Origin of the sequence: Mucilaginibacter pineti (genome assembly GCF_900101875.1) — a bacterium.
Lineage (GTDB): Bacteria > Bacteroidota > Bacteroidia > Sphingobacteriales > Sphingobacteriaceae > Mucilaginibacter > Mucilaginibacter pineti.
The window spans coordinates 1-115,343 of the sequence record NZ_FNAI01000002.1; the positions used below are offsets into that span (position 1 = coordinate 1).

At 41.9% G+C, this 115,343-nt stretch carries 93 protein-coding genes and 5 tRNA genes (1 of these 98 running past the window's edge); 80 read left to right on the top strand and 18 right to left on the bottom strand.

Going from position 1 to position 115,343, the window contains the following annotated elements; all coding sequences use genetic code 11:
- The first annotated feature begins 381 nt into the window (after positions 1 to 381).
- Positions 382 to 2,190: a glycoside hydrolase family 2 protein gene (locus BLS59_RS04340; protein WP_091145115.1), complete on the top strand. Its 1,809-nt coding sequence runs from the start codon at positions 382 to 384 to the stop codon at positions 2,188 to 2,190.
- A 397-nt stretch (positions 2,191 to 2,587) separates the two neighbouring features.
- On the opposite strand, the gene BLS59_RS04345 is transcribed toward BLS59_RS04340, so the two are convergent.
- A complete protein-coding gene (locus tag BLS59_RS04345; protein WP_205411186.1) occupies positions 2,588 to 3,829 on the bottom strand; it encodes an endo-beta-N-acetylglucosaminidase H in 1,242 nt (413 codons plus the stop codon).
- A gap of 312 nt (positions 3,830 to 4,141) precedes the next feature.
- Between BLS59_RS04345 and BLS59_RS04350 the strand changes: the two genes are divergently transcribed.
- The 21 genes from BLS59_RS04350 to BLS59_RS04450 all read left to right on the top strand — a co-directional run bounded on the left by BLS59_RS04350 (position 4,142) and on the right by BLS59_RS04450 (position 30,213).
- Entirely contained in the window at positions 4,142 to 6,010 is a 1,869-nt protein-coding gene (locus BLS59_RS04350) for a CocE/NonD family hydrolase (protein WP_091145118.1), read from the top strand.
- Between the two features lie 6 nt (positions 6,011 to 6,016).
- Positions 6,017 to 6,466: a DUF2314 domain-containing protein gene (locus BLS59_RS04355; protein ID WP_091145122.1), complete on the top strand. Its 450-nt coding sequence runs from the start codon at positions 6,017 to 6,019 to the stop codon at positions 6,464 to 6,466.
- A 69-nt stretch (positions 6,467 to 6,535) separates the two neighbouring features.
- Positions 6,536 to 6,955, top strand: a complete 420-nt coding sequence (locus BLS59_RS04360) for a hypothetical protein (protein WP_091145125.1) — start codon at positions 6,536 to 6,538, stop codon at positions 6,953 to 6,955.
- A 226-nt stretch (positions 6,956 to 7,181) separates the two neighbouring features.
- Complete coding sequence (locus tag BLS59_RS04365; RefSeq protein WP_091145127.1) at positions 7,182 to 8,810, top strand: sensor histidine kinase; 1,629 nt, start codon at positions 7,182 to 7,184, stop codon at positions 8,808 to 8,810.
- 1 nt (position 8,811) lies between these two features.
- Positions 8,812 to 9,567 (top strand): LytR/AlgR family response regulator transcription factor, encoded by a 756-nt coding sequence (locus BLS59_RS04370; protein WP_240315149.1) that lies wholly within the window; start codon positions 8,812 to 8,814, stop codon positions 9,565 to 9,567.
- Between the two features lie 403 nt (positions 9,568 to 9,970).
- Entirely contained in the window at positions 9,971 to 10,435 is a 465-nt protein-coding gene (mraZ, locus tag BLS59_RS04375) for a division/cell wall cluster transcriptional repressor MraZ (protein ID WP_091145129.1), read from the top strand.
- Positions 10,428 to 11,330, top strand: a complete 903-nt coding sequence (gene rsmH, locus BLS59_RS04380; RefSeq protein ID WP_091145131.1) for a 16S rRNA (cytosine(1402)-N(4))-methyltransferase RsmH — start codon at positions 10,428 to 10,430, stop codon at positions 11,328 to 11,330. Before mraZ ends, rsmH begins: the two co-directional genes overlap by 8 nt.
- The gene (locus tag BLS59_RS04385) at positions 11,327 to 11,737 is read left to right on the top strand and encodes an FtsL-like putative cell division protein (RefSeq protein ID WP_091145134.1); all 411 of its coding nucleotides are present in this window, start codon (positions 11,327 to 11,329) and stop codon (positions 11,735 to 11,737) included. The genes rsmH and BLS59_RS04385 overlap by 4 nt, the downstream gene beginning before the upstream one ends.
- A 19-nt stretch (positions 11,738 to 11,756) precedes the next feature.
- Positions 11,757 to 13,835 (top strand): penicillin-binding protein, encoded by a 2,079-nt coding sequence (locus BLS59_RS04390; protein WP_317039741.1) that lies wholly within the window; start codon positions 11,757 to 11,759, stop codon positions 13,833 to 13,835.
- Positions 13,832 to 15,292 carry a UDP-N-acetylmuramoyl-L-alanyl-D-glutamate--2,6-diaminopimelate ligase gene (locus tag BLS59_RS04395; protein ID WP_091145141.1) on the top strand — a complete coding sequence of 487 codons (1,461 nt, stop codon included), beginning with the start codon at positions 13,832 to 13,834 and terminating at the stop codon, positions 15,290 to 15,292. The genes BLS59_RS04390 and BLS59_RS04395 overlap by 4 nt, the downstream gene beginning before the upstream one ends.
- A 155-nt stretch (positions 15,293 to 15,447) precedes the next feature.
- The gene (locus tag BLS59_RS04400) at positions 15,448 to 15,789 is read left to right on the top strand and encodes a four helix bundle protein (RefSeq protein ID WP_091145144.1); all 342 of its coding nucleotides are present in this window, start codon (positions 15,448 to 15,450) and stop codon (positions 15,787 to 15,789) included.
- A 117-nt stretch (positions 15,790 to 15,906) separates the two neighbouring features.
- Positions 15,907 to 17,148 (top strand): phospho-N-acetylmuramoyl-pentapeptide-transferase, encoded by a 1,242-nt coding sequence (mraY, locus tag BLS59_RS04405; protein WP_091145148.1) that lies wholly within the window; start codon positions 15,907 to 15,909, stop codon positions 17,146 to 17,148.
- Between the two features lie 95 nt (positions 17,149 to 17,243).
- Positions 17,244 to 18,620, top strand: a complete 1,377-nt coding sequence (gene murD / locus BLS59_RS04410; RefSeq protein ID WP_091145152.1) for a UDP-N-acetylmuramoyl-L-alanine--D-glutamate ligase — start codon at positions 17,244 to 17,246, stop codon at positions 18,618 to 18,620.
- Positions 18,621 to 18,732: 112 nt separating this feature from the next.
- Positions 18,733 to 19,878 carry an FtsW/RodA/SpoVE family cell cycle protein gene (locus BLS59_RS04415; protein ID WP_091145156.1) on the top strand — a complete coding sequence of 382 codons (1,146 nt, stop codon included), beginning with the start codon at positions 18,733 to 18,735 and terminating at the stop codon, positions 19,876 to 19,878.
- 137 nt (positions 19,879 to 20,015) lie between these two features.
- Complete coding sequence (gene murG, locus BLS59_RS04420; RefSeq protein WP_091145160.1) at positions 20,016 to 21,119, top strand: undecaprenyldiphospho-muramoylpentapeptide beta-N-acetylglucosaminyltransferase; 1,104 nt, start codon at positions 20,016 to 20,018, stop codon at positions 21,117 to 21,119.
- A gap of 57 nt (positions 21,120 to 21,176) precedes the next feature.
- A complete protein-coding gene (murC, locus tag BLS59_RS04425; protein ID WP_091145166.1) occupies positions 21,177 to 22,535 on the top strand; it encodes a UDP-N-acetylmuramate--L-alanine ligase in 1,359 nt (452 codons plus the stop codon).
- On the top strand, positions 22,528 to 23,385 hold the full coding sequence (locus BLS59_RS04430; RefSeq protein WP_091145170.1) for a cell division protein FtsQ/DivIB: 858 nt from the start codon (positions 22,528 to 22,530) through the stop codon (positions 23,383 to 23,385). The genes murC and BLS59_RS04430 overlap by 8 nt, the downstream gene beginning before the upstream one ends.
- A gap of 1 nt (position 23,386) precedes the next feature.
- Complete coding sequence (gene ftsA, locus BLS59_RS04435) at positions 23,387 to 24,727, top strand: cell division protein FtsA (RefSeq protein WP_091145174.1); 1,341 nt, start codon at positions 23,387 to 23,389, stop codon at positions 24,725 to 24,727.
- A 229-nt stretch (positions 24,728 to 24,956) separates the two neighbouring features.
- A complete protein-coding gene (gene ftsZ / locus BLS59_RS04440) occupies positions 24,957 to 26,564 on the top strand; it encodes a cell division protein FtsZ (RefSeq protein WP_091145177.1) in 1,608 nt (535 codons plus the stop codon).
- Between the two features lie 233 nt (positions 26,565 to 26,797).
- Positions 26,798 to 28,042, top strand: coding sequence for an aminotransferase class I/II-fold pyridoxal phosphate-dependent enzyme (locus tag BLS59_RS04445; RefSeq protein ID WP_091145180.1), 1,245 nt, complete (start codon positions 26,798 to 26,800; stop codon positions 28,040 to 28,042).
- A gap of 434 nt (positions 28,043 to 28,476) precedes the next feature.
- Positions 28,477 to 30,213 (top strand): phospho-sugar mutase, encoded by a 1,737-nt coding sequence (locus BLS59_RS04450; protein WP_091145186.1) that lies wholly within the window; start codon positions 28,477 to 28,479, stop codon positions 30,211 to 30,213.
- 263 nt (positions 30,214 to 30,476) lie between these two features.
- Here BLS59_RS04450 and BLS59_RS04455 read toward each other — a convergent pair whose 3' ends face one another.
- From BLS59_RS04455 to BLS59_RS04470, 4 genes are all read right to left on the bottom strand, one after another.
- Positions 30,477 to 31,814 carry a M16 family metallopeptidase gene (locus BLS59_RS04455; RefSeq protein ID WP_091145189.1) on the bottom strand — a complete coding sequence of 446 codons (1,338 nt, stop codon included), beginning with the start codon at positions 31,812 to 31,814 and terminating at the stop codon, positions 30,477 to 30,479.
- Positions 31,815 to 31,832: 18 nt separating this feature from the next.
- Positions 31,833 to 33,212, bottom strand: a complete 1,380-nt coding sequence (locus BLS59_RS04460) for a M16 family metallopeptidase (RefSeq protein ID WP_091145192.1) — start codon at positions 33,210 to 33,212, stop codon at positions 31,833 to 31,835.
- 114 nt (positions 33,213 to 33,326) lie between these two features.
- Entirely contained in the window at positions 33,327 to 34,022 is a 696-nt protein-coding gene (locus tag BLS59_RS04465) for a hypothetical protein (RefSeq protein WP_091145196.1), read from the bottom strand.
- 172 nt (positions 34,023 to 34,194) lie between these two features.
- Positions 34,195 to 36,042, bottom strand: coding sequence for a UbiD family decarboxylase (locus tag BLS59_RS04470; RefSeq protein WP_091145199.1), 1,848 nt, complete (start codon positions 36,040 to 36,042; stop codon positions 34,195 to 34,197).
- A 218-nt stretch (positions 36,043 to 36,260) separates the two neighbouring features.
- On the opposite strand from BLS59_RS04470, the gene BLS59_RS04480 reads away from it, so the two are divergent.
- From BLS59_RS04480 to BLS59_RS04490, 3 genes are all read left to right on the top strand, one after another.
- A complete protein-coding gene (locus BLS59_RS04480) occupies positions 36,261 to 37,097 on the top strand; it encodes a sulfite exporter TauE/SafE family protein (protein WP_091145206.1) in 837 nt (278 codons plus the stop codon).
- 176 nt (positions 37,098 to 37,273) lie between these two features.
- Complete coding sequence (locus tag BLS59_RS04485; RefSeq protein WP_091145209.1) at positions 37,274 to 37,654, top strand: DUF1634 domain-containing protein; 381 nt, start codon at positions 37,274 to 37,276, stop codon at positions 37,652 to 37,654.
- 43 nt (positions 37,655 to 37,697) lie between these two features.
- Positions 37,698 to 37,913 carry a KTSC domain-containing protein gene (locus tag BLS59_RS04490; protein ID WP_091145213.1) on the top strand — a complete coding sequence of 72 codons (216 nt, stop codon included), beginning with the start codon at positions 37,698 to 37,700 and terminating at the stop codon, positions 37,911 to 37,913.
- A gap of 10 nt (positions 37,914 to 37,923) precedes the next feature.
- On the opposite strand, the gene BLS59_RS04495 is transcribed toward BLS59_RS04490, so the two are convergent.
- Entirely contained in the window at positions 37,924 to 40,371 is a 2,448-nt protein-coding gene (locus BLS59_RS04495) for an outer membrane beta-barrel family protein (RefSeq protein ID WP_091145216.1), read from the bottom strand.
- Between the two features lie 274 nt (positions 40,372 to 40,645).
- Between BLS59_RS04495 and BLS59_RS04500 the strand changes: the two genes are divergently transcribed.
- Entirely contained in the window at positions 40,646 to 41,953 is a 1,308-nt protein-coding gene (locus BLS59_RS04500) for an alpha/beta fold hydrolase (protein ID WP_091145218.1), read from the top strand.
- 114 nt (positions 41,954 to 42,067) lie between these two features.
- Here BLS59_RS04500 and BLS59_RS04505 read toward each other — a convergent pair whose 3' ends face one another.
- Positions 42,068 to 42,541, bottom strand: coding sequence for a DinB family protein (locus BLS59_RS04505; RefSeq protein WP_091145222.1), 474 nt, complete (start codon positions 42,539 to 42,541; stop codon positions 42,068 to 42,070).
- 98 nt (positions 42,542 to 42,639) lie between these two features.
- On the opposite strand from BLS59_RS04505, the gene BLS59_RS04510 reads away from it, so the two are divergent.
- Positions 42,640 to 44,424: a DUF885 domain-containing protein gene (locus BLS59_RS04510; RefSeq protein ID WP_240315150.1), complete on the top strand. Its 1,785-nt coding sequence runs from the start codon at positions 42,640 to 42,642 to the stop codon at positions 44,422 to 44,424.
- Between the two features lie 218 nt (positions 44,425 to 44,642).
- Here the strand turns inward: BLS59_RS04510 and BLS59_RS04515 are convergent, their stop codons facing one another.
- A complete protein-coding gene (locus BLS59_RS04515) occupies positions 44,643 to 44,885 on the bottom strand; it encodes a hypothetical protein (protein ID WP_091145226.1) in 243 nt (80 codons plus the stop codon).
- A 152-nt stretch (positions 44,886 to 45,037) separates the two neighbouring features.
- Between BLS59_RS04515 and BLS59_RS04520 the strand changes: the two genes are divergently transcribed.
- The 5 genes from BLS59_RS04520 to BLS59_RS04540 all read left to right on the top strand — a co-directional run bounded on the left by BLS59_RS04520 (position 45,038) and on the right by BLS59_RS04540 (position 52,721).
- Positions 45,038 to 45,958, top strand: coding sequence for a DUF6263 family protein (locus BLS59_RS04520; RefSeq protein WP_091145229.1), 921 nt, complete (start codon positions 45,038 to 45,040; stop codon positions 45,956 to 45,958).
- Between the two features lie 227 nt (positions 45,959 to 46,185).
- Complete coding sequence (ligA, locus tag BLS59_RS04525; RefSeq protein ID WP_091145231.1) at positions 46,186 to 48,201, top strand: NAD-dependent DNA ligase LigA; 2,016 nt, start codon at positions 46,186 to 46,188, stop codon at positions 48,199 to 48,201.
- A gap of 135 nt (positions 48,202 to 48,336) precedes the next feature.
- Complete coding sequence (locus BLS59_RS04530) at positions 48,337 to 50,784, top strand: DUF5686 and carboxypeptidase regulatory-like domain-containing protein (protein ID WP_091145235.1); 2,448 nt, start codon at positions 48,337 to 48,339, stop codon at positions 50,782 to 50,784.
- Between the two features lie 162 nt (positions 50,785 to 50,946).
- Positions 50,947 to 51,825, top strand: a complete 879-nt coding sequence (gene dapA / locus BLS59_RS04535) for a 4-hydroxy-tetrahydrodipicolinate synthase (protein ID WP_091145238.1) — start codon at positions 50,947 to 50,949, stop codon at positions 51,823 to 51,825.
- A 98-nt stretch (positions 51,826 to 51,923) separates the two neighbouring features.
- A complete protein-coding gene (locus BLS59_RS04540) occupies positions 51,924 to 52,721 on the top strand; it encodes a Fic family protein (RefSeq protein ID WP_091145242.1) in 798 nt (265 codons plus the stop codon).
- 81 nt (positions 52,722 to 52,802) lie between these two features.
- On the opposite strand, the gene BLS59_RS04545 is transcribed toward BLS59_RS04540, so the two are convergent.
- The 5 genes from BLS59_RS04545 to BLS59_RS04565 all read right to left on the bottom strand — a co-directional run bounded on the left by BLS59_RS04545 (position 52,803) and on the right by BLS59_RS04565 (position 57,280).
- The gene (locus tag BLS59_RS04545) at positions 52,803 to 52,982 is read right to left on the bottom strand and encodes a histone H1 (RefSeq protein WP_091145245.1); all 180 of its coding nucleotides are present in this window, start codon (positions 52,980 to 52,982) and stop codon (positions 52,803 to 52,805) included.
- A gap of 319 nt (positions 52,983 to 53,301) precedes the next feature.
- Positions 53,302 to 54,735, bottom strand: a complete 1,434-nt coding sequence (locus tag BLS59_RS04550; RefSeq protein ID WP_091145248.1) for a glycoside hydrolase family 125 protein — start codon at positions 54,733 to 54,735, stop codon at positions 53,302 to 53,304.
- A 191-nt stretch (positions 54,736 to 54,926) separates the two neighbouring features.
- A complete protein-coding gene (locus tag BLS59_RS04555; protein WP_091145251.1) occupies positions 54,927 to 55,442 on the bottom strand; it encodes a hypothetical protein in 516 nt (171 codons plus the stop codon).
- Between the two features lie 303 nt (positions 55,443 to 55,745).
- Positions 55,746 to 56,453 (bottom strand): ATP-binding cassette domain-containing protein, encoded by a 708-nt coding sequence (locus BLS59_RS04560; protein ID WP_091145253.1) that lies wholly within the window; start codon positions 56,451 to 56,453, stop codon positions 55,746 to 55,748.
- Positions 56,454 to 56,614: 161 nt separating this feature from the next.
- Positions 56,615 to 57,280, bottom strand: a complete 666-nt coding sequence (locus BLS59_RS04565) for a ferredoxin reductase domain-containing protein (RefSeq protein WP_091145257.1) — start codon at positions 57,278 to 57,280, stop codon at positions 56,615 to 56,617.
- A 145-nt stretch (positions 57,281 to 57,425) separates the two neighbouring features.
- Here BLS59_RS04565 and BLS59_RS04570 point away from each other — a divergent pair, with 145 nt between their 5' ends.
- From BLS59_RS04570 to BLS59_RS04600, 7 genes are all read left to right on the top strand, one after another.
- On the top strand, positions 57,426 to 58,907 hold the full coding sequence (locus tag BLS59_RS04570) for a glycine--tRNA ligase (protein WP_091145261.1): 1,482 nt from the start codon (positions 57,426 to 57,428) through the stop codon (positions 58,905 to 58,907).
- Positions 58,908 to 59,049: 142 nt separating this feature from the next.
- The gene (locus BLS59_RS04575; RefSeq protein WP_091145265.1) at positions 59,050 to 60,156 is read left to right on the top strand and encodes an AI-2E family transporter; all 1,107 of its coding nucleotides are present in this window, start codon (positions 59,050 to 59,052) and stop codon (positions 60,154 to 60,156) included.
- Positions 60,157 to 60,375: 219 nt separating this feature from the next.
- Positions 60,376 to 62,772 carry a gliding motility-associated ABC transporter substrate-binding protein GldG gene (gene gldG, locus BLS59_RS04580; RefSeq protein WP_091145268.1) on the top strand — a complete coding sequence of 799 codons (2,397 nt, stop codon included), beginning with the start codon at positions 60,376 to 60,378 and terminating at the stop codon, positions 62,770 to 62,772.
- A gap of 164 nt (positions 62,773 to 62,936) precedes the next feature.
- Entirely contained in the window at positions 62,937 to 64,061 is a 1,125-nt protein-coding gene (gene dnaN / locus BLS59_RS04585) for a DNA polymerase III subunit beta (RefSeq protein WP_091145271.1), read from the top strand.
- Positions 64,062 to 64,175: 114 nt separating this feature from the next.
- Complete coding sequence (locus tag BLS59_RS04590; protein ID WP_091145274.1) at positions 64,176 to 64,862, top strand: DUF4397 domain-containing protein; 687 nt, start codon at positions 64,176 to 64,178, stop codon at positions 64,860 to 64,862.
- Positions 64,863 to 64,870: 8 nt separating this feature from the next.
- Complete coding sequence (locus BLS59_RS04595; protein WP_091145277.1) at positions 64,871 to 65,620, top strand: DUF4397 domain-containing protein; 750 nt, start codon at positions 64,871 to 64,873, stop codon at positions 65,618 to 65,620.
- A gap of 44 nt (positions 65,621 to 65,664) precedes the next feature.
- The gene (locus BLS59_RS04600) at positions 65,665 to 66,321 is read left to right on the top strand and encodes a DedA family protein (protein WP_091145280.1); all 657 of its coding nucleotides are present in this window, start codon (positions 65,665 to 65,667) and stop codon (positions 66,319 to 66,321) included.
- A gap of 8 nt (positions 66,322 to 66,329) precedes the next feature.
- On the opposite strand, the gene BLS59_RS04605 is transcribed toward BLS59_RS04600, so the two are convergent.
- The 3 genes from BLS59_RS04605 to BLS59_RS04615 all read right to left on the bottom strand — a co-directional run bounded on the left by BLS59_RS04605 (position 66,330) and on the right by BLS59_RS04615 (position 68,839).
- On the bottom strand, positions 66,330 to 67,022 hold the full coding sequence (locus BLS59_RS04605) for a TapB family protein (RefSeq protein WP_143014043.1): 693 nt from the start codon (positions 67,020 to 67,022) through the stop codon (positions 66,330 to 66,332).
- Between the two features lie 111 nt (positions 67,023 to 67,133).
- On the bottom strand, positions 67,134 to 68,021 hold the full coding sequence (locus BLS59_RS04610; RefSeq protein WP_162842554.1) for a zinc dependent phospholipase C family protein: 888 nt from the start codon (positions 68,019 to 68,021) through the stop codon (positions 67,134 to 67,136).
- A 56-nt stretch (positions 68,022 to 68,077) separates the two neighbouring features.
- Positions 68,078 to 68,839, bottom strand: a complete 762-nt coding sequence (locus BLS59_RS04615) for a class I SAM-dependent methyltransferase (protein WP_205411187.1) — start codon at positions 68,837 to 68,839, stop codon at positions 68,078 to 68,080.
- Positions 68,840 to 69,032: 193 nt separating this feature from the next.
- On the opposite strand from BLS59_RS04615, the gene rpsT reads away from it, so the two are divergent.
- The 9 genes from rpsT (at position 69,033) to BLS59_RS04660 (ending at position 79,576) form a co-directional block, all read left to right on the top strand.
- On the top strand, positions 69,033 to 69,287 hold the full coding sequence (gene rpsT / locus BLS59_RS04620; RefSeq protein WP_091145288.1) for a 30S ribosomal protein S20: 255 nt from the start codon (positions 69,033 to 69,035) through the stop codon (positions 69,285 to 69,287).
- 85 nt (positions 69,288 to 69,372) lie between these two features.
- Positions 69,373 to 70,071 carry a RadC family protein gene (gene radC / locus BLS59_RS04625; RefSeq protein ID WP_091145292.1) on the top strand — a complete coding sequence of 233 codons (699 nt, stop codon included), beginning with the start codon at positions 69,373 to 69,375 and terminating at the stop codon, positions 70,069 to 70,071.
- Positions 70,072 to 70,195: 124 nt separating this feature from the next.
- Complete coding sequence (locus BLS59_RS04630) at positions 70,196 to 70,414, top strand: hypothetical protein (RefSeq protein ID WP_091145297.1); 219 nt, start codon at positions 70,196 to 70,198, stop codon at positions 70,412 to 70,414.
- Positions 70,415 to 70,569: 155 nt separating this feature from the next.
- A complete protein-coding gene (gene pheT / locus BLS59_RS04635) occupies positions 70,570 to 72,969 on the top strand; it encodes a phenylalanine--tRNA ligase subunit beta (protein WP_091145301.1) in 2,400 nt (799 codons plus the stop codon).
- A gap of 139 nt (positions 72,970 to 73,108) precedes the next feature.
- Complete coding sequence (locus tag BLS59_RS04640; protein WP_091145304.1) at positions 73,109 to 73,399, top strand: hypothetical protein; 291 nt, start codon at positions 73,109 to 73,111, stop codon at positions 73,397 to 73,399.
- Between the two features lie 20 nt (positions 73,400 to 73,419).
- The gene (locus BLS59_RS04645) at positions 73,420 to 73,710 is read left to right on the top strand and encodes a cell division protein ZapA (protein WP_091145309.1); all 291 of its coding nucleotides are present in this window, start codon (positions 73,420 to 73,422) and stop codon (positions 73,708 to 73,710) included.
- Positions 73,711 to 73,941: 231 nt separating this feature from the next.
- On the top strand, positions 73,942 to 75,507 hold the full coding sequence (gene rny, locus BLS59_RS04650; protein ID WP_091145312.1) for a ribonuclease Y: 1,566 nt from the start codon (positions 73,942 to 73,944) through the stop codon (positions 75,505 to 75,507).
- Between the two features lie 62 nt (positions 75,508 to 75,569).
- A complete protein-coding gene (locus BLS59_RS04655) occupies positions 75,570 to 76,127 on the top strand; it encodes an Mpo1-like protein (RefSeq protein WP_091145316.1) in 558 nt (185 codons plus the stop codon).
- A gap of 101 nt (positions 76,128 to 76,228) precedes the next feature.
- Positions 76,229 to 79,576, top strand: coding sequence for a TonB-dependent receptor (locus BLS59_RS04660; RefSeq protein ID WP_091145318.1), 3,348 nt, complete (start codon positions 76,229 to 76,231; stop codon positions 79,574 to 79,576).
- Between the two features lie 122 nt (positions 79,577 to 79,698).
- Here BLS59_RS04660 and BLS59_RS04665 read toward each other — a convergent pair whose 3' ends face one another.
- On the bottom strand, positions 79,699 to 81,453 hold the full coding sequence (locus BLS59_RS04665; RefSeq protein WP_091145321.1) for a bifunctional lysophospholipid acyltransferase family protein/GNAT family N-acetyltransferase: 1,755 nt from the start codon (positions 81,451 to 81,453) through the stop codon (positions 79,699 to 79,701).
- A gap of 79 nt (positions 81,454 to 81,532) precedes the next feature.
- Here BLS59_RS04665 and BLS59_RS04670 point away from each other — a divergent pair, with 79 nt between their 5' ends.
- The 4 genes from BLS59_RS04670 (at position 81,533) to BLS59_RS04685 (ending at position 85,028) form a co-directional block, all read left to right on the top strand.
- Positions 81,533 to 82,390, top strand: coding sequence for a ComEA family DNA-binding protein (locus tag BLS59_RS04670; protein WP_091145325.1), 858 nt, complete (start codon positions 81,533 to 81,535; stop codon positions 82,388 to 82,390).
- Positions 82,387 to 82,914 carry an adenine phosphoribosyltransferase gene (locus BLS59_RS04675; RefSeq protein WP_091145328.1) on the top strand — a complete coding sequence of 176 codons (528 nt, stop codon included), beginning with the start codon at positions 82,387 to 82,389 and terminating at the stop codon, positions 82,912 to 82,914. The genes BLS59_RS04670 and BLS59_RS04675 overlap by 4 nt, the downstream gene beginning before the upstream one ends.
- Positions 82,915 to 83,319: 405 nt before the next feature.
- Positions 83,320 to 83,637 carry a hypothetical protein gene (locus BLS59_RS04680; RefSeq protein WP_091145332.1) on the top strand — a complete coding sequence of 106 codons (318 nt, stop codon included), beginning with the start codon at positions 83,320 to 83,322 and terminating at the stop codon, positions 83,635 to 83,637.
- 278 nt (positions 83,638 to 83,915) lie between these two features.
- Positions 83,916 to 85,028 (top strand): acyl-CoA dehydrogenase family protein, encoded by a 1,113-nt coding sequence (locus BLS59_RS04685; protein WP_449406539.1) that lies wholly within the window; start codon positions 83,916 to 83,918, stop codon positions 85,026 to 85,028.
- A gap of 379 nt (positions 85,029 to 85,407) precedes the next feature.
- Here BLS59_RS04685 and BLS59_RS04690 read toward each other — a convergent pair whose 3' ends face one another.
- Positions 85,408 to 85,701, bottom strand: coding sequence for a hypothetical protein (locus BLS59_RS04690; RefSeq protein WP_091145336.1), 294 nt, complete (start codon positions 85,699 to 85,701; stop codon positions 85,408 to 85,410).
- A 163-nt stretch (positions 85,702 to 85,864) separates the two neighbouring features.
- On the opposite strand from BLS59_RS04690, the gene rpsU reads away from it, so the two are divergent.
- The 28 genes from rpsU to BLS59_RS04830 all read left to right on the top strand — a co-directional run.
- On the top strand, positions 85,865 to 86,059 hold the full coding sequence (gene rpsU / locus BLS59_RS04695; RefSeq protein ID WP_091145339.1) for a 30S ribosomal protein S21: 195 nt from the start codon (positions 85,865 to 85,867) through the stop codon (positions 86,057 to 86,059).
- A gap of 84 nt (positions 86,060 to 86,143) precedes the next feature.
- Positions 86,144 to 87,055, top strand: a complete 912-nt coding sequence (locus tag BLS59_RS04700; RefSeq protein ID WP_091145344.1) for a tyrosine-type recombinase/integrase — start codon at positions 86,144 to 86,146, stop codon at positions 87,053 to 87,055.
- 13 nt (positions 87,056 to 87,068) lie between these two features.
- Positions 87,069 to 87,416, top strand: a complete 348-nt coding sequence (gene hpf, locus BLS59_RS04705) for a ribosome hibernation-promoting factor, HPF/YfiA family (RefSeq protein WP_091145347.1) — start codon at positions 87,069 to 87,071, stop codon at positions 87,414 to 87,416.
- A gap of 238 nt (positions 87,417 to 87,654) precedes the next feature.
- Positions 87,655 to 87,727, top strand: a tRNA-Thr gene (locus tag BLS59_RS04710).
- A 65-nt stretch (positions 87,728 to 87,792) separates the two neighbouring features.
- Positions 87,793 to 87,873: transfer RNA gene (locus tag BLS59_RS04715), tRNA-Tyr, on the top strand.
- An 82-nt stretch (positions 87,874 to 87,955) separates the two neighbouring features.
- A tRNA-Gly gene (locus BLS59_RS04720) sits at positions 87,956 to 88,028 on the top strand.
- Between the two features lie 114 nt (positions 88,029 to 88,142).
- Positions 88,143 to 88,214, top strand: a tRNA-Thr gene (locus tag BLS59_RS04725).
- A gap of 70 nt (positions 88,215 to 88,284) precedes the next feature.
- Entirely contained in the window at positions 88,285 to 89,472 is a 1,188-nt protein-coding gene (gene tuf, locus BLS59_RS04730) for an elongation factor Tu (RefSeq protein WP_091145350.1), read from the top strand.
- A gap of 74 nt (positions 89,473 to 89,546) precedes the next feature.
- Positions 89,547 to 89,617 (top strand) — tRNA-Trp (locus tag BLS59_RS04735).
- An 18-nt stretch (positions 89,618 to 89,635) separates the two neighbouring features.
- Complete coding sequence (secE, locus tag BLS59_RS04740) at positions 89,636 to 89,830, top strand: preprotein translocase subunit SecE (RefSeq protein WP_091147311.1); 195 nt, start codon at positions 89,636 to 89,638, stop codon at positions 89,828 to 89,830.
- Positions 89,831 to 89,845: 15 nt separating this feature from the next.
- A complete protein-coding gene (nusG, locus tag BLS59_RS04745; RefSeq protein WP_091145353.1) occupies positions 89,846 to 90,388 on the top strand; it encodes a transcription termination/antitermination protein NusG in 543 nt (180 codons plus the stop codon).
- 189 nt (positions 90,389 to 90,577) lie between these two features.
- Positions 90,578 to 91,018, top strand: coding sequence for a 50S ribosomal protein L11 (gene rplK, locus BLS59_RS04750; RefSeq protein ID WP_091145357.1), 441 nt, complete (start codon positions 90,578 to 90,580; stop codon positions 91,016 to 91,018).
- Positions 91,019 to 91,046: 28 nt separating this feature from the next.
- A complete protein-coding gene (rplA, locus tag BLS59_RS04755; RefSeq protein WP_091145359.1) occupies positions 91,047 to 91,745 on the top strand; it encodes a 50S ribosomal protein L1 in 699 nt (232 codons plus the stop codon).
- 2 nt (positions 91,746 to 91,747) lie between these two features.
- Entirely contained in the window at positions 91,748 to 92,266 is a 519-nt protein-coding gene (gene rplJ / locus BLS59_RS04760; RefSeq protein ID WP_091145363.1) for a 50S ribosomal protein L10, read from the top strand.
- A gap of 63 nt (positions 92,267 to 92,329) precedes the next feature.
- Complete coding sequence (gene rplL, locus BLS59_RS04765) at positions 92,330 to 92,713, top strand: 50S ribosomal protein L7/L12 (protein WP_091145366.1); 384 nt, start codon at positions 92,330 to 92,332, stop codon at positions 92,711 to 92,713.
- A 228-nt stretch (positions 92,714 to 92,941) separates the two neighbouring features.
- Positions 92,942 to 96,745, top strand: a complete 3,804-nt coding sequence (rpoB, locus tag BLS59_RS04770; protein WP_091145369.1) for a DNA-directed RNA polymerase subunit beta — start codon at positions 92,942 to 92,944, stop codon at positions 96,743 to 96,745.
- A gap of 97 nt (positions 96,746 to 96,842) precedes the next feature.
- Entirely contained in the window at positions 96,843 to 101,129 is a 4,287-nt protein-coding gene (rpoC, locus tag BLS59_RS04775) for a DNA-directed RNA polymerase subunit beta' (protein WP_091145372.1), read from the top strand.
- Between the two features lie 200 nt (positions 101,130 to 101,329).
- Complete coding sequence (locus BLS59_RS04780) at positions 101,330 to 101,641, top strand: DUF3467 domain-containing protein (RefSeq protein WP_091145376.1); 312 nt, start codon at positions 101,330 to 101,332, stop codon at positions 101,639 to 101,641.
- 75 nt (positions 101,642 to 101,716) lie between these two features.
- Entirely contained in the window at positions 101,717 to 104,209 is a 2,493-nt protein-coding gene (locus BLS59_RS04785; protein ID WP_091145380.1) for a hypothetical protein, read from the top strand.
- A 247-nt stretch (positions 104,210 to 104,456) separates the two neighbouring features.
- Entirely contained in the window at positions 104,457 to 105,254 is a 798-nt protein-coding gene (locus BLS59_RS04790) for a polysaccharide biosynthesis/export family protein (protein ID WP_091145384.1), read from the top strand.
- Between the two features lie 12 nt (positions 105,255 to 105,266).
- On the top strand, positions 105,267 to 107,651 hold the full coding sequence (locus BLS59_RS04795) for a GumC family protein (protein WP_091145388.1): 2,385 nt from the start codon (positions 105,267 to 105,269) through the stop codon (positions 107,649 to 107,651).
- 48 nt (positions 107,652 to 107,699) lie between these two features.
- On the top strand, positions 107,700 to 108,638 hold the full coding sequence (locus BLS59_RS04800) for a GDP-mannose 4,6-dehydratase (protein ID WP_091145391.1): 939 nt from the start codon (positions 107,700 to 107,702) through the stop codon (positions 108,636 to 108,638).
- Positions 108,639 to 108,654: 16 nt separating this feature from the next.
- Complete coding sequence (locus BLS59_RS04805; protein ID WP_091145396.1) at positions 108,655 to 109,548, top strand: glycosyltransferase family protein; 894 nt, start codon at positions 108,655 to 108,657, stop codon at positions 109,546 to 109,548.
- Positions 109,549 to 109,655: 107 nt separating this feature from the next.
- Positions 109,656 to 111,203 (top strand): lipopolysaccharide biosynthesis protein, encoded by a 1,548-nt coding sequence (locus BLS59_RS04810; protein WP_143014044.1) that lies wholly within the window; start codon positions 109,656 to 109,658, stop codon positions 111,201 to 111,203.
- Positions 111,204 to 111,210: 7 nt separating this feature from the next.
- Positions 111,211 to 112,197 (top strand): glycosyltransferase family 2 protein, encoded by a 987-nt coding sequence (locus BLS59_RS04815; RefSeq protein WP_091145404.1) that lies wholly within the window; start codon positions 111,211 to 111,213, stop codon positions 112,195 to 112,197.
- 46 nt (positions 112,198 to 112,243) lie between these two features.
- Complete coding sequence (locus tag BLS59_RS04820) at positions 112,244 to 113,398, top strand: glycosyltransferase (RefSeq protein ID WP_091145407.1); 1,155 nt, start codon at positions 112,244 to 112,246, stop codon at positions 113,396 to 113,398.
- 27 nt (positions 113,399 to 113,425) lie between these two features.
- A complete protein-coding gene (locus BLS59_RS04825) occupies positions 113,426 to 115,027 on the top strand; it encodes a hypothetical protein (RefSeq protein WP_091145410.1) in 1,602 nt (533 codons plus the stop codon).
- Position 115,028: 1 nt separating this feature from the next.
- A protein-coding gene (locus tag BLS59_RS04830) for a CgeB family protein (protein ID WP_091145412.1) crosses the window boundary here: on the top strand, positions 115,029 to 115,343 show its 5' portion. 717 nt of this gene lie beyond the right edge of the window; 315 of the gene's 1,032 nt are visible here — the first part of the coding sequence; the start codon lies at positions 115,029 to 115,031; the stop codon falls past the right edge of the window.

The window sequence follows — 115,343 nt, forward strand, 5'->3', positions numbered from 1 at the left end:
ACAAATAGGTAACCCTTCCAGGGCACAGGTTGCAATTGTTTCAATTCTTCCCAACACTTGTGGGCTCCAGCCGAGTGACCACTATTAGCAGGCCTATGGCCTGCGAGTACTAACCGGCTCTGCTACCGGTTCGACTCACCCCGGCTACGCTTCGCTGGCCGACCCTCTCTCCGGCTTCGCCGCAAAGAGGGTGGAGAAGTTTTCCTTTATTCAATAAATATCCACTAATCCATCCCCTCTTTCCGCCGTAGGCGAAGGGTGGTATAGCGCAGCGCCGACCGGGTTAGTAAATCGATTCACCATTCTTTAATAAATTGTTATAATCTACCATCAATTACCTATTTTCGGCAATAATAACCCTGTCAATCACAACACCTTATTATGAATCTTTACAAAAAAGTTACACCTGTATTTTTCCTGTTTATTGCAAGCTGCTGCAGCCTGTTTGCCCAGGAGGCAAAGCTACCTACACAGTGGACAACCGCCGCTATGCAGGCCGCCGTTCCCTTATCAGAATATCCGAGGCCGCAGTTACAGCGTAACGATTGGCTGTGCCTTAATGGTAAATGGGATTACCTGGGTGGCAAAACCGCCCCCGATGCTTTGAACCCTGAAAAGCAGGCATCATTTAGCGCTACGCCGGATAAAATACTGGTACCCTATTGCCCCGAATCTGTATTGTCTGGTGTGCAACGGAAACAAGAGATTAATATGTGGTACCGTCGTACTTTTGATGTGCCTGCAAAATGGCAAAACAAACAGGTAATTATTCATTTTGAAGCGGTGGATAACGACGCCACCATTTTTGTGAATGGCAAAAAAGCGGGTACGCACGCGGGCGGGTACGATTCTTTCAGCTTCAACATCACCCCATATCTGAAAAAAGGGACAAACACGCTTGTTGTGGCCGCACAGGATTTAAACGATGGCAGAACACCGTCCGGTAAAAACGGACCGCGTGGCGATTATACTTTTTCATCCGGCATCTGGCAAACCGTTTGGCTGGAACCCGTGAACAAATCCTATATCACAAAAATATACATGACTCCAGAGTTGGATAAAAGCCGCTTAAAGCTGTTGGTTTATGCAGAAGGCGGAGGCAAGGTGTCGGCAGTCGCACTCAATAACGGAAAGGTAGTTTCAAAAGCCGATGGTTCTGACGAAACTTTTTATCTGCCGATAGCTAACCCCATTTTATGGTCGCCAGACTCACCTTTTTTATATGATTTGAAATTTACACTTTATAATGCAGATGGAAGCGAGGCCGATGAGGTTAAAAGCTATTTCGGGATGCGCGATATTAAACTGGGCAAACTTGATGGCGTGGTGAGGCCGCTGATCAACGGTAAATTTGTTATGCAGCTTGGCCTGCTTGATCAAGGTTATTGGCCCGATGGCGTTTTAACCGCCCCAACAGAAGAGGCTCTGAAATTTGATATAGAGTTCACCAAAAAGGCAGGGTATAACCTCATTCGTAAGCATATGAAAACCGAGCCGAACCGTTTTTACTATTGGGCCGATAAAATGGGGCTACTGGTTTGGCAGGACATGCCGGCCATCTGGTACCCCAACGAAGACACCATCAAAGTGAGGCCGGCCTACCTGCGGCAAATGAGGGCCATAATTGACCAACATTACAATTCGCCATCTATAATTACATGGGTGCCTTTTAATGAAAATTGGGGTGCTTTTAAGGTGAAGGAAATCACCAGTTGGATTAAGAATTATGACCCATCGCGATTGGTGAATGGCAACTCGGGTTTCAACAATAATCCCGACTATCAGAAAGCTTACGGCGACCCCGGCAATGGCGATTACGTAGATACGCATATTTACATAGGCCCCAATGGAGCTTCAGAGCCGGATGCCCATCGTGCGGCTTCTTTAGGAGAATTTGGCGGTGTTGGCCTGTTTGTACGTGGGCATATGTGGCCGGTAGAAAACAACGCATATGATTTGCAAGCAACCAAAAGCTCACTTACCGACCGTTATGTTCTATTGCTTGATCAGGTAGAGCAGCTCATGAAATACAAGGGCCTCAGCGTAGCCGTATATACCCAAACCACCGATGTAGAACACGAAGTGAACGGTGTGCTTACCTATGATCGTGCCGTTGAAAAAATGGAACTACAAAGGATAAAGGAGGTGAATGAGGCGGTGATTAAAGCAAGTTATAAGATGAATAAGTAAGGGATTATCCATTGTAATCTAAAGAATGTCATTGCTTCGTACCTCAGCAATGGCATTCTTTATTATGTCTTTGCCCACAATGTTTCGACAAGCTCAACATGACAGCCCCTCTTATAAGACTTACGAAGTTTTTAAAACTTCGTAAGTCTGGAATTCTAATAAATATAATGTAAAACAATCGGCTCTGCAAACGTTTCGACTCACCCCGGCTCCGTTTCGCTGGCCGACCCTCTCTCCGGCTTCGCCGCAAAGAGGGTGAGGAAGGTTTATTTTTGTTTTACTTTTAATAATCTCAAATTATGTAAACCCCTCTTTCCGCCGCAGGCGGAGAGAGGGTGGTCCAGCGAAGCGTCGACCGGGTGAGTCGTAACCTTGGTTAGTTTACATCGATATTCCCCTAATTTATCTTCACGGACGATACCACATCATTGGCATTTGGCGATAGCGTGGTAAAGTTTGAATTGCTTGATGTAAGCACCCATGAATTACCGGTAAAATTATCATCGCTGTACATGGTTACCGTCCATCCGGCAGGTATTTTTACGGATGATGCCCAGTCGTTTATAAAACCATAGGCCTGCAATTGCGATAGCGTGTAGTTACCCTTTGGCAAAGTGCCATTGGCCGCGCCTAAATAATTTGCATCCTGAAAAAAATTAACCCCCGTTTGCGTGCCGGTAGCGTTAAAAACCGTAGCCTGGCTGTAAAGGTTGTTGGATACGCTGGTTAAGTACGTATGCGAATCGACATTGGGCAGGTTGTAATACAGGTAAATGCCATAATTGTTACTTACAGTTTGCGTAGCCAATGACGCTGCGGTGCCCGAGCTGGTGCTTTGAATATCAATAGCGGCCGGCCCTAAATTAGCGGCGCTTAATCCCGGTACGCTTGGAACCGAGTAGGTGCCGTAAATGGCGTTCCAACTGTAATTAACCTTCGAGCCAACGGTAACGCCGTTAAAGCTCAGGCGAGATGCCGCCGGGCCATAAAAATAAAACGAGATGATCTTGTTGGGTAGGAGGGTACGCAAGGCTGTAACCAGGTACACAAATGAGCTGGAGTTTGGCTGCCCGGTTCCGTTGGTCCCGTAATCGGCGTATTCATCGTCAAAGTCGATACCGTCAAGTCCGTAGGTGTTAACCGCGTTTGCCAGCAGCTGGGCATAGTCGGCAGCTGCCTGCTGGGTAGGGAAATTGGTGATACCTGCGCCCTGGTGGTTTCCCAGTATCGAAAGTAAAACCTTGATACCCTTGGCCTGCAACGGACGGATATACGTAGTTTGATTGCTCAATACATTAGTTACCTGCGTATTAAAAAAAAGCTCGGCCTTTTGGGTGGTGGTATTGTAGTTAATGTTGGCGGCAAATATAATGGCGATATCAAAAAGCTGCTGCCCGCTGGCCAGGGTGTAATTACCCACATTTCTAATGTCGTTATTGTTCACTTCTACATAACAAACGCCTTTGGGGCCGCTATGGCCAATAGCATTGGTTTGCAGTTTTGATTTTGCGGCGGCAGCATCCACGGCCGGATTTGGCAGAGGGGCTTCTGTTTTTTTACAGGCTGTTGTGTAAAGCATGGCCAGGCCAAACAAGGCTACCAGGTTTCTGGAAACCGTTACAGTTAGTTGTTTTCTCATAATTTGATTGGTTTTTTTGGTAAAAAAATATTAGATGTATTTAAGGTTTTGAAAATGGTTTATACACAGGTAAGCAGTTTATCTGGTTAATTGGTTTCGGTAAAATAGTGGCGTATACATTAGGGAGGGTATACGCAGGTATTGGTTTATATTGTATTGGTTAATAACAATTAACTACTATAACGTTTTAGTTGGTATTAATGTTTCGCCATAATTAACAAAGTATAAGTGCTTTAGCGTGTTACAGTGCGCGGCAATTAAGTGGTTTGCCTTTTTTATTTTATTGCTTACTTTTAGGCATAAATAAGTTCAATGAAAAAAACGCTCGTTTTATCGCTCTGCTTTTTGCTGGCAGCTGTTTGTCTGTATGCTCAACCTCAAAATCCCGATGCCGATTATATAAAGGTCAACTACCAGAAATTTGAATACCAGATACCAATGAGGGACGGAAAAAAGCTGTTCACATCGGTATATGTGCCAAAAGATAAAACCAAGAAATATCCTATCATGATGGATAGGACACCCTACAGCGTTGCGCCTTACGGTGTTGATCTGTACAAGGGGGGGCTGGGGCCATCGCCGTTATTTTTGCATGACGGTTTTATTTTTGTTTATCAGGATGTACGCGGCCGCTGGATGAGCGAAGGCATTTATGAAGAAATGACCCCCGAAAAGGAAGTACACAAAACTAAAAACGATGTAGATGAGGGTACCGATACCTATGATACTATTGACTGGCTGCTAAAGCATTTACCCAACAACAATGGTAAGGTGGGCGTGTGGGGTATTTCTTATCCCGGTTTTTATACTACTACGGCATTGCTTAGTCGTCACCCGGCCCTTGTTGCTGCATCGCCGCAGGCACCCATTGCAGATCTGTATCGCGATGATGCTTTTCATAACGGCGCTTTTATGCTGGTTGCCAACTTTGGTTTTTATCCAGGTTTCACTAATAGGCAGGATGATAAACCCACCCAGCGCCGTGCCACCGGTTTTGACGCTGGTACACCCGATGGATACGATTTTTTCATGAAGATGGGCTCGGTAAAAAACTCAAATGATAAGTATTATAAAGATACCATCCGCCTATGGAACGAGATGCTGGATCATCCCAATTACGATCAGCATTGGAAAGACAGGAACGTGCTGTACCATCTGCATGATATCAAAACCGCAGTATTGGTTACCGGGGGATGGTATGATGCCGAGGATTTGTACGGTGCTGTAAATACATATAAAACCCTGGTTAAGGAAAATCCTAAAACTCCGGTTTACTTTGCCATGGGCCCCTGGGTGCATGGCGGCTGGTCGCGCGGGGATGGCGACCATTTAGGCGATGTAGGTTTTGGCGGTCCAACCGGTCCGTTTTACCGGGAAAAGATAGAATTTGCTTTCTTCAGTCATTACTTAAAAGGCACTAATTTAGATCTGGCGCCGGTATCAACCTTTGAAACCGGACTTAACAGTTGGAAAACCTATAACGTGTGGCCGCCAAAAGAGGCTGCCGAAAAAAGCCTGTACTTGCTGCCCGGCGGTAAGCTGTCTTTTGATGCCCCGGCTACAGGCGGCGAAAGCTTCGACGAATTTATATCAGACCCCAACAAGCCGGTGCCGTTCATTAACGGTATTGATGATGATATGAAGCGCGAGTACATGACCGGCGATCAGCGTTTTGCGGCTCAAAGGCCCGATGTGCTAACCTACACAACCGACGTATTGGATAAAGATGTTACCATTGCCGGTAATATATGGGCCAATCTAAAGGTATCAACCACGGGTACCGATGCTGACTGGGTTGTTAAAGTAATTGACGTATATCCCGATTCTACAAAAAACGATAAATGGACGGGTAAGGACGCGCATCTTGGTGGTTACCAGCAAATGGTACGCAGCGAAGCCATGCGCGGCAAGTTTCGTAACAGTTTTGAAAAACCCGAGCCATTTGTGCCCGGCCAGGTTACGCCTGTTAATTTCGAACTGCAGGATGTGCTGCATACCTTTAAAAAAGGTCACCGCATGATGGTGCAGGTACAAAGCACCTGGTTTCCGCTTATCGACAGGAATACCCAGCAGTTTCAGGATATTATGAAAGCTAAGGACACCGACTTTAAAAAGGCTACCCACAAGGTATATCATTCAAAAGATGAAGCCAGCTTTTTAAAGGTGCGGGTAATAGAATAAAGGGTAATGAAAAATTACCTTTTTATATTATTGATAGTTGCTGCTACAAATGGATTTTGCCAGGTTAAGGTGGAGAATAATGTACAGTACAAAACGGTGAAGTTGAAAGCTGATGACGGTGTTTTTTTGTCTTTAAAAAGATTGGCACAAAAGCGTATGCCGGAGTTTGTGGACAGTTTAAAAAAGAATGGTGCCGATTATAAGAATTTTCGATTTATTGTAAAGTCTGATTTTGTTGAGCAGGGCAGCCATGAACATATGTGGTCGCGGGTATTTGTTTACAATAAAGAGGTGTTTAAGGCAATTTTTATCGATTCGCCATTTACAATTAAAAACATTAAGACTGGCGATAAAATCCTAATCAGAAAATCAGATATTGAAGATTGGGTCATTTACAAAAATGAAGTTAAAGTTGCTGGTGACTTTTCTGAGAAGTATCTTAATAGTAAACAATAACATCGCAATAAATTTTTAATGTAGCGTTCAACATCTCTCTGTCGTAATATTATAAAACCTACAATTGTTATGACCAAGAGAATTTTTTTCCTGCTGCTGATTGCGGCATTTAGTGCCTGCAACAAAAATAACCGTATAAAACCGGGTTGCTCTACCGGGATCTGCACCGATCTTTTTGCAACCATCAATATCCATTATGTAGATCATACCGGGGCCGGTATCGGCGTAAAGAATTTCATCGTAAAAAACCTGCGTACAGGTTTGCCGGTAAAAGCCGGCGGTGGGTTTGACTACGGCGCATCATCGGGCATAAGGTCAGTAGCCGATGATGGTAACCTGAACGAATTTTCTTTGGAAGGGGATGAAGTACAGGTATCGGCCACCGATTCCTTAACTAACCAAACAATAGTAAGCACCCTGAAAATTAGTGGCGGCTGCACCTGCCACATCGAAAAACTATCCGGCCCGGATACGGTGAAGTTTGATTAAGACAGCCAATAAAATATAAACTTGTCATTTTTTTAATTAATTCCTTGCACCCGTTTTTAACGAGTGCAAGGAATTTCCCAACGTTTGCAACACTTCTTCGCGATACAGTCAACTCCCAATCCTGCCCCCATCAGCATAAATACCAAGTGGTACCAGGTGTATACCAATTATGTATTTTGTAAGTAATACATTAGTGGCATGTTTATGAAAAATAAACAAAACCATCATGAAAAAGCTACTGATTATTGCGCTGTTTTGCATTTACAGTATTAACTGCATAGCTCAAAAACGCCCTCCTGTGCTACCAGCCGTTGGGTATGGCGACAATTATATTTATTCCATATCGCCACCGGGTTCAAACATTGGTTTGGATATGACGATAGACAAATACACACAATGGGTACAATATAACAACAATGTAGCTAACCAACCTTTAACAAATTATGTGCTTTTAGGAGGTGCGAAGAAGATAAAACTTTATATGGTTGCTCTAGTAAAGGATATGAATGATTACCGGTACAATATAATAGCCAATGACAGTACCTTACTTGTTACCAATGCCATCCCTAAACATGCCTTTCGTTACGTAGCGAATGGCAGATCGCAGATAGATCTGGGAGAATTTAACATTGATGACAAAAAACTCACCGTAGAAATTTATAAACTTAGCGAAAGGAGCAAGGTAAGTACCGTAACCATTTATAATAAGGAGATAAAGCCAGCCGAAATTATTCAGACCACACTAAAACGTTATTTTATTAAGAGTAGAGGAGAGGGTGTTGAAATGCAGGATTATAAAAATGACTTTAAGTTTCAGATCAACGACGGTAAGAATAATAATGTAACCGGTGTTATTGTGGTAACCAAGCCAACCGACCTTACTTTTATATACCATGTTTATTTAAAAAACTTGGCCACAGGTAAAACTGTACACGTTTCAAACGATTGGATCTATGGTTATTTTGTAGGAAGTGCCTATATAGATATAGATGCGTCTTACTTTAGTACCCCCGGCAAGTACCAGGTCATTATCATACCCGGTAAATCTTCCGGCGATTGGGCCTTTTTAACCAAGTATTTTCCGGAGAAAACAAGGCGGATAAACTTTACGGTACTGGAATCGGGCAGGGTTTACCAGGAAAAAATTGTGGTGAGAGCCGGAGTGTTAATTCTACTGGCTATTTTATTGATACCGGGCCTGCTGTTTTACTTCATCAAAAAACGGAATCGCCGTAAACTATTGGCCGCGCAGCAGCAAAAGGATATGGCGCAGGTGCAGTTAAGCGCGGTGCGGTCGCAATTGAATCCTCATTTTATGTTCAACGCGTTATCGGGCATTCAAAATCTCATGAACAAGAACGAGGTTGACCAGGCCAATCGCTATCTGGCCAAATTTGCCCGCATCACCCGCAGCATATTAAATAATAAGGAGCTCACCAGTCTGGCCGATGAAAAAAACCTGCTTGATGATTACCTGCAGATGGAGCAGCTGCGCTTTGGCTTTTTGTATAAAATTGAGATAGACGAACACATCAGCCCCGAAAACGTGGAGATCCCGGCAATGCTGCTGCAGCCCTTTGCCGAAAATGCTGTTAAACATGGCGTGGCAGATATGGGTAAAAACGGCTATATTTATATAAAGATGATGGCTAATGGCAAGGATCTGATACTCACCATTACCGATAACGGCAAAGGTTTCGATCCCGCAAAGCAAAACGATGGCTTGGGCATAGCGCTTGTTAAAAAACGGGTGACCTTGCTCAATACGGTTTACCAGTCGTCGCCGGTTTGGCTGGATATTACATCGGCGCCATCAAACACAGTAATAACGTTTACCCTAACCCAATGGCTGTAAAATGATAACGGCAATTATAATTGATGATGAACCATCAAACATCGAAAACCTGTGGGCTTTGCTTCAAAAGCATTGCCCGCAGGTTAATGTATTTGCCGGCGCGGGCGATGTGGCAACTGCCGAGAAGCAGATCAGCCAGCACCAGCCCGATCTGCTGTTCCTGGATATTCAGCTAAAGGACGAAACCGGGTTCGATTTGTTAAAGTTGCTGCCGGTAAAGAACTTCGAGGTGATATTTGTAACCGCCTTTGACCATTACGGCATACAGGCCATAAAATACGCCGCCCTTGATTACCTGCTGAAACCCGTTGATATTGATGAGCTTACCCAGGCCGTTGCCAAAGCCGAACTAAAGGTAAAGAGCAGACAAAGCAACCAGCAACTTGAATTTTTGATCAGTAATTTAAAAAAGGACGACGCGCCGCTTTTAAAAATTGCCCTGCCGCAGCAAAAGGAAATAAGGTACGTGCTGGTTAGCAATATCATTCGCTGCGAAGCCGACGACACCTACACCTTTTTCTTTTTAAACGACGGCGACAAGATCCTGGTATCAAAACCCCTAAAAGAATACGCCGATCTGCTGCAGCCTAACGGATTTTTACGTACCCATCAAAGTCATTTGGTGAACGTTAGCCACATCCGCAGCTGGCTTAAGGAAGATGGCGGAACCCTGCAAATGGAGGACGGCAGTAAAGTCCCCGTATCAAAACCCAACCGTGAAAGGGTAAAGGCGGGGATAGCGGGGTTGTTTGTTTAGGGTGTATAAGCTTCATAAGAGCAGTGTGCTATTCAAATAAGTTTGTCATTTCAATACGAGGAACGAGTGAGAAACTATCTCTTGAGCGATAGCGAAAAATCTTATGCGGTATTAAAAGGCGCTATGCTTATCCGATATGTATGAAGTATAAGATTTCTCCCTGCGGTCGAAATGACAACCTTATTATTAGTATTAATTAAAAATCACAAAAGGCTGGTTATTTTAAAATAGCCGGCCTTTTTTTGTGTATCTGCCCTAAATATCGCTAACCCCCTGCTGCCTAAAAACTTATAACCGCGCCAAAATAAGCCCAAAAATGTTGAAAACTTTTTGGTGGTAGATTGTGGTAAATTGTGGTAAAAGAAAATTACTTTTACTCATTAAATTAAGCCATAGTCATATAATGTCTCATTTAACAGGAGAATTTAATTGTAAACTGGATGCCAAAGGGCGGATGATGATCCCTGCAGGCCTCAAAATTCAGCTTCCCGAAGCTGAAAAGGAGGGCCTTATGATCAATCGCGGCCTGGAAAAGTATCTGGCTATTTACACTAAATCTGAATGGGACAAAAGACTTGACGAATTAAGCAAACTTAACGAATACGACAGACAAAATAACCGCTTTGTAAGGTATTTCATGGGTGGCGCAACACCGCTCATCCCAGATTCTACCGGCCGGGTGCTGTTACCAAAGTCGCTGCTTGATTTTGCAGGCATAGGTACCGATGTGGTATTAACCTGTATGTTAAACAAAATTGAGGTTTGGGATAAGGCTGCCCATACCGAGATGATAAACAACGAGCCTGATAATTTTGCGGAACTGGCCGAAGCGGTAATGGGTAATAAGGCAGGGAGGATAAATGAGTGAGTACCATGTACCGGTAATGCTGGCCGAATGTATTGAAGGCTTAAACATCAAAAAGGATGGAACCTATGTTGATGTAACCTTTGGCGGCGGCGGTCACTCGCGCGAAATTATGAAGCACCTGGGGCCCGATGGTCAGTTGCTGGCTTTTGACCAGGATGCCGATGCGCAGCAAAATATAATTGACGACGATCGTTTTGTTTTTATCGATCAGAATTTTCGTTACCTGAAAAACTTTTGCCGCCTGCATGGTGCTATCCCCGTTGATGGGATCCTGGCCGATCTGGGTGTTTCATCGTACCAGTTTGACCAGGCCGAGCGCGGGTTTTCCATTCGCTTTGATGCCGAACTGGATATGCGCATGAATCAGCTTGGTGATCTTACGGCTAAGGATGTAGTAAATAATTATACCGGTGCCGAACTGCACCGCATTTTTGGAATATACGGCGAAATTCAAAACGCCAAATCACTGGCCGAAACAATTGTTACCGCAAGGCTTAACGCCCCTATAGTAACCATTGCCGATTTAAAGAATGCCATTATTAACCGTATACCAAAAGGCAAAGAAAATAAATACCTGGCGCAAGTGTTCCAGGCTTTACGCATAGAGGTTAACCAGGAGCTGGAAGCCCTTAAAGAGTTTTTAGTACAGGCGGCAGATGTGCTGGCTGTTGGCGGCAGGTTGGTAGTAATGTCATACCACTCGCTGGAAGACAGGCTGGTGAAAAACTTCATCGCCAAAGGCAAATTCAGCGGCGAGGTAGAAAAAGATCTATACGGAAATAACAACCGGCCGCTTGATGCGGTAAGCCGCGGGGCCATAACGGCATCGGCAGATGAGATAAGTAATAATAACAGGGCACGCAGTGCTAAATTAAGAATAGCTGTAAAAAAATGACCAATCGTTTACGTACAGAAATTCAGGACGAAGAAATTGAACAAGAAATTGTTGTGGAAGAAAAGCGCCCGCGCGAAATTCCCGATAATTTTTTTACGCAGTTTTTTTCAAGAAAGTTTATCAGTACCGAGCGGGCTACCAACGCCCTGCCGTTTGTGTTGTTTATTGCCTTTTTAGGCATGGTGTATATTGGTAATATGCACCTTGCCGAAAAAACCATTCGCCAGATTGATGTTTTAAACAGGGACGTAAGGGAGCGCGGCTGGGATTTTAAAACCAGCAAGGCCGATATGGCCTTTAAAAGCACCTTAACAGAAGTTGCCAAGCGTGCTGATACATTGGGCATCAGACAATCTGTTGATCCGCCAAGAAAAGTAACAGTGAAGGAGGCAGAGGATGGGAATTAGGACCAATATACTTTTAAGGGTGTATATCGCTTTCGGGCTGATATTGTTTTTCGCGCTGGCGGTAGTGATACAGCTTTGCCGTGTGCAGTTTGTACAAGGCAAAAAGTGGAAAGCGATGGCCGTAAGTCTATCGGCCCAGTACCAAACGGTTGAGGCCGCAAGGGGTAATATATTTTCTTCGGATGGTAGTTTGTTAGCTACATCCGTACCGGAGTATGAGTTGCACATGGATATGCTGGCCGGCGGTATTGCTGTTGATAGCGTATTTAATGATAATGTTGATATACTGGCCGCCAACCTGTCTGCCATGTATGGCGACAGGAGTGCCCGCGATTATTCAAGGGTATTGCGTGCGGCCCGTAATGAAGGTTCGCGCTACCAATTGTTAAGGCGTAAGGTAACTTACCAGGAACTGAAGAAAATTCGCGAGTTCCCGATTTTTAAATCGCGCAAAACAAAAAACTGCCTGATAGTTATTCAGCAAAACAGGCGTATAAGGCCTTTCCGTTCGTTAGCGGCGCGTACCATTGGTTACAAAAACGAAAACGTTAACAATGCCGTAGGGCTTGAAGGCGCTTATTCGTCATACATAAACGGCGAAAGCGGCAGGCGTTTAATGCAGCGTATTCCCGGCGGTACCTGGATGCCGGTTAACGACGATGAAGAAATAGCAGCAAAAGAGGGTGCCGATATTATATCAACCATCAACGTAAACTACCAGGAAATTGCGCAGGCTGCATTATTGAGGCAACTGGATTCAAGCGCGGCCGATCATGGTTGTGTAGTGCTGATGGAAGTTGCCACCGGCGAAGTTAGGGCCATTGCCAATTTTACCCGCACAAAGGAGGGTACCTACGAGGAAAAAATGAACTACGCCATCAGCAATGCTATTGACCCGGGTTCAACCTTTAAGTTGGCTTCGTACATGACCATGCTTGATCAGCATAAACTGGATACCAGCACTATAATAAATGCCGAAGGTGGCAGATATAAATTCCCCAAAGGACCAACCATTACCGATACCGAGCATGACAACTATGAAATGAGTGTTAAGCGCGCGTTCGAGGAATCATCAAACGTAGCGGCAGCGAAATTGGTGTTCAGCAATTACAAGGATAATCCATGGCAGTTCATCAATAAGCTGTACAGCTATCATTTAAATGAAAAGTTGAAGCTGCAGATTCACGGCGAGGGGCAACCGGTAATTAAAAATCCGTCAAACCGCAGCTGGAATAAGAACTATACCCTGCCCGAAATGGCATACGGTTATGAAATGAACCTTACCCCGCTGCAAATGCTGGCATTTTACAATTCGGTAGCCAATAACGGCAAACTGATAGCGCCAATTTTTGTAAAGGAGATCCGCAGGATGGGTAACACCATCGAGCAGTTTCAGGCAAGGGTTATTACCGAAAAAGTATGTTCGGATGTTACACTTGGCAAAGTAAGGGGCATGCTTGAGGGAGTGGTACTTAACGGTACGGGTAAAAACGTTATCAAAAATAAACTATACAGCGTGGCCGGTAAAACCGGTACGGCGCAGGTAGCTAACGGCACAAAAGGTTATAAGGACAAAAAATACCAGGCCTCTTTTTGCGGTTATTTCCCTGCCGATCATCCAAAATACTCGATGATAGTGGTAATTAATAACCCTACAAGAGGAGCGTATCTGGCTGCAAAGGTAGCTGGTCCGGTTTTCAGGGCTGTTGCCGATAGGGTTTATGCCAATGATATGGAGATCAACCAATCTCCACCGGCAAACATAGTGGGTAACACCACCATGCCAAAGGTAAAACAAGGCAACATGAAAGCCCTGAAACAGGTTTACAGTAAGCTGGGTGTAAAACAATTATACGCATCGGCAAATGCGCGCGGCAACGGGATTGATACCAGCAACGGTATCCCGTTTGAAGAAGTTAAATATAAAGAAGGTACAGTACCCGGTGTAACAGGGATGGGACTTAGCGATGCCCTTTATGTATTGGGTAACGCGGGTTATAAAGTAACGGTACGCGGCAGCGGCGTAGTAACCACACAATCGGTTACCGGCGGCAGCTCAATACCAAGGGGATCACGTATAACAATTGAACTGCAATGAAGTATTTAAGCGATATAATTGAAGGCCTGGCCTTCACCGAGCTGCAGGGCAGTGCCGATGTGGAAATCACTTCGGTAACTTTTGATTCGCGCAAGGTAACCGCGGGAACCTTGTTCGTAGCCGTAAAAGGTACCCTTGTTGATGGGCACGATTATATTGAACAGGCCGTAAAAAATGGCGCTATTGCCGTTATTTGCGAAGACCTGCCCGCCCATACAGCCAACGAAGTTGATTTTTTAATGGTGGCCGATTCTGCAAAAGCGTTAAGTCTTGTGGCTGCAAACTTCTACGATAATCCATCGGCACAATTGAAGCTGGTTGGGGTAACAGGTACCAATGGTAAAACCACTATTGCTACACTATTATACCAGTTATTCAGAAATCTGGGATATAAATGCGGCTTGTTATCAACCGTAGAAAACCAGATAAACGGAACCGTAATAGCATCAACCCATACCACGCCCGATCCTGTTGAACTTAATAGTTTGCTTGACGAAATGGTGGCCCAGGGTTGCGATTATTGCTTTATGGAAGTAAGCTCGCACGCCATAGCACAGCATCGCGTAGCAAACCTGCATTTTTCTGGCGGGGTGTTCAGTAACCTTACGCATGACCATCTTGATTACCATAAAACATTTGATAGCTATTTAAAAGCCAAGAAAACGTTTTTTGATAACCTGCCAAAAAGCGCCTTCGCCCTTACCAATAGCGACGATAAGAACGGTAATGTAATGCTGCAAAATACGCAGGCCCATAAAAAAACCTACGGATTGAAAAGCATGGCCGACTATAAGGCCCGCATCCTGGAAAATCAGTTTGGTGGCTTGTTGTTGCATATCGACAGTGAAGAAGTTTGGTTTAAAATGGTAGGCACATTCAACGCCTATAATTTACTGGCCGTGTATGCTACCGCTATGTTATTAGAGCAGGATAAAGCTAAAGTGCTAACCAGCCTGAGCAAACTTACCGGTGCCGAAGGCAGGTTTGAATACATTGTTGCCCCAAACAAGGTAATAGGTATTGTTGATTATGCCCACACGCCAGATGCCGTACAAAACGTACTGAGCACCATTCACGATATCCGCAAGGGAACCGAAAAGGTAATTACGGTTATTGGCTGCGGCGGCGACAGGGATAAAACCAAACGCCCAATTATGGCCCGTGTTGCTTGCGAGTGGAGCGATAAGGTGATCCTTACCGCAGATAATCCAAGATCAGAAGATCCCGCGCAGATCATCAAGGATATGGAAGAGGGTGTTGACCCGGCATTTAAACGCCATACCGTAAACATTATTGACAGGAGGGAAGCCATTAAAACGGCCTGCCTGCTTGCCAAACCCGGCGATATTATACTGATAGCCGGCAAGGGACACGAAAAATACCAGGAAATAAACGGAGTGAAAAATCACTTTGATGATATGGAAGAACTGGAAGAACAATTTAAAGAAATGTTGTAGATGTGCAGATATGCAGATTATAGATGTGCAGATTTCAAATTTCAGATGTGCAGATTATAGATGTGCAAATTTCAAATTTCAGATGTGCAGATTTTAAATTTTAAATGAGAAGGATTAGTGAGAAAGGGATGATAAATAAATGAATTGAATAAAGAATGAGTGATAGGCCTAACCTGATTTTGGATCTGACATTTGAGTTTTCATTGAAGATAATTGGTTTTACCGAGAAGCTTGAGGCTCAAAGAAAGTTCAATATGGCAAATCAGCTTTTCAGTAGCGGCACATCAATAGGAGCGAATGTTTGTGAGGCGCAGGGCGCGCAAAGTAAAAGTGATTTTAAACATAAATGTAAAATAGCATACAAAGAAGCCGAAGAAACAAGATACTGGTTAATGTTATGTCAAAAAGCAGAAAGCTATCCATTTGATGAATCGATGCTTACCGATATACAATCAATAGTAAAAGTTTTAGGAAAGATTATATCATCAACTAATTAATAATATAGCTAACAAAAATTAACGAATTAAAAATATAAACCTGCAAGTAATCATTTTTCAATTGGCATATCTATAATCTGCATATCTGAAATCTGAAATCTGCACATCAAAAAAGCAATGCTTTACTACTTATTTACTTACTTAAATAAAAACTTCAGTATTCCTGGTTCGGGGGTGTTTCAGTACATCACGTTCCGTATGGCGCTGGCTGTAATAACATCGTTGCTGATAACAACAGTATATGGTCGCAGGCTTATTGATTATTTGCGGTTTAAACAAGTAGGCGAAACGGTAAGGAATTTAGGACTGGAAGGTCAAATGCAAAAATCGGGCACGCCAACAATGGGCGGACTCATCATTTTACTGGGGATCCTGGTGCCAACACTGTTGTTTGCCAAACTGGGTAACATATACATCATCCTGATGCTGATCACCACCGTATGGCTGGGCGCTATCGGTTTTCTTGACGATTATATAAAGGTATTTAAAAAGAATAAAGAAGGCTTAGCCGGTAAGTTTAAGATCATAGGCCAGGTTGGCCTTTCGCTCATCATCGGGTGGACAATGTATTTCAATACCGACATCGTAATAAGACAGGAAGTAAAACTCCCGGTAAAGGCAGATGCGCCGGTAGATTATCATATGAAGCGCAACGTGCCGGTTTATACCCAGGATGTGCATTCTACCAAAACCACCATGCCTTTTTATAAGAACAATGAGTTTGATTACGCCAAGGTATTAAAGTTCATGGGTTCGGGATATGAGCAGTATGCGCTGGTGGTATTTCTGTTCTTCGTGATCATCATTATCACCTTTATATCAAACGGGGCAAATATTACCGACGGGATCGACGGCCTGGCCACGGGTACATCGGCAATAATAGGGATAACGCTGGCACTGCTGGCCTATGTATCCGGTAACATGGCCATGGCCGATTACCTGAACATTATGTTCATCCCCGATTCTGGCGAGCTGGTAATTTTTGCCGGTGCGTTTGTGGGTGCGTGTGTAGGCTTTTTGTGGTACAATTCATACCCGGCACAAGTGTTCATGGGCGATACCGGAAGTTTAGCCATAGGTGGTATCATAGCTGTTTTTGCTATCATGATTCGTAAGGAACTGATGCTGCCCGTATTGTGCGGCGTTTTTTTAGTCGAGAATTTTTCGGTTATCATACAGGTAGGCTGGTTTAAATACACCAAAAGGAAACGTGGCGAAGGTCGCAGGGTATTCCTGATGGCCCCGCTGCATCACCATTACCAGAAAAAGGGTTTCCACGAAGCAAAAATTGTAACCCGCTTTTGGATCATCGGTATACTGCTGGCCATTTTAACGGTAATAACATTGAAGTTGAGATAGCGGAGGAGATTCAAGAATCAAGAGATAAGAATCAAGACAAAAAGGAATAAGGAAAAAAGATAAAGGACTGATAGACAAAAGATAGTAAAGAAACAATGAACCAACAAGAACAAACACCACACACCACACATCACACACCTCAGAGGATAGCCATCCTCGGTGCGGGCGAAAGTGGTGTGGGTGCAGCATACCTTGCGCAGCAGCAGGGTTATGATGTTTTTGTGTCGGATTTTGGGCCTATTGCAGATCATTACAGGCAACAGCTGGAAGACTGGAAGATCAGCTTTGAGGAAAAACAACATACCGAAGAACTGATCCTTAATGCGGATGAAGTAATTAAAAGTCCGGGGATCCCAGATAAGGCGCCTATCATCAAAAAACTGAAGGAAAAAGGCATCCCGGTTATATCCGAGATTGAATTTGCCGGCAGGTATTGCGATGCAAAGATCGTTGGTATCACAGGATCGAACGGGAAAACCACCACCAGCAGTTTAACCTACCATATATTGAAAAATGGCGGTGTAAATGTTGGCCTGGCCGGTAACATAGGCAAAAGCTTTGCCTACCAGGTGGCTACCGAAAAATTTGACTGGTATGTGCTGGAACTAAGCAGCTTTATGCTTGATGATATGTTTAAATTTAAGGTTGATGTAGCTGTATTGCTCAACATTACCCCCGATCATTTAGACCGTTACGATTACAAGCTGGAAAACTACGCGGCATCAAAATTTCGCGTTACGCAAAATCAAACAGCGCAGGATTATTTTATTTACTGCGCCGATGATCCGGAAACCATTAAAGGAATGGCCGGTCGTAAGTTTGATGCGCAGCAATTACCCTTTTCTATTGAAACTAAGATTGAACCGGGAGCATATCTCGAAAACGACAATATTGTCATAAACACCCAACAAGAACATTTTCAAATGTCAATTAAAGAATTAGCCCTGCAAGGCAAGCACAACATTTACAACTCAATGGCATCGGGCATTGTAGCAAAGGTGCTCGAGCTGCGCAACGATACGATGAGAGAGAGCATGGGCAGCTTTAAAAACATTGCGCATCGCCTGGAGTTTGTTGCCAATATATCTGGCATCCGCTTCATTAACGATTCAAAGGCTACCAACGTTAACTCAACCTGGTACGCGCTTGAAAGCATGACCGACGATGTGGTACTGATATTGGGTGGTGTTGATAAAGGCAACGATTACGATATGCTTAAAGACCTGGTTAAGAAAAAGGTAAAAGCAATTGTATGTTTAGGTAAAGACAATAAACGCATTCATGATGCTTTTGAAGATGATGTAGATGTTATTGTAAACACTGCATCGGCACAGGAGGCAGCGCAGATAGCATTTCACCTGGCTACCAAAGGCGATACCGTTTTGTTATCACCGGCCTGCGCCAGTTTTGACCTGTTCAAGAATTACGAAGATCGCGGCGATCAGTTCAAAGCAGCAGTGAGAGAATTATAGATAGATGTGCAGATGATAGATTTCAGATGTGCAGATGGTAGATTGAAAAATTAATTAGGATCGGGGTAATCCCTAAATCTTAAAAATCAAGGTTCAGACAAAAGGAAAAATAATGCATAGGATACTTAACAATACAAAAGGCGACCGCTGGATATGGCTTATAGTCATATTGCTTTCTGTTATATCCTTATTGGCGGTATACAGTTCAACAGGTACGCTTGCCTTTAAACGTGGCGTTGGGGTCGAATCTATATTGATGAAGCACCTGGCAATGGTTATTGGCGGTATTGGGCTCATGTATATTTCGCACAAGCTGGATTACAGGTATTATGCCGGCTTGTCCAAAATTATGATGATAGTAACCATTCCGCTGTTGTTATATACGCTTGTATTTGGTGCCCGCATCAACGAGGCCAGCCGTTGGATTAATATTCCGGTAATTGGGATCAGCTTCCAAACTTCGGATTTGGCCAAGCTGGCATTAATCACTTACCTGGCCCGTATGCTCTCGCGCAAGCAGGAAAATATAAAGGATGTTAAGGAATCGTTTGTACCTATTATGGGGGCGGTTTGTTTGGTGTTTGTGCTGATAGCGCCCGCCAACTTATCAACCGCGCTGATGCTGTTTGGGGTGAGTGTTTTATTGCTTATTATCGGCCGTATCAGTATCAAGCAAATCTCGCTGGTTTGTGTAGCCGGGTTTATTTTGTTGCTTGGGGTTGTGTTTTTGGGGCCACGCAGGGAAACACGTATTTCCAGGATAAAGACATTTTTGCATCCCGAATTAGCCAAGGCCGATAAGTCATTCCAGTCTGACCATGCAAAGATAGCCATTGCCAGCGGCGGCATTTTTGGTAAAGGCCCGGGCAACAGTACAGAGCGTAACTACCTGCCGGAATCATATTCGGATGAGATCTATGCAATTATAATTGAAGAATATGGCCTCGTAGGTGGAATAGCGCTGGTAGGTATTTACCTGTTTTTATTGTACAGGTGTATAAAAATTGTCACGAAGGCCCCGAAAGCCTTTGGGGCACTGTTAGCTTGCGGCTTAAGTTTTAGCTTAACCATACAGGCATTTGCAAATATGGCAGTAGCCGTAGGACTTGGCCCCGTAACGGGCGTGCCGCTACCCTTTGTAAGTATGGGAGGTACATCAATATTGTTTACCAGCATAGCCTTTGGTATTATACTATCGGTAAGCCGCGATATTGAAGAACCCAAAAAAGTGGTAGTAGGCGAAATAATGACAGCGTAGGTATAATTATTGAATTATTGAATTAGTGAGTTATTGATTGTCAAAAGGGATTAAGGCTTAAGTTTAGAGTTTTCCTTTTTTAGAGTTTAGGTGTTAGAGTTTAGAATTTCCCCTTTAGGGTTTAGGATTTATAAAAAATGGCAAAAAGAATAATTATTAGCGGTGGCGGAACAGGAGGACATATCTTCCCGGCTATTTCTATTGCCAATGCTTTAAAAAATATCGATCCCGAAACCGAGATCCTTTTCGTGGGCGCTTTGGGACGCATGGAAATGGAAAAGGTGCCGGCTGCCGGTTACAAGATCATTGGTCTTGATATCCGTGGCATTCAGCGCGATTCTATCTGGAAAAACGTAATGTTCCCGGTTAAACTGGTAAACAGCGTACGCAAGGCACTGCAGATCATTAAAGATTTTAAACCCGATGCTGCGGTTGGTGTTGGTGGGTATGCTTCCGGGCCGCTGTTGTATGCGGCATCTATGAAAAAGATCCCATACCTTATTCAGGAGCAAAACTCCTATGCGGGTATCACCAATAAATGGCTGGGTAAAGGTGCTACAAAAATTTGCGTGGCCTTTGATAATATGGATCAGTTTTTCCCTGCCAATAAGATCATTAAAACCGGTAATCCTATCCGTAAAGATGCGGTTAACATTGCCGGCAAACATATGCAGGCGCTGGAACTGTTTAAGCTATCGGCATTCAAGAAAACCATACTGGTAACAGGTGGCAGCCTGGGTGCGCGTACGCTGAACAACAGCATCATGGCCGGTTTAGATAAACTGATAGCCGCCGATGTGCAGGTGATATGGCAAACAGGTAAATTTTATTACAAAGGCATCATTGAAAAACTGGGCGAAGATTATCACCCGGATATTAAGATAAGGGAATTTTTAACCCGTATGGACCTGGCCTATGCCGCTGCCGATATCATTATATCGCGGGCTGGTGCAGGAACTATTGCAGAGTTGTGCATGGTTAAAAAACCGGTGATCCTGGTGCCATCGCCCAATGTGGCCGAAGATCATCAGACTAAAAACGCGCTGGCCCTGGTGCAGGAAGATGCCGCCGTTTTTGTGGCCGACAGGGATGCCCCCGAAAAACTGGTAGACCGCGCGCTGGAACTATTGAACGACCGCGACCTGCAAAAGAAAGTAAGTACTAACATAGCCAAAATGGCTATGCCAAATGCCGATGAGGTAATAGCTCAGGAGCTGATAAAGATAATACACAACAATTAAAATTATGGTCCTCTCTCACCCAAAAGGGGGAGGGCCTTTTTTAAAAACAAATTGAAAATGGAACTACGCAACATACAAAGGGTTTACCTGGTGGGCATAGGCGGCATCGGGATGAGCGGCCTGGCCCGCTATTTCCATCATTTAGGCTGTATTGTTTGTGGTTACGATAAAACGGTGACGGATCTTACCAACGATCTGCACAACGAGGGCATCCAGATCTGCTTTGAAGATAATGCCGATTGTATTCCCATGAGCTTTCATGAGCCATGTGATGATACGCTTATTATTTACACGCCGGCCATCCCTAAAGATTCGGCCGTGTTAAATTACTTTAAAAACAAAGGGTTCGAGTTGTTTAAGCGTTCGCAGGTATTGGGCCTTATCAGCAAAAGCTCGTATACAATAGCCGTTGCCGGCACGCATGGAAAAACCACCACCTCAACAATGGTGGCTCACTTGCTTAAAGCATCTGGTAATGATTGCTCGGCATTTTTGGGCGGTATTTCATCAAACTACCAAACCAACGTGCTTTACGGCAAAAACGATGTTATGGTGGTGGAGGCCGATGAGTACGACCGTTCGTTTTTAACACTGTACCCGGATGTGGCCATCATTACATCAATGGATGCCGACCACCTGGATATTTATGGCGATCACGCGCACCTGACAGAATCATTCAAACTGTTTGCATCGCAAATAAAGGATGGCGGTACGCTGGTGCATAAAAAAGGTTTACCGTTGGATACAGGTTACACGTATTCGGCCAGTGATGCAACGGCAGATGCCCATGCAGCCAACATCCGTATTGAGGATGGTGATTTTTATTTCGATTTTATAAATGCCGACCTCACCATTGCCGATATAAGAATGGGCATTGCGGGTACGCATAATGTAGAGAACGCAGTTGCGGCCATTGAGGCAGTTTTAAGCCTGAAGATCCCGGCTGATGCTATAAAAAGTGCGCTGGCATCCTTCAGGGGAGTTAAGCGCCGGTTTGAATATATTGTTAAAACACCGCAGCATATTTACATTGATGACTATGCCCATCATCCCGAAGAACTGCGGGCCTGTATATCGTCAGTAAAAAAACTGTATCCTAATAAAAAGCTGACCACAATTTTTCAGCCGCACCTGTATACCCGCACCCGCGATTTTGCTGATGGCTTTGCCGAAGTGCTGGATATGGTTGATGAACTGATCATGCTGGATATTTACCCGGCCCGTGAATTACCTATAGAAGGCGTAACATCAGATATGTTATTGAACCGGATGCACCTGCAAAACAAGCGCAAGCTTACCAAGCAGGAAGCCCTTGATGCCGTAAAAAGCGAACAGCCGGAATTACTGTTAACAGTGGGTGCCGGTGATATTGATACGTTAGTACATCCTTTAAAAGATATTTTACAAAATGGATAAGAAACTCCTGATAAAGCGCCTGCTGATAGGTTGTGCCTGGGTTATAAGCCTTGGTGGCCTTGTGGTGCTTATGAGTTTCATCGAAAGTAAAAAATCTTCGGTAGTATGTACGGCGGTTAAGGTTAATACGGGCAGCGAGTTTTTTATAGATAAGCAGGAGGTTGATCAGATACTGCAAACCAGCAGTCACACCCTTATAGGGCAAAAGCTGGAAAATATTAATATCCAGGATCTGGAAAACAAATTAAAGGCAAATCCATTTATTGAGTTTGCAAAGGTATATTATGAAATGAACGGCGTGCTTAGGGTTGATGTAAGTCAGCGCCAGCCCATACTGCGGGTAATGAATCATTATGATATGGATTTCTATATCGATCAGCATGGTTTAAAAATACCATTATCGTCAAACTTTACGGCCAAGGTATTGGTGGCCAATGGCTATATCGATGAACTGTTTGCCAACCATGTCGATTCGCTGCACACACAACTGGCGAAAGACCTGTTCCGCACGGCCGATTTTATCCGTAAAGATTCATTATGGGATGCCCAGATAGCGCAGATTTATGTAAACAACGATCACGAAATTGAACTTATTCCACGCGTAGGCACACAAAGGATACTGATAGGCAATGCCGATTCATTACAGGTAAAGCTTAACAACCTGCTGGCTTTTTACAAGCAGGTGCTGCCGCAGGTTGGCTGGGATAAGTACAGTAAAATAAATATTAAGTATACCAACCAGGTAATAGGTATAAAAAATGAACTCACCAAGGTAGATTCGCTGAAAGCTATAGCAATTAAGCGCGATTCGCTGAAAATGAAAAAAGATACATCTCAAATTAAAATGTAATATGGACAAAAGCTCAACTCAAGACAAAAGTTCGCCAATTGTAGTAGGATTGGATATCGGAACGACAAAAATATGCGCCATTGTGGGTCGCAGGAGCAAGAATGGGAAAATTGAGGTATTAGGAATTGGTAAAGCCGAATCCGCGGGTGTAACGCGTGGTATGGTTTCAAACATAGATAAAACAGTGCAGGGTATTACCCAGGCAGTTGATGTAGCCGGGGCTCAATCCAATGTAGATATAAAGGTGGTGTTTGTAGGCATAGCCGGTCAGCACATTAAAAGCCTGCAGCACCGTGGCCTTATAACCCGTCGTGACTTGCAGTCAGAGATAAGCCGCAAGGATATCGATAAGCTGATTGAGGATATGTACAACCTGGTAATGCCTCCGGGCGAGGATATCATACACGTATTACCGCAGGAATTTACGGTAGATAACGAACCGGGTATTAAAGACCCTATTGGTATGGCAGGCGTACGTTTGGAAGCCAACTTCCATATCATAAGCGGCCAGGTTACTGCTATCAAAAACATTGTAAAATGCGTTAACAAAGCCAGCCTGGAAAGCCAGGACCTGATACTGGAACCATTGGCATCTTCTGAATCTGTTTTGAGCGACGAGGAAAAAGAAGCGGGTGTAGTATTGGTTGATATTGGTGGTGGTACTACAGATGTGGCCATATTCCACGAGGGTATCATTCGTCATACAGCGGTAATTCCGTTTGGCGGTAACAGCGTAACCGAGGATATCCGCGAGGGTTGTTCGGTAATGCGCAACATAGCCGAGCAGTTGAAAGTAAGGTTCGGATCGGCCCTGGCAGATGAGAACAAAGAGAACGAGATAGTTTGCGTACCCGGCTTACGTGGCCGCGAACCAAAAGAGATCAGCGTAAAAAATCTGGCCTACGTTATCCAGGCCCGTATGGAAGAAATTGTAGAGCATGTATACTACGAGATAAAATCATCCGGCTACGAGAAAAAACTGATTGCCGGTATTGTAATAACAGGTGGCGGCGCGCAGCTTAAACACCTGCGCCAGCTGGTAGAGTTTGTTACCGGGTTAGATTGCCGCGTGGGTTACCCAACCGAGCATTTGGCCAAAAACGAGGTGCTGCCAAAAAATATTTACGAGGAGCTGCAAAGCCCAACATTTGCTACCGGTATTGGTTTGCTGATTAAAGGCATCCAGAAAACGGAGTACATGAATGCCGATCAGCCGGTGGTAAGAAGCGAAAAACCGAAGTTTGAAAGCAAAGGAAAAGAGGGCGGTTTGTTTGACAGGTTACTGAAAAAAAGTATCACATTTATTAAGGACGATATAAAGGACGAGGACTTTTTAAAGTAGTAGCAAGTAGTTAGTATCAAGTATCAGGATTTTGGGAAAATAGATTAAAAACTTTGGTAGTCGTGATACTTGATACTAACTGCTTGATACCTAAAGTATAATAATTATTCACAATGGTTAACTTTTCCACATATCGACATTTGTGGAAAACTGTTGTGGAAAATGTATTATTATTACGATGGTAAAATCTAAATATTGGTTGAATCACATATAGCTGAAAACGAAGATTATGCATTTTGAGATGTTAAAAGAAAAATCGTCAATCATCAAAGTAATTGGTGTTGGCGGTGGTGGTGGTAACGCTGTAAACCATATGTACAGGTCTGGAATAACCGGTGTAGACTTTATAATTTGTAACACCGATGCCCAGGCGCTGGAGCTTAGCCCTATACCCAACAAGGTGCAATTGGGCGCAAGCCTTACCGAAGGTATGGGAGCAGGTTCGATACCCGAAGTAGGTAAAAACTCAGCTATTGAAAATATCGACGATATTAAACAAATGCTGGGCGCCAATACCAAAATGCTGTTCATTACGGCTGGTATGGGTGGTGGTACAGGTACAGGCGCAAGCCCTATCATAGCCAAAGCCGCCCGCGAAATGGATATTTTAACCGTTGGTATTATTACCACACCGTTCTCCTTTGAAGGTAAACGCCGTAAAATGCAGGCCGATGCCGGATTAGAAGAACTGAAAAAATATGTCGATTCGTTTTTGGTGATCTCCAACGACAGGCTTCGCCAGATATTCGGAAACTTAACCATGAGCTCGGCTTTTGCACAGGCCGATGATATATTAACCACAGCCGCCAAAGGTATAGCCGAGATCATAACCTTACCGGGTTACATCAACGTTGACTTTAAGGATGTGCGCACCGTAATGAAAGACAGCGGCGTATCTATCATGGGTAGCAGTACTGCCGACGGTGAAGGTCGCGCATTAAAAGCGGTTGAAGGTGCCTTGTCATCTCCGTTATTGAAAGATAACGAAATTGAGGGTGCACGTTATATTTTGCTTAACATCAGCTCGGGCCTTAAAGAGGTAACCATGGATGAAGTAAGCATCATTACCGATTACATACAGGAAGAAGCCGGCCTTGCTGCCGATTTGATATGGGGTAATTGCGTTGACGAAAATTTAGGCGATAAATTATCGGTAACTATAATTGCCACAGGTTTCCAAACCAAGGATGAGCGCGAAAAAGAAAACAGCAACAAAAAGATCATATCTATGCTGGAGCCCGAGGCCAAACAAATGGTTAAACCCGTAAATGAGTTTATAAACCCTGTTAAAGCCGATGCTACAGCCGAGCCTTATATGAAACAACCGGCTGAGCCAAAACAAACAGGCTTGTTTGATATGTTTGCCCGTGCCGAAGAGCCTCAACAGGAAGAGCTGGTTGTAAAATATAACCTTGCCGAAGAAGAAGCAGAAGAAGATAACGAGCCGGATACCGCAGGTTTCACCTTTAAAATGAGTGAACCTGAATCATATACTCCCGTTAAGGAAGAATATAAGCCAGCTCCCGCTCCTGAACCGGAGCCCGAGCCGGAACCAGTTGTTGGCGCCGATGATCATAAAACCAATGAATCAATGGAGGAGCAGCTTAAAAAATCACGCGAGCGTATCATGCGCTTAAAAGATTTGAGCATGAAGCTGCGTACGGGCAATATCCAGGAATTGGAAAACGTACCTGCCTACAAACGCAAGGAAATAGCACTACAGGATACCCCACAATCTGACGAAAGCCAGATCTCCAGGTTCAGCCTGATGCCCGATACCGATGGCAACACCGGGATCGTAAAGAACAATTCTTTTTTACATGATAATGTGGACTAAGGGAGTAAGGACAAAAGACTGAAAGATAAAAGACCATAATAACTATGAGCAGGAAAGCTATCACAAAATTAATTTGTTGATAGCTTTTCTGTTTTAAGATGAAGTCCTTTAGTCCTTCGTCTATAAGTCCTTATTCTAACAAAGTTATAACCTATTCTAAAAAGTTATAGCTATTGTTTGGCGCTGTATTTACGGCTATATTTGCACTTTACTAACTTTAAACGGTAATTATTTTGGATTTATTTGATAAAATAACAAAAAGCATGGGTGGGCCGCTTGGTCAGCACCAAAAGTGGTCACATGGTTATTTTTCATTTCCTAAACTGGAAGGGGAAATTGGACCGCACATGCAGTTCAATGGGAAAGAGCATTTAGTATGGAGCCTGAATAATTACCTGGGTTTGGCCAACCATCCCGAAGTAAGGGAGGCTGATGCTAAAGCTGCTGCCGATTACGGTATGGCATACCCTATGGGTGCCCGTATGATGTCTGGTAATTCCATTCACCACGAAGAGCTGGAAAACAACCTTGCCGATTTTGTTGGCAAACAGGCTGCCTTTTTGCTTAACTACGGCTACCAGGGTATGGTATCTATTATTGATGCCCTTGTTGACAGGAACGATGTGATAGTATATGATGCCGAATCACACGCTTGTATAATTGATGGCGTACGCCTGCACATGGGTAAACGCTTTGTTTATCAGCATAACGATATGGAAAGCTGCGAAAAACAGCTGGAGCGTGCCACCAAACTAACCGAACAAACCGGTGGTGGTATATTACTAATCACCGAAGGTGTATTTGGTATGTCTGGCGCGCAGGGTAAACTTAAAGAAGTGGTTGAACTTAAAAAGAAATTCAACTTCCGTTTAGTGGTTGATGATGCACATGGTTTTGGCACAATGGGTAAAACCGGTGCCGGTACACATGAGGAGCAGGATGTTATTGACGGGGTTGACGTATACTTTGCCACCTTTGCCAAATCAATGGCAGGCATTGGTGCCTTTGTGGCCGCCGATGAAGAGATAGTTCATTTTTTACGTTACAATATGCGTTCGCAAACATTTGCCAAAGCATTACCTATGCCAATGGTATTAGGTCTTAAAAAACGTTTCGAACTGTTGAAATCTCAACCGCAGCTGCGCGAAAAACTTTGGGAAGTAGCTACAACGCTGCAAAAAGGTTTAAAAGAGCGTGGCTTTAACCTGGGTGTTACCAATACCATGGTTACCCCGGTATTTTTGGAGGGCGACCTTTATGAAGCCACCAGCTTAACCCGCGACTTACGCGAAAACTACGGGATCTTCTGTTCAATAGTTATCTACCCGGTTATTCCAAGGGGATTGATCCTGTTGCGCCTGATACCAACCGCAATGCACTCATTAGCCGATGTACAACGTACACTTGATGCCTACACCGAAATGGGTGAAAAGCTAAAAGCCGGTTATTACAAAGAAAACAAACTGGAAATAGCGTAGCTACAGATGTGCAGATTTCAAATGTGCAGATTTCAGATGATATAAACCCAGGACGGGCCTCAATTTTGAGGCCCGTCCTGGGTTATAAGGGGCTTTTGTCATCCTGAACGTAGTGAAGGATCTGTTGTGCGATATGTAAGGTTGATTTTCACAGTCACGAATAGATCCTTCACTACGTTCAGGATGACAAACTAAGGTAAATGGCTGTCATGCTTTAACAAATCCTGTCATTGCGCGGAACGAAGCAATCCCACAGGGCAGGTAGCACACTTAGCGCGGCGGAATAGCATAATGAGATTGCCACGCTGCGCTCGCAATGACAAGTTTGATAAATTTTCTCCTTTAATATAATAATCGGCATTTGTGCCAACACTTTTTATTGCCATATTTGTTCACCAAACATTGTTATCACCCCACAATAAAATAATATACTTATGCAGGAATTAGATCCATCCATACTTCAAAAAGTTAATACCTGGCTTCAGGGAAATTATGATGCTGATGTTAAACAGCAAATTCAAAAATTGCTTGATGATAAAGCATATACCGAGTTAACAGATTCATTTTACCGCGATCTTGAATTTGGAACCGGTGGTTTGCGCGGTATCATGGGCCCGGGCTCAAACCGTATTAATAAATACACCATTGGCGCGGCTACACAAGGCCTGGCTAACTACCTTAAAAAAACCTATCCCGGCGAAAAAATTAAGGTGGCCATTGCGCATGACAGCCGTAACAATGCCGATCTTTTTTCGCAGATAACGGCCGAAGTTTTTTCGGCCAATGATATTTATGTATACTTTTTTAAAGCGCTGCGCCCTACGCCCGAGTTATCTTTTGCGGTACGCCAGCTGGGTTGCAAAAGCGGTGTAATGCTTACCGCGTCGCATAATCCGAAGGAGTACAATGGCTACAAGGCTTACGGTGCTGATGGTGGTCAGTTTGTATCGCCACATGATACTGCCGTTATGGATGAGGTAGCAAAGATTAGTAGCATAGATGAAGTGAAGTTTAACCGTGTTGATACCAATATAGAGCAAATAGGCGAGGAGATAGACGAACTTTACCTGGATGGGATAACCAAGCTTTCGGTATCAAAAGATGCTATAAAACGCCAAAAAGACCTTAAAATCGTATTCTCGCCAATTCATGGTACCGGTATCACGCTGGTGCCTATAGCTTTGGAGCGTTTTGGATTTGAGAATGTGATTTTGGTTGATGAGCAAACCACGCCCGATGGTAATTTCCCTACGGTGATCTATCCAAATCCCGAAGAAAAGGAAGCCCTTACACTTGCCCTTAAAAAAGCGCAGGAAACCGATGCCGACCTTGTGCTGGCTACCGACCCTGATGCCGACCGTGTAGGTATCGCCGTAAAAAATACTGATAACGAGTTTATATTGCTTAATGGTAACCAAACCGGCAGTATGCTGATCAATTACCTGCTAAGCGCATGGGAAGAGAACGGCAAGCTTACCGGTAAGGAATACATTGTTAAAACCATTGTAACATCTAACCTTATTGAGCAGATTGCCAAAGCCAAAAATGTTACTTATTACAATACCCTAACCGGCTTTAAATACATTGGCGAACTGATGACCCAGTTTGAAGGTAAACAAACCTTCATAGGCGGCGGTGAAGAAAGCTACGGCTATCTTATTGGCGAGCTTGTTCGGGATAAAGATGCGGTAATTTCCAGCGCGTTCATTGCCGAAATGACGGCTTATTATAAGGATAAAGGCAGCAGCCTGTTCGAGGCTTTGATAGACACTTATATTCAATATGGTTTCTATAAAGAAAAGCTGATCTCGATAACTAAAAAAGGAAAAACCGGTGCCGAAGAAATTAAGGCAATGATGGAGAAATTCCGCGTTAATCCGCCGGCAACCCTGGGCGGCTCAAAAGTTATCACTCTTAAGGATTATGAACTAAGCGTTGAAACCGACCTGACCACCAATACCACCAAAGCAATTGAACTGCCAAAATCAGATGTGCTGCAGTTTATTACCGAGGATGGCAGTATCATTTCGGCCCGTCCGTCTGGTACCGAGCCTAAGATAAAATTCTATTGCAGCGTAAATGGCAAACTGGCCAGTAAAGAAGCGTACAAGGAAACTGACAAACAACTGGATGCCAAAATTGACACCATAATGCAGGATCTGGGTGTTTAAGGTTTATCTCTTTTAGAATAAAAAAGCGGTTGGTTCATATGGAGCCAACCGCTTTTTTATTGGATAATCTTAAAATAAGTTTGTCATCCTGAGCGGAGCGAAGGATCTACTCATGGCCATGCAAATCAGATATGCAAATCGCACAATAGATCCTTCGTTCCTCAGGATGACAAAATGGAAATAAAAAAGCTGTTGCCCCAACAGGGCAACAGCTTTTTAAAAATACAATGACCTAATGACCAATGACTCAATGACCAAGCAAATTAATGACTAACCGGGTTATCGGCTCTTTTAAGTGTTCCGTTGATGTATAGTATCTGGTTTACTTTTTTAGGATCGCCCTGGTAAACCCATACAATGTTGTTGATGTAGGTACGGAAAGCGTCGCTTACCTGTTCGGTGGTAAGTTTCTTTACATCGTTAACCAGTGTCAGGGAGCGTTTCCAGTTGTTAAATAGCACCTCGTTTGATGCTATGGACGATGCCTGGGCACTGTTGGTTTCGTTTTTATAGTAAAAGCCGGTAAGATATGTAACCTTCATATTGGCAACCTCTTCCGGTTTAAAACCTTCGGTTTTAATTTTGTCAACCAGTTTATCAAACACGGCTATGTATTTATCGGGCTGGGTGGTTGATACCGAAAACTTGGCTACTGATGTTTGACCAACGCTAAACCAGGCACCAGGCGCATATGACAAACCATTGTTGGTACGCACATCTAAAAAATGGCGATCGGCAAAAATACGCATGGCTACGTTAAATGCATCAAAATCGGGTTTGCCGGGCTGCGGACCGCTGGTTATACCTTCTACATAATTGGTAGCCAGATCCCTTGATTCTACATTGATAGAGTTTTTATAAACCCTGAAAAACGATTTCTTAAATTCAAAAGCCGGACCTTGTTTAATGGTGCTCAACATAGCTTTTACCTTAGCCTCAATGGTGGCTTTATCCAAATCGGCAACCACCACAACCAACAGGCGGGATTTGGTCAGGATAGATTGATAGTATGCCTTTGTTTCTTCCGGGGTTAATTTGCTGATGATGTCAACCGTTCCGCTGGGGTCTTTAGCATAATCGCGGTTGGCGAAAGCTATTTTATCGGCAAATTTATCAATAGCCGCATCTGGCTGTGAATCCTCTTGTTTTAAGTTGTTTATAGCATCCTGCTTAATGCGGGTAAATTCCTTGGCATCAAACTTAGGTTGGGTTATGGCTTCGGTATATAGCGGCCATACGGTATCAAAATCGCTTTTAATACAGTTCATGCGGATTACGGCGTAGTTTTTATTGCTGAACCCGTAAACGGTGGCGCTCACTTTTTCCAGCTGATCCTTAAAGCTGTTTTTGTCGTGCTTTAACGTTCCGCATTCGGTAAGTGCGCTTATAGCCATCGATTCGATGCCCATTTTATTGGCAGGATAATTTTGTACACCGCCTTTAATAATGGTTTGTATCTCCACAATGTCGTTACCGCTTGGCTGCACAATAACCTTTACACCATCAACCATGGTTTCGTAAGCCGCGTTTTGTGCCTGTACTGTTTTTATATTTCCTATCGCCGCTGCAATAAGCAGGGTGAATACATATTTTTTAATCATGATAAGAGATCTTTAAATTTACTTAGCTACAAAAAATGAAGCCACATTTGATTGTTTACTTAACTCTGGCGCTATGATAATGCCCGCCGCGTATGGCTTGCCTACTATATAAGTGTTCAGGAATTTTTCAATATCGGCGCGGGTTACTTTCTGATAATTACTATCCAAATCGGTATAAAAATCAAGCGAGGTGCTGCACCACTGGTAGCTCAGCTGGCTGGCCAGGGTTGATGGCTTTTCTTTGCGCTTAACGCTGTTTCTGAGTAATATCGCTTTTGCATCCTTTAACTGCTCGTCGGTAAAGTAATCGGCTTTGCCAAATTGGCTCACCTGGTTCATGATCTCATCATAACATTCCTTAAGCTTTGTAGGATTTGGCGTAACGTTCATATCTACAGGGCCAACGTATTTGCTGGTGGTGTAGCCAACGTATACACCGCTGGCCAGGCCTTTGTCAACTAAAGACTGCTGTAATTTTGATGAATTTAAACCAACAATGGTCGAAAATACATCGGCAGCAATAACCGAAGCCGAATCTGTAAGGTACGACGGGCCCTGCCATGAAAACTGCATAGACGGTGTTTGCGCTATAGTTGTTTCCTTTACAAAGTATGCGCTTTTGGTTAAAGGTTTAAACGGCGGGATAGGGTATTTTTCGTGCGGATTGAAGCCGCTGCTTTCCCAATCGCCAAAGATCTTTTCGGCAAGGGCAAATGCTGCTTCATGTTTTACATCGCCGCAAATAGTCAGCAAACTGTTGTTGGGGAAGTAGTACTTGTTTTTGATGATCATCATCTTCTCCGGCGTAGCCGTATTGATCACTTCATGGATGCCGATGGGGTTTTTACGGGTGATAAGATCGCCCCAAAGTTTTTCCTGTATGGTAAACCATAACTGAAAATCGGGACTGCTCTCGGCACGTTGAAATTCGCCATCAACAACCGGGCGTTCCTTTTTCATGTCCTCCTCGCGGTAAATAGGAAAACGGATGGCGGCGTTCATGAATTTTAAACCCGCGTTAAGGCTGTCCCTGTCAAAGGTAAAGAAGTAATTTACGCGTTCCACATCGGTGGTGCCGTTCCAGATGGCGCCAAGTTCCTGCGTGCGTTTTAAAAAAGCTTCCTGGTTAGGATAATCCTTGTTGGCCTTGAAAAACATGTGCTCAAAAAGATGCGACAGACCGCTAAACTCGGGCCCTTCGGTGTAAGCACCGTTTTTTACAGCAATTTCAATGGTAGCCAGCGGCACCTTGCTGTTTTCAATAACAACAACTTCCAATCCGTTTGGAAGCTTTTTCCAGAAGTAACCTTCCGGCAGGCGGGGTTGGGCAATTGCGCAGCAAAAGCTAAACACCCCGGCAACACTAAGTGTTAAAGTTTTGATAAAATTCCGGGTCATATATTTATAAATTGTTTAAGCACAATAAATATCGGTAATTATACCGATCAGGAAAGAAAATCCCTGATAATAAGACTTGTTTGGCGCCATAAAGTTACAGCCCGGAAGTTTTATTTACAACCCCGCTTTAATGCTGTTATAAGGCAGGCCGGCATCATCAACGGAGTATTGAGTGAGTACACTATCTTTTATGGTGATGTAATCGCCGCGGTGGCTTACCACATATCGCTCCATGCCATCTTTGGTAACTATCATGGGTACCGTGGCCGAAACTACCTTGCCGGCAGTATCAAGCTCCATAACGTATAGCTCTTTTTTAGGATCATTTGGCTCATAAAAAGGAACGATAAGGGTATGGTTATTATCATCAACAAAACGGCCTACAATGTTTTTGCCGGTTATTTCTTTAGGGTTTAACTCCAGCAGGTGTTTAGCTACCTGGGCCGATATGCCGCTGATCTTTAGCCTTACAAAATTGCCCTCGGTATCTTTAAGGGTATCCTGCATAACTACCTTATTGGCATTGGGGTATTTGGCTATGGCGTAAAAGTTATTGTCGCTGGTGTTTCTGTCTTTATGCCCGTTAAGCAGGTAGCAAAGCTGCAGGTTGGATAGTTTTGAGCTGTCGGATTTTATTTTTCCGGCGATGCTGAGGAGTTGAGATTCGGTTAGCCTGCTGCTAATATTAACAGTAAGCAAAGTAGCTGTATCGCTTTTTACCACCCTGGAGATGGTGTATTTAGGCACATCTTTTTTAGCGCAGCCAAAGGCCATCAGCATCACAATAAAACAAAACAGGATATTTTTCATAACTGGGTGTAAAGATAAACACGATTTAGCGATTTAGCAGGATTAACCAGGATTTTTGGGATTAAGGGATTGCCGGGATTATATCGTTTGTTAGGGAACAATCAATATCTTTTAACTTTACTCTTTTTATCCTTGTTCTTTGCTCCTTCATCTTTATTCCATAAATCTCCCATTAAATAATCCCATATAAAGCGCCGCCTTTTTCGCCCATTTTATCAATTTGTTTTTCAACTTCGGCATCACGTTCAAGTACGGGGGCGTGGTGCGGTTTTATGCGGGCATCAATAATAAGCGGACCGGTGCAGCCCCAGTGTTTATGATCTGTAAAACTGCCTATACCGTAAATATCATGGGATGGGTTACTACGGGTAAAAGTTATCCAAACAAAATTATTGATGTTTTCGGCGGCGAAGGCAGCATCGTCGCAAAGTACAATGAGGGCAAGACCGGTAAGTTCGTCGGCATCTTCTTTTAGTTTATAGTCGATGATGCTTACAATATTGTCCATATCCTTATGGTTCACATGCTTGGGTACTTCCACCATCAGCACGCCGGGCATGGCCATTTTGTAGGTGTTAACCGGTCTGGGCAGTTCAAACCATGATGGCAATGCTGTCCATAGTTCGCGCTTAATGTCACCGGCTACGGTTATGGCTACCTTGCTGCCGGTGTTAAGGCCGTCGCCGCTATAGTCGAGGGTATCAATGGTAGTGCGGGTGTAAAAATGGAGGTCGCGGGTAAAGTCTGCACGCTCCAGTATGTGTTTTAAAAACGGTTCAATATTGTTAACATTCAAGTTAGGGTCATCACCTTCGGCAGCTATCAGCAGGTACTTGGCAAGGCTTAGCTGGCTTTTGCCGAGTATGTGGTTGGCTATGGTGAGGATCTCCTGCGGCTTGCGCTCCTTAATATAAGGCGTATAACGCTCGCTGCCGATGGCAAATAATAATGGGTGTACACCTGCAGCATCTACCGCGTTAACAGCGTGCAAACCGGGGATTTCCTTTGGAATAGCCGCTCCGCTTATTTCATGGATAAGTGCCCCAAAACTGGTATCCTCCTGCGGCGGCCGGCCCACTACCGTGAACGACCAAACCGCATCTTTACGGTGGTATACATTGTGCACTTTCAAAAGCGGGAAGGGATGCTTTAAACTATAATAGCCCAGATGATCACCAAAGGGGCCTTCGGGCTTGTTTTCGAGGGGCATAACCGTACCCGTGATCACAAAATCAGCATCCGAAGAAATACAGAAACCCTCATCATCATAAAAATAACGAAACCTGCGGTTGCCAAGCGCACCGGCAAAGGTCATTTCAGATAGTCCTTCGGGTAGGGGCATTACCGCCGCCACGGGATGACTTGGCGGTCCGCCCACGAATATACTTACCTTCAATGGCTGCCCTTTTGCATTTGCCTTGGTTTGGTGTACACCTATGCCGCGGTGCAACTGGTAATGTAAACCAATTTCCTCATTCAAAATATAATCGTTACCGGCCAGTTGTATGCGGTACATACCCAGGTTGGCATTCATGATGCCGGGTTTGTCTGCATCCTCGGTATAAACCTGCGGCATGGTCACAAATGGACCGCCATCCATAGGCCAGTTCACAATTTGGGGGATGTCGCTTATTTTACATTTGGAAAAATTTACGGGGGCGCTTCTGCCGCTGCCTTTCATAGGTAACGCGGATAGCGCCGTAAGCGCTACGTTTGTATATTTAAAAGGGTTTTTAATGGCTTTTATAGGGTCGTTCTTTAACTCTACAAGGGTTTTGATCTTATCCAGCGTATCCCTGAATATAAATTTCGACCGTTCCAGCGTACCAAACAGGTTTGATACTGCGGGGAATTTGCTGCCCTTTACATTCTCAAATAATATGGCTGGTCCCTGGTTTTCAAAAACACGCAGGTGGATGGCTGCCATCTGCAAATAGGGATCAACCTCGTCCTTAATACGCACCAGGTGACCGTTCTTTTCCAGGTCGGCAATACAGGCCTGTAAACTTTTATAACCCATGCACGAAGGTAATAATATTAGCGCTCATTGGTTTGGTTGTTCCATACTTCGTTGGTAATAATGTTGCCATAAAGCATATAAAATTGATGGATTTACTACCACTGATAAATAAAAAAATATGCCAGAAAAAGGCAATAAATAACGCAAACAGCCTGTAAACAAGCACGCCAATCATCAAAATATGCTACTTTCGTAACTTAGTTTGACTGCTAAATTTTATGTCGGTAATTGTACTTACCTTAATTATACTGGTGGGCTCGTATTTTGCGGGTTTGCTGGGCTCATTAACAGGCCTGGGCGGCGGTGTGGTAATTATACCGCTGTTAACGCTATTGTTAGGGGTTGATATTCATTATGCCATCGGCGCGTCGCTGGTATCGGTAATTGCCACTTCCTCGGGTTCGGCGGCGGCTTATGTTAAAGAGGGCATCACCAACATTCGCCTGGGGATGTTCCTGGAAATTGCCACTACGGCGGGGGCTATGGTAGGCGCGCTGGTAGCCGTTTACATTCCTACAAATTTTATAGCCATTTTATTTGGGGTGATACTGATCCTGTCGGCCATTATGTCCTTACGTAAAAAGGCCGAACTCATCAACCAGCAACCCAGCAAACTGGCCGAAAAACTAAAGCTCAACAGCAGCTACCCAACTGCCAATGGCCGGGTAGATTATAAGATAAAAAATGTTGGCGGCGGCTTTTTTATGATGCTGTTTGCGGGCGTAATATCGGGCCTGCTGGGGATAGGATCTGGCGCCTTAAAAGTACTGGCGATGGATGGCATTATGCGCATCCCCTTTAAGGTATCAACCACAACAAGTAATTTTATGATAGGGGTAACCGCTGCGGCAAGTGCGGTGGTTTACCTGCAACGCGGTTATATTGACCCCGGTTTATCAATGCCGGTTGCCATTGGTGTTTTATTAGGCGCACTAAGCGGATCAAAAATACTGGTGCATACCACCTCATCGGGCTGGCTGCGCTGGGTATTTGCACTGGTAGTAACCTTTTTGGCATCCCAAATGATATATAACGGGTTTACACATAAAATATAGCTGCGCGGTCATTTGGCTGCGCCGTCATTGGGTCATTGGTCATTTGGCTACGCCGTCATTAGTCATTAATGAATAAGACGGTAACAATAACAAAAGACTAATGACTAATGACACGAAGTGAAAATGACCCAATGACACGCAGTATAATGACACGAAATAAATGACCCAATATAAAAATGAATAAATTCAGAGATACCGATATGCAGGCCGTTATAGGCTGGATACTACGCGCAGGGGTGCTTATATCAATGAGTGTTATATTTATTGGCGGTGCATTTTACCTGTATCGTCACGGGCATACACATGTTGATTATAGTACTTTTAAAGGTGTGCCAGATTTTGTACATAGCCCGGGCGGTATTATCAACGGCATATTTACCTTACGGGGGAGGGCCATTATACAGGCCGGGATAGTGCTATTAATTGCTACGCCTGTTATAAGAGTGGTATTTTCGGCAATAGGTTTTGTATTGGAAAAAGACTACCTGTACACCGGCATCACGTTGCTGGTTTTACTTATCATTTTGGCCAGTATGCTAAGCGGCCACGCCGGTTAAATATTTTTTAAAACTTTTTGGCCGTTGCATATATTATTATAATATGCAACGGCAGTATGTTGAATCATCGGCATTAAATAGCGCAGGCTATGACCCTAACGCAAAGATCCTTGAACTTGAGTTTAGGGACAGCGGCGGGATATGGCAGTACTTTGGCTTCCAACCGTCAACCTACAAAAAGTTTATAAGTTCCGAATCTTTAGGAAATTTCTTCGTTACCCGTATCAAAGGCAAATACCCCGAATTGCGGATTAAATAAATGATTGGTTTTAATTACCTGTGCGGCGCTGCTCGTCGTCGCTGCCGGTTTGGCGTTTCGGTACAGATTTAACTGTCGATTTTCCAAAGCGATAGGTAAAGTTGATGCGGGCTATGCGGCTTTCCCGTTTGTTAACCCCGGTAAGATCTACATTTTGATACAGCACGTGGTACCGTTCCCGGTCGGTATTAAAAATGTCATTAATGCTTAGTTTTATATTGCCCCGCTTGTTAAACAGTTGTTTGCTGATGCCGGCGTTCATTAAATAGCTTTGTTTAATTTGATTGATGCCATATATAGTGGGCGACTCATACTTTCCGAAAACTTCCGCAGATATTGTACTGCTGATAGTAAAGGTTTGCGTGGTATTAAAAATGATATCCTGCATGGCTTTATTAAAGGTGCCGTTTATGGCATAGGCCTTATAGCGCTGCAGCGAGGCATCTAAATAAAAATTGCCGCTCCACCAGCTGTTAAACCGCACGGGAGTATAAACAGATGCACCAAAAGCCTTGATCCTGCCAAAGTTTTTATTGCTCATTACGTTAACTTTCGATGAGTCATTTTGACTGTAAACCGGAAAATCATAGGCATCGTTGGTGAGATTGTAATACAGTGTAGTTAACAACGACTGGTTATAGGTATGCGTTAATTGAAAGGCATGTGTGTATTCGGGTTTCAGATGCGGGTTGCCCGAGCGGTAATCATACAGATCGGTATAGTATAAAAACGGGTTAATATCCTCGTAAGCGGGGCGGTGTATGCCCTTGTTGTAGCTCAGGTTAAATGTGTTTTTATTGTTGGCCTGGTAATTTATCTGCCCCTGCGGAAAAAGGTTGAAGTAATCATTGCTGTTTTCCGCATTATTTAACGTGGTAATGGCAACGGTGTTACTGTTTGTACTTGTTTTTTCGGCCCGTAAACCAGCGGTAAACTCAAATTTGCCAACCTTATTTATATAATTTAAATAGCCATAGCTTATCCGCTCGGTATAAATGAAGCGGTTACTAACAGTAGGATCGGCCTGATAAGTGTTGTTTAATTTTGCGCCGAATATTAGGTTGTTGTTACTTTCGGTATGGGTGTATTTAACCCCGGCCTCCAACCGCTCGGTTTTTGAGAATGGATGTATGAAATCTATCTTCGACGTCCAGATGTGGATATTTGATGGCGAGAGGTTTTCAAGCAGCAGCGGATCGCGATAGGTTTGGCCTTCGGGAGTGTAAAAATTATTGGTAATGAATTCGTTGGAGTGGCGGTTATAGGTAGAGTAATTAAAATCTGCCGATAGGTTATCTCCTGCTTTGCTTAACGCCGCGTTATAGTTAACGTTATAATTTAAGTAGCTGCTACCCCTGTCAAGGTTTGATTTAGCAATAATAACAGAATCAAGCTGCCCCTGGTTGGTTATTCTCAGGTTGTTATCTTTATCAAAGCTATCATTCTTTATAATGCCATTTGCTTGTATTCCAATTGTTTGTGTTTTTGATATGGAGTAATCGGCACCTAAAATAAAGTTATGTGCTTGTGTTTTTTGAGTATTATAATATTTAACATCATAATTACTTAAAACATCGTTATAATTAATATTCCTGTTGGTGGTAATGGTGCGGTCGGTTTTATTATTGTCAAATGTGTAGTTACCAAAAATGTTGATTTTTGCACCGCGATTGTTAAAGGAGATACCGGCGCGGCTTTTATAGTATTTGCCATAGCCGCCGCCTATAACCACGCTGCCGTTGGCCCCAATATTTTTGCCTTTTTTTAGTATGATGTTTATAATGCCCCCGCCAGATGCATCATATTTTGCCGAGGTGCTGCTGATCATTTCTATCTGCTCAATGGTGCTGCTTTGCATACTGCGCAGCAGGTTGGTAAGATCGTCGCCGGTGAGGCCGGTGGGTTTGCCGTCAATGGTAATTAAAGCGGGCTGCCTGCCAACAATGCTCAGCATTTCGCTGCCGCTGTTAACGTGTACCCCCGGCGATTGCCTTAATATATCGTACGCCGAATTACCTTCGGATAGGATACTGCTTTGCATGTTAACAATGATTTTGCCGGGTTTAACCTCTATGTAGGGTTTGCGGGCAATAATATCCACCTGTTTCAACTGGCTGTTAATCAGCTTTAAAATAATATTAGCTACGGTTATACTTTGCCCTTCGTTAACTTTATAATGGGCAGTGTATGCTTTACTGCTGCCAATGGAGGTGGCTAAAAGTAAATAAGTATCTGGTTTAATGCCGCTAAAAGAAAACGCCCCGGTTTTATCTGCAAGGCCCGAGTTTACTACTGATGAATCGGCGGCGCGCAGCAACACTATGGTGGCAGCCTCCGCAGCGGTATTATCTTCCATTAAAACTTTACCCTGTATTGCTGAAGGTTTGGTTTGCGCAAAAGAAAAATAGCATATCCCGGTTAAGAACGCCGAAAATAAGCACCCGAATAATACCTTCATTAATAGTTTTTGTAGAAATTTTCTATATTTCTAAGTTTAAAATATAATGCAATATAGCACAATATATTAAAACCCTATAAATACATATAAAGGCTTTTTACGATATGTAAATAATAATGTTGTGCCGATATGGAAATTAATTGCCGGTTATGTTTTATTAAAAACAGGGAGGTTTAAGTAGCCATAGATATGTATTATCAATTTAAACAAAAGCAGGGCATTTTTTATTAATTTCGGCCCAAGAGTATCTTAGTGCAATTTGATTACCAGTAACATGAAGAAAATAATTTTTTTTATCCCGTTGATATGTTTTGCCAGCGGGCTTTTAGCACAAACCCAGCCAGCTAATTATGCAACGGCCTTAAGTAAGTTTGTGCAGCTGTACAACACCAATAAGGTCGACAGCATTTTTAACATGTTTAGCAAGGAAATGAAAACTTCCCTGCCCTTAGAAAGTTTCAGAACTACCACCATGCAACTGCGGGCGCAATTAGGTAACCTTACCCGTGCCGACTTTGTGAAATACGAATCGCCGGTGGCATCTTATAAGGCTAACTTTGAAAAAGGCGTATTTTCACTTAACCTTGCACTCAATGGCGATGGACAGTTTACCGGTTTGTTTTTAAAGCCTTACACAGCCGAGGCTGCTGTAACCGCCGTTACACCAACATCAACCATAGCTACTGATCCGTCCATTACCGAGTCGCCAATCATATTAAAAACACTGGAGGGTACATTGGCCGGAACATTGGCTATGCCCAAAAATGCAGGAGAAAAAGTTCCCGTAGTTTTAATCATAGCCGGATCGGGCCCTACAGACCGCGACGGCAACAGTCCTAAACTTGGCTTATTCGCCAATGACTATAAGCTGATAGCCAATGAACTTGGTAAAAACGGTATAGCATCGGTACGTTATGATAAGCGCCTTGTTGGCCAAAGTGTAAGCACCACTAAGGAAAACGAACTTAGATTTGAAGATTATGTGGATGACGCGTTGGGCTTAATTAATTTACTGGTAGCTGATGAGCGTTTTTCGAAAGTAATTGTACTGGGCCATAGCGAAGGATCATTAGTAGGTATGATGGCTTGTATAGACCAGCCTGTAAAGGCATTTATATCCGTAGCAGGTGCGGGTGATTCGGCTGATAAAATTATGGTTGAGCAGATGAAATCGCAGTCGAAATTTGTATCAGACGGGTTTAACCGGATGCTTGATAGCTTGAAAAAAGGAAAAACTACCGATAACATAGATCCTTTGCTTTACGCGGTTGCGAGGCCAAGTATCCAAAAATATCTTATGTCGTGGTTTAGGTATAACCCAACCCGCGAGATCAGGAAACTGAATGTGCCTATACTTATACTACAGGGCACAACAGATTTGCAGGTAACCGTAGCCGATGCCAATAAACTAAAGAAAGCAAAATCAGAAGCTATATTGGATATCATCCCAGGTATGAACCATGTTTTGAAAGAAGCCCCTGCCGATAGGGAAAAGAACCTGGCCACCTATAACCAGCCCGATTTGCCGCTTAAACCCGAGTTTGTAAAAGCCTTGATCGGCTTTGTGAAAAAGGTAAAATAGAGTGTATTAAATTTTGTCATTCTGAGTGATAGCGAAGAATCTACTGGGCGGCTTGCATACCGATGATCAGATGCTTCGCTATCGCTCAGAATGACAATTTAAATAACCAATAAACTATCCCCAAGCTCCCAGCAATCTTCTGATCACTATTATTTCAGCAACATGGTAAGCGTTATGATCTGCAACCTGCAGGGCCTCGCGTAAAATATTCTGCCCATCGCCATGCGGAATTTTAGTGAACAGATCGCCTGTTTTTACCAGCGAGATCAATTCCTCCAAATCGGTATTAATTTGCTCAACCGTATCGTTCCAGGTTTTATCATCTTTAGGGGCGGTTTCTTTCGGCCAGTAATCATCGGGCCAGTTTGGCGATTGATGGCCGCCATCTTTACAAAACTCCAGCATATCCCATTGCGCAATGCGGATGTGATATACCAACTGCCAGATACTGTAAGGCAGCTTATCGGGTTTGGCGCCACGCAGGTTTTCGGGCAAGCCGGCCAGTGCTTTTTTTAAATCGACATGTGCATTCCCGCCTTGCAGCAGGTGTATCAATTCGTCAATTAAAATTTTATGATCGTTATTCATGTTGTGCTTTGTTTTTTAAAGTAACAAATTACAAGGCAGATTGATTTATATGCCTTAAATGTTTTAAGTTTATCCGTCATTTTAAAAATCTTCAATTCGTGATAAAAAACATATTTTTCAAGCTGTTTGTTGCAGTTGCCCTGGTTACAGTGGTGTTAACCGGTTGTAAAAAAGAAGGTGCCGGCGGCGGCCCCATGCTGGGTAAGGACGATGCTGCCTTTGCCATTTATGAAAACTCTTTTTTAGATGCGCTTTGGAAGCAAAACCCCGATTGGGCTACCTCTGTAGGCTATCATAAATACGATAGTGTATTGCTTATCCCCAACGAGCAATCGAGGCAAAAAACTATTGAGTTTGCCAGGCTCCAGGCCGATTCATTAAGTCGTTTTGAGGTGAACAGCCTTACCGAAGCCAACCGTATTGATTATAAAATGATGCAGAACCAGCTGGATTATACGCAATGGCAAATAAATCAGCTTAAATCATATGAATGGGACCCATCGGCATACAACGTGATAGGTACTTTTGCCTTTATCCTGAATGAGAACTACGCGCCGCTTACCAAACGTGTTCGCAGTATTTATGAGAAGATGGCCAACATTCCGCTTTATTATAAAGAGGCCCAAAAACAAATAAAAAATCCGGTGGCGGAGCTTACCAGCCTGGCCATTGAGCAAAACCTGGGCGGCCTGGATATCTTTGAAAAAGACCTTGCCGATTCACTTAAGAAAACAAGCATCCCCAAACCCGAACAAAAATTAATAACAGACAGGGCCGCGCTTAGTGTTAAAGCCATAAAGGATTATACCGAATGGCTGAAAGCCCTGAAGAACGATCATCCCCGCAGCTTTAGGTTGGGTAAAGATTTGTATGAAGATAAATTTAAGTTCGAGGTAGTAGCTGCCAGTACCGCGCAACAGGTTTATAATTCGGCGGTTAACCGTAAAAAATTCCTGCATCATGAAATGGCTAAAATAAGTCGCACGTTATGGCCTAAGTATTTTGGTACTAAAGCAATGCCTGCCGATACATTGCAGCTTATTAGCCAGATGATTGATACCTTATCATCAAAACATGTTAAGCCGGATGAATTTCAATCGGCCATTGTACAGCTGATTCCTAAACTTAATGCCTTTGTGAAAAGTAAAGATCTGTTAACGCTCGATCCATCAAAACCACTTGTTATCCGTAAAGAACCTGGTTATATGGCTGGTGTTGCGGGTGCATCAATGAGCGGGCCCGGGCCTTATGATAAGGGTGGCAATGCTTATTACAATGTTGGCAGCCTTGCCGGCTGGAGTAAGGAAAAAGCCGAAAGCTACCTGCGCGAATACAATCAATACATCATCCAGATATTGAGTATTCACGAGGCAGTACCCGGCCATTATGTACAAAGTGTTTACGCCAACAAAGCGCCGAGTATTATAAAATCGGTATTTGGTAACGGCGCTATGGCCGAAGGCTGGGCTGTTTACACCGAGCAAATGATGCTTGATGCAGGCTATGGCAACAATGAGCCCGAAATGCTGCTGATGTGGTACAAATGGCACCTGCGTTCGGTTTGTAATACCATATTGGATTATAGCGTGCATAGCGGCAGCATGACCAAAGAGCAAGCCATAAAAATGCTAACCACCGAGGCATTCCAGCAGCAAGCCGAAGCCGACGGCAAATGGAAACGCGTAAGTGTAACCAGCGTACAGCTTACCAGCTACTACACCGGCTACAAAGAGATCACCGATTTGCGCGATGCCTACAAAGAAAAAATGGGCGATAAATATAAACTGAAAGAGTTTAACGAGAAGTTTTTAAGCTACGGCAGCGCTCCGGTTAAATTTATCAGGGAAGCCATGCTGGCAAAAGCCCCGGAAACAGGGAAGTAAGAAGGGAAGTCGGGAAGTCTGGGAAGTCAGAAAGTCGGAAAAGTCCGGAAGTCAGAGAAGGAAGAGAGTCCGGAATGCTTCCAAAAACTTTCGGACTTTCTGACTTTCCGACTTCCGGACTCCCCCAAAAGCAGATAGCCCATGAATGACTAAACTTATGGACTATGAACCACGAGCCAATCACCCATGAACTATCAAAATCTTTAAAAAACTTATAATTAGGCGTAATGTTTTTCTATCTGGTACGCCAGTTGGGCTTCAATATTGTTCTCCAGCTTTCCCTGGCAGCAAACAACATTATGCTCTTTATTGTAATTAAATTCAGCAATAATTTTACCCTGGTCAACCACGCGGAACTTCCCTGCTTCATTGGGTAAAACAGCTACAATGCGCTCATCATCCTTAAAATTGATCAACACATGAAACTGGTGCTGTGGTATAAATGCTATCTGCTGTAACATGAAAACCTCCCTTTCTGTTGTTTGAAAAGTATCTTAAAAGTATAAAAGCTTAGCTTATATAAAGTTAACGAAATAAGTTTTAAATAATTGCTAACAAACGGCGCATTTTTACATCAAATTATTGTGATACCTTTATTAACCCATAAATCTATATGAAACATCTTTTTAACCTGTTAATGCTGTTAACTGCAACCCTTGCCTGCCAGGCCCAAAAGTTTAAACCGGCCCTGCATTTAACTAAAGGTAATACCTATGATATGATCACCAGCACTTCATCGGCCATACAGCAAACCATGAACGGGCAGGTAAATAATATAAATATCGCCATTAATGGCACAACCTCATTTAAGGTATTAAATGCCGATGATTCGTTGTACTACATGGAGGTTAACTATAAAAGCCTGGGTATGAAAATGCAAATGGCTGGTTCAAATGCTAATTTCGATTCCAACAAATCCGACTCAACGGATATCATGTCGTCTATATTAAAAGGTTTGGTAAACAAGCCGTTTACCGCTATTATTACCAAAAGCGGCAAAATTAAGTCGGTTGAAAATGCGGAGAAAATGATCTCATCGGTATTGGATGGTTTTCCGCAGATCCAGGGGGCGCAAAAGGAGCAGGTTAAAACCCAGTTTCTGAAGTCGTTTGGCAGCGAAGCCATCAAAACCAGTCTGGAAATGTCGACCGCCGTTTTCCCTGAAAAGGCGGTTGCTAAAAACGAAAAGTGGACGATAGTCAACAATATAGAAACCACCATGACCGCTAAGGTTAGTACCGTTTATCAGCTAACAGACGTAAGCCCCACCAGCTACATAATTCATGGCGATGGAGCCATTGTAACCGATAACGCTACGGGCTATAAACAAATATCGGGCATGCCTATGCAGTACAATATGAAAGGTACCTCCACCGCCGATATTAAAGCAGATAAAGTGACTGGCTGGATAACCGAAGCAAAAATAAAACAGCAGATAAGCGGTACCGTGAACATCAAGGATAACCCCCAGGTTCCCGGCGGCGCCTCATTCCCAATGACGGTAACTAATGAAACCATTACTACGGATAAGTAGGGTGTTGGTTACTGATGGTGTTGAGGGCGATATTTTTTATGTAGAGACGCAATATTTTGCGTCTCCCGCCATGCAGATCGATTTGTATAGTGCACTTGCATAGTTGGAGACGCAAAATATTGCGTCTCTACATGAGAATGCTTTTTGTCGACGTCGAATGCTATTAATCGTCTGAATCATACCAATGAGCCATTGAACAAATAAACCAAAACATTACCTTCGCATATATGTCACCAGCCGAAGCTAACAAACAAATACAGGCCTTAACAAACGAATTAAGACAGCACAATTACAACTATTATGTGCTGGCTATGCCTACTATTGCCGATTTTGATTTCGACCGGAAATTGCGGGAGTTGAATGAGTTGGAGAAGGAATTCCCGGAATTTGCAGATCCGGATTCGCCTACCCAAAAGGTGGGCGGCTACATTACCAAAGAATTTGTTACGGTTAGGCACCGCTGGCCAATGCTGTCGTTAGGTAATACCTACAACGCGCAGGAATTGCTTGATTTTGATCAGCGCATCCGCAAGGCCATAGGCGACAGTTTTGAATACGTTTGCGAGCTTAAATTCGACGGACTGAGCATGAGCCTGACTTATGAAAATGGCAAACTGCTGCGTGCCGTTACCCGCGGCGATGGGGTACAGGGCGATGAAGTAACCACCAACGTGCGCACTATTCATAGCATCCCCAAAAAACTGACCGCTGGTAATTATCCCGATCTGTTTGAAATTCGCGGTGAAGTATTTATGCACCTTAAAGCATTTGAACGGCTTAATAAGGAGCGTGTTGATAATGGTGAAGTGCCTTACGCCAATCCGCGTAACTTTGCATCGGGTACCATGAAATTGCAGGATTCGGCCGAGGTAGCTAAACGCCCGCTGGATTGTTTCTTGTATGGTTTATACACCGAAAAAACGCTGTTTAAAACCCATTGGGAAAGCCTGGAAGCTGTTAAAAGCTGGGGTTTTAATGTAAACGAGCAAAGTCGCCTTTGTAGTGATATTAACGGCGTGTTGGAGTTTATTGAACATTGGGATAAAGAGCGCTTTAACCTGAGCTACGATATCGACGGTATTGTGATTAAGGTTAACAATTACTCGCAACAGCAGGAGCTTGGCTTTACGGCCAAATCGCCGCGCTGGGCTATCTCCTATAAATTTAAAGCCGAACGGGTAGAAACAGAACTATTGCAGGTTACCTACCAGGTGGGGCGTACGGGCGCGGTTACGCCGGTAGCCAATTTAAAACCCGTGTTGCTGGCCGGTACTACCGTAAAGCGCGCCACGCTGCACAATGCAGATGAAATAACCGAGCGCCTTAAATTGCATGAACATGATACCGTTTTTGTTGAAAAAGGCGGCGAGATCATCCCCAAGATCATCAGCGTAAATTTAGATAAACGTAAGCCCGATGCTAAGCCGATAGCCTATATAACTAATTGCCCTGCATGTGATACGCCGTTATTGCGTACCGAAGGCGAAGCCGCATGGTATTGCCCCAATGATGAGGGGTGTCCGCCTCAAATAATGGGTAAAATGCAGCACTTCATCGGTCGTAAAGCCATGAATATTGATGGTTTGGGCGATGAAACCATCGAAACACTTTATAAGCAACAGTTTATAACACACATCAGCGATCTGTATGATTTGCATGAACACGCCGCCGAGTTAAAACAGCTTGGTCGGTTTGGCGAAAAATCTATCAATAACATGTTGGATGGGATCGAAAAATCAAAGCAGATGCCTTTTGAAAAAGTGCTGTTTGGGTTAGGGATCCGCTATGTTGGGGAAACGGTTGCCAAAAAGCTGGTAGCCCATTTCAAAACCATCGAAAACCTTATGGATGCCACCGCGGAGGAATTAACCGCCGCCGAAGAAATAGGCGGTCGTATTGCCCAAAGCATCACCGAATATTTTGCCGATGAAAGCCACCGGCAGGAAATAGCAAAATTAAAGGACCGTGGTCTGCAATTTGTTGCCGAAGAAAAGGAAGTGAACCTGGCCAGCGAGAAACTATCCGGTCAGAGTTTTATTATCTCGGGCGTATTTGAAAAGTATTCGCGCGACGAACTAAAGGAACTCATTGAGCAAAATGGCGGCAAAATATTGAGCAGCATATCGGCAAAACTCAACTACCTGGTGGCCGGCGATAATATGGGTCCTGCCAAATTAGAGAAAGCCCAAAAGTTAAATATCCCAATTATTAGCGACGAAGAATTGTTGAAGATGATTGACTAAGCGATATTAATTTCGTTAAAACGAGTTATATGACTATCATTAGTAGTCATATAACTCGTTATTTCACATTATTTAACAAATATTGACTGTAACAATAAGCTATAAAGTTTCATCTTAGTACCAAAACCCCGCTAAATGAAATCAACCTTATTACTCGTATTGTTATTTGTTTTTACTTCTCCTCTTTTTGCCCAGCAGTTTAGTGTTAGCGGTAAAATAACCGACGAAAATAATAAACCCGTGCCCTTTGCATCGGTTTACATTAAAAATACAACCAAAGGCGCATCTGCCAACAGCGAGGGTTTTTATGAACTGCAATTAAAGCCCGGCAATTACGAGTTACAATATAAAGCAGTAGGCTACGGGCAGCAAAGCAAACGGGTTGAGCTTACCGCCAACCAGGTTGTAAATGTGAGCCTTAAAACAGAAACCTACGAGTTAAAAGCCATTGCCATACATGCCGGCGCCGAAGATCCTGCTTATGCCATCATTCGCAAGGCCATCAAAAAGCGTAAAACTTACCTCAATGAAGTAAAAGCCTACACCTGCGATATCTACATAAAGGGCTTGCAAAAATTACTGGCTGCCCCCAAGAAATTTCTTGGTGTTGACGTGCAGAAAGCCACCAACGAGGCCGGACTTGATTCTAACCGCAGGGGGATAGTTTACTTGTCAGAATCAGAATCAAAATACAGCTTTATGCGGCCCGATCAGGTTCATGAAGTGCAGGTGTCATCAAAGGTATCTGGCCGTAACCGGGCGTTCAGCTTTAATCGCGCATCAGATCTGGCGGTGAATTTTTACGAAAACTTTCAAACATGGGAAGGCCTTAGTAACCGTCCGCTGGTATCGCCTATTGCCGATAACGCCCTGTTTTACTATAAATACCAATACATGGGCCTGAGCGTTGAAAACGGCGAAACCGTTAACAAGATCAAGGTTACCCCAAAGCGCAGCTACGACCCCTGCTTTGAAGGCTATATTTATATTTTAGATGATAGCTGGCGGATAGAATCATTGCAGCTTTACCTTACAAAAAAAGCCAACATAAATTTTGTTGATACCTTAACCGTAAACCAGCAATTTTACCCGGTAAGCAGCAGGGCCTGGATGCCGGCAACTATTAAGTTTGAGTTTACCGGCGGCTTGTTTGGCTTTAAGGTGGGTGGATATTTTATATCGGTATATAAAAACTATGACCTCGATCCGGTACTTAATAAAAAGGATTTTGCCGAGGTACTACGGATAGACAAAGGCGTTGCTAAAGATACCTCCTATTGGAACCAGGAACGCCCCATACCGCTTACTAACGAAGAAAAGGTAGATTATAAAGCTAAAGATAAGCTGGCCATAAAACGCGAATCAAAGGTATACCTGGATTCGCTGGATAAGGCTAATAATACCTTTAAGCCCATAAATATTTTCACGGGCATCAGTACCCGCAATCGTTATAAAAAAGAATATTACCACTTTGATGGCTTACTGAATACCCTGGTTTACAATACCGTTGAGGGTTTTGCGCTTGACTATGGCGCATCATTCAGTAAGTTGGTTGATACGGTAAATAACCGTTACCTGCTGCTTAACGGCAAGGTGCGGTATGGTTTCAAAAACAAAATGTTTAATGGCACTGTTGGTGCGGCCATCCCTTTGAAACATTTAACACTTGGCTTAAACGCCGGTTCGGATATTACCGATCTGAATAGTCGCCAGCCGGTATCAACTTTAGAAAACTCTTTTTATAGCTTGTTTTACAAGGAAAATTATCAAAAACTCTATCAAAAGCAATTTGCCTCGGCATCATTATCCGGCAGGATCACGGGCGGATGGGTTGCTTACGCGATGGTGGAGTGGGCTAACCGTAAATCGTTGTCCAACTCGTCTGATTATAGTTTCTTTAATCCCGATAAAAAACAGTTCACCTCCAATAACCCATTAAACCCTGCATCGGATGCGCCCTTGTTTCCCGAGAATCAATCCTTTAAGATAGGTTTGCGTACCACCTATGATTTTAGCGATAAGTACGAAACCTATCCATCGGGCAGGCGCTATTTGCCATCAAAATATCCAACCATTGGGGTAAATTATGTTAAGGGGGTAAGCGGCGTTTTAGGATCAGATGTTGATTATGATGTGTTGAGTGTAGATGTTGCAAAATCAAACATTGATATGGGTTTTTACGGGCGCACATCGTTTTTTGCAGGCGCGGGTAAATTCGTTAATGCCAATAAGTTGTTTTATACCGATTATAAACACTTCGACGGTAACCAGCTATTGGTGTACACAACCAGCCTTAATAAGTTTTTATTGCTTAATTATTACAACTTTAGCACGCCCGATAAATATATTGAGGGGCATCTGGAGCATAACTTTTCGGGTTTTATCACCAATAAAATTCCTATTATCCGCAGGTTTAAATTGCAGGAGATAGTGGATATTAATTATCTGTATACCCCAAATCTTAAAAACTATACCGAACTGGGCTTTGGCCTTCAATACTTAAATATCAGGGCCATGTACGGAATGAGCTACAACAGCGGCACCAATATTCATTCGGCATTCAGGATAGGGGTGGCATTGTAGTATCAAGTAGTTAGTATCGCATTTGGTATCAAGTATCAAGTACGGTTTTTCTTTAGTATCAGGTAGTTAGTGTTGATGCTTGAGATATAGAGGTAAAATCTTGCTACCTGATACTAACTACTTGCTACTATTCCGCTATATTAGCATCCTTTAATTTTACTCATGAATAAATTTTACGGAACAGGGGTAGCTATGGTGACCCCTTTTCATTCGGACGGACAAATTGACTTTGACGGGTTACGCAACCTGATTGAGCATTTGATTGATGGCGGGGTAGATTACCTTGTATCATTAGGCACAACCGGCGAAAGCGCCACATTGAGCGGGGATGAGCGAAAGCAGGTTTGGGCTTTTACCGCCGAAGTTGTAAATAAGCGCGTTGGTTTGGTTGCAGGCATTGGCGGCAATAACACCCGCGAATTGGTTGAGCAGATAAAGGCATTCAATACCACTGGTTATGATGCTATATTATCATCAAGTCCGCATTATGTAAAGCCTACACAGGAAGGAATTTATCATCATTACAAAGCTATTGCCGAAAATACCAACCTGCCTATCATTTTATATAACGTGCCAAGTCGTACAGGCAGCAGCATAAGCGCGGAAACAACGGTGCGCCTTGCCCGCGATTTTAAAAATATCATAGGTATTAAGGAAGCATCAGGCAATTTCGATCTGTTTAATCAGCTGATGCGCGATAAGCCAGAAGGGTTTCTGTTTATATCCGGCGATGATCCGGTTACCTTGCCAATGATGGCTTTGGGCGCAGTTGGCGTGATATCTGTTATTGGTAATGCGTTGCCCGGCCAGTTATCGGCAATGGTTAAGCTTTTACTTAAAAACGATTTCAAGGGCGCACAGGCAGCACATTCAAAATTTGTAGATTTCACCAGGCTTATGTTTGTTGAAGGAAGCCCTGCCGGCGTAAAAACTTCGCTTAAATACTTAGGTGTTTGCGGGGATACCGTACGCCTGCCGCTGGTGCAGGTAAGCAGTGGTATTGCTGATGCCATTATACAGGAAACTAAAAAGTTTGCTTAAATAAAGCTCATAATTAAAAATGAAAGCCACACCTTAATCGATGTGGCTTTTTGCATATTACCTATTTGACAACTTTATCCTTATTTTAGCTTTCATAAATGGAACTTATTAAACTGATATCGAAATATAATGATCTTGGGATAGCTGATGTTATAGATCATGAGCGGTTTAATCTGATAGCTATTGACCATCATTCAACCCGTATTGAGGGATCTACCCTAACAGAAATTGAAACTCAGGTTTTGATAAATGAGGGACGGACACCCAATGGCAAACCACTTGGCGAAAGTCTGATGGTTACAGATCATCATGCAGCGTTATTATTTACCATTGAAAACGCCAAAGCCAAAAAAAGCCTGACGGTAGGCCTGTTGCAGCAGATTAATGCTGTGGTGATGAAAAGTACAGGAAAGGTATATAACACGATGCTGGGTACTGTCGATTCCAGTACAGGTGCCTTTCGCAAGGGAAATGTAACAGCAGGAGTTTCCTATTTTCCTAATTTTGATAAGGTAGAGCAGCTGACGAAAGCCCTTATACAGAAATTAAACGAAGCGATGAGCAGTCAATTAACTGTAGATGAGCAATTGAAGCTTTCTTTTGATGCGCACTTTAACCTGGTGAGCATCCATCCTTACTATGATGGCAATGGCCGTACATCAAGGTTGCTGATGAATTATATCCAGGCTTACTATGGCTTGCCTTTAGCTATAGTGCAAAGTGAAAACAAGGCTGCTTACATACAGGCTTTAGTTGATACAAGGCAACGTGAGGATATTCAAATATTCAGGGATTTTATGGCTGGCGAATATGCCTATCTTTTGAATAAAGAAATAAATGCGTTTGAGCAGATGAAAAAGCCTTTAAAAGGCCCGGGATTTACTTTTCTTTTTTGATTACTGAAGCATTTAAATAAAAAACCCGGTTGTGATTAATAACCGGGTTTTTTATTGGAATAAGATAATCGAAAATCTTACTTAGCTTTCTTTGTTTTTGGATTCTTGAACCTCAAGGCGGATAGCCTGTGCCAGGTTCTTAAGATCTTGCATGCCTTTACGAACGCGTGTTCCGGCAGCACTGTTTCCTTTGTTGTAGAATTTGTCGGCGTCAGCCTCTAAAGATGCTATCAGCTCTTTTACTTCAGTAAATTTTTTCATTTAATTACTCCTTTTAAAATTATGAGGTCTATTGTTTTAATTAAAGCTAATCTATAATGTTTTTTTTTAATTAAAAACTTTTAAAGTGAAAAAATACTGCCTTTAAAGTGGTTTTTTTCCACATTTTGATTGCTTTTAGGGTATTTGTTGCGGGTATTTAAATATTAAAAATATAATACTTTGGTGGTTGTTTTCTTTATTGCTTCAAATAAATAAGCTATATAAAAAATAAACTAAGTGAATAATTATTAAATAGGCCCTTTTGTTATAAAAGGGCCTATTTAAAATATTGGCGATGTATTAAATATTGTATATCCGGTTAGATGGTTTTCTGCAAGATATCCGGGTGGGTTCTGTGCACTTTGATAATCAGCTCGCCAAACAGGGTATTGGCCCAGGCAAACCATTTACGGGTAAAGTCGTTGGCATTATCCTTATGAAAACCTTCGTGCATAAAGCCTGTACCGGCATGGGTAGTTTTAAGCATGTGCAGGCATTTTGTGATCTCCTCTTTGTTGGTGGATGTTAAGCCGCGCATAATGATAGCCATTGGCCAGATATAATTAATACCCACATGCGGACCGCCTATTCCCTCTGCTGCTTTACCTTTAAAAAAGTAAGGATTGCTGCTGCTCAATACAAAGCGACGGGTGTTTTGATACAACGGATCGGTTACCGGTAACGAATCAAGATATGGGAGGGCAAGCAAGCTTGGCACGTTGCTATCATCCATCAGCAGCTGGTTGCCGTAACCATCAACCTCAAAGGCTAAAATTTTACCGTAGATAGGGTGGTTGGCAACTGCATATTTTTTAAGCGCGGCTTCTACTTCGGCGGCAAGGGCCCTGCATGAGGCAGCAGTTGTGGCATCATGCCCAATGGTGCTGTACATTTCCGCCATTTGCTTAAGGCTGGTTACCGCAAAATAGTTTGATGGAACCAGGAACGGATAAATAGTAGCATCGTCAGACGGGCGGAAGATGGAGCAGATCAACCCAACAGGCCTAACCGGGTTACCGTAGCCTTTATTTGGCGCGGTATCGCTGGCGGTTTCTGTTTTACGCTGAAAGTGGTAAGGGCCATTGCCATTTTTGCGCTGCTGTACCTTAAAGGTATCCAGGATTATTTTACCTGCCTTTTGCCAGTTTTCATCAAAGAAGCTGGTATCGCCGCTTATTTTCCAGTAGTTGTAAGCTAATCTTACAGGGTAACATAGCGAGTCAATTTCCCATTTGCGTTCATGCAGATCGGGCTTCATATCGGTAACATCGGTATCCCATTCGCTGCCGGTTGGACCTTCGTTAAAGGCATTGGCATAAGGGTCGATAATTACACATTTGGCCTGGCGGCTTAATACGCCTTGTACCAGTTTTTTAAGGGCCGGGTCTTCTTTTATAAGGGGCAGGTACGGCCACACCTGTGCCGATGAATCGCGCATCCACATGGCAAAAATATCGCCGGTGATAACAAAGGTATCTGGCTTGCCATCTTTTTCAGAATAGTTAACGGTAGTATCTAAAGTGTTGGGGTAGCAGTTTTCAAACAGCCAGGCCACTTCAGGGTCTTTAATATCGGCTTTAACTTTTTGAATAATGGCTTCAACGCTTTTGCTGGTAAATTTACGATCGGCAAGTTTTGGCCTGTGACTTTCAAAGGCAGGCATACTGCTGCTGTACCATTTGGGGGTAAGGCCAAGTCCTATACCAGCGGTTGCAACACCGTTGATTTTTATAAAATTTCTTCTGGTTAGCATAATGGTTGTTTAAAGGTTGGGTGTAAAAATATAAAAGCCTTTGGTTATTGGAAAAATATTAGCCAATTAATTTCATAAATCTAAATTGTTTTAGACAGTGTTCCCACTTTTTAAAACCAAAGACAATTTCAGCGCATAAAAAAGGCCCGGAGCATATGCCCGGGCCGTTTTTTATTTTGTTGTTTTACAGCTTAAAAGTTATAAGCAACGCGAAGTGCTACCTGGCTTATAGTGCCGCTTTTTGCCCAGCCTTCGTAACGAACGCCAATATCAAAGCCGCCTTCAATGGTGTAGCCAATACCCGGTGCATAAACAAAAGCCGTACCGCCGTCACTTCCTGTTGAAAATACAGCGCCTAACTGGCCTTCGCCATAAAAACCTTCATTGAAGTAATATTTAATACCGGCTTTCAAAGGTATAAAACCTGCAGCATGCAAGCCTGCATCTTTAAATTCCTTTTTTGGTTGAAAAGAGCTGTAGCCGGCAGATATGGTGAACAAAGTGCTGCTGGCAATTGGCATTTCATATTTTAAAGAGCCGCCTAATACTACACTGTAAAAATTTTTGGATTTGCCAGTTGGCAAGCCCCCATCAAATCCAATACTGAATTTGGCGGCATCGGCCGGTGATGACGACGATGATGTTTGTGCAAATGAACTGAATGCCGTGCCTCCTAAAATAACTAAGGCTAATAAGATTTTTTTCATAACTGAAATGGTTTAGTTTATTGAATTGGTTAATATACAACACCACGGGCCCTTCCCGCGATGGAGTTTCTTATGAAACTTGACGTTTATAACTGCTAAACGTTACAAAATGCCGAATTGTTTTTTGAAATAATAAATTATGCTTTGATTTTCAGGGTCTGAAATTTACATGGATCTGCATGCTTAATAAATTTGCCATGCAAAGCTATCGCAGACCATTAAGGCCGACCGGATTTTTTTCATAAGATGTATTTAGGTTATTGGTAGGATAAAAGTAAAAGATAATTTTTAAATAAAAAATATTTAATTACCTGTTAGTGTAATGAATATCTGCTCAAGCGTGTGATTGCCGTTTTTATTAAGCAAGCCTGGCAGTGTATCATCGGCTACAATTTTACCTTTATTAATAATGATCACCTTGTTGCAAACGGCTTCAACTTCTTGCATAATATGGGTAGATAGGATGATGGTTTTTGTTTGGCCAAGTTCTGTAATCAACTGGCGGATGCCGATTAACTGGTTGGGATCCAGTCCCGAAGTTGGTTCATCAAGGATGAGTACATCGGGATTGTGTATAATAGCCTGCGCCAGGCCAACACGCTGTCGGTAGCCTTTTGATAGCTGTCCTATTTTTTTGTGCTGCTCGGGGCCAAGGCCTGTTTGTTCAATAACATTAGTAATGCGGCTGGCGGGTTCGTGTATTTTGTGGATGCCGGCTATAAACGCCAGTGATTCCTTTACATACATATCCAGGTATAGCGGATTACTCTCTGGCAGGTAACCAATGTGGCGGCGCACCTCAAGCGCCTGGCTTATTACATCAAACCCACAAACAGATGCAATGCCCGCAGTTTGGGGTATAAAGCAGGTAAGTATTTTCATGGTGGTTGATTTGCCAGCGCCATTTGGTCCCAGGAAGCCAAGCACACCCGGCCCGGCAGTAAAGCTAATGCCATCAACCGCCTTTTGCTCGCCATAAACTTTTGTTAATGCCTGTACCTGGATGCTCATGGCTCAAAAATAGATTTTAGATGTGAGATTTGAGATATGAGATAGAAGTATTTCGGATTTCGGATGTTCGATTTCGGATTTGTTAATTTTTACGCAAACTGCAAACTTGCAACTGCTAACTGATTAAGCAAACTGCAAACTTCCAAAGCAAACTGAAAAAACTACTTCTCAAACACAACCGAATCTGCGTTGGCACCTAATTGGGTTAATGTGTCTGTTATTTCCTTTACCATATCATCGGGCCCGCAAACATAAAAATGCTTGGTGAGATCTTTTATCTCGGCTTTTAAAAACGCGGCATCAATACGGCGATGATCATTTTTGCCGCCCTTTTGCTGGGTTGTGGTAAAATGGGCATTTTCGCCAAGTATTGTTTTAAGTTCATCGGCAAGTATAATGTCCTCATCTTTTTTGTTCGAGAAGAAAAGCGTGTTCCCCTCTGTTTTTCCATCATTGTAAAGCTGCCTTAAAATTGCCAAAAATGGGGTTATACCCGCACCCCCTGCTATAAAATAACCCGGGCCTTTGTATGCTATGGCACCCCAGGCTTCGCGCAAAATCAGCTCGTCGCCAACTTTAAGCTGGCCCAGGTGGTTGGTAACGCCATCATGGTCGGTATATATTTTAATAGTAAATTCCAGGAAGTGCTGGTCGGTAAGGCACGTAAAAGTAAAAGGGTTCCTTTTATCGTACCAGCCAGGCTCATTAATTGATAGTTCGGTTGCCTCCCCCGGTGTAAAGGTAAAACCATCGGGTTTTTCAATAATAAACTGTTTTACATTGTGGGTAACGTTATGAATATCCAGTATCCTTACAATTTGTTCCATGGCTATACAGTATTAATGTTTTAGTAATAATGAGTAACCCGCCATTTGGTTTTAATTAAGGTGGTTTTTGGATGAATTTAATGATTTTTAACCTTTCTCCTTTCCCCTTTAACGTTTCCGCCTAAATTGTATCTTTGCAGCTATTATGAGCAAATCAACCGACGAACTTTTTAAAAATGTTATATCACATGCCAAAGAATATGGCTTTGTTTTTCCTTCAAGCGAGATTTATGATGGCTTAAGCGCTGTTTACGATTACGGCCAAAATGGTGCCGAACTGAAGAACAACATCAAAACCTATTGGTGGAAAGCCATGGTGCAAATGCATGATAACATTGTTGGTATCGATTCGGCCATATTTATGCACCCCAAAATTTGGAAGGCCAGCGGGCACGTTGATGGTTTCAGCGATCCGATGATCGACAATAAAGATTCAAAAAAACGTTATCGTGCCGATCAGCTTTTAGAAGATAAAATAGACCGTTACGATAAGGACGGCAAAACCGACAAAGCCGAACAATTACAGCATGATATGGACGATGCCCTTAAAAATGAGGATCTGCCGCGTTTAAAAGAGCTGATAATTGAGCATGAAATTGCCTGCCCGGTAAGTGGTACCCGCAACTGGACAGATGTACGCCAGTTTAACCTGATGTTCAGCACCCAGGTTGGCGCCATTGCCGATGAGTCTGACACCATATACCTTCGCCCCGAAACTGCGCAGGGTATTTTTGTAAACTACCTTAACGTGCAAAAATCTGGCAGGATGAAAATTCCTTTCGGTATTGCGCAAATAGGCAAGGCTTTCCGTAACGAGGTTATTGCCCGCCAGTTCATTATCCGCATGCGCGAATTTGAGCAAATGGAAATGCAATATTTTGTACGCCCTGGCACACAAAAAGAATGGTTTAGCCAATGGAAAGAAGCACGCCTTAAATGGCACCTTGCCCTGGGTACCGATGCTGCCAAATACCGCTACCACGAACACGTAAAACTTGCCCATTATGCAGATGCGGCTTTTGATATTGAGTTTAATTTCCCATTCGGCTTTAAGGAAGTTGAGGGAATACATAGCCGCACCAATTTCGATTTAAGTCAGCATGAGAAATTCTCGGGTAAAAAAATGCAGTATTTTGATCCCGAGGTTGATCCTGAAACCGGCAAGCCTTATGGTAACTATGTGCCCTACGTAATTGAAACTTCGATAGGGTTAGACAGGATGTTCCTGCTTACTATGATCAACGCCTTTGAGGAAGAAGACCTAAGTACAGATGAGAAACAGGATAGCCGCACCGTGCTGCACCTGCACCCATGCCTTGCCCCGGTTAAAGCTGCCATTTTCCCACTTACCAAAAAAGACGGTTTGCCAGAAAAAGCCCGTGAAATTATGGACAGGCTGAAACTTGATTTTAATATCCAGTACGAAGAGAAAGATGCCATTGGTAAACGCTATCGCCGTCAGGATGCTATTGGTACGCCGGTTTGTATCACTGTAGATCATCAGACTTTAGAGGATAATACCGTAACCATCCGCCATCGCGATAGCATGGCACAGGAACGTGTAGCCGCTGCCGATCTGGATAAGATCATAGGCGATCTGGTGAGCTGGAGAAACCTGCTGAAATAAGCTAACACCGATCAAATATTTAAAGGCCCGCTAAACCAGCGGGCCTTTTCTGTTGCTGCTGATCTTGCTGATAACAAATTACCTTGTCGCAAAAACAATTTTCTGAAATTCACATTCATTGTTTAAATAAATCCTCCTGTGTATGCCTGCTGTAAAAGATTACCCATTTTATTTAAAGAGTACCGTTATACTTTTCGGGCTCATATTACTGGTATATGTGTTTGGCCAGCTGGCGGATGTGCTTATCCCACTGGCGTTTGCGGCTTTTATAGCCGTATTGCTAAACCCTGTATGCAACTGGCTGCAGGGGCATAAGGTGCCCAAAATATTTGCTATAGTAATAACCATGTTTATTGCGGCTATTGTTATAGCGGGTTTGTTTTATTTCCTCTCTACGCAAATGATCCAGTTTGGCGAGTCGCTGCCTATGCTGAAACAAAAGTTTGGGGAGATCTCCGTTACTTTTAAAGGCTGGGTAGCCACCACATTTGGGCTGACGGTTGATAAGCAAAACCAAATGATCAAAGATGCGCTTGATAATAGTCAGTCGATGGTGGGGCGTACGCTGGGTTCGGTATTAGGCACGTTGGGGTTGGTATTTGTGATACCTGTTTACGTGTTTTTAACGCTGTACTATAAAACGCTAATCCTTAATTTTTTCTTTGAAGCATTTGCCGAAGAAAATTCAAAAAGTGTGGCCGAAATACTAAAAGAAACCAAGCTGGCTATTCAAAGTTATATAATAGGCTTGCTTACCGAAACCGCCATCGTAGCTGTACTTAACTCTACCGCGCTTGTGCTGCTTGGTGTTAAATACGGTATACTGATTGGGGTTATAGGGGCAATATTAAACCTGTTGCCTTACATTGGCGGTATTATAGCTATAGCCCTGCCGGTATTAATGGCTACCGTAACTAAAGATGGTTACTCTACCCAACTGGGGGTAGTAATAGCTTACCTGGTGATCCAGTTTATTGATAACAATATCCTGGTACCGCGCATTGTATCGTCAAAAGTAAAGATCAACGCGCTGATATCCATTGTGGTAGTGTTGTTGGGTAATATGCTTTGGGGCTTGTCGGGTATGTTCCTGTCTATCCCGTTTATAGCGGTGCTAAAGATCATCTTTGATCGTATTGATGGTCTTAAACCTTGGGGCAAACTATTGGGCGATACCGTGCCCACCCGCCATAAAGGTGAAATTTGGGGTAGAAGAAAGAAAGCTGTATTGCCGCCGAAGGAGGGTTAGATTATATTCCCCTCTTGAGAGGGGGCGTGTGAGGATGTGCAATGGGAGGGGTGTGTTTCTGCTTTTGCATTGCCTATAAACACACCCCTCCACCCCTCTCAAGAGGGGAATCGCACTATCCCTCACTTTTACTCATTCTCTTAACTGGTGAGTCCTATCTCATTTCCAATTTGCTTTAGTATATTAATATTGTAATTTCGGCCATCAACATTAATTACTGTGTTAAGCATCCTTAAAAAAGAAATTATCTCGTACCTGAGTTCGCTGGTGGCGTATGTTACCATTGGTGTATTTTTATTGGTGCTGGGTTTATTTCTGTGGGTTTTCCCCGATTCGAGCATATTAGATTACGGTTATGCCGGGCTCGAAAGCCTGTTTAGTACCGCGCCGTATCTGTTTATGTTCCTGGTGCCGGCCATTACCATGCGCTCACTGGCCGAAGAACGCAAGGAGGGAACCTTCGAGCTACTTTTTACCCGCCCCCTTACCGACTGGCAAATTGTGCTTGGCAAGTATTTCGCCAGTGTATTACTGGTGCTGTTTGCTTTATTGCCCACGCTTGTTTACTACTTTTCGGTAAGTACATTGGGTACGCCGCAAGGTAATATTGATACGGGTGCGGTAATCGGTTCCTATATCGGTTTGTTTTTATTGGGTGCCTCGTTTGCTGCTATCGGCTTATTCGCATCATCTATCACCAAAAACCAGATCATTGCCTTTACAGTGGCGGTGTTCCTCTGTTTCTTTTTTTATAGCGGGTTCGATTCATTGAGCCAGCTGTTATCCCTGCAAGATCTGGGCTTGCAGGCATTGGGCATTACCGAACATTATCAGTCAGTAAGCCGGGGTGTATTAGATACCCGCAATCTTATTTACTTTATATTATTAGCCGGCATTTTTGTTTGGCTTACCATTTTTGTACTGATAAAACAAAGGCAAAAGCAATTGCGCGGCAGCATTATGTTCGGCATACTTACGGTATTTATTGCCATAGGCGTATGTGCACAGTTTGCTTTTACCCGTTTTGATTTTACTACTGAAAAGCGTTTCACCATATCGCCTGTAAGCAGGCAAATTATGGATAGCCTGCCCAAGCCGGTAAAGGTTACCGTTTACCTGCAAAGCAATGGACTGCCTGCCGGGTTTAAACACCTGCAAAGCGCCACCCGCGATATGCTGAGCGATCTGCAAGCTTATAGCCATGGTAAGCTGCAATTTAACTTTGTCGACCCGCTGAAGGGATTAAGCGAGGAGCAGCAAAACAGTACGCTGCAAGGCTTATCAGACAAAGGGCTCACCCCGCAAAACTGGAGCTTTAAAACCGATGATGGTGTGGTTCAAAAACTGCTGATCTCATCGGCGCTGGTTGCATCCAACGGAAAGGAGATCCCGGTAAATTTATTACAGCGCCGTTTAGGACTTTCTGACGAGGAATCGATAAATAACTCTATCCAAAATCTGGAATATGCTTTTTCATCGGCAATTAAAAAAGCTACGATGGGCGGGAAGCCGCAAATTGGCTTTACCGAAGGGCATGGGGAACTGACCGACCTGCAACTGAACGATGCAATGAAATCATTGTCGGATGGGTATGAGGTTGGCAGGGTTAATTTGGCTACTATCCCTTTTGGCGCATTGCAAAACTTAAAACTGCTGGTAATTCCCAAGCCCGATAAAAAATTCACCGAACTGGAAAAATTCAAACTCGACCAGTATATTATGCGTGGTGGTCGTGTGCTTTGGGCCATAGACCAGGTAAATGCCGAACTGGACAGCCTGCGCGGACATGGCGGCGAACAACTGGCCTTTGCCAAACAATTAAATTTAGATGATCAGCTGTTTAGGTATGGGGTGCGTATCAATTATGACCTGATAGCCGATATGAGCTGCTCGCCAATCCCCGTAAGTATGGGCGATTTGGGAGGGCAGGCGCAAATTCAGTTGTTGCCCTGGTTGTTTTACCCACTGTTTATGCCGGTTTCCAAACATCCGGTAGTTAAAAACCTGGATGCCATCCGCAGTGAGTTTGCCAGCACTATTGACCTGTTGCAGGTAAAAAATATCAAACAAACTATTCTGCTTAGTTCATCGCCATATAATAAAAAATTAAGCGCCCCGCATATCCTGTCGCTGCAAGCCCTGGAACAGGCACCCAATCCCAAGGATTTTCAGGGCGAGCCTAAAACGGTGGCTGTATTGTTAGAGGGTAAATTCATATCAGACTGGCGCAACCGCCCCCTGCCCGATAGCCTCAAAGAGCAGGTTAACATACTGCCCGAAAGCAAGCCAACCAAGATGATCGTGATCAGCGATGGCGATATTTTAAAAAATCAGGTAGGTGCCGATGGTTCGCCTTATCCGCTGGGGTATGACCGTTACACGCAAAAAACCTATGGCAACAAGAACCTGCTGCTGAATATTGCCGACTATATGACCGACGACTCGGGCCTTATTGCGCTGCGTACCAAAGAGATAAAGATAAGGCTGCTTAACCGCCCCCGCATCCGCAACGAAAAAATGTACTGGCAGCTGGTAAATACAGTTGGGCCGCTGCTATTAGTGTTAATATGTGCTATTTTTCAACATTATATTCGCAAGCGAAAGTATGCCCATTAAATTTTATATTTTTGATAACCATTTAGCCTCACCCTGCCCTCTCCAAAGGAGAGGGGTTAAAAGAGAGAAGTTAAAGTCCTCTCCTTTGAGAGGATTATTACATGAGGGCTTCGCCGTTTAGGTGAGGCTTAATTTTATATTTTTGATTGATTAAATAGACCCATATGAGATTTATTGTTTCTACATCAACATTACTCAAACAACTGCAGGCAGTAAGCGGCGCGTTAAGTAACAGTACCGTATTACCTATACTGGAAAACTTCTTGTTCGAGATAAAGGATGGAAACTTAACCATTTCTGCAACCGACCTGCAAACCAGCATGACCACCTCCCTTACTGTTGAAGCTAAGGAGAATGGCCGCATTGCCATACCATCGCGTATTTTGTTAGAGACCTTAAAATCATTACCAGAGCAGCCGGTGGCCTTTTCGGTAGATGATAGTACCTTCGCTATTGAAATTAACGCCGGAGATGGTAAATACAAACTGAGCGGCGAGAATGGCGAGGATTTTCCGAAGATACCGGTTGTTGAAAATGCATCATCGGTAAATTTACCGGCGTCGGTATTGGCCGAGGCTATAAACAAAACTATTTTTGCAGTAAGCAATGACGAGTTGCGCCCCGCTATGACAGGTGTTTACTGCCAGTTAAGCACCCAGCACCTTACCTTTGTAGCTACCGATGCCCACAAGCTGGTACGTTACCGCCGTAAGGATGCCAAGGCCGCAAGCACAACATCGTTCATATTGCCAAAAAAGGCGTTAACACTGCTTAAATCATCGTTACCATCAGATGATGTAAATGTATCTGTAGAGTATAACTCAACCAGCGCATTCTTTAAATTTGGCCACATTAACCTGGTTTGCCGCTTAATTGATGAGCGCTATCCTGATTATGAAGCGGTTATACCACAAACTAATCCAAATAAATTAACTATAGACAGGCTTACTTTCCTGGGTTCGTTAAACCGTGTGGCTATTTATGCCAACAAAACCACCCACCAGGTAAGGCTTAAAATTAATGGCAGCGAGCTTAATATCTCCTCAGAAGATATTGATTTTGCCAACGAAGCGCATGAGCGTTTAAGCTGCCAGTACGAAGGTGAGGATATGGAAATTGGCTTCAATGCACGTTTTTTAATAGAAATGTTGAAGAATTTAAGTTGCGAAGAAGTATCTTTGGAAATGTCGACACCAAACCGTGCCGGATTATTACTGCCGCAGGGTGGTGATGAAAATGAAGATGTGCTGATGCTGGTTATGCCGGTTATGCTCAATAGCTATGCTTAAGTGTAAACTTAAATTATAAATCCAAAAAACGAGTCCGGCTTTAAAAATCCGGACTTTTTTGTTCGCCGGGATAACAAATTTTGCGGCAGGCAGTTATATAGCTTATAATTAAATATGAATATCAGTATCCGGGTTTTGTTTTTTGTTGCTTTAAGTGTTGCCGTTATATCGTCATGTAAAAAAAATGATGATAAACCGGTAGACCAGCTAACCACCAGCGTTAACTTTGTAAACGCATCAAACAATACCATAAACTTTTATTTGAACGGTACCCGTATTACTAACAGCAGCAGCTATTTTCCGGGCGGTACTTTAGGATATACGCAGGTTACTGCAGGTACACAAAATTACCAGGTAAAAATAGCAGGTAGTACTGTGCCATTGTTTACTAAGGCTTTTCCTTTCGATACTGCTAAAGTGTACAGTTTGTACGTTGCCGGCCAAACAGCAGATGATACATTTTTTACTACCGATACGCTTGTTGCAGATACCGCCGATTTTGCAAAGCTGCGCTTTGTAAATGCATCGCCAAGTGCCGGTAAATTGATGCTGGCTTTTGCCGGTACAGGTGTGGCAGATGTGGTTATGTTTGATACGGTATCATACAAAAGAACAACCAAGTTTATAAGGGTTAAAAGCGGCGATGTACCAATAGTCATTTACAGGCAGGGATTTCCAGGCCAGCCATTGCGCGATACGATTACGCTTGCTGCAAACGGGATATATACGATATTTGGTTATGGTACGGTAACCCTCATAGGTAACCAGGGACTTGCCGATGGCTTAATAGTTAACAAATAGAAATATTAATGGCTAATCAACATAAAAACAGTTTCCTGTTATCGTTTTCATTGCTTGTTGCAATTGCATTGGTGCTGCCCTTTATTTCGTCATGCGGTAAAAATAGCAATGCCAACCCGGCAGGGTTAAACACACAATTGCAGATCATTAATTTAAGTCCGGATGCGCAGCCTTTTAACCTGTACCAGCGAACCATTAAGCAAAGCACCACAACGTATACCTATCCTAACAATTCAGATTATTTTTTCCTGGGGACGTTGGATCCGCCTTTGCAATTGCGTACAGCTACTACGGCGCCCGTAGTATTGCCGTTTCAAATTGACACCGCGTTAAAAGCCAACTCCAAATACACGCTTTTTGTAACCGGGTACCGGGCCGATAGCTCTATCAAAAATTCCATGTTATCGCTGGATACGGCAACCCTGCCATCAATAGGTAATGCCAAAATAAGGTTTGCACATACTTCGCCGTCATCGCCTACGCTTAATTTGCGTATGAATGATACCTTGTCTAAAGTTTTTGAAAACAGGCCATTCAATACCATTTCAAAATACGTTACCATACCAGCCGGCAGCTATAACTTAACTATTGCAACCTACAAAACGCCTACAAAAATTGAATATACCATACCAAATGTTACCATTCAGGATGGGCATGCTTACACCGTTTATACCATAGGTATTGTAGGCCGGACAGATTCTGTTGCCTTTGGAGCAGCTGTATTGAACAATAATCTGCTTATTAAGACTACGCAATAGCGGCTATTCTTTTTATATTTCTATTTTTGGGCAAAAATTAAACTATGGAAATAATAAAAGCCATTATCGACTTTATATTGCATATTGATACCCATCTGAGCCAGATCACACGGGATTACCAGGGTTGGACATACCTAATCCTGTTTGCAATTATCTTTGCCGAAACCGGTTTTGTTGTAACTCCATTTTTACCCGGCGATTCCCTGTTGTTTGCCGCAGGCGCGCTTATAGCTACCGGTAACACCGGTCTAAATATTTACTTGATTGCTGTTTTACTGGTAATATCGGCCTTTGCGGGTAATACGGTTAATTATATGCTTGGTAATTACTTAGGTCCCAAAGTTTTTAAGGAGGATAACAAAATATTAAAGTTAGAGTATTACCTTAATACCAAAGCTTTTTTTGATAAGCATGGCGCCAAGGCTGTAATATTCAGCAGGTTTTTACCCATCATAAGAACCATTGCGCCTTTTGTGGCAGGGGTAGGGCATATGCCATTTTTACGCTACAGTCTTTATAATATAGTTGGCGGTGCAGCATGGGTACTTAGCTTCTTATTCATCGGCTACTTTTTTGGCAACATCCCGGTTATCAAAGAAAACTTTACCATTGTTGTAATGGCTATTATCCTGATATCGGTAGTGCCGCCAATTTACGCCGCTATAAAAAGCCGCTCGGGTAAAAAAGCTGTTGTTAAGTAGTAGTAGTTTTAGTTTATAGATTCGAGGACTGTACTGCCCATGAGCTTGTCGCTTTTGTTGTGGGTTTCTGATTTTACAAACCTGCCTATTTTGGGCGCGTACCACTCAATAACTTTCATGTGAAACGGAATGCCGATACCCATGGTTTTTACTTTAATGGTAGCATCGTAGGTTATTTTTAAACAGTCGAAACTGCCTGCACTGGTGGATACAGGTTCTGCGGCTTCTACTTTACGGTTAACAATATCCATTTGCATTGCGCTTATTTGCGCGCCTCCACTGCCCATGTTTATAGTTACTGAGCCATCTTCAAGCGTTTGACCAACAGTAAGATTAACGGGGTAAGTAAGATATTTGGCTTCGCCGCTCATTTGCATATTGCCGTATTGTTTCATTGAAGCGGCAGGGATAAAGGCTTTCATGTCAATTTTAATAATTCCGCCGTCGCACATGATCTCGGAGTCGCCGCCGCCAATAGTCTTACCGTCTTTACCGGATACTTCGCTGTGTACCGTAATTGTAGCCGCATCCTTTTTGGTGGTGGTGTATATAAGTTTGCCCTGCTCTTTCCCTTTTGCATCCTGGTTGGAGTATGTGAGTTTTTTACCGTTGAGCGCGTTAATAAACTGACTGCAATTTTGTGCTGATGCCAATTGAACCGCGATTAAGAGCGGTATTATAGTTAGCATAATCTTTTTCATAGCCATTTGATTTTGAGGTTTTAACACTTCAAAAATCATGTAAATGGCTATTAACTACAATGGTATAACCACGCTATCGGCCTGCGGAAATTACGTAATGTTGCAGGAGTACTATTGGGCTTTGAGGGTAAGACTATTCAAATCCGGCTGTCCGGCATCTACCCATGCCGAATACCAAAAGCTGCCGACGGATATTACCGATTCGCGCATCTTTCTTTCAACCATTCCGCCAAGCATTTTTTGGTAGGCGGCGCTATAGGCTTCGGAATAATCCTGAATTTGTTTTTTGCCATGTAGTACCATAGCATATTTTTTATCTGGCGGGAAGGTTTTGCTGAGCAGGCGTTCAAATCGCAGTACGGTATCTACACTTTTAAATGATGCCCGGCAAATTCTGAAAGCTTCATTCAGCGGATTTTCTATATAGCGGGCTTTGCCGGTTATGGGGCGGTATTTATCGGCAAAAAGTTCGGGAATGCGGCTTTCCCAAAGCGCGTGTATGCCGGTTTGGCCGGTGAGTTGCCCGTTATAGTTTAGGGTGAGGTGCAGCGGAACGTGTGCATCGGCAACGTAATGGCCCAGATTGGCCGACGCGCTGAGAATACCCGTAGTATCATGTGCTTTGAATGCCCGCACCAGTTTATAATATTGATATTGGATGGTCCACGGAACGGTGCCATATTTATCCAAGGTATCGGCGGTGTATTTGGCGGCGGCATCTTTCCATTTCAGGGGCATGGCCATAAAAGGCCGCTTGCCATAATGATCGGCATCGAAGTAATGTCTTGGTGCTTCGGTAGAGTCCACATAGCGGCGTTTGTCGGCACTTACGGCATGTTCCACAATGTAGTTGATGTTGGCCTTGTAAAAGGTTGCCATGGCTTTAGGTAGCGTGTAAACGGCCAGGCTGTTAATGCGGTAATGCGCAAAGAAACCCCATGACGAGCAGAGCAGGATTAAACAAATGCCGGATAAACTTAAAACGATACGCCGCTTCATGCAGGTAAATATGGGTTTAAGTTTTGATTTTCTTGGTAGACTATAATTAGAAATAACTACAACCTCCCCACATAAACCTTAGTATCATAATTAATAACGATCACATCATCCTGCTGATATTTATCAAAAAGGGCTTTAAGATCTGTTATCATGAGCTGGTAACCTTCATCTGCTTTGGTTGGCATGTAAGAGGAAGAAAGCAAGCGCCCTGTTAAGCCATTAAAATCAAAGATCTGTTTGTTTTCAAATGTTTCGAGCCGGAATGGTTCGGGGTTGAAGAAGCTGCCGATATGCTCGTCGTCGATATTGCGGTGATCTACTTTTACATAATCGCTGGCGTGCTTGATGATCAACTGGTCGTACGCTATTTCAAAATCAGATGCGGTTTTTCTTTCATTCCAGATCAGGGCAACAAAGCCGCCGGGTTTCAGGATGCGTTTAAATTCTATCCGTGTTTTTTTCGCATTAAACCAGTGGAAAGCCTGCCCCGCAATAACGGCGTCTATACTTCCCGTTGCAAGTCCGGTTTGCTCGGCGGTGCCATTCTGCGCTTTAAATCCGGGATATGTGTTTAAAAGCTCAACGGATTTGTCGCGCATTTCTTTGTTGGGTTCAACGGCTGTAACTGGGTAACCGGCATCTAAAAATAAGGCGGTAGAAATGCCTGTGCCGGCACCAACATCGGCAATTAATTTATCTCTCGTAAGCTGGTAATTGTCCTGCAAAAACTCGACTATAGTTTTGGGATAATGCGGCCTGTATTTCACATAATCGTCTACCCGGTTGCTAAATCTTGTGGTGCTGTTATTGATTGTCATAGTGTATCGCGTTATTATATACCTTAAAGTTAGCAGGATAGCATTATGCCAATGTTAACGCAAGCGTTGTTTTATTATTTTTAAGCAGATTATGTATTGAAAACTAAAATTAAAAACGATTTGCATATTACAAATTATCACCCTATATTTGCAGTCCTTAAAATAAGTAGAAAAAGAATAACAAAGCTATACGATGGCAAATCATAAATCATCCTTAAAAAGAATCAGGTCAAACGCTGCGAAGCGTCTGCGCAACAGGTACCAGGCTAAAACAACCAGGAACGCTATTAAAAAATTAAGAGGCACTACCACTAAGGCTGATGCAAGCACTCTTTTAACTAAAGTGATCTCTATGTTAGATCGTTTGGCTAAAAAGAATGTTATTCACAAAAATAAAGCTTCAAACAATAAATCGAAGCTTACTAAATTTGTAAACGGCTTAAGCTAATCTTAGCTTTCACGATATAAAAAAGGGATTGTGCCGCAGGCATGATCCCTTTTTTGTTTGGTAGTTTTTTCACTACTTTAATGCCGTGGAAAACTACAACAACAAGATCAGTATAAAATCATGGGCCGAAGAAGACCGTCCGCGTGAAAAACTGAGCGGCCAGGGCCGGCGCGCGCTAACCGACGCCGAGCTTATTGCCATACTAATAGGCTCGGGTAGCCGCAATGAAACCGCGGTTGAACTGAGCAAACGCATCCTGCACCATTATGAAAACGACCTGAATAAACTGGGCAAGGCTTCCATAAGCGAGCTGAGTAAATTTAAGGGGATAGGCGAGGCCAAGGCAATTTCTATTATTGCCGCGCTGGAAATAGGCCGCCGCCGTAACGATACCGAAACCAAGGCCATTGATTATATTACCTGCAGCCGCGATGGTTATAATCTTATGCGCCGCCATTTGATGGATTTAAACCACGAAGAGTTTTGGATCATCCTCATGGGGCGTTCCCAAAAGGTACTGGCTAAGGAGCTGGTGAGCAAAGGAGGCCTGTCTGCAACGGTGGCCGATCCTAAGATTATCTTTCACATGGCGCTGCAGCACCAGGCCAGCGGGGTTATCTTGGTGCATAATCATCCCTCTGGCAATCTTAAACCCAGTCAGCAAGACGTTGCCCTCACCAAAAATATAAGTGCCGCAGGGCGCATGCTGGAGATAAACATCCTCGATCACCTGATCATTACCGATAGCGGGTATTTTAGCTTTGGAGATGAAGACCTTTTGTAGATGTGCAGATTATAGATTTCAGATGTGCAGATTTCAAATTTCAGATGATAGCATGAATTGTAAATACTTTGAAACAAGCCCGATTACACAACGTTCTAACTAAACAAATTAAAACTAATATATCATGATTGACCCAGAAGACGACGACCAATTAGAACAAGACGATCTGCTAAGCCAGAGCGATGAGCAAATGAGCCAGCAGGACATACATTCAAACGGTTTTGATGATACCAACGAAGATATCGGCGAAACCGACGAAACAGATCAGGCCAACCAGGCTTATGATGCATCAGAACCATCGTACACATTAAATTTAGATGATGACGATCTGGATGAGGATTAGTAGATAGATGTGCAGATTTTAGATTTCAGATGTGCAGATGATTATTTTATTAATCTTCACATCTGAAATTTGTATCTATAAAATCTTCACATTTGAAATCTGCACACCCGCACATCTGAAATCTTTATATCTTTGCCGATTATCATTCTTGAATAATGAAGATATCGTATAACTGGCTTAAAGAATTTATTGATACAGATAAAACTCCTCAGGAAATTTCAATTATCCTAACCGGTACCGGTTTGGAAGTGGAAAGCCTGGAGAAAGTACAGCCTGTCCCCGGCGGTTTAGAAGGCTTGGTGATTGGCTATGTAAAGGAATGTGTTGACCATGCCAATTCAGATCACCTGCATGTAACCAAAGTTGATGTAGGCGGGCCTGAAGATTTGCAGATTGTTTGCGGCGCAACCAACGTTGCAGCAGGTCAAAAAGTGGTGGTTGCCGTTGTTGGCACTACCGTTTACCCCGTTACCGGCGAGCCTTTCGCCATAAAAAAATCAAAGATCCGTGGTGAAGCATCCGAAGGTATGATATGTGCCGAGGATGAGATTGGTTTAGGTACCGATCATGCCGGTATTATGGTGCTTGATGACGATGCTGTTGTTGGTACGTTAGCCAAAGATTACTTTAAACTTAACGACGATTATATGTACGAGATTGGGCTAACTCCCAATCGTGCCGATGCTACATCGCACCTGGGTACTGCCCGTGATATTGCCGCGTTTCTGAAAATTGGCGTTACCCGGCCCGATGTTAGCGACTTTAAAGTGGCCAACACCAGCCGTACCGTTGAGGTTATTGTAGAGAACGAGCATGCAAGTCCGCGGTATTCTGGCGTAACCATCAGCGGTGTTGAGGTTAAGGAATCGCCAAAATGGTTAAAGGAAAGGCTGGCAGTTATCGGCATCCGCAGTATCAATAATATTGTTGATGTTACCAATTATGTACTGCATGAACTTGGACAGCCATTGCACGCATTTGATGCTGATGATATAACAGGTAACAAAGTACTGGTTAAAAACTACGCTGAAGGAACAGTTTTTAAAACGCTTGATGATGTTGATCGTAAGCTATCTGAAAACGACCTGATGATTGGTAATGCCGAAGAGCCAATGTGTATTGCCGGTGTTTTCGGCGGTGCAAAATCTGGTGTTAAGGGAAGTACAAAAAATATCTTCTTAGAAAGCGCTTACTTCAATTCGGTGTCTGTACGTAAAACTGCCAAAAGGCATGGTTTAAAAACAGATGCCTCATTCAGGTTTGAACGTGGTACCGATCCGGATATGACTGTTTTCGCGCTTAAACGTGCAGCTTTGCTTATTCAGCAGGTTGCGGGCGGCGAGGTATCGTCAGAAATTTCTGATCATTACCCTGCACCGGTTGCGCCTTTTGCTTTTGATGTAACCTACAAAAATATCGACAGGCTGATAGGGCAGAAGATCACTCACGGCGAGATCAAGGCCATTATTGAAGCGCTGGATATCAAAATAGTTCATGAAACCGAAGATGGGCTGTCGTTACAAGTACCTCCTTACCGGGTAGATGTAACGCGTGAGGTGGATATAGTAGAGGAGATTCTGCGGATCTACGGCTACAATAATATTCATATCCCAACCCAGATAAGAGCTTCGTTAAATAACTCGGTAAGACCAGAGAAAGATACGGTTCAAAATCAACTGTCGGATTTATTGACTGCCAACGGTTTTAACGAGATATTGTCGAACTCGCTGACCAAATCGGCCTATTCAGATAACCTTGATGCGGCCGTAAAGATCCTTAACCCGCTAAGCAGCGATCTCGACGTAATGCGCCAAACCCTGCTATACTCGGGCATGGAAGCTATTGCCTATAACCAAAACCGCCGCAGTGCCGACTCTAAATTTTATGAGTTTGGCAAAGTGTATAGTGTAAAGGATGATAAATACAGCGAAGTGCAACGTTTCTCGGTATTTATTACCGGTGCCGATACTGCCGAGCAATGGAACCAAAAACAAAAGCCGGTATCGTTCTATAATCTGAAAGCTATTGTTGACGGCATATTACAACGCCTTGGTATTACAGATTATGTAGTTGAAGATGCTACTTGCAGTAAGCTGGCTTTTGGCCTGCAATACGCGCTTAATGGCAAGCAACTGGTAAAATTTGGTCCGGTGGGTACGGCTGCGTTGAAAAAGGCAGATATGGATAAAGAAGTTTTCTATGCCGATTTTAATTTCGACCTGGTGTTGTCTGCCATCCGTAAAAATAAAATTGTTTACCAGGAGGTTTCAAAATTCCCGGCGGTAAGGCGAGATCTGTCTATGCTGATAGATAAGGCCGTTTCGTTTGGTCAGCTTAAACAAATAGCCCAGCGTACCGAACGTAAGCTGTTGAAGGAAGTAAGTGTATTTGACGTTTACCAGGGCGATAAATTACCAGCCGGTAAAAAATCATACGCGCTTAGTTTTATCATTCAGGATATTGAAAAAACCTTAACCGATAAAGCCATCGACAGCATAATGCAAAAATTAATTTATAATTTAGGAAAAGAAGCAGGAGCGGAGATAAGGAAATAAAAAAGTTCTAAGTTCTAATCTCTAAATCATAGAAATAAAATTTGAGTTTAGAGATTAAGGTTTGAGTTTAGTGTTTTTATTTAGAATTAGAGTTTAGTGTTTTTTTAGAATTTAGAAATTAGAGTTTAGGGTTTAAAATATGCCTTCCGTAGCACAACAATTAAATACCATAGTAGATAAAACCTCGAGGTTGATTGAGCTTTGTGCTGCGTTACAGGAGGATAATGACCTGCTGAGGCTGGAAAGTGAGGCCTTAACAGTTGCCCTTGATGCAAGCAAAAACAAGACAAAAGAGCTGGAAGAAAAGCTTCGTGTATTGAAACTTGCAAAATCATTTTCAGAAACAAATGAAAAAAGTCTTGACATAAAGCAAAAAATTAACGACTTTGTGCAAGAAATAGATAAGTGTATTGTATTATTGAAGAAATAATACAAAAAGTGAAAGGCTCAATGGGAGAAATCTCAATAAAAATAAATATTGCTGACAGAGTTTACCCCTTAAAGGTAAACATGGAAGAAGAAGAAATAATACGCAGGGCGGCAAAACTGATCAATGACCGTATACGGGAATATCAGGATAATTACGCGGTAAGGGATAAACAGGATCTGCTTTCGATGTGTGTGTTGCATTATGCTACATCATCATTAAAAGCCGAAAAAAAGGTTACTGTTGAAGATACCGACGTTGCCGAAAAGGTTTACCAGTTAGATCATATGCTAAACGAATTTTTCTCAAAGTAATAAACGTTCTTTACATATATAACAGAGCACATTTAAGATTTAACCGCAGTTAAATTTTAGGTTTCACTATTAAAAACTTAACGCTTCAATATGAGCGGATCTAAGAGGCATGCGTTACTCGTGTATTAACGTAACCCATGATTCCAATATCCGAAATGAAGTTTTTAAATACATGATACTTAAAAATTAGTTGCGGTTTTTTTTATACATATACATACCAATAAACCTAAAATGGACATATTACTATACGGAATAATCGGACTACTCCTGGGCGTTGGCCTGGGCATAGTCATTGGGCGCTTTCTACTAAGAAAGCTTTTTAAAGATCAGGAGGCTTCGGCGCAAAATAAAGTAAAAAAGATACTTAAAGATGCCGAAAACAATGCCGAGATCCTGAAGAAAAACAAATCACTTGAAGCTAAAGAGAAGTTTTTACAACTAAAGGCCGAACATGAAGCTGAGGTAAATAGCAAAAATAATGCTATCAACCAGCGCGAAAATGGTGTTAAACAAAAAGAGCAATCTTTAAACCAACGCCTGGAAAACATGAACCGCAAGGAAAGTGAGCTGGATAACACCCGCAAAAACCTGGAAAGACAAACCGAAATTGTTGTTAAGAAACAAGAAGAAGTTGAAGTGTTGAAAAATTCGCATGTGCAGCAACTGGAAACCATTGCCGGTATCTCTGCCGATGAAGCTAAAAACCAATTGGTTGATAACCTTCGCGAAGAAGCACGTACCAAGGCCATGATCCAGATAAAGGATATTGTTGACGAGGCTAAGCTTACCGCTACCAAAGAGGCTAAAAAGATAGTTATCCAAACCATTCAGCGTACCGCTACAGAAAGCGCTATCGAGAACACGGTATCTATTTTCAATATAGAAAATGATGAGATCAAGGGCCGTATCATTGGTCGCGAAGGTCGTAACATCCGTGCATTGGAGGCAGCTACCGGTATTGAGATCATCGTTGATGATACCCCGGAAGCAATTATCCTGTCGGGATTTGACCCGGTTAGGCGCGAGATTGCCAGGCTGGCTATGCACCGTTTGGTAACAGATGGTCGTATTCACCCTGCGCGTATTGAAGAAGTGGTTGCCAAAACCAAAAAGCAAATTGAAGAAGAAATTGTTGAAATAGGCGAACGTACAGTGATCGACCTTGGGATCCATGGTTTACATCCCGAGCTGATCCGTATGGTTGGCCGTATGCGTTACCGTTCATCATACGGGCAAAACCTGCTGCAACACTCACGCGAGGTAGCCAATTTCTGCGCCACCATGGCTGCCGAACTGGGCTTGAACGTAAAAATGGCAAAACGTGCAGGCTTACTGCATGATATTGGTAAAGTACCTGATGATAACCCGGAATTGCCTCACGCTATTTTAGGTATGCAGCTGGCAGAAAAATATAAGGAACATCCCGAAGTTTGTAACGCCATAGGTGCCCACCACGATGAAATTGAAATGACTTCCATGTTATCGCCGATCATCCAGGCTTGTGATGCTATTTCAGGTGCCCGTCCGGGTGCACGCCGTGAGGTGGTTGAAAGCTACATCAAACGTTTGAAAGAATTGGAAGAACTTGCGATGTCATACCCTGGTGTTGAAAAAACATTCGCTATCCAGGCTGGTCGTGAATTGCGTGTAGTTGTTGAAAGCGAAAAAATCACCGATGCACAATCAGAAGTTTTGGCTGCCGATATATCAAACCGCATTCAAACCGAAATGACTTACCCGGGGCAAATTAAAGTTACCGTTATCAGGGAAACCCGTTCGGTAGCGTTTGCCAAGTAACAAAATGAAGACAAACAAGCCCTTTCTGCTTAAAAACAGGAGGGGCTTTTGCATTACATAAGATGGCAGCAGATAAAAAGTATACCGATAATAAAAAACAATCACCCGGCACTGGCAACCCGGCACGGCCTGATGGGAAACTCGCGGAGCAATATTTTAATGAATACGCCGCAGGCCATCAGGATGCGGTGAATAAAACCATACATTATATATGTATCCCACCGTTGATATTCGGGTTATTTGGGTTGATATGGGCTATCCCCTTTCCGCATCTTGGTTTTTTGGGCCAGTACAATGGTTATTTTAACTGGGCATCGTTTGTAATAGCTATAGCTATTTACTATTACCTGAAACTGTCGCCGCTCATTTCGTACATCGTATTGTTAATACTGTTGGGCTTTAGTTATATCATTATTGAACTGCTGGCCTGGCAGGCAGCGGGTGGTTTTCCTATGTGGGTAATCTGCTTTATATGTGCGCTGCCATCGCTCAATGCCATAATTTACGGCAACGGGCGCGAGGTTACAGCAGCCAAACCCAGGCTCCTTTTTTTATCCTTAGCTGTAGCCCCGGCCTATTTTCTGCATTTACTGTTTAAAAAACTTTTTGTTAAGTATTGATTATGTTTTTCATTTAATGTTAACTAATGGTAGTAAATATAATCATGTGTTAACATTGGGGTAATATAGTAGCTGAATCTTTGTGCAATAAATAAACACAAATGAAAAAGATTTACTTTATCCTTTTATCAATGCTGATTATTGGAGTTGCTAATGTTGCCAAAGCGCAAATTACAACATCGGTAGTAAGCGGAAAAGTTACCGACCAAAAAGGCGGAACCTTGCCCGGTGTAACAGTAACTGTACTTAACACAAGCACAGGAACACGCTACGGCGCACAAACCAATGCCGATGGCCGTTACACAATTGCCAACGTTAACCCAGGTGGTCCTTACACCCTCTCAGCTTCTTTTATAGGCTATAAAAAAGACGAAAAAACAGAAGTTACCTTAAGCTTAGGTAGCGTTACCTTTAACTTTGCGCTTGTTGACGAAACAACAAACCTGCAAGAAGTGAAAATTAAGGGAACCGCCGGTGGTACAAAAACAGGTGCAAGCACCCGCATTGGTCAAAACCAGCTCAAAAATCTACCTTCAATTAGCCGTAGCTTACAGGATTTTACACGTACTACACCGCAAAGTAATAACAACTCATTCCAGGGAACTAACTACCGTTATAACAACGTGACCCTTGATGGTGCTATTAATAATGATGCGATTGGTTTTAGTCCGTCATTAGGTGGTCAAAACAACGCATCGGGCCAGGTTGGTAGCAGTACACGCACAAGCCCGGTATCATTAGATGCGATACAGGATATACAAGTATTAGTTGCCCCTTACGATATTAAAATTGGTAACGTATTAGGTGGTAGTATCAACGCTGTAACACGTAGCGGTACAAATGACTTTACCGGTTCGGTTTATGGTTTTGGTCGCGGTTCATTTATGGTGGGCCCCAATAATGCCAAGGCTGCTTCTGGCGGTGATGGTTCAAGCCTTTCTGATTTCCATGATTACCAAACAGGTATCCGTTTAGGTTTGCCTATCATCAAAAACAAATTATTCTTCTTTACCAACGAAGAAATTGCCCGCAGACAGGACCCTGTTATCAGAGGACTTGATCACAATGGCTCAGCTAATATATTAAGCCAGGCAGATGGTGATAAACTGGTTGCTGCATTTAAATCATTTACTACCGATGCCGCCCACCCAAATGGCATTGATCCGGGTACTTATAACAATACCACTATTTTCTCTAACTCAAACAAGTTCTTTAACCGTTTGGATTGGAATATTAATGATAACAACCAGTTAACCATCCGTAACAACACCATTACTTCAACGGCAACTAACTTAGAGCGCGATCAGCAAAACTTCCGTTTTAGCGGTATCGACTATACCTCACACAATAACTCAACTTCAACCGTTGCCGAGTTAAAGTCGAGGTTCTCAAACAACGTGAGCAATAGCTTGGTATTAGGTTACTCAAACGTACATGATTACCGCGATCCTAACTCAGATCCGTCATTACCCCAAATCGAGATCACAGGCCGTTCTCCGGGTACTACCATATTTATGGGTACCGACCGTGAGGCTGCCATATTTGATATGCGCCAAAAAACTGCCGAGTTTACTGATAACTTAACCTGGACAAAAGGTAAACACACATTTACTTTTGGTACACACAATGAGTTCTACGATATCACCTATAACTTTGTTAACGCCTGGAACGGTCGTGTAGCATATAGCAGCATAGAGGATTTTGTTAATAACAACCCTTCTCGTGTACGTACAAACTTTAATTACACCAATAATACCCGTGATTATATTTTAGCTAATCCATCGGCCAAGTTTAAAGTTAACCTGCTGAGCTTATATGGACAGGATGAAATTCAGTTAACTGACAATTTTAAACTGACCTTAGCCTTACGTGCCGATTATGCAGATGTGCCAAACAAACAACCATTGAGTGATAAAACGACAAACGCTCCGGTTGACCCTAACTATGGCAACACCTACACGTATACCAAACCCAAAGATATTAAGCAAAACTACCTTGGTAACATTGAGTGGAATCCGCGTGCGGCATTTAACTTTGATGTAAACGGCGATCAAAGCGTTATTGTACGTGGTGGTAGCGGCTTCTTTACAGGTCGTGTTCCCTTTGCATGGTTTGGTTACGCGTTTTATAACAACGGTAAAACATACGGAGCTTATGATGTAAAAGCACCAAGCAGCGGTATATCTGCCCAAACACCAGGTACCAATCCGGTACAGAGTGCTCCAAATGGCGAATTAAATTATGTTAATAAGCAACTTCCCGCTGTTAATACCTCTGCTGCAGGTGCAACACAGGTAGATATGATTGACAATAACTTTAAAATGCCGCAGGTTTGGAGAAGCAGTTTAGCTGTTGACTACACAACTGCCGATCAGTGGAAATTTACAGGCGAAGGTATTTATACCAAAGTTATCCACGATTTGAAATTTCAACAAGTAAATACACTTGATCAGGTAACCTATTACGTTTACGATACACAAAAACAACAGCCAATATTTAATAATACGGCAACTGGTCTTAATAAGGGTAAAATAAATCCATTATATACCAATGCTTACCTTTTATCAAACACCAGCGAAGGTTACCGTTATAGCTTAACTGCACAAGTGGCTAAAAACACGCAGTTTGGTCCAAATAATGCTTTAAACGTAACAGCTGCTTATACTTACGGTCATTCAAAAGATGTTACCAACGGTATCCGTAACTCAATGGAATCAAACTGGCAGTTAAACCAGGCGTTAAATCCTAACAGCCCGGGTTTGGCTAATTCAAACTTTGATATCCGTAGCCGCATTGTATCTACAGTTAACTTCAGACACGATTGGGATGCTGCTCAAAACTACACAGCTAACTTCAGTTTCTTCTTTAGCTCACAATCTGGTAATCCTTACACCTTTGATACCTATCCAAATGCTATTGACGGAACAGGTCAGCAATTGAGCTTAGCGTACATTCCAAAACGCGGCGAAACTGTTAATTTCTTCTCTGATATTGCTGCTACTGCAACAGCTCCTGCTAAAACAGCAGTACAACAAGCTGCAGCATTTGATGCTTTCATTGATAAAAATAAATACCTTTCAGGTCGTCGTGGTGAATTTACAGAGCGTAACGCTGCCTTCACACCTTGGAACAACCAGTTAGATTTCCGTTTTGCACAGGACTTTAAATTTGGTAACGGCAAACGTAAACAGGTAATAACCTTTACTTACGACATTGTTAACCTTACTAACCTGTTGAATAAAAAATGGGGTCAGTATTACTTCTCTGCAAATACCTTCAACTCTTCTGCAAGTGTTGGTTTAGCACCGGCAAAAGGTGGAACCCCATCATTTGAAAATGCTCCTACAACTTATCCTAAATATACGTTCGCGGATCCAGGATTGCCTTACTCTGTTGATTTGTTTGCTTCACGCTGGCAAATGCAGTTTGGTTTACGTTACGCTTTCTAAGCGAAACAACCCAAACATTCTAAATAAAAAGCGCCCTGCCGGTTTATCTGGCAGGGCGCTTTTGTTTAATTATATATCGTGGTAATCCTAAAATCCCATGAATCAAGGTTCAGATAAATAGCTTATAAATTTTTACCCAGCTTATCCAGAATATCCTGAGGTACTTTCTCCAGGTCGAGTACAAGGAAACCATCAAGACAATCGGCAAATTTAGGGTCGATGTTAAAGCTGATGATCTTGGCGTTTAGGGCTATGTACTGGCGCAGCAGCACGGGCACTTTCATGTTACGTGTTTCTACTTCAGATATAAGATGGTCGAGGCCCTTAAAGCTGTCTTCGCCTGCCATTAGCAGGTCGGTATCAATTTTCGAAAAATCAACCTTGAACTTTTTACGTGGCTTTACGTATTGCGCCATTTCATGATCAAAGTGGTTACGGTTAATGTAATCAACAATAAGCGATTTGGAGAATTTAGAAAACGAGTTGCTGATACTCACCGGCCCAATAAGGTAGCGATACCTTGGGTTATCTATCAGGAATTTCAGGATGCCCTTCCAAAGTAAAAACAGGGGCAGGGGTTTGGTTTGGTATTCTTTCCTGATCCACGAGCGGCCAAGTTCAAGGCTTTTGCGCAGCACAGGGATAAATTGGGTTTTAAGTTTAAACAGTTCGTTAATGTAAAACCCTTTTTTGCCAACGCTGTAAAAAATCTCGTCGCCCAAACCAATACGGTAGGCTCCAACGATCATCTTTGCTTCAAAATCCCAAATGAACAGGTGGTTATAATAAATATCATACTCATCCAAGTCGATACTCTTGTTGGTACCCTCGCCAATCTCCCGGAAAGTAATCTCCCGCAGGCGACCGATCTCCCGGATTACATTAGGGATAGCCGAGGTTGGAGCAATGTATACTTCGTAGTTTTTCTCCGTCCAAACTTTGTAGGTTTCGCGCAGCGGGGTTATTTCTTTTTCCAGCAGCTCTGCATCTATTTCGGGCACTACTGCATTAGGCAGGCGTTTTATCTTAAACAAATTGCGCGGATTGAAGATCTTTTTTTCTTCCTCCAACCCAGTGCCTAAGGCGTAAGTACGGGCGCGTAAAAAGTTAAGCAGTTTAGCGCCGTTGTTATGATCGGGTACGTCCTCCACGTTAATGGGCTTACCTATGCGTAGCCTGATAGTATGGCCGTGTTTATTAAACAACTCCGATGGGAGCTTAGCCGTGCGCAGTGCAGGGTGAATAAGGCTCAACAGGTTAAACAGTAAGCCATTATTGCCATGGAAATAAATAGGTACTACAGGCACTTTAGCCTTGGCTATAATTTTACCCACTACAGGGTGCCATAGGCGGTCGGTTACCTGCTGCTGCTCAACCTTAAAGGTAGATACCTCGCCGGCAGGGAAAATACCAATGGGGGTGCCATTATTCAATAACTCCAGCGTGTTTTTTAAACCACTTATACTTGATGAATGTTCTACGTTTTCGAAAGGGTTAACTGCGATAAAAAAGTCGCTCAGGTTAGGGATTTTTTTAAGCAGAAAATTGGCCATCAGCTTGGCATCGGGCCTAACCATCAACAGCATTTTTAACAGCACCATACCCTCAATGCCGCCGTAAGGGTGATTGGCTATGGCAACAAAGCTGCCGGTTTTGGGGATGTTGCGCAGCTCGCGCTCATCAAATTCAATATCTATGCCGCAACCTTCTAAAATAGCGTCAATAAATTCAATACCTTGTTTTGGCTGTGCCTGGGCAAACAGATCATTTACCTGGTTAATTTTCATCAGCTCCATCAATAAAGCGGCCAGGCCAGGCATCTTCAACTTATCAAGTTTAGTGGCTTTGGCAAACTCTTCGGTGGTTATTACTTTCATTTTTTGTAAAATGGGTGTTTTGATTTAACAAATAAATATCCTGAAATTTTATTTAATTTAACGATTTGATAAATATTGAATGAAGGCCCCTGTAAAAAACTACCTGTCTGTAACCAAAAAAGAATGGAACGGAATGGTGGTGTTTGTTATTTTGATTGCTTTGGTTTTAGCGGCGCCTTACGTTTATCAATCGAACCACAAAGATAATACAATAAATTTTAAAGATTTTGATAAAGCGGCTGCCCTGCTTGCCAATGCCCAAACAACCGGCGATGATGCGGCAGACAGCAAAAAGCCCGCTTACGCGGCGCTATTCGCTTTTAACCCGAATAATTTGCGAGCTGCCGATTGGGAAAAGCTTGGGCTGAGCGAACGCCAGGTAAAGGTGATAAAGAACTATGAAGCTAAAGGCGGCAGGTTTTACACCAAAGCCGATGTTAAAAAGATCTACACCATAACCGATGCAGATTATAAACGCCTGGAGCCCTACATCAACATTGCAGCAGACGCAGGTTATTCAAAAAAAGCCGCGCCGGGCGAAGTCATTGAAATAAATAGTGCCGACTCGGCCCGGCTCACCATGATCAGGGGGATAGGGCCTGCTTTTGCCATGCGCATTATAAAGTATCGCGAACGCCTCGGCGGTTTTTACAATAAAGAGCAATTAAAAGAAGTTTTTGGTGTGGATAATGCCAAGTACGCCGAGATAAAGAACGGCATAGCGGTAAACGCGAAGCGCCTGACCAGGTTAAACGTAAACACAGCCACTTTTGAACAGCTGCGGCGTTTCCCTTATTTAAGCTTTAAGCAAATTAATGCCATTATAGAATTTCGTAACCAGCATGGCGATTATGAATCAGTAGCCGACCTTAAAAATATTGCCATACTTGATGATGGAATTTTGCATAAAATTGCACCTTATTTAGTTTACAAATGATAACCCAGCAAATAAAGACAGCCATTCGTGATATTCCTGATTTTCCTAAGCCGGGAATAGTTTTTAAGGATATTACCCCCATTTTAAAAGACCCTATCCTTTGCGATAATATTATTAATGCCTTTGTTGAACAGCTTAAAGGCACCCGCATAGATGTCATTGCCGGTATCGAAAGCCGTGGATTTTTATTTGGGCTGACTTTAGCTACCAAACTTGGGATCCCCTTTGTGCCTATCCGCAAGGCGGGTAAGCTGCCGTTCACCATTAAGCAGCGTGCTTATAAACTGGAGTACGGTACAGCCGTGATTGAATGCCATACCGATGCCTTTGAGCCTGGTCAGCACATCCTTATTCATGACGACTTGCTGGCTACCGGCGGCACTGTAACCGCAGCCAGCGAACTGATACAGGAAATGGGTGGCATAATAGCAGGCTTTTCTTTTGTGGTGGAGCTTGGTTTTTTAAACGGCCGAGACAGGATAAAATCTATCAGTAATACGGTGGTGGTGTTAGCGGAGTATTAAATGCGAGGCTGAGAAGTGCTAAAGATCAAATTCTAAATTCTAAAAATGACCCAACGCTTAGAAACTCTAAAGATCAAATTCTAAATTCTAAAATAACCGATACATCATGGCGTAAGCAATTACGTTTACGATTTGTCATTGCGAGGTACGAAGCAATCTCGTCATCAAAGTCGACCTGCAACGTTCACTACCTGCACTACGGGATTGTCACGCTATCGCTCGCAATGACAAGTTTTTATAGTAAATTATACCCCGCGTTAAGGATTGAAACGGATACCGGCCAATGTGGCTAAGGCTTGTGCAGTATGAGTGGAAAGCCTGGCCGCAGGCAACGCCATTGTGAAGTTAAAAGTCAAAATTAAAAAGTTAAATAGATAACAGTTTTAAACAATGCAGTTGATATAAATGAACAATTTTATTATCGTAAAAGCGAAATTAAATATTTTAACGATCGAAAACGGTGGCTGCCGTAAAACCGGAATTGTGAGCGGGTATCGACCCGACCACGTTTTTGAACATTATGAAAGTGATACTTTGATTGCGTATATGGGTGATATAACCTTTACTGACTGGAAGCTTATTTACCCCGGTGAGGAAAAGATAGTTACAGTAAGATTTTTAAATAGAGAGGCAATAACGAAATATATTTATATAGGCCGAAAATGGTTAATTAATGAGGGCCCTAAACTTGTAGCAAATGCTGAAATTTTAGAGCTACTTTAATTTTTATTCTTATTAACGACGCCTTTAACCCAATCTAAAAATATTTCCTAAAAATATTTTTAGCTCTTTATTACCCATCAAAATAACCCTATTTCAACTAAACCTATAATTCATACCGTATACCAATCTGTACTATATAATAGGGGCTGTTGGGGTGAAACTATACTGATAATTAAAACGTTAATTTGTATAACCAGTTATATAAATTTATGGATTCTTTACTAACAGATAGCGCTCCGGCGGGCGGTTTGGATTTTTCGTTGAACGATAACCAGCAGATGGTTGGGCAAATGGCTAAAGATTTTGCCGAGCGCAACATTAAGCCGCATGTGATGGAATGGGACGAGGCGCAGCACTTCCCTGTAGAATTATTTAAACAGCTTGGCGAACTGGGTATGATGGGCGTTTTTGTGCCCGAACAATACGGCGGCTCGGGCTTTGGCTATCATGAATATGTAACCGTAATTGTGGAGATTGCTAAAGTATGCGGATCGATAGGTTTGTCTGTGGCGGCGCATAACTCCTTATGTACCGGTCATATCCTGGCTTTCGGCAACGAAGAACAGAAACTTAAATGGCTGCCCAAACTGGCCACCGCCGAATGGCTTGGCGCATGGGGACTAACCGAAGCCAACACCGGATCGGACGCGCTGGGGATGAATACCACCGCCGTACTTGATGGCGACCACTATATAGTTAACGGCTCAAAAAACTGGATAACGCACGGTAAATCTGGCAATGTTGCGGTGGTTATGGTGCGTACCGGTGCCAAAGGCGATTCGCATGGCATCTCGGCACTTGTTATTGAAAAAGGCACACCGGGTTTTACCCACGGTAAAAAGGAAAATAAGCTGGGCATGCGTGCCTCAGAAACCACCGAACTGATATTTGATAATTGCCGCGTACCCAAAGAAAATTTGCTTGGGGTAGAAGGCGAAGGCTTTAAACAGGCCATGAAGGTGCTGGATGGCGGCAGGATTTCTATTGCTGCCTTATCATTGGGGATAGCCAAAGGCGCTTTTGAAGCCGCCGTTGCCTACGCCAAAGAGCGTAAACAGTTTGGACAGCCGATAGCAAACTTTCAGGGCATTGCCTTTAAACTGGCCGATATGGCTACCGAAATTGAAGCCGCCGAGCTATTGATCATGCAGGCTGCCGACTTAAAAAATCGCCATCTGCCGGTTACCAAGCAATCGGCAATGGCTAAGTACTTTGCATCGGAGGTTGCGGTGCGTTGTGCCAACGAAGCTGTACATATCTTCGGCGGGTATGGTTATACCAAAGATTTCCCGGTTGAGAAATTTTACCGCGATGCCAAGCTATGTACCATAGGCGAAGGCACCAGCGAGATACAGAAAATTGTCATCAGCAGGGAAGTGCTGCGGGGGTAGGTTGAAAGTAGTATCAAGTAGTTAGTATCAAGTAGCAAGATTAAATAGGTTTATAATGATGCCGGGTGATGGAGTATAGCTCTTTATCCGGCATTTAACATTTAATAACATAATTGATAATAACAGGATATTTTTAACTGTTATATTTAAGCAATGAAAAGAACTAAGCTATTCTTTGTTTTAACTGTAGTTGTTTTTTTGGGCAAAATGACGTTCGCGCTTGTGTAAATATCTGAATCCAGATCAAATTATCTTGTTTAATCCAGAGGAACTTATGTTGCGATCCAAAGGAAATAATATGATTTGGTCAAATGAGTTTGTAGTTATATAATTTGATGACTCAGCTAGTTAAACTAAAAACGAGCTTATTGAACGGCCGTTATGGTTTAATCAATTCACATGTGCTAAATTCAATGAACCTGTTTCCTGCGTTGGTAATCAACTCTGCTTTGTTTTTTGAGCCAGTTATATCAAGTATAGTTATGTTGCCACTAAAAGGAATTTCCTTTAGATTATAGCTTGTTACATCCTTGAATCGTAGTATCCGGTGCTCAAATAAATTTTCTTCCCAATTTACTGGAAAATCAAGCAGAAACTCTATAGTTTGATTTGCGGTGTATTCGGTAACTTTTAGAATAGCGGCATCATGAAAAGAATAATCGCTGAGGTTCATTTGACGGTTATAAATAATTAAAAGTACAATATATGGTAATCGCTGAATAATCACACCACAATCCATACGAAATGAGTAATTGAAAATAATCAATAGTCAGCTTTGATATTCAAAACCAAATACTTAACTTTGCCCTCCCTTGAAAGGAGGTATTTAGGAAATTATGATCATTATTAACGTAAAAGACGGCGAATCATTAGACAAAGCATTGAAACGCTTCAAAAAGAAATTTGAAAAAACAGGTGTTTTAAGAGAACTTCGCAGTCGTCAGGCTTTCGAAAAAAAATCTATTACCCGTCGTCATGTTATCAAACATGCCATCTACAAGCAAAATATGAACTTAGAAACTGCTGTTTAATTCCCTTAAAAGAATTTTCACATTTCTTAACACTATATTAAAACTATTTGTACATTCAGGTCTCTGGATGTTCAAATAGTTTTTATGTTTTTAGCGCGTTTTATCCAATACATCAAGTTCGAAAAGCGGTACTCGCCACACACGGTATCTGCCTATGAATCAGACTTGGATCAGTTCACGCGCTTCCTGAACAACCCCGGCAACGCCACCGTTGCGCCGGAACCCATTATTACCCATCCCGATCAAATTAGTTATCACGACATCCGCAACTGGATGGTTGAGCTTATTGATCAAAAACTTACGGCCCGTTCTGTAAACCGTAAAATGGCCACGCTGCGTAAATACTTTAAGTTTTTATTGCAGGAGGGCGTAATTACCCAAAATCCGACGTCGAAAATCCGCTCACAAAAAATTCCGAAGCATTTGCCGGTTGTTGTGGAGGGCGAAAGCCTGGCCAAAATGCTGGATGACGATAAAATATTTTCGGACGATTTTCCGGGCCTGCGCGACAAATTAGTTGTTGAAATGCTGTTTGGTACCGGCATGCGCCTTGCCGAGCTTTTAGGCCTGAAAGACAGCGACATTAACGATTATGAAGGCACGCTAAAAGTGCTCGGCAAACGCAACAAAGAGCGTATAATACCTATCAACACCGAGCTGCGGATATTGCTGGGCAGGTATAGTGAATTAAAGAAAAGTGAAAATTTTCATAACAATTCATTAACATTAATCGTTACAAATAAGGGTGCCGACGCATACCCGAAACTAATTTATCTGATAGTGCAGAAATACCTCTCCAACATATCAACCCAGAATAAAAGAAGCCCTCACGTACTAAGGCACACATTTGCAACAAGCTTACTAAACAACGGAGCCGACTTAAACTCCATTAAAGAACTTTTGGGCCATGCTAACCTTAGCGCAACCCAAATTTATACACACAATTCAGTTGAACGATTAAAGTCTATTTACAAACAAGCCCATCCAAAGGCGTAATTAAGGAGGAAACATGAAAATTACAGTGCAATCAATTCATTTTACCGCAGACAGCAAATTATTGGATTTTATTCAGAGAAAGGCTGACAAGCTGGATACGTTTTATGATCATATTATTAGTGGCGAGGTTTACTTAAAGCTTGAGAATGTGGAAGATGAGGCAAATAAGATAGCAGAATTTAAATTACTGTTGCCCGGCAACCAAATTTTTGCAAAAGAAAAATGCAAAAGTTTTGAAGAGGCAACAGATTTGGCGATTGAAAGCCTGCGCAAGCAGATTGAAAAGCATAAACAAAAGAAAACTGCTGCTGATGCTGCGGCCAAGAAGGCCATATTAACAGAAGCAGAAGAGGGTTTTTAATATAAAAACGACTGATTTTCAGTTAAAATCGACAGGTTTATAGCCTGTCGATTTTTTTTAATAAAAAATTTTGAACGGGTGTAAATTTTTGTAGATTTGCAATCCCTTTCAGAGAGGTGCTAAGCACTGAAAAAAAAGTTGGGAATGTTCTTTAAAATATAAAAAAGCTTATTAGTTTTGCCGCTCGATAAACGGAGCCATAAAGGTTTCGGATTATTGATAAGGTAAATAAATATAAGCCTCCTTAGCTCAGCTGGTAGAGCGACTGACTTGTAATCAGTAGGTCATTGGTTCGATCCCGATAGGAGGCTCAGTTTTTTTCGGAAATATGATGTTTAGCTTCCAAGTAAGCATTGTAAATCCGGAAATAACTAATGGGGGGATACCAGAGCGGTCAAATGGGGCGGACTGTAAATCCGCTGCTTCGGCTACGAAGGTTCGAATCCTTCTCCCCCCACTGGAAATTCCAGATATAGCTAAATTCTAAATTCTAAAAATCGTTTTAGAGTTTAGAGTTTAGTTTTTGGAATTTAAAACAAGCGGAAGTAGCTCAGTTGGTAGAGCGATAGCCTTCCAAGCTATAGGTCGCGAGTTCGAACCTCGTCTTCCGCTCGGTTACAGTAGGTAGTTAGCCGTGGGCAGTAAGCAGTTTGATTTAAGCAGGTAACTGTAAATGATAACAAGCAACTGCAAACTAATAACTAACAACTGCAAACTAAAAAACAAGCCGACGTAGCTCAGTGGTAGAGCACTTCCTTGGTAAGGAAGAGGTCATGGGTTCAAATCCCATTGTTGGCTCAATAGAATAACAAAGAATAAAAGAGTAACATTTTTAAGTATAAATTAACCTACAAAATAATTATAAATCATGGCAAAAGAAAAGTTTGACCGCAGTAAACCGCACTTAAACATCGGTACAATCGGTCACGTTGACCACGGCAAAACAACCCTTACTGCAGCTATCACTAAAGTATTAGCTGATGCAGGTTTATCAGAAGCCCGTTCATTTGATTCAATTGACTCAGCTCCTGAAGAAAAAGAACGTGGTATTACCATCAACACAGCTCACGTTGAGTACTCAACAGCTAACCGTCACTACGCACACGTTGACTGTCCAGGTCACGCGGATTACGTGAAAAACATGGTTACAGGTGCTGCTCAGATGGATGGTGCAATCATTGTGGTTGCTGCTACTGACGGTCCGATGCCACAAACCCGCGAACACATCCTGTTGGCACGTCAGGTAGGTGTACCTGCACTTGTTGTATTCATGAACAAGGTTGACATGGTTGATGATCCGGAATTATTAGAATTAGTTGAAATGGAAATTCGTGAATTATTATCATTCTACGAATATCCAGGTGATGATATCCCAGTTATCCAGGGTTCTGCATTAGGTGGTCTTAACGGCGATCCTACCTGGGTTGGTAAAATCATGGAGCTTATGGATGCTGTAGATGCATACATTCCAATTCCTCCACGTTTAACTGAGCTTCCTTTCTTAATGCCGGTTGAAGATGTATTCTCAATCACTGGTCGTGGTACTGTTGCTACCGGTCGTATTGAGCGTGGTATCATCAACTCAGGTGAGCAGGTTGACATCCTTGGTATGGGTGCTGAAAACTTGAAATCAACTGTAACTGGTGTTGAGATGTTCCGTAAGATCCTTGACAGAGGTGAAGCTGGTGACAACGTAGGTTTATTGTTACGTGGTATTGAAAAAACTGATATCCGCAGGGGTATGGTTATTTGCAAACCAGGTTCAGTAACTCCACACACCGACTTCAAAGCTGAAGTTTACGTATTATCAAAAGCAGAAGGTGGCCGTCACACTCCATTCTTCAATAAATACCGCCCGCAATTCTATTTCCGTACCACAGACGTAACAGGTGAAATTTCACTTGCTGAAGGTGTAGAAATGGTTATGCCAGGTGATAACGTTACCATCACTGTAAAGTTGATCAACGCTATCGCAATGGAAAAAGGCTTACGTTTCGCTATCCGTGAAGGTGGCAGAACAGTAGGTGCTGGCCAGGTAACTGAAATCTTGAAATAAGACTTCAAAAAGGTTAATTGGAAACATAAGTTTACTGTAAAAAGTAAACTTATGTTTTCTTATTATAAATATACACGGGAATAGTTCAACGGTAGAATAGAGGTCTCCAAAACCTTTGATCAGGGTTCGAATCCTTGTTCCCGTGCATAAAGCAAATAACAAAATGGCAGGCGTAGCTGAATATATTAAAGAATCATACATTGAGTTAACTGAAAAGGTAACATGGCCAACCTGGCGCGAGTTGCAAAGCAGTGCCGTATTGGTGCTTGTGGCTGCAATTATCATAGCTATGTTTATTTTAGGTATGGATCAGGTCATCATTTACTTGCTTAAACAGTTTTATAGTTCACTAACATAATATTTGAGATAACCGATGAGTGATCAATTGAAGTGGTATGTGGTGAGGGCCATTAGTGGCAAAGAAAAAAAAGTAAAACAGTACATTGATGCCGAAATTAGCCGTTTGGGCATTACCCATTTGGTGCCACAGGTATTAATACCAACTGAAAAGTACTACCAGATGCGCGATGGTAAAAAGATAGCTAAAGAGCGTAACTTTTTCCCGGGCTATGTGTTAATGGAAGCCGTACTTGATGGCGAAACCGAGCACATTATAAAAAACATAAACAGCGTAATAGGATTTTTAGGTGATAAAGCCGGAAATGCTATCCCGCTTCGCCAGGCCGAAGTTAACCGTATTTTAGGTAAGGTTGATGAAATGAGTGCCCAGGGCGAAACAATGAACGTACCATATTACATTGGCGAAAACGTTAAAGTAATGGACGGGCCTTTCAACGGTTTCAGTGGCGTAATTGAAGAGGTTAACGAAGAGAAAAAGAAACTGAAAGTAATGGTAAAGATATTCGGCCGCCGTACGCCGCTTGAATTGAATTACATGCAGGTAGAGAAAGAATAGATTTGAGATGTTAGATATGAGATTTGAGACTTTTCTCTTCTTATATCAATCTTAAATAATTAATAATATAAAGAGGCAGGTGTTTAAACTGTGAGTCTAATATCTCACATCTCAATACTCAAATCTAAAACCTTAAATGTTACTTAGCTTCCACTTACTAACATTGAGTTATAATTAAAGTAAATTAAAATGGCAAAAGAGATCGGTGCAATGGTAAAGTTGCAGGTTAAAGGCGGTGCCGCAAATCCATCTCCTCCAATTGGCCCAGCATTGGGTGCAAAAGGTGTGAACATCATGGAATTTTGCAAGCAGTTTAACGCACGCACCCAGGATAAGCCTGGTAAAGTGTTGCCTGTTTTGATTACTGTTTATGTTGACAAATCTTTCGAGTTTATCATCAAAACCCCTCCTGTTGCAATCCAGTTATTGGAAGCAACCGGTTTAAAAAGTGGTTCAGCAGAGCCTAACCGTAAAAAAGTTGCCAATGTAAATTGGGAACAGGTTGAGACTATTGCTAAAGATAAAATGGTAGATCTGAATGCATTTACTGTAGAATCAGCCATGAAAATGGTGGCAGGTACTGCCCGTAGTATGGGAATAACCGTATCAGGTACGGCTCCCTGGAATTAATTAATTTATACAAAATCAGTTTAAGACAGTGGCTAGATTAACAAAAAATCAAAAAGCGGCACTCTCCAAAATTGAGGCTAACAAATCGTATTCATTAGAAGCTGCATCAGCTTTGGTAAAGGAATTAACCTTAACTAAATTTGATTCATCAGTTGATATAGACGTTCGTTTAGGTGTTGACCCGCGTAAAGCCAATCAAATGGTGCGTGGTATTGCAACACTACCTCATGGAACCGGAAAAACTGTACGTGTATTAGTGCTTTGTACGCCTGATAAGGAACAAGAAGCTAAAGATGCAGGTGCAGATTTTGTAGGTTTGGATGATTATATTGCCAAGATTGAAGGTGGATGGACTGACGTTGATATTATCATTACCATGCCAAGTGTTATGGCTAAAGTAGGTAGGTTGGGCCGTATATTAGGTCCGCGTAACCTTATGCCAAACCCTAAATCAGGTACAGTAACTCCAGAAGTTGGAAAAGCTGTAACTGAGGTTAAAGGTGGTAAAATCGACTTCAAGGTTGATAAAACCGGTATTATCCATACCTCAATAGGAAAAGCATCTTTCCCTGCAGATAAAATTTATGAGAATGCATTAGAAGTATTGCAAACTATCTCAAAATTAAAACCATCCGCAGCAAAAGGAACATATTTCAAGAGCATTCACATCTCTTCAACCATGTCTCCAGGAATAACAGTTGAAACTAAATCAGTAGCGGGGATCTAATCATGAATAAAGAAGAAAAATACGACCTTGTTCTTGCCCTTACTGAGCAAATGAAAGAGTACGGTAATTTCTATATTACTGATACCTCTGATTTATCAGTTGCAAAAATCAACGACATTCGTCGTCAGTGCTTTCAAAGTGATATCACTATGAAAGTGGCAAAAAATAGCTTAATTAAAAAAGCTATGGAAGCAGCTGGTGGTGACTACACCCCAATATTTGATGTATTAAAAGGTTCATCATCAATCCTTTTTTCAAAATCAGCAACCGCTCCGGCAAAGTTGATCAAGCAATTAAGGAAAAAAGGTGATAAACCAGTTTTAAAAGCAGCTTATATTGATTCGGCTATATTTATTGGCGACAACCAGATCGATACATTGATCAAGTTGAAATCAAAAGAGCAGCTGATAGGCGAAATCATTGGATTGTTGCAATCACCGGCCAAGAACGTTATTTCTGCACTACAATCAGGCGGAAATACAATTGCAGGCCTTGTAAAAACATTACAGGAAAGAGGTTAACGAACACCTTATTAAAGTTCGATATTAAAAAACAAAAAGCATTAAAAGTAAAATTTAAATAAAATGGCGGATTTAAAAGCGTTTGCTGAACAGTTGGTAAACTTAACAGTAAAGGAAGTAAACGAATTAGCTCAGATCTTAAAAGACGAGTATGGTATTGAGCCTGCTGCTGCAGCTGTTGCTGTTGCTGCTGCTCCTGCTGGTGGCGATGATGCCCCTGCTGCTGCTGCAGAGCAAACAGCGTTTGACGTTATCCTGAAAGAAGCAGGTGGCGCTAAATTAGCAGTTGTTAAATTAGTAAAAGACTTAACTGGCTTAGGCTTGAAAGAAGCTAAAGATCTTGTTGACGGTGCACCAAAAGAAGTTAAAACTGGTGTAACTAAAGAAGAAGCTCAATCTTTGAAAGCTCAATTAGAAGAAGCTGGAGCAGTAGTTGAGGTTAAATAATTTAACCCAATAAAATATAGCATGAGACTCCGACCTTTTTGGTCGGGGTCTATTGCTGTTTATAAAGGTTTGGAGTGCGGTATCAGATATGAGTATTGAGATATTAGATTTAAGATTTTTGCAGTTTACTATAACTGCTCATAACTTAAGTATAAATCCAGTCTCAAATCTCACATCTCAAATCTCACATCTACAATAAGTTTATTAATAAACTAAAAATTAAACACCTTGGCAAACAAAATTAATCAAAGAGTAAACTTTGCAACCAGTAGAAAGGTACTTGATTACCCGGATTTCCTGGATGTTCAGTTGCAATCTTTCCAGGAATTTTTTCAATTGGAAACCACCTCAGACAATCGCTACAAAGAAGGGTTGTTTAAAGTATTTGCCGAAAATTTTCCAATATCTGATTCAAGAAACATCTTCGTTTTAGAGTTTCTGGATTACTTTATTGATCCGCCACGTTATGATATTCAAGAGTGTATCGAACGCGGATTAACTTACAGTGTACCATTAAAAGCCAAGCTTCGCCTGTCATGTAATGATGAGGAGCACGAAGATTTTGAAACAATTGTACAGGACGTGTACTTGGGAACTATCCCGTACATGACTCCTAAAGGTACTTTTGTTATTAACGGTGCCGAGCGTGTAATTGTATCGCAATTGCACCGTTCACCAGGTGTGTTCTTTGGTCAAAGCCGCCACACCAACGGTACAAAATTATACTCGGCCCGTGTTATACCTTTCAAAGGTTCATGGATTGAGTTTGCTACAGACGTTAATAACGTGATGTATGCTTACATCGACCGTAAAAAGAAATTCCCGGTTACCACATTGCTTCGTGCAATAGGTTATGATTCAGATAAGGACATTTTGGAATTATTTGAACTTGCCGACGAAGTAAAAGTTAGCAAAAGCGGCTTGAAGAAATTCATTGGCCGTAAGCTTGCTGCAAGGGTGCTTAAAAAATGGGTGGAAGATTTTGTGGATGAGGATACAGGCGAAGTAGTATCTATCGACCGTAATGAGATCATCCTTGAGCGTGAAACCGTACTGGAAGACGACCATATTGATATGATCATTGATGCAGGTGTGAAAACCATCATCCTTAATAAGGAAGATGCTTCAACCAGCGGTGATTATACTATTATATATAATACCTTACAGAAAGATACTTCAAACTCTGAGAAAGAAGCGGTTGAGCACATCTACCGTCAATTGCGTAACGCCGAACCACCTGATGAGGAAACTGCTCGTGGTATCATCGATCGTTTATTCTTCTCAGATAAAAGATACGATTTGGGCGATGTGGGCCGTTACCGCATCAACCGTAAGCTTAAGTTAAATACTTCTGATGAAACAAAAGTATTAACCAAGCAAGACATCATTGCGATTGTTAAGTACCTGATCAAATTAATCAACTCAAAAGCTGAGGTGGATGATATTGATCACTTGTCAAACCGTCGTGTTCGTACCGTTGGCGAGCAATTATATGCTCAGTTTGGTGTTGGTTTGGCGCGTATGGCACGTACAATACGTGAGCGTATGAACATCCGTGACAACGAGGTGTTTACCCCAACCGACCTGATCAACGCACGTACATTATCATCTGTGATCAACTCGTTCTTCGGAACAAACCAGTTATCGCAGTTTATGGACCAAACCAATCCACTGGCAGAGATCACGCACAAGCGTCGTCTGTCAGCCCTTGGGCCCGGTGGTCTGTCGCGTGAGCGTGCAGGTTTCGAGGTTCGTGACGTTCACTATACCCACTACGGTAGGTTGTGTACCATCGAAACTCCGGAAGGACCGAACATTGGTTTGATCTCGTCACTTTGTGTACATGCCAAGATCAACAACTTAGGCTTTATTGAAACCCCGTACAAACGTGTGGTTGAAGGTAAAGTACAGGTTAATGAGCCGGTTATTTACCTGTCTGCAGAAGATGAAGATGGTAAAACTATTGGCCAGGCTAACGCACATTATGATGATAACGGTGTATTTGCACTTCCAAAAGTAAAAGCACGTTTTGAAGGTGACTTCCCGATCATTGATCCGGAGAAACTTGATTTAATGGATATTGCTCCAAACCAGATCACTTCTATCGCGGCTTCATTAATTCCGTTCCTGGAACATGATGATGCTAACCGTGCATTGATGGGATCAAACATGCAACGCCAGGCCGTACCATTGTTACGTCCGGAAGCGCCAATTGTAGGTACCGGTTTGGAAGGTCGTGTGGCTAAAGATTCACGTACACTTATCAATGCCGAAGGCGATGGTGTAGTTGAGTATGTTGATGCTAACGAGATCCGTATTAAATATGACCGTAATGACCTTGACCGTTTAATCTCTTTTGATGGCGATTCAAGAAGCTACCGTTTAACCAAGTTCAAGAAAACCAACCAAAGTACTACCATGAACCTTAAGCCTATTGTTAAAAAAGGCCAGAGGGTATCAAAAGGTGAAGTGCTTTGCGAAGGTTATGCTACACAAGCAGGTGAACTTGCCTTGGGCCGTAACCTTAAAGTGGCATTCATGCCTTGGCAGGGTTACAACTTTGAGGATGCGATTGTAATATCTGAGCGTGTTGTATCACAGGATATATTCACATCACTTCACGTTGAAGAGTTTGAATTAGAAGTTCGTGATACCAAACGTGGTGAAGAGGAATTGACACCGGATATCCCTAACGTATCTGAAGAAGCTACTAAGGATCTTGACGAAGACGGTATCATCCGTGTAGGCGCCGAGGTTAAAGAAGGTGATATTTTGATAGGTAAGATCACTCCAAAAGGAGAATCAGACCCTTCACCAGAAGAAAAACTGTTACGTGCCATATTTGGTGATAAAGCAGGTGATGTTAAAGATGCGTCTTTAAAAACTCCTCCTTCAATTGCCGGTGTGGTTATCGATACCAAATTATTTAGCCGCGCTAAAAAAACGTCGAAAGCCGAAGAAAAAGCACAGTTGGAGAAATTGGATAACAAACATGATAAAGCTGTAAAAGATCTTAAAAACACTTTAATTGAAAAGTTATTTGAGATTGTGAACGGTAAAACATCACAAGGTGTTTACAACGTTTACAAAGAGCTTCATGTACCTAAAGGTGTAAAATTCACCCAGAAAATTTTAGTTGAGCTTAGTTACGAAAACATTAACCCAACTAAATGGACAACTGATGATGATAAAAACGACCAGATAAAAATCCTTCTTCATAACTACAACATCAAGGTTAATGAAGAACTGGGTGCTTACCGTCGCGATAAATTTGCTATCAGTGTGGGTGATGAGCTGCCATCAGGTATTGTTCAAATGGCTAAGGTTTACATCGCTAAAAAGCGTAAGCTTAAAGTAGGTGATAAAATGGCCGGTCGTCACGGTAATAAGGGTATTGTTGCACGTATTGTACGTGACGAGGATATGCCATTCCTTGAAGACGGAACACCGGTTGATATTGTGTTGAACCCGCTGGGTGTACCTTCACGTATGAACTTAGGACAGATTTATGAAACCGTATTAGGTTGGGCCGGTAAAGAGCTTGGTATTAAATTCGCTACGCCTATTTTTGATGGTGCAAGCCATACCGAAGTAGAGGAGTGGGTTAAAAAAGCAAACTTACCAGAATCGGGCCGTACCTATTTATACAATGGCTTAACGGGCGATCGTTTTGATCAGCAGACTACAGTAGGTATCATATACATGCTGAAACTTGGTCACATGGTTGATGATAAGATGCACGCACGTTCAATTGGGCCATACTCATTAATTACACAACAGCCATTGGGTGGTAAAGCCCAGTTTGGTGGTCAGCGTTTTGGTGAGATGGAGGTTTGGGCACTCGAAGCATTCGGTGCATCAAACATACTGCAGGAAATATTAACCGTTAAATCGGATGATGTTATCGGTCGTGCCAAAACATACGAGGCTATTGTTAAAGGTGAAAACCTACCAACACCATCAGTTCCTGAATCATTCAACGTATTGGTTCATGAGTTAAGAGGTTTAGGTTTAGATATCACGTTAGAATAAGGGTAAAGCTGAAAGGTAAAAGGCGAAAGGTAAAAAACCTTTCACCTTTCATCTTTCGCCTTTTACCTAAAATCACCTTCAAAAAAAGAAAGAATTTATGTCTTACAAAAAGGATAATAAAATCAAAAGTAATTTCACCACAATTACTATCAGTTTGGCCTCTCCCGAGTCCATTCTTGAGCGTTCAAGCGGTGAGGTTTTAAAACCAGAAACCATCAACTACAGGACATACAAGCCTGAGCGCGATGGTTTATTCTGCGAGCGTATTTTTGGTCCGGTTAAAGATTATGAGTGCCATTGCGGTAAATACAAACGTATCCGTTATAAAGGTATTGTTTGCGACCGTTGCGGTGTTGAAGTAACCGAAAAGAAAGTGCGTCGTGAGCGTATGGGTCACATTAACCTTGTTGTTCCTGTTGCGCATATCTGGTACTTCCGTTCGTTGCCAAATAAAATTGGTTACTTATTAGGCTTACCTACAAAAAGGTTAGACCTTATTATTTACTACGAACGTTATGTAGTTATACAACCAGGTATTAAAGAATCAGACGGTATCCAGAAAATGGATTTCCTTACTGAAGAAGAATACCTTGACGTATTAGATACCCTTCCGAAAGAAAACCAGTACCTTGACGACAAAGATCCTCAGAAATTTGTTGCCAAAATGGGTGCCGAGGCTTTGGAAGAATTATTAAAACGCCTTAACCTGGATGAGTTATCATATAACTTACGTCACCAGGCAGCAAACGAAACTTCACAACAACGTAAAAACGAAGCTTTAAAACGTTTACAGGTTGTTGAGGCTTTCCGTGATGCAAAAACCAGGATAGAGAATAACCCCGAGTGGATGATCGTTAAGATCGTTCCGGTTATCCCGCCAGAATTGCGTCCGTTAGTGCCTTTGGAAGGCGGTCGTTTCGCTACTTCAGATTTGAATGACCTTTACCGTCGTGTAATTATCCGTAACAACCGTTTAAAACGTTTAATTGAGATAAAAGCACCGGAAGTTATTTTACGTAACGAAAAACGTATGTTACAGGAAGCTGTAGATTCGTTATTTGACAACTCACGTAAAGTAAACGCCGTTAAAACCGAAGGTAACCGTGCATTGAAATCACTTTCAGATATCCTGAAAGGTAAGCAAGGCCGTTTCCGTCAAAACTTATTAGGTAAACGTGTGGATTATTCTGCCCGTTCGGTAATTGTTGTAGGTCCAAACCTTAAATTACACGAGTGCGGTTTACCAAAAGATATGGCTGCCGAGCTGTTTAAACCATTTATCATCCGCAAAATGATTGAGCGTGGTGTGGTTAAAACAGTAAAATCTGCCAAAAAGATTGTTGACCGTAAAGACCCATTAGTTTGGGATATTTTGGAAAACGTATTGAAAGGACACCCTGTATTACTAAACCGTGCGCCTACGCTGCACAGGTTAGGTATCCAGTCGTTCCAGCCAAAACTGGTTGAAGGTAAAGCAATCCAATTGCACCCATTAACCTGTACAGCATTCAATGCGGATTTTGACGGTGACCAGATGGCCGTTCACGTACCACTTGGTAACGCGGCAATTTTGGAAGCCCAGGTGTTGATGCTTGCATCACACAACATTTTAAACCCTGCCAACGGAACACCTATTACCGTTCCATCTCAGGACATGGTGCTTGGTTTGTACTACATAACCAAAGGCCGTAAAACTGATGAAACACGCGTTGTTAAAGGTCAGGGCTTAACTTTTTACTCTGCCGAAGAAGTAATTATAGCTTACAACGAAAGAAAAATTGACTTGCACGCCTTTATTAAAGTTAAAGCGTTTGTTAAGGAAAAAGATGGCGAAATTGTAAGCAAAATTATTGATACTACTGTAGGCCGCGTGTTGTTTAACCAGCATGTACCTGTTGAAGTAGGTTACATCAACGAATTACTTACCAAAAAATCACTGCGTGATATTATTGGCGAGGTTGTGAAAATTACCGGTATGGCGCGTGCAGCCCAGTTCCTTGACGATATTAAGGAATTAGGTTTCATAATGGCATTCCAGGGTGGTTTATCATTTAACCTTAAGGATATCAATATCCCTGCAGAAAAAGTTACACTTATCGAAACAGCTTCTAAACAAGTTGAAGAGGTTATGGGTAACTACAACATGGGTTTCATTACCAACAACGAGCGTTACAACCAAATTATCGATATCTGGACACGTATCAACAACCGCTTAACTGCGAATGTGATGGACATCCTGAGCAACGATAACCAAGGCTTTAACTCGGTGTACATGATGCTTGACTCTGGTGCGCGTGGTTCTAAAGAGCAGATCCGTCAGCTTGCAGGTATGCGTGGTTTGATGGCCAAGCCTCAAAAATCAGGTTCAGGTGGTGAGATCATTGAAAACCCTATCTTATCAAACTTTAAAGAAGGCTTGTCGGTGTTAGAGTACTTTATCTCTACCCACGGTGCCCGTAAAGGTTTGGCGGATACGGCGTTGAAAACGGCTGATGCTGGTTACTTAACCCGTAGGTTGCATGATGTTGCCCAGGATATGATTGTTGGTATGGTTGATTGCGGTACTTTAAGAGGTATTTACACAACTGCACTAAAAGATAACGAAGATATTGTTGAGCCATTATATGACCGTATTTTAGGTCGTACAACTTTACATGATGTTCATGACCCTATCACTAACGAATTGTTAGCCCATGCAGGTCAGGATATTACTGAAGAGATTGGTAAAAAAATAGAGAACTCTCCTTTAGAGGGTATCGAGATCCGTTCGGTATTAACATGTGAAAGCAAACGCGGTGTGTGTGCTTTATGCTACGGCCGTAACCTTGCAAGCGGTAAACGCGTGCAAAAAGGTGAAGCTGTTGGTGTAATTGCTGCACAATCAATCGGTGAGCCGGGTACACAGTTAACACTACGTACATTCCACGTGGGTGGTACCGCATCAAACATTGCTGCAGAATCACAGATCAATGCAAGGTTTGATGGTATCATTGAATTTGAAAACGTACGTACCGTTCAATACAAAACCGAAGAAGGCGTTGTTGATGTAGTATTGGGTCGTTCTGGCGAGTTCCGTATTGTTGAAGAAGGAAGTAACAAGGTAATTGTTACCAACAACATTCCTTACGGTTCATACCTGTACATCCAGGACGGCAGCAAGATCACCAAAGGCGATCGTATCTGTTCATGGGATCCGTACAATGCGGTAATCATATCGGAGTTTGCAGGTATCACCACATTTGATGCTGTATTAGAAGGTATCACTTTCCGTGAAGAATCTGATGAGCAAACCGGTCACCGTGAAAAGGTAATTATTGATACCAGGGATAAAACCAAAAACCCTGTTATTCAAATAGCCGATAATAAAGGTAACATCATTAAAGGATACAACATTCCGGTAGGAGCACACATCGCTGTTGAAGAAGGCGAAAAACTACAAACCGGACAGGTTATTGCCAAAATTCCTCGTTCAACCGGTAAAACCCGGGATATTACAGGTGGTTTACCACGTGTAACCGAGCTGTTTGAAGCACGTAACCCATCTAACCCGGCTGTAGTAACCGAAATTGATGGTGTGGTAACCTTAGGTGGTATTAAACGTGGTAACCGCGAAATGACCATTGAATCAAAAGATGGCCAGATCAAGAAATACCTTGTTCCATTGTCAAAACACATCCTTGTACAGGATAATGACTTTGTGAAAGCTGGTATGCCGTTATCAGATGGTTCAATATCTCCTGCTGATATCCTTGCTATTAAAGGCCCCGCTGCTGTACAGGAATACCTGGTGAATGGTATACAAGAAGTTTACCGTTTACAAGGTGTGAAGATAAATGACAAGCACTTTGAGGTGATAGTTCACCAGATGATGCAGAAAGTAGCAATTGAAGATGCAGGTGATACCCGTTTCCTTGAACGCGAAGCTGTTGACAGCTGGGATTTCATGACCGAAAATGATGAGATATTTGACAAGAAGGTTGTTGTTGAGCCAGGTGATTCAGCTACATTAAAAGCCGGACAGATAGTATCTTTAAGAAGGTTGCGTGACGAAAACTCAATCCTAAAACGTAAAGATTTAGCATTGGTTGAAGTACGTGATGCTATAGCAGCAACTTCAAGCCCGATACTGCAAGGTATCACCAGGGCATCATTAGGTACCAAATCGTTTATCTCTGCAGCATCGTTCCAGGAAACTACCAAAGTACTGAATGAAGCCGCCATAGCAGGTAAAAAAGACTTAATGCTTGGTTTGAAAGAAAACGTTATTGTTGGTCACCTTATACCTTCAGGTACAGGTTTACGCGAATACGAAAATATCCGTGTGGGCTCACAAGAAGAGTTTGACCGCTTAATGGCTTCAAAAGCCGAAGAAATAGAAGCTTAATTTTAAGCTGTATATTTTACAAGCCTTCCCCTAAAAAGGGAAGGCTTTTTTGTTTAAATATTTTTATTTTTTTTAAAACAAACTGTTTGATCCGTTGTTTATGATTCACATTTAGATACCTGCATTTGCCGCAGGTATTTTTGTATAAATACCCTAAAAAGGCTATTAATAAAAACATAGGCTTTTTATAATTTAGTGGAATGGAAGAACAAAATGAAAATCAGCTTAATATTGAGCTGTCTGAAGAAATAGCCGAGGGTATATATTCAAATTTGGCAATAATTACACACTCCAGTTCGGAGTTTGTACTCGATTTTATCCGGGTTATGCCAGGTGTGCCAAAAGCAAAAGTAAAATCAAGAATAATTTTAACGCCCGAGCATGCAAAGCGACTGTTAACTGCGCTGGAAGACAACATTGAGAAATTTGAAGCATTGAACGGACGGATAAAGATTCAGCAGGATCCATCTGGTTTTCCGATGAATTTTGGTGGTACCATGGGGCAGGCATAAAAGAGCTGGTACCAGGAAGTTTATTTTATACAGTGTTTATTTGTATAACTGCAGGGGCATTTGATTAACATAAAAATGAAAAATTTTGTTGCTTTAATATTAACAGCGGTTACGTTTTATTGTAGCCAGGTAATGGCTCAAGGAGTTGATAATCAAGTTGACGTAAGTAAATGGAGGGCTCCTTCATATGACGATACCTTTTTCAAAGATCATTTAGTAAATGGTCAGGATGCGCTTAATTACTGGATGCAGAGTTACAATTGGCGAAGCAACCCGGATAATTTGCCTGAAAAAAAATCACGAATGGAACTCTTGCAGAGTAATAATGCAAGTGATGTAGCGCTCGCCAATAAGCAAATTCAGCGGGAGTGCCGTACAATTATGGCAAATGTGGCTGGTTATCAAAGTAGAAATCCCGCCAGCAGAGCGCCTAATACGTGGATTGAACTGGGTCTTCGGGTACCGGATAAATTGCTCCCCGAAACTAAGACTGCAATAATAAGCACTCTGAATGCATTAAATTTATCTGGTAAAACAGCTGGTTATATAGGCCTTTTAAATGTACCAGGGGCAAATGGTGCAAATGTGCATGGTTATTTAACTGCCCTTTCTCTTGCACCAAGGCTTGTCACTGATAATAGTATAAGTTCGGCTGGTTTACAGGGCATGAAAAATGAACTTGATAACATGAATAATTTCGGAGATCAGGGAGAATTCAATTTATTAGAGAGTCATTGGGGTGGGGTAGCAAGCTGGAATATTATAGAAAAATATTCTTCAGATCCCGTTGCAAGGCGGATGGCCAGGTTAATTTCTGAAAGATTATGGATAAACAGGTATTTGACATGGTCTGCTCCATTACAACGTATAACAGGGCCAGGCAGCAGAATGGCTCCAAAAGAATGGTTAGGTAGTGATAATGAACGCGCTCTTTTTGCAACCAGCCTCGATAGGCCTATATGGCTTAACCTTTTTTTCAACTGGGATAAGAATATAGATCCTAAAGCATTTCGTCAATCATTTGAGGTAATACCAACAGAAGCAGCTTTGCCCGAGTTACCTCCTTATTTACAGGATATTGCCTGGAATAAATCGCTTCCAAATTTGCTGCAATGTACAATGAACTATAAAACTTCAACTTATCCTGTATTGGCTGGGGTAAAAAAGGGAGATGCAAATCAACCGCACAAATACGTAAATTATCAAACAAGTAATTATACAATTGGTTCAACTACAAATTCATTTGTAACAAATACTAGTGTTTTGGCTGCATCAGTATGGTGGAATAATAGTCGTAGTTCAAGTGAACCACTGGGTAGCCCAAAAAGATTTTGCGTATTGTATCCACATTACGTTATTAACGGGATGAGCGCATTTGATAAGGGCGATGTTTATTTTGAAAATGCTCCGGATAAGAACTTGAGTGATGAAACAGGTGGCGTAGGCGGGCCATGGTATAGAGAATTTGCAGATTACGGCCGGGTTGGTACCTTGCAAAGCAAAAATAAAATGATCATCTCCTATGTTCCCAAACCCGGTGTTCCACGCACTGGTGGCGACTTTGTAAAATCAAAAGTAACAAGAGCATCGGCAGCTATGTTTTTATTTCGTTGGGAAGATAGCTTAGATGGGTTGTACATAAATAACAAACCTGTGAAATCGCTTCCGGCTCAGTTAAACCCCGGCGAATGGTGGTTTATAGAAGATGGAGATGTTTACGCAGCGGTATTACCATTAAAGAATACATGTTTTAAAGGCGATTGCAAAATTACCCTGGAAAAACGAGCGCATCAAATAGTGCTTTATCAAGACAATCTTTCGAACGGAAATATAGAAAATATAAGCAATGAAGATTGGTATAATGCCCGTTCTGGTTTTGTGGTTGAAGCTGGTAATAAAGATCAATATGGGTCTTTTGCAAATTTTCAAAAGAAAATGATGGCAGCAAAAGTTGTGGCCGATGATGCAAATGGCTTTGACCGCCATATAGACTATAAACGGGATACTGATGAATTGGATATGCGCTGGAATAGCTACACAGAGCAATATGCCTCCAGGAAAATTAACGGTTCAGATGATAGTTGGATGCCATTTGTTTCTTCTCCTGAATTTACATCTAATAATACCGGCACAATTAGTTTAAAAGATGCTACCCTTAAAACCGATCCCGGAAATAGTCTTTGGCTATTATCCTGTAAGCCTTCTAAAACCTGGGTTGCCTATCAGGCAAATTTAAAGAAAGTTTTACCCATAGATTTTATTACTCCTGTATGTGAAATAAAAATAGCGCAATTTCCTTTAGGTAAAATTGTAATTAATGAGCAAAGCGCCGGTAATTTAAAAATTGATATAGATGCTAATTATTTTGCTAATCAAAATGCTGCGGATATATCAGCATCAATAAATCTTAAAACTAATAGTTCGATAAAAAATATCGACCTTTCAATTAATGGTGTACCGTTTGAAAGCTCATCTATCAAAAAAGTTGGGCCTGATACTTTTATTGTTCAACCAACTGATAAGGTCCAGCAAATAAAGCAAGCGTTGATAGATCAATTGAAACAATAAAAAATGAAAATTTCCGATAAAAACTGAATTAAAGGCTTTTAGTCCTTGTATTAAATTGTATATTTAATTGATAAATTGATAATAAAAGTGCAATGTGATTGAAGTCTATGCTTGTTTAAGGCCTTAAAATTAAAAAAAAACAAAAAATAATCTTTTCGTTTTAATAAATTTAGCTATCTTGGTCCAATAATAAGCAATACCACTAATAGTTGTAAACTCTAAACAAATTTTTGCTCGAGCCCTTCCTATGAAACAATATACCTGTAAATTAATTGTCCGTAGTGCTTTATTTTATTATTTAGTAACTTGTTTATTTTCCTGCGCCGCCCCTAAAGACGTTGTATACTTGAGGAATGTTCCGGATTCGGGTAAATTGGAGAGTGCTGTTTTGGCAGAATATCATCAGCCATTGATTCAGCCTGACGATATTTTATCTATTACAATACAAACTATAGATCCGCAAATAACGCTTTTAGTAAATCAATCGGCTTCTCAATCGGTTTCAAATGGTGCTTCAGGTGGGGTATCTCCTGCAAATGGGTACCTGGTTAATAAAGATGGATTAGTTGAGGTGCCTTTGTTAGGCAAAATTAAGGTTGCCGGATTAACCACTTATGATGCCGCTGAGGTAATAAGGAAAACGGCTACAGAATATTTAAAATCTCCTACTGTACAGGTTAGATATTTAAATTACAAAATAACTGTATTGGGCGAAGTTAACAGGCCAGGCGCTTATATCACTCCTAATGAAAAGGTTTCTGTGTTTGACGCCATTGGTCTTGCCGGGGATTTAACAATCTACGGAAAGCGGGAAAATGTTTTAATCATCCGCGAAATAGATGGTAAAAAAGAATTCAGACGTGTCAATCTAACTTCTTCAAATTTTCTTCAATCCCCCGATTATTATCTGCAACAAAATGATGTGCTATATATTGAACCAAACAAAGCACGTATTGCATTAAATAATACTTCAAAGATACAGTTTACAACTATTGCCATATCCTTACTGTCGCTGGTTGTTGTACTCATAACAAGAATTAAATAAACTCACATTTTAATGAATAATAATCAAGATTCTTTTGATGATTCCTTCTCAGAAAGAGATGATAGTTCTGCGCCAAATTATTTTTTAATAAAATTAATTTCTAACTGGCACTGGTTGCTGCTATCTACAATAATAGCTCTTTCAGTTTCCTATGTTTATTTAAAGTACTCTACACCTGTATATACAACATCGGCTGAGATATTTATTAAGGATGATAACCAAACTAAAAGCGCTGCTGCAGATGCTTTAGGCGGGATAACCGACTTGTTCAATACTACAAGCTCTGTTGATAATGAGGCAGAAATTTTGCGTACTCGTTATCTTATGGAAAAAGTGGTTACCGCACTAACCGCTAACGTTGAATACGGCTTTTTGGGACATTTCAAAAAGAACGAGCTATACAGCAATAAACCATTTGAGTTAATTACTTTGGTAAAATCTCCTGTAGAGAAACCGAATAGTTATAAGGTTGAGTTATTGCAATCGCAGGTTACTTTATATAATGAGGATTTTAAAAAGACTGTCAAATATGATGTGCCCTTTGAGTTACCTGGGGTAGGTACTGTTAAAATTGTTAGAGATTTTAAGGTGAAATTAAATGATGGTACTTATACGCTTACCATAGCTGATTTTGACTCCAAGGTAACCGAATACATGGCAAACTTATTGGTGGTTGTTCCTAATAAGCAGGTTTCAATAGTAAATCTAAGCTTTAACTATCCTTTACAAGGAAAAGCTGAAGACATCCTTAATAAATTAATTGAAGTTTACCAGCGCGAGAACGTTAATGACAAGAACAAAGTTGCTGATCTCACAATTGCTTTTATACAAAATGAATTAACCTTTGTTGGTAAAGAATTAGGAAAGGTTGAAGGCGACATTCAGGAATTTAAGCAAGACAATAAGTTATCCAACATGGATGAGCAATCCAAGCAATTGGTTAGTAATACCAGTACTTACATGGATGACCTTGGTAAAGCTGAAGTTCAGATTAATATTTTGAATGATCTTGAAAAATATTTAAAAGACGAAAATAAAAACAAGCGTGTTTTCCCTAATGCTATGGTAAGCGACATTTCGTTTAGTGCGCTAATTGAACGTTATAACAGCCTTATTTTAGATCGTGAAAAGCAGTTACTTTCAACAACAGAAAAGAACCCTTTCATCCAAAACCTGGACGAGCAGATTGCGGGATTAAGAAAAGGAATGCTTGCAAGTCTTAATAATACGCGTAATACCTATATTATTACTAGGAATAATTTACAAAGCAAGATTAATCAATTTCAAAGCGTAGGGCAAACGGTACCAAAAAAGGAACGTATTTACCTGGATCTATCCCGTCAACAACAGGTAAAGCAAGAGCTTTATGTGTTTTTAATGCAAAAGCGCGAAGAAACTGCTATTTCTAAAACATCCAATATATCCAACTCCCGTGTTATTGATCCTCCTAAAGCGGGGGTACTTCCTATTAGCCCTGTAAAGAAACTGATTTACTTTATTGGCTTGTTTTTTGGTTTGGCTATACCTTTATGTATTCTCTATCTTCTGGACCTTTTGAACAACAAAATTTCGGCAAAAGAAGATATTACCAATAAAACAAGGGTGCCGATAATTGGTGAGGTTGCAAATAATAAAGATAATAGTGCTAATAACACAATTGTTGTTACTGATAAATCAAGAACAATTATAGCCGAACAATTCAGGGCTTTACGAACAAATCTTCAATTCTTCCTGAATGGGGATAATGAAAAGGTAATTTTGTTAACCTCGAGTATGTCTGGTGAAGGTAAATCGTTTACTGCGGTCAACCTCGGTATGGTTTTGGCAATCTCGGGAAAAAGAGTATTGCTTATGGAGATGGATTTGCGTAGGCCTACCTTGTCTACAAAACTTGGAATGTCTAATGAGTTTGGTTTAACTAATTATGTTATTTCAAGTGTTGTTAATCCAAAAGACATAATCAAGAGTACTCCGTTTAATGAAAATCTTTTTATGATTAGTTCTGGCCCGGTGCCGCCTAATCCGTCAGAAATTATTTTGAATAATAGAGTTGAGGATTTATTTAAAAAATTAAGAGCCGACTTTGATTACATTATAGTTGATGCTCCGCCGATAGGCCTTGTTACTGATGCGCAGTTGTTGGCTAAATACTCTGATATGTGTATTTACATGGTAAGGCAGAAATATACTTTCAAAAAGCAGATTGAAATAGTTGATGATCTGTCACGCAACAAAAAAATACCTAAAATGGCAATTGTTGTTAATGATGTAAAAGCGAGCGGATCTTATGGCTACGGCTATGGTTATGGCTACGGTTACGGTTACGACAATGGCTATTATGTAGATAACAATGAAAAGAGCGAGAATTGGTTTTTGAAAATTTTCAATAAAAAATAGTTCTGAAGCCTGATTTAACAAGAGTAAAATTCAAATAAACATTAGTGAATGAAAAAAATATTGGTAACAGGCGGAGCTGGCTTTATTGGAAGTAATTTAATAGCTAAATTGTTATCTGCTGGTGATACTAAGGTAGTTTGCATAGATAATTTCGATGATTTTTATCCAAAGGATATCAAAGAAAAAAATCTGTTGCCATTTAAAGCAAATCCCAACTTTGAGTTTATTGAAGGCGATATCAGAAATATGGCCGATTTGGATAAAGCAACAGATGTAAATGTGATAGTTCACCTGGCAGCTAAAGCCGGTGTGAGGCCAAGTATCGTAAATCCAATACTATATCAGGATGTAAATGTAAGCGGAACTCAAAACCTGTTGGAATATGCTAAAAAGAATAATATAACCCAATTTGTTTTTGCATCATCAAGCAGTGTTTACGGAATTAATGAAAACGTTCCATGGACAGAAACCGAAACGCTAATGCCTATAAGCCCGTATGCTTCAACTAAGTTATCGGGAGAAATGCTTGGACATGTTTATAGTCATCTTTATAATATCCGTTTTATAGCCTTACGTTTCTTTACTGTTTACGGTCCTGGGCAGCGTCCTGATTTAGCTATACATAAATTTTTTAAGCTGATACTTAACGGAAAACCAATACCTGTATTTGGAAACGGCGAAACCAGCCGTGATTATACATTTGTTGATGATACTGTAAGCGGGATAATAGGTGCTATAAATTACTCCGACACCAATTTTGAAATAATTAACCTCGGAAATTATAAAACCGTGACGCTAACCGGTTTAATAGAAAGTATAGAAAAAATATGCGATAAAAAGGCCATTATTGACCGTTTTGAAGAGCAGCCAGGTGATGTACCTCATACATTTGCCGATGTAGACAAAGCAAAACGGTTATTAAACTATAATCCACAAACAGATCTGGCCACCGGTTTATTGAAGTTTAAAGAATGGTTAGCTGTTTAACCTTTAATAGATATTTATGAAAATAGCAGTTCATGTGTTAGCATACAATGTAAACAGATTTTTGAGCGTTGTGTTAAAATCAATTGAACCGCATGTTGACAAAATATATGTTGTTCATAGCCAACGCCCATGGCAGTATGTTGAATCTTCACGATTAAGTAAAACTAACCCTACTACAATCTCAGACATTGTTACGGCAGCAGCAGGCAGTGATAAAGTAGAGATAATTCAGGGTGATTGGCTTACTGAAGAAGATATGAGAAATGAATGCCTGGAAAAAGCAAGAGCAGAGGGATTCGATTGGTTTCTTATTGAAGATGCAGATGAGTTTTATCTGGATTCTACCTGGGAGCAGATAAAAAGAGAATTGTCAACTAATACCACAGATGATTTGTTGATAACAACGTGGTATAACTTTTGGAAATCATCTCATTATGTACTGGTTAATGAAGATGGAAGCATAAAAGGAACAAATGCAGGCTTTGCTATAAGATGTGCTTCAAAAGCAAAGTTTACCAATAAGCGTCTTTGCGATGCGCAATCAGTAAAAGTAATTGATTGTCCTTGTTATCATTACGGTTACGTGATGTCTGACGTTGAAATGGAAGAAAAAATTTCTACCTGGGGCCACGCAACCGATTTTAACCCGGTTGATTGGTTTAAATATAAATGGGTTTATTGGAATAAATCTACAAAGTTTTTACACCCTACGGTACCAGGCTCTTGGAACAATGCTATAAGATTCCCTCTTGAGCAGCCATATTTTGGAGCTTATTTTGCATTGCCGGTAAGCACTTCAGAAGTTCCTGGCTTTTCGAGTTGGTTAAAAATGGAAACATACGATGTCAAAATAAAGGCTAAAAGGTTTGCCAAGTCTGTAAAGAAAGTATTAAAGTCACTTTCAAAATAAAATTAACATTGGTTTTAATAGTTAAACAAACAGCTATTAAACAACATGTTTGTAATTTCATTTACTATTCTAATAATTAGATCGGTGACATATGTCATCAGTATATTATGTCAACAATAGCAAGAGTTATTTCCGGTAGCGTATCATCGTGGGTAAGAATAGGGGTATCTATGATAGCCCAGATGGCACTTGTACCCCTGTATTTGACACATTGGAATGTTAAAACGTATGGGGTATGGCTTTCAATTCAGGCCTTTATAAGTGTAATGGCAACTTTGGATAATGGTCATCAAACATTCCTGGCATATGAATTTCTAAAATTTGGCCGCATAAAGCTCGATAAGCTTCGTGAATATTTATGGTCAGGTGCAGTTGTTGGCCTGTTTTTAGGCATACTGCAAATTATAATCACCATTTTATTATTGTATACAGGTTTGTTAGGTAAAGTGCTTGGCGAAGCCCATTTAGAAGACCAAGCCTTAATCCGGTCAATCATTTACGTACTGTTTGCATTGGAAATTTCATGGCTTTTTTGCGGCAGTGTTGGTGGAATTTTTGTTAGGGTGTTATCGCCGTTTGGATATTACCCGCGATTCTCGTGGTGGGGGGTATTATCAGCGGTTGTTACCAGTATTGCGCCGGCAATAGCGGTAGTGTATGGTGGAGATTTATTATTAGCAGGCGAAGTTTTAGCTATAGCAACTATTGCGTTTAATATTCCACAATTTATTGATATGTATATATTGATGCGCAAAGAAAATATAGGTTTTGTACGCCCCTCTATAAAAACCGGATTCATGAACTTTAAGTTTTCTTTGCTGTTATCCGGAAAGGGTTTGCTTGAAAATGTTCGTCAGCAAGGCGTGCGGATAATTCTTACACCTATGGTTGGAGCTTCAGGATTAGCCAATTTTTCAACATTAAGAACTGGCGCAAACGTTGCTTTACAAGGATTAAATACAATAGTTAACCCACTTGAGCCCGAGTTAATGCGGTTTTTACATCAAAAAGATCAGGCCCGTAGTGAAGCCTCATTTGGTACCATTTGGATTGTTTTAATGGCAATTATGGCACCCATGGTATTGATTGTTCAAATGTTTATAGGCCCAATTTATACAATATGGACACGGGGCCAAATTCCATTTAATCCTATATTGTTTGCTACACTTTCTTTGGGTGTGCTTGTGTATGCTGTATCTCAGCCTGCAATAGCCATTGTTGTAGGTAATAATCTTTTACGTTCGCAATTAGTTTTATCTATCATTAGTGCCATAGTAGTAATTCTGGGGCTTGTTATTTTTATTCCTTACTTTGGTTTAATGGGGGCAGGTATAGCATTGCTGCTTGCCGAAATTATATCTACTAATGGTTATAGATACGTGGCCCGGAACTGGCTTCAGGAAAACGGGCTGATCTGGCCTAAAGCATCTTCACGTATTGCATCAGCATCTGTTTGGATTACCGCAGGTGGAATGGCCTCAATGATTTGGATTCCCTCTTTAAAATGGGTTTCATTAATTTTAGCGTTAGCACTACTTGTTTGGAATTTTTGGCGCTATTGGAAGGTATTGCCCCCTCTGGCTACAGAAAAAGCAATGTTCTTTTTATCCAAACTGCCTGGGATGAAACATTTAATAATTAAAAAAGCCAATTAATTTAACAATGAAATCGAATGCTGAAATTACAATAATTACTCCCGTATGGAACGGTCTTCCATACTTAAGGGAATGTGTTGAATCTGTGATTAAGCAAAAGTTTCAGAATTGGGAAATGATAATTAGCGATGATGGATCAAACGATGGAACGAGGGATTATTTAGATACCATCAGTGATTCGCGAATTAAGGTTTTCAAACAAGAAAAAAATCAGGGTATTTTTGGCAATCTGAATTTTACCTTTTCAAAGGCACAAGCACCAGTATGTCAGATTCTTTGCCAGGATGATTATATGATTAACGATGATTCACTTGATACCATCGTTAACTATTGGAAAAACGCTTCCCCGGATATAGGGCTTGTTCGTTTTAACCATACCTATAATTTAAAGTATAGCTTAACGGCATATCAGCAAAAGGTTATCCCGGCTGTAATTGAAAGTAAAAACTCCGATGTGTTATTTTACGCATTTGGAAACATTTTGGGTAACCTTTCTAATGTTGCCGTGCGAACAAGTATTGTTGAAGAAAGCGGTTTTTTTAACGGAGCCTATCCTTACGCAGGCGATTATGAGTTTTGGATCAGAGCAGGGAGGAAATTTAATATAGGAATCCAAAATGAGTCTGTGATATTTGTACGACGTCATGAAGGAACAGCCTCAGTATCTCTTAATCGTAAGGGCGAATTGCTTTCTCAAAAGTCTGCAATCGTTAGTGAACTGTTTAATAATATTTCTAACCAGTATCGTGATGTTAATTTTATTTTAAAACTTCATGGTACAATTAATTACGATGCGTTGCAGCGGGATACCGCTGTAAGGCTTTGGCTAAAGGGAAAGGCCGATTATATAAAGGAATTGGACAGGATCTCCATAAATTCAATTTATATTTTCTCCGGCTTCTTCAGATGGTTAGTGTTTTTTTTAAGTATCGGGGGGCGTTTTGGGAGGGTTACAATCGCAAAACGACTTTTAAAATCAACACTGGAGAAATAAACTTGCTTTTAATCGAATTAACTTAACAACAGAATTAGTACATAATATGAATGTAACGCAAATTTCGATTGGACGGTTTCACCACTTTCACCTGGCAAGACAACTCGAAGCTAATCGTTTATTGGAATGTATATGGACTGGTTATCCCAAGCGTAAGTTAAAGGATGAAACCGGAATAGATATTAACAAGATTCATAGTTTTCCATGGATTCAAACGCCCTATATGGCACTTTCGGGTTTAGGGCTATCCAAATTGCCCTGGTTAAAAAAAGAAATATCATGGCTTGCACATGAAACCCTTGATAAACATGTGGCATCAACTATAAAAAAACCAACAATTGTTGTGGCGCTTTCAGGCAGCGGATTGTATGCCGGTAAAGCTGCCAAACGTATTGGAGGATATCATATATGTGACAGAGGGTCATCTCATATCCGTTTTCAAAATGAGATACTTAGTGAAGAGTATTTGCGCTGGGGATTAAAGTTTCCTGGAATAGATGCCCGCAATATCAGGAAAGAAGAGGCTGAATATGAACATGCCGATGTTATTACTGTACCATCTGAATTTGTAAGAAGATCATTTATCGAAATGGGTGTTCCGGAGGAGAAGATAGTTAAAGTAGTATATGGTGCCCGTTTAGATAGGTTTAAAAAAATAGCCGATCCGGATGCTGATAAATTTACAGTACTTTGGGTAGGTGCTGTAAGCTTAAGAAAGGGTTTTTTAGATATTCTTGACGCATTTAATAAATTAAGCCATCCCAATAAGCAGCTTATTGTAGTTGGGCAGGTGCAGCCCGAGGTGAAACAACTGCTTAATTCCAGAGATACTTCAGCGGTTGTTTTTAAAGGACTGGTTCCTAATAAGGATTTATCACAGATTTATAGTTCGGCCCACGTATTTGTGCTTCCGAGTTTAGAAGAGGGTTTAGCCATGGTTATGGGAGAAGCTATGGCATGTGGCTGCCCCGTTATAGCTACCACCAATAGCGGTGCCGACGACCTTTTTGAAGATGGGGTTGAAGGTTTTATCCTTCCTATCCGTTCGCCCGATTTAATTGCAGAACGGTTGCAGCAATTAGCTGATGATCCATCGCTTCGTTTGCAAATGTCAGAAGCTGCTATTAAACGTGTGCAATCAATAGGCGGATGGAATAAATATGGAGATAATTACGTGAAATTGATCAATACATTAGTTTGATTATAATAAATTGATGAGGAGGGAATTATGAATAGTATTAGTACAGTAGATAGTAAAAACCAGGTTGTTTTAAATAAAAAAAACAAGCGGTCTTTTACGCAAACAAAATTATATGACTCTATAACTAATAAATGGTCCTTATCCTTCTTAATAGCAATAACTATTCCGGGTTGGTTTTTTGCCTACTTTTTAGATAGTGTAATCGTTGCAGATATATCATCTGCTTTTGCTTCATTTTTGTTGATATCATGGTTCTGGAGCAGAATAGGACGCCCGGTTGAAATGATTCGTCTTGGCAGGCTCGGCGCAGCTTCGTTGTGTACTACGCAAAATATTGCCTGGTTATTAGCATCATATATTCACAGAACATCCGGTTTATCTATCAGAGAAACGTTGGGAAATTCACCTATAGGCAGATGTCAGCTTACTTCCTACGCATTGGCTATGTGCTTTATATCACTGTTCTCTTTGGTGCTGGCGTTTCTTTCTACCAATGCAAAAATTAATAAGCTTGAAAAAAAACTATTCAATTTATTGAGCGAAATCAGAAATATTAATATTCAACGAATTGAGCTTATAATCTTTATTGTAGTAATAATTGAGGTAGCTTTAGTAGCATCTGGTATTATTGGTCAGCGTGCATTAGTGGTTGAAGGCTTGGCTAAAGGGGAGGAACCGTCCTGGATTCCTTTATACCAATCAATGCTTCCTGTTCAAGTTCTCTTAAACAGCTTGTTAATTGCTAAACTTTCTGCGCCAGAAAAAACTGCTAAAAGTAAAAGGGTGTGGCTTATAGCTATTGTATCTATTTTAATGATAACTTTTCTCTGTTTTACCAGGGGGCGGGGCTCACTTATATTTTCCATAGTATCACATGGTTATTGGTTTGCATTTTTTACTGGTAAACGCCCCAGAATACTTAGGCTTGTAATAATCATTGCTGTGGTTTATCCAATTTTGTCTCAGATTTTACTATTTAACAATTTTGTCCGGAGCTCTGATTCTGGCTTGTCAAATTTTAAAGGAAGCGTAATAGAAATTTTACCCCAGGCATTGGCAAAATATGAGTCGTCTTCGGCATTAAGGGCAGCTGCGAGTGACAAAACTACGGCTAACCTGGCATCCCGGCCGTTGTTGGCAATGCCTCTTGCTATATGTATGCAATTTCCACGACCACAATTTTCATACGGAGAAAATCTCCGCAACTCCGCAATCTGGGCAATTCCGGGCCCTTTATTTCCTAATAAGAAAGATTATCCAGTGCAGGAAGGCTTATTGTATAAGTATTTCCCTATTGGTGATGTGGATGTAGCCGATTCTATTTACCTGACTTCCTATACAGAGTTTTCCTGGGCAGGTATACTAATTTATCCTTTACTCATATATTGTTTGTGGAACTTAGTGCTGACAATTATTGCATCCGTAAATCTACGTGGATTGTTCACTGTAATTTTGTTTGCTGTTTTTTTCGAATTGTATTTATTAGCCATAAGTCAGGGGGCGGTTACCAATTGGTTCTTATGGCTCAGAACCTTCCTTTTTTGGCTTGTAATGGCTGTTTTGGCAAAAATAATTTTCCCAAAAACATTTTATTCGCTGTCAAAAAATAAAAAACAATTAATAAGTTAATATGGAAATTCTTTACCTGGGCGATAACAGTAAAACATCTACCTCATTTCACAGGGCAAGTGCACTTAGCAGGCTTGGGCACAATGTAAATATTTATAGCCCAAAAGATTGTATTAATGAAAATATGAAATCCATGTTGGGTAACTTATTTCATTATAGAACAGGCTATCGGTTTTTGCAAAAGAAAATAGTAAAATGGTTAACGGATATTTTGTCGAAAACACCAAAACCCGATCTTATCTGGGTAAATAGCGGCGAATTATTGGGCGTGGATTGTTTGAAGAAACTCAAAGAATTGGGTTGTCCGGTTGTACTT

What these genes read in the sequence shown, in the direction of transcription:
- BLS59_RS04340 (WP_091145115.1), top strand. Translation starts at nt 382, where the DNA reads ATGAATCTTTACAAAAAAGTTACACCTGTATTTTTCCTGTTTATTGCA.
- BLS59_RS04345 (WP_205411186.1), bottom strand. Translation starts at nt 3,829, where the DNA reads ATGAGAAAACAACTAACTGTAACGGTTTCCAGAAACCTGGTAGCCTTG.
- BLS59_RS04350 (WP_091145118.1), top strand. Translation starts at nt 4,142, where the DNA reads ATGAAAAAAACGCTCGTTTTATCGCTCTGCTTTTTGCTGGCAGCTGTT.
- BLS59_RS04355 (WP_091145122.1), top strand. Translation starts at nt 6,017, where the DNA reads ATGAAAAATTACCTTTTTATATTATTGATAGTTGCTGCTACAAATGGA.
- BLS59_RS04360 (WP_091145125.1), top strand. Translation starts at nt 6,536, where the DNA reads ATGACCAAGAGAATTTTTTTCCTGCTGCTGATTGCGGCATTTAGTGCC.
- BLS59_RS04365 (WP_091145127.1), top strand. Translation starts at nt 7,182, where the DNA reads ATGAAAAAGCTACTGATTATTGCGCTGTTTTGCATTTACAGTATTAAC.
- BLS59_RS04370 (WP_240315149.1), top strand. Translation starts at nt 8,812, where the DNA reads ATGATAACGGCAATTATAATTGATGATGAACCATCAAACATCGAAAAC.
- mraZ (WP_091145129.1), top strand. Translation starts at nt 9,971, where the DNA reads ATGTCTCATTTAACAGGAGAATTTAATTGTAAACTGGATGCCAAAGGG.
- rsmH (WP_091145131.1), top strand. Translation starts at nt 10,428, where the DNA reads ATGAGTGAGTACCATGTACCGGTAATGCTGGCCGAATGTATTGAAGGC.
- BLS59_RS04385 (WP_091145134.1), top strand. Translation starts at nt 11,327, where the DNA reads ATGACCAATCGTTTACGTACAGAAATTCAGGACGAAGAAATTGAACAA.
- BLS59_RS04395 (WP_091145141.1), top strand. Translation starts at nt 13,832, where the DNA reads ATGAAGTATTTAAGCGATATAATTGAAGGCCTGGCCTTCACCGAGCTG.
- BLS59_RS04400 (WP_091145144.1), top strand. Translation starts at nt 15,448, where the DNA reads ATGAGTGATAGGCCTAACCTGATTTTGGATCTGACATTTGAGTTTTCA.
- mraY (WP_091145148.1), top strand. Translation starts at nt 15,907, where the DNA reads ATGCTTTACTACTTATTTACTTACTTAAATAAAAACTTCAGTATTCCT.
- murD (WP_091145152.1), top strand. Translation starts at nt 17,244, where the DNA reads ATGAACCAACAAGAACAAACACCACACACCACACATCACACACCTCAG.
- BLS59_RS04415 (WP_091145156.1), top strand. Translation starts at nt 18,733, where the DNA reads ATGCATAGGATACTTAACAATACAAAAGGCGACCGCTGGATATGGCTT.
- murG (WP_091145160.1), top strand. Translation starts at nt 20,016, where the DNA reads ATGGCAAAAAGAATAATTATTAGCGGTGGCGGAACAGGAGGACATATC.
- murC (WP_091145166.1), top strand. Translation starts at nt 21,177, where the DNA reads ATGGAACTACGCAACATACAAAGGGTTTACCTGGTGGGCATAGGCGGC.
- BLS59_RS04430 (WP_091145170.1), top strand. Translation starts at nt 22,528, where the DNA reads ATGGATAAGAAACTCCTGATAAAGCGCCTGCTGATAGGTTGTGCCTGG.
- ftsA (WP_091145174.1), top strand. Translation starts at nt 23,387, where the DNA reads ATGGACAAAAGCTCAACTCAAGACAAAAGTTCGCCAATTGTAGTAGGA.
- ftsZ (WP_091145177.1), top strand. Translation starts at nt 24,957, where the DNA reads ATGCATTTTGAGATGTTAAAAGAAAAATCGTCAATCATCAAAGTAATT.
- BLS59_RS04450 (WP_091145186.1), top strand. Translation starts at nt 28,477, where the DNA reads ATGCAGGAATTAGATCCATCCATACTTCAAAAAGTTAATACCTGGCTT.
- BLS59_RS04455 (WP_091145189.1), bottom strand. Translation starts at nt 31,814, where the DNA reads ATGATTAAAAAATATGTATTCACCCTGCTTATTGCAGCGGCGATAGGA.
- BLS59_RS04460 (WP_091145192.1), bottom strand. Translation starts at nt 33,212, where the DNA reads ATGACCCGGAATTTTATCAAAACTTTAACACTTAGTGTTGCCGGGGTG.
- BLS59_RS04465 (WP_091145196.1), bottom strand. Translation starts at nt 34,022, where the DNA reads ATGAAAAATATCCTGTTTTGTTTTATTGTGATGCTGATGGCCTTTGGC.
- BLS59_RS04470 (WP_091145199.1), bottom strand. Translation starts at nt 36,042, where the DNA reads ATGGGTTATAAAAGTTTACAGGCCTGTATTGCCGACCTGGAAAAGAAC.
- BLS59_RS04480 (WP_091145206.1), top strand. Translation starts at nt 36,261, where the DNA reads ATGTCGGTAATTGTACTTACCTTAATTATACTGGTGGGCTCGTATTTT.
- BLS59_RS04485 (WP_091145209.1), top strand. Translation starts at nt 37,274, where the DNA reads ATGAATAAATTCAGAGATACCGATATGCAGGCCGTTATAGGCTGGATA.
- BLS59_RS04490 (WP_091145213.1), top strand. Translation starts at nt 37,698, where the DNA reads ATGCAACGGCAGTATGTTGAATCATCGGCATTAAATAGCGCAGGCTAT.
- BLS59_RS04495 (WP_091145216.1), bottom strand. Translation starts at nt 40,371, where the DNA reads ATGAAGGTATTATTCGGGTGCTTATTTTCGGCGTTCTTAACCGGGATA.
- BLS59_RS04500 (WP_091145218.1), top strand. Translation starts at nt 40,646, where the DNA reads ATGAAGAAAATAATTTTTTTTATCCCGTTGATATGTTTTGCCAGCGGG.
- BLS59_RS04505 (WP_091145222.1), bottom strand. Translation starts at nt 42,541, where the DNA reads ATGAATAACGATCATAAAATTTTAATTGACGAATTGATACACCTGCTG.
- BLS59_RS04515 (WP_091145226.1), bottom strand. Translation starts at nt 44,885, where the DNA reads ATGTTACAGCAGATAGCATTTATACCACAGCACCAGTTTCATGTGTTG.
- BLS59_RS04520 (WP_091145229.1), top strand. Translation starts at nt 45,038, where the DNA reads ATGAAACATCTTTTTAACCTGTTAATGCTGTTAACTGCAACCCTTGCC.
- ligA (WP_091145231.1), top strand. Translation starts at nt 46,186, where the DNA reads ATGTCACCAGCCGAAGCTAACAAACAAATACAGGCCTTAACAAACGAA.
- BLS59_RS04530 (WP_091145235.1), top strand. Translation starts at nt 48,337, where the DNA reads ATGAAATCAACCTTATTACTCGTATTGTTATTTGTTTTTACTTCTCCT.
- dapA (WP_091145238.1), top strand. Translation starts at nt 50,947, where the DNA reads ATGAATAAATTTTACGGAACAGGGGTAGCTATGGTGACCCCTTTTCAT.
- BLS59_RS04540 (WP_091145242.1), top strand. Translation starts at nt 51,924, where the DNA reads ATGGAACTTATTAAACTGATATCGAAATATAATGATCTTGGGATAGCT.
- BLS59_RS04545 (WP_091145245.1), bottom strand. Translation starts at nt 52,982, where the DNA reads ATGAAAAAATTTACTGAAGTAAAAGAGCTGATAGCATCTTTAGAGGCT.
- BLS59_RS04550 (WP_091145248.1), bottom strand. Translation starts at nt 54,735, where the DNA reads ATGCTAACCAGAAGAAATTTTATAAAAATCAACGGTGTTGCAACCGCT.
- BLS59_RS04555 (WP_091145251.1), bottom strand. Translation starts at nt 55,442, where the DNA reads ATGAAAAAAATCTTATTAGCCTTAGTTATTTTAGGAGGCACGGCATTC.
- BLS59_RS04560 (WP_091145253.1), bottom strand. Translation starts at nt 56,453, where the DNA reads ATGAGCATCCAGGTACAGGCATTAACAAAAGTTTATGGCGAGCAAAAG.
- BLS59_RS04565 (WP_091145257.1), bottom strand. Translation starts at nt 57,280, where the DNA reads ATGGAACAAATTGTAAGGATACTGGATATTCATAACGTTACCCACAAT.
- BLS59_RS04570 (WP_091145261.1), top strand. Translation starts at nt 57,426, where the DNA reads ATGAGCAAATCAACCGACGAACTTTTTAAAAATGTTATATCACATGCC.
- BLS59_RS04575 (WP_091145265.1), top strand. Translation starts at nt 59,050, where the DNA reads ATGCCTGCTGTAAAAGATTACCCATTTTATTTAAAGAGTACCGTTATA.
- dnaN (WP_091145271.1), top strand. Translation starts at nt 62,937, where the DNA reads ATGAGATTTATTGTTTCTACATCAACATTACTCAAACAACTGCAGGCA.
- BLS59_RS04590 (WP_091145274.1), top strand. Translation starts at nt 64,176, where the DNA reads ATGAATATCAGTATCCGGGTTTTGTTTTTTGTTGCTTTAAGTGTTGCC.
- BLS59_RS04595 (WP_091145277.1), top strand. Translation starts at nt 64,871, where the DNA reads ATGGCTAATCAACATAAAAACAGTTTCCTGTTATCGTTTTCATTGCTT.
- BLS59_RS04600 (WP_091145280.1), top strand. Translation starts at nt 65,665, where the DNA reads ATGGAAATAATAAAAGCCATTATCGACTTTATATTGCATATTGATACC.
- BLS59_RS04605 (WP_143014043.1), bottom strand. Translation starts at nt 67,022, where the DNA reads ATGAAAAAGATTATGCTAACTATAATACCGCTCTTAATCGCGGTTCAA.
- BLS59_RS04610 (WP_162842554.1), bottom strand. Translation starts at nt 68,021, where the DNA reads ATGAAGCGGCGTATCGTTTTAAGTTTATCCGGCATTTGTTTAATCCTG.
- BLS59_RS04615 (WP_205411187.1), bottom strand. Translation starts at nt 68,839, where the DNA reads ATGACAATCAATAACAGCACCACAAGATTTAGCAACCGGGTAGACGAT.
- rpsT (WP_091145288.1), top strand. Translation starts at nt 69,033, where the DNA reads ATGGCAAATCATAAATCATCCTTAAAAAGAATCAGGTCAAACGCTGCG.
- BLS59_RS04630 (WP_091145297.1), top strand. Translation starts at nt 70,196, where the DNA reads ATGATTGACCCAGAAGACGACGACCAATTAGAACAAGACGATCTGCTA.
- pheT (WP_091145301.1), top strand. Translation starts at nt 70,570, where the DNA reads ATGAAGATATCGTATAACTGGCTTAAAGAATTTATTGATACAGATAAA.
- BLS59_RS04640 (WP_091145304.1), top strand. Translation starts at nt 73,109, where the DNA reads ATGCCTTCCGTAGCACAACAATTAAATACCATAGTAGATAAAACCTCG.
- BLS59_RS04645 (WP_091145309.1), top strand. Translation starts at nt 73,420, where the DNA reads ATGGGAGAAATCTCAATAAAAATAAATATTGCTGACAGAGTTTACCCC.
- rny (WP_091145312.1), top strand. Translation starts at nt 73,942, where the DNA reads ATGGACATATTACTATACGGAATAATCGGACTACTCCTGGGCGTTGGC.
- BLS59_RS04655 (WP_091145316.1), top strand. Translation starts at nt 75,570, where the DNA reads ATGGCAGCAGATAAAAAGTATACCGATAATAAAAAACAATCACCCGGC.
- BLS59_RS04660 (WP_091145318.1), top strand. Translation starts at nt 76,229, where the DNA reads ATGAAAAAGATTTACTTTATCCTTTTATCAATGCTGATTATTGGAGTT.
- BLS59_RS04665 (WP_091145321.1), bottom strand. Translation starts at nt 81,453, where the DNA reads ATGAAAGTAATAACCACCGAAGAGTTTGCCAAAGCCACTAAACTTGAT.
- BLS59_RS04670 (WP_091145325.1), top strand. Translation starts at nt 81,533, where the DNA reads ATGAAGGCCCCTGTAAAAAACTACCTGTCTGTAACCAAAAAAGAATGG.
- BLS59_RS04675 (WP_091145328.1), top strand. Translation starts at nt 82,387, where the DNA reads ATGATAACCCAGCAAATAAAGACAGCCATTCGTGATATTCCTGATTTT.
- BLS59_RS04680 (WP_091145332.1), top strand. Translation starts at nt 83,320, where the DNA reads ATGAACAATTTTATTATCGTAAAAGCGAAATTAAATATTTTAACGATC.
- BLS59_RS04685 (WP_449406539.1), top strand. Translation starts at nt 83,916, where the DNA reads ATGGTTGGGCAAATGGCTAAAGATTTTGCCGAGCGCAACATTAAGCCG.
- BLS59_RS04690 (WP_091145336.1), bottom strand. Translation starts at nt 85,701, where the DNA reads ATGAACCTCAGCGATTATTCTTTTCATGATGCCGCTATTCTAAAAGTT.
- rpsU (WP_091145339.1), top strand. Translation starts at nt 85,865, where the DNA reads ATGATCATTATTAACGTAAAAGACGGCGAATCATTAGACAAAGCATTG.
- BLS59_RS04700 (WP_091145344.1), top strand. Translation starts at nt 86,144, where the DNA reads ATGTTTTTAGCGCGTTTTATCCAATACATCAAGTTCGAAAAGCGGTAC.
- hpf (WP_091145347.1), top strand. Translation starts at nt 87,069, where the DNA reads ATGAAAATTACAGTGCAATCAATTCATTTTACCGCAGACAGCAAATTA.
- tuf (WP_091145350.1), top strand. Translation starts at nt 88,285, where the DNA reads ATGGCAAAAGAAAAGTTTGACCGCAGTAAACCGCACTTAAACATCGGT.
- secE (WP_091147311.1), top strand. Translation starts at nt 89,636, where the DNA reads ATGGCAGGCGTAGCTGAATATATTAAAGAATCATACATTGAGTTAACT.
- nusG (WP_091145353.1), top strand. Translation starts at nt 89,846, where the DNA reads ATGAGTGATCAATTGAAGTGGTATGTGGTGAGGGCCATTAGTGGCAAA.
- rplK (WP_091145357.1), top strand. Translation starts at nt 90,578, where the DNA reads ATGGCAAAAGAGATCGGTGCAATGGTAAAGTTGCAGGTTAAAGGCGGT.
- rplJ (WP_091145363.1), top strand. Translation starts at nt 91,748, where the DNA reads ATGAATAAAGAAGAAAAATACGACCTTGTTCTTGCCCTTACTGAGCAA.
- rplL (WP_091145366.1), top strand. Translation starts at nt 92,330, where the DNA reads ATGGCGGATTTAAAAGCGTTTGCTGAACAGTTGGTAAACTTAACAGTA.
- rpoC (WP_091145372.1), top strand. Translation starts at nt 96,843, where the DNA reads ATGTCTTACAAAAAGGATAATAAAATCAAAAGTAATTTCACCACAATT.
- BLS59_RS04780 (WP_091145376.1), top strand. Translation starts at nt 101,330, where the DNA reads ATGGAAGAACAAAATGAAAATCAGCTTAATATTGAGCTGTCTGAAGAA.
- BLS59_RS04785 (WP_091145380.1), top strand. Translation starts at nt 101,717, where the DNA reads ATGAAAAATTTTGTTGCTTTAATATTAACAGCGGTTACGTTTTATTGT.
- BLS59_RS04790 (WP_091145384.1), top strand. Translation starts at nt 104,457, where the DNA reads ATGAAACAATATACCTGTAAATTAATTGTCCGTAGTGCTTTATTTTAT.
- BLS59_RS04795 (WP_091145388.1), top strand. Translation starts at nt 105,267, where the DNA reads ATGAATAATAATCAAGATTCTTTTGATGATTCCTTCTCAGAAAGAGAT.
- BLS59_RS04800 (WP_091145391.1), top strand. Translation starts at nt 107,700, where the DNA reads ATGAAAAAAATATTGGTAACAGGCGGAGCTGGCTTTATTGGAAGTAAT.
- BLS59_RS04805 (WP_091145396.1), top strand. Translation starts at nt 108,655, where the DNA reads ATGAAAATAGCAGTTCATGTGTTAGCATACAATGTAAACAGATTTTTG.
- BLS59_RS04810 (WP_143014044.1), top strand. Translation starts at nt 109,656, where the DNA reads ATGTCAACAATAGCAAGAGTTATTTCCGGTAGCGTATCATCGTGGGTA.
- BLS59_RS04815 (WP_091145404.1), top strand. Translation starts at nt 111,211, where the DNA reads ATGAAATCGAATGCTGAAATTACAATAATTACTCCCGTATGGAACGGT.
- BLS59_RS04820 (WP_091145407.1), top strand. Translation starts at nt 112,244, where the DNA reads ATGAATGTAACGCAAATTTCGATTGGACGGTTTCACCACTTTCACCTG.
- BLS59_RS04825 (WP_091145410.1), top strand. Translation starts at nt 113,426, where the DNA reads ATGAATAGTATTAGTACAGTAGATAGTAAAAACCAGGTTGTTTTAAAT.